Source organism: Pseudomonas sp. v388 (assembly GCF_003935425.1).
GTDB lineage: Bacteria > Pseudomonadota > Gammaproteobacteria > Pseudomonadales > Pseudomonadaceae > Aquipseudomonas.
This window is the reverse complement of sequence record NZ_RHQN01000003.1, coordinates 397,791-510,726: the sequence shown is the minus strand read 5'-3', so window position 1 is coordinate 510,726 and position 112,936 is coordinate 397,791. Positions and strand designations below refer to the sequence as shown.

General features: G+C 60.2%; 107 protein-coding genes, 1 tRNA gene and 2 pseudogenes (2 of these 110 only partly in view). 66 read left to right on the top strand and 44 right to left on the bottom strand.

Going from position 1 to position 112,936, the window contains the following annotated elements:
* Both EGJ27_RS10000 and yaaA read right to left on the bottom strand, forming a co-directional pair.
* Window positions 1–870: the 5' portion of a nucleotide sugar dehydrogenase gene (locus EGJ27_RS10000; RefSeq protein WP_125830559.1), read on the bottom strand. Its footprint begins 447 nt before the window's first position; only the first 870 of its 1,317 coding nucleotides appear in the window; its start codon is at window positions 868–870; its stop codon lies beyond the left edge, outside the window.
* Between the two features lie 803 nt (window positions 871–1,673).
* Entirely contained in the window at window positions 1,674–2,456 is a 783-nt protein-coding gene (gene yaaA / locus EGJ27_RS09995) for a peroxide stress protein YaaA (protein WP_125830558.1), read from the bottom strand.
* 159 nt (window positions 2,457–2,615) lie between these two features.
* On the opposite strand from yaaA, the pseudogene EGJ27_RS09990 reads away from it, so the two are divergent.
* The 5 genes and pseudogenes from EGJ27_RS09990 to moaE form a co-directional block, all read left to right on the top strand.
* A pseudogene (locus tag EGJ27_RS09990) lies at window positions 2,616–3,785 on the top strand (polysaccharide deacetylase family protein); the annotation flags it as partial.
* Between the two features lie 511 nt (window positions 3,786–4,296).
* On the top strand, window positions 4,297–5,691 hold the full coding sequence (locus tag EGJ27_RS09985) for a PhoH family protein (protein WP_125830557.1): 1,395 nt from the start codon (window positions 4,297–4,299) through the stop codon (window positions 5,689–5,691).
* Between the two features lie 110 nt (window positions 5,692–5,801).
* Window positions 5,802–6,287 (top strand): cyclic pyranopterin monophosphate synthase MoaC, encoded by a 486-nt coding sequence (gene moaC / locus EGJ27_RS09980; protein ID WP_125830556.1) that lies wholly within the window; start codon window positions 5,802–5,804, stop codon window positions 6,285–6,287.
* The gene (locus EGJ27_RS09975) at window positions 6,284–6,529 is read left to right on the top strand and encodes a MoaD/ThiS family protein (protein ID WP_125830555.1); all 246 of its coding nucleotides are present in this window, start codon (window positions 6,284–6,286) and stop codon (window positions 6,527–6,529) included. Before moaC ends, EGJ27_RS09975 begins: the two co-directional genes overlap by 4 nt.
* 2 nt (window positions 6,530–6,531) lie before the next feature.
* The gene (gene moaE, locus EGJ27_RS09970; protein WP_125830554.1) at window positions 6,532–6,984 is read left to right on the top strand and encodes a molybdopterin synthase catalytic subunit MoaE; all 453 of its coding nucleotides are present in this window, start codon (window positions 6,532–6,534) and stop codon (window positions 6,982–6,984) included.
* A gap of 44 nt (window positions 6,985–7,028) precedes the next feature.
* Here the strand turns inward: moaE and rhlB are convergent, their stop codons facing one another.
* Together rhlB and EGJ27_RS09960 are read right to left on the bottom strand one after the other, a co-directional pair.
* A complete protein-coding gene (gene rhlB, locus EGJ27_RS09965) occupies window positions 7,029–8,495 on the bottom strand; it encodes an ATP-dependent RNA helicase RhlB (protein ID WP_125830553.1) in 1,467 nt (488 codons plus the stop codon).
* A 126-nt stretch (window positions 8,496–8,621) separates the two neighbouring features.
* Window positions 8,622–9,281 carry an alpha/beta hydrolase gene (locus EGJ27_RS09960; RefSeq protein ID WP_125830552.1) on the bottom strand — a complete coding sequence of 220 codons (660 nt, stop codon included), beginning with the start codon at window positions 9,279–9,281 and terminating at the stop codon, window positions 8,622–8,624.
* Between the two features lie 477 nt (window positions 9,282–9,758).
* On the opposite strand from EGJ27_RS09960, the gene EGJ27_RS09955 reads away from it, so the two are divergent.
* From EGJ27_RS09955 to EGJ27_RS09920, 8 genes are all read left to right on the top strand, one after another.
* Window positions 9,759–10,787: an amino acid ABC transporter substrate-binding protein gene (locus tag EGJ27_RS09955; RefSeq protein ID WP_125830551.1), complete on the top strand. Its 1,029-nt coding sequence runs from the start codon at window positions 9,759–9,761 to the stop codon at window positions 10,785–10,787.
* Window positions 10,788–10,857: 70 nt separating this feature from the next.
* Window positions 10,858–12,039, top strand: a complete 1,182-nt coding sequence (locus EGJ27_RS09950; RefSeq protein ID WP_125830550.1) for an amino acid ABC transporter permease — start codon at window positions 10,858–10,860, stop codon at window positions 12,037–12,039.
* Between the two features lie 10 nt (window positions 12,040–12,049).
* Window positions 12,050–13,147 carry an amino acid ABC transporter permease gene (locus tag EGJ27_RS09945; protein ID WP_125830549.1) on the top strand — a complete coding sequence of 366 codons (1,098 nt, stop codon included), beginning with the start codon at window positions 12,050–12,052 and terminating at the stop codon, window positions 13,145–13,147.
* 10 nt (window positions 13,148–13,157) lie between these two features.
* Entirely contained in the window at window positions 13,158–13,922 is a 765-nt protein-coding gene (locus EGJ27_RS09940; protein WP_125830548.1) for an amino acid ABC transporter ATP-binding protein, read from the top strand.
* Between the two features lie 146 nt (window positions 13,923–14,068).
* Complete coding sequence (locus tag EGJ27_RS09935; RefSeq protein ID WP_125830547.1) at window positions 14,069–15,301, top strand: MFS transporter; 1,233 nt, start codon at window positions 14,069–14,071, stop codon at window positions 15,299–15,301.
* 99 nt (window positions 15,302–15,400) lie between these two features.
* Complete coding sequence (locus tag EGJ27_RS09930) at window positions 15,401–15,892, top strand: nuclear transport factor 2 family protein (RefSeq protein ID WP_125830546.1); 492 nt, start codon at window positions 15,401–15,403, stop codon at window positions 15,890–15,892.
* Window positions 15,885–16,199 (top strand): GIY-YIG nuclease family protein, encoded by a 315-nt coding sequence (locus EGJ27_RS09925; protein WP_125830545.1) that lies wholly within the window; start codon window positions 15,885–15,887, stop codon window positions 16,197–16,199. Before EGJ27_RS09930 ends, EGJ27_RS09925 begins: the two co-directional genes overlap by 8 nt.
* Before the next feature lie 83 nt (window positions 16,200–16,282).
* Window positions 16,283–17,212, top strand: coding sequence for a glutathione S-transferase family protein (locus EGJ27_RS09920; RefSeq protein WP_125830544.1), 930 nt, complete (start codon window positions 16,283–16,285; stop codon window positions 17,210–17,212).
* 181 nt (window positions 17,213–17,393) lie between these two features.
* Here EGJ27_RS09920 and EGJ27_RS09915 read toward each other — a convergent pair whose 3' ends face one another.
* On the bottom strand, window positions 17,394–17,744 hold the full coding sequence (locus EGJ27_RS09915) for a glutaredoxin family protein (protein WP_125830543.1): 351 nt from the start codon (window positions 17,742–17,744) through the stop codon (window positions 17,394–17,396).
* 3 nt (window positions 17,745–17,747) lie between these two features.
* On the bottom strand, window positions 17,748–18,749 hold the full coding sequence (yejK, locus tag EGJ27_RS09910) for a nucleoid-associated protein YejK (protein WP_125830542.1): 1,002 nt from the start codon (window positions 18,747–18,749) through the stop codon (window positions 17,748–17,750).
* 394 nt (window positions 18,750–19,143) lie between these two features.
* On the opposite strand from yejK, the gene EGJ27_RS09905 reads away from it, so the two are divergent.
* Window positions 19,144–19,425, top strand: coding sequence for an HU family DNA-binding protein (locus tag EGJ27_RS09905; protein WP_020292090.1), 282 nt, complete (start codon window positions 19,144–19,146; stop codon window positions 19,423–19,425).
* Window positions 19,426–19,631: 206 nt separating this feature from the next.
* Here EGJ27_RS09905 and rlmF read toward each other — a convergent pair whose 3' ends face one another.
* From rlmF to EGJ27_RS09880, 5 genes are all read right to left on the bottom strand, one after another.
* On the bottom strand, window positions 19,632–20,639 hold the full coding sequence (rlmF, locus tag EGJ27_RS09900) for a 23S rRNA (adenine(1618)-N(6))-methyltransferase RlmF (protein WP_125830541.1): 1,008 nt from the start codon (window positions 20,637–20,639) through the stop codon (window positions 19,632–19,634).
* A 156-nt stretch (window positions 20,640–20,795) separates the two neighbouring features.
* Window positions 20,796–23,642, bottom strand: coding sequence for a valine--tRNA ligase (locus EGJ27_RS09895; protein WP_125830540.1), 2,847 nt, complete (start codon window positions 23,640–23,642; stop codon window positions 20,796–20,798).
* A gap of 123 nt (window positions 23,643–23,765) precedes the next feature.
* The gene (locus EGJ27_RS09890; protein ID WP_125830539.1) at window positions 23,766–24,182 is read right to left on the bottom strand and encodes a DNA polymerase III subunit chi; all 417 of its coding nucleotides are present in this window, start codon (window positions 24,180–24,182) and stop codon (window positions 23,766–23,768) included.
* A gap of 7 nt (window positions 24,183–24,189) precedes the next feature.
* The gene (locus EGJ27_RS09885) at window positions 24,190–24,618 is read right to left on the bottom strand and encodes a DNA polymerase III subunit chi (protein WP_125830538.1); all 429 of its coding nucleotides are present in this window, start codon (window positions 24,616–24,618) and stop codon (window positions 24,190–24,192) included.
* A 56-nt stretch (window positions 24,619–24,674) separates the two neighbouring features.
* Window positions 24,675–26,165: a leucyl aminopeptidase gene (locus EGJ27_RS09880; RefSeq protein ID WP_125830537.1), complete on the bottom strand. Its 1,491-nt coding sequence runs from the start codon at window positions 26,163–26,165 to the stop codon at window positions 24,675–24,677.
* Between the two features lie 321 nt (window positions 26,166–26,486).
* Here EGJ27_RS09880 and lptF point away from each other — a divergent pair, with 321 nt between their 5' ends.
* A complete protein-coding gene (lptF, locus tag EGJ27_RS09875) occupies window positions 26,487–27,608 on the top strand; it encodes an LPS export ABC transporter permease LptF (RefSeq protein ID WP_125830536.1) in 1,122 nt (373 codons plus the stop codon).
* The gene (gene lptG, locus EGJ27_RS09870) at window positions 27,601–28,662 is read left to right on the top strand and encodes an LPS export ABC transporter permease LptG (protein WP_125830535.1); all 1,062 of its coding nucleotides are present in this window, start codon (window positions 27,601–27,603) and stop codon (window positions 28,660–28,662) included. Before lptF ends, lptG begins: the two co-directional genes overlap by 8 nt.
* A 267-nt stretch (window positions 28,663–28,929) precedes the next feature.
* Here the strand turns inward: lptG and EGJ27_RS09865 are convergent, their stop codons facing one another.
* From EGJ27_RS09865 to gap, 9 genes are all read right to left on the bottom strand, one after another.
* On the bottom strand, window positions 28,930–29,415 hold the full coding sequence (locus EGJ27_RS09865; protein ID WP_125830534.1) for an RDD family protein: 486 nt from the start codon (window positions 29,413–29,415) through the stop codon (window positions 28,930–28,932).
* Between the two features lie 98 nt (window positions 29,416–29,513).
* The gene (locus EGJ27_RS09860; RefSeq protein ID WP_125830533.1) at window positions 29,514–29,726 is read right to left on the bottom strand and encodes a cold-shock protein; all 213 of its coding nucleotides are present in this window, start codon (window positions 29,724–29,726) and stop codon (window positions 29,514–29,516) included.
* Window positions 29,727–30,122: 396 nt separating this feature from the next.
* Window positions 30,123–31,247 carry a glycine cleavage system aminomethyltransferase GcvT gene (gene gcvT, locus EGJ27_RS09855; RefSeq protein ID WP_125830532.1) on the bottom strand — a complete coding sequence of 375 codons (1,125 nt, stop codon included), beginning with the start codon at window positions 31,245–31,247 and terminating at the stop codon, window positions 30,123–30,125.
* 127 nt (window positions 31,248–31,374) lie between these two features.
* The gene (gene gcvP / locus EGJ27_RS09850; protein WP_125830531.1) at window positions 31,375–34,239 is read right to left on the bottom strand and encodes an aminomethyl-transferring glycine dehydrogenase; all 2,865 of its coding nucleotides are present in this window, start codon (window positions 34,237–34,239) and stop codon (window positions 31,375–31,377) included.
* 10 nt (window positions 34,240–34,249) lie between these two features.
* Complete coding sequence (gene gcvH / locus EGJ27_RS09845; protein WP_125830530.1) at window positions 34,250–34,633, bottom strand: glycine cleavage system protein GcvH; 384 nt, start codon at window positions 34,631–34,633, stop codon at window positions 34,250–34,252.
* Between the two features lie 262 nt (window positions 34,634–34,895).
* Window positions 34,896–36,404: a sigma-54-dependent transcriptional regulator gene (locus EGJ27_RS09840; protein ID WP_125830529.1), complete on the bottom strand. Its 1,509-nt coding sequence runs from the start codon at window positions 36,402–36,404 to the stop codon at window positions 34,896–34,898.
* A 107-nt stretch (window positions 36,405–36,511) separates the two neighbouring features.
* Window positions 36,512–36,868, bottom strand: coding sequence for a DUF5064 family protein (locus tag EGJ27_RS09835; protein ID WP_125830528.1), 357 nt, complete (start codon window positions 36,866–36,868; stop codon window positions 36,512–36,514).
* Window positions 36,869–36,985: 117 nt separating this feature from the next.
* On the bottom strand, window positions 36,986–37,477 hold the full coding sequence (locus tag EGJ27_RS09830; RefSeq protein ID WP_125830527.1) for a YbaN family protein: 492 nt from the start codon (window positions 37,475–37,477) through the stop codon (window positions 36,986–36,988).
* A gap of 192 nt (window positions 37,478–37,669) precedes the next feature.
* Window positions 37,670–38,671 (bottom strand): type I glyceraldehyde-3-phosphate dehydrogenase, encoded by a 1,002-nt coding sequence (gene gap / locus EGJ27_RS09825; RefSeq protein WP_125830526.1) that lies wholly within the window; start codon window positions 38,669–38,671, stop codon window positions 37,670–37,672.
* 218 nt (window positions 38,672–38,889) lie between these two features.
* Between gap and edd the strand changes: the two genes are divergently transcribed.
* From edd to EGJ27_RS09775, 10 genes are all read left to right on the top strand, one after another.
* A complete protein-coding gene (gene edd / locus EGJ27_RS09820; RefSeq protein ID WP_125830525.1) occupies window positions 38,890–40,716 on the top strand; it encodes a phosphogluconate dehydratase in 1,827 nt (608 codons plus the stop codon).
* The gene (locus EGJ27_RS09815; RefSeq protein ID WP_125830524.1) at window positions 40,713–41,678 is read left to right on the top strand and encodes a glucokinase; all 966 of its coding nucleotides are present in this window, start codon (window positions 40,713–40,715) and stop codon (window positions 41,676–41,678) included. Before edd ends, EGJ27_RS09815 begins: the two co-directional genes overlap by 4 nt.
* A gap of 72 nt (window positions 41,679–41,750) precedes the next feature.
* Complete coding sequence (locus EGJ27_RS09810) at window positions 41,751–42,488, top strand: response regulator (protein WP_125830523.1); 738 nt, start codon at window positions 41,751–41,753, stop codon at window positions 42,486–42,488.
* 55 nt (window positions 42,489–42,543) lie between these two features.
* Window positions 42,544–43,950 (top strand): ATP-binding protein, encoded by a 1,407-nt coding sequence (locus EGJ27_RS09805; protein ID WP_125830725.1) that lies wholly within the window; start codon window positions 42,544–42,546, stop codon window positions 43,948–43,950.
* A gap of 139 nt (window positions 43,951–44,089) precedes the next feature.
* A complete protein-coding gene (locus EGJ27_RS09800) occupies window positions 44,090–45,376 on the top strand; it encodes an ABC transporter substrate-binding protein (protein ID WP_125830522.1) in 1,287 nt (428 codons plus the stop codon).
* A 103-nt stretch (window positions 45,377–45,479) separates the two neighbouring features.
* The gene (locus EGJ27_RS09795) at window positions 45,480–46,388 is read left to right on the top strand and encodes a carbohydrate ABC transporter permease (RefSeq protein ID WP_125830521.1); all 909 of its coding nucleotides are present in this window, start codon (window positions 45,480–45,482) and stop codon (window positions 46,386–46,388) included.
* Complete coding sequence (locus EGJ27_RS09790) at window positions 46,381–47,226, top strand: carbohydrate ABC transporter permease (RefSeq protein ID WP_125830520.1); 846 nt, start codon at window positions 46,381–46,383, stop codon at window positions 47,224–47,226. Before EGJ27_RS09795 ends, EGJ27_RS09790 begins: the two co-directional genes overlap by 8 nt.
* A 2-nt stretch (window positions 47,227–47,228) precedes the next feature.
* Complete coding sequence (locus EGJ27_RS09785) at window positions 47,229–48,389, top strand: ABC transporter ATP-binding protein (RefSeq protein WP_125830519.1); 1,161 nt, start codon at window positions 47,229–47,231, stop codon at window positions 48,387–48,389.
* A gap of 131 nt (window positions 48,390–48,520) precedes the next feature.
* Window positions 48,521–49,882 carry a carbohydrate porin gene (locus EGJ27_RS09780; protein WP_125830518.1) on the top strand — a complete coding sequence of 454 codons (1,362 nt, stop codon included), beginning with the start codon at window positions 48,521–48,523 and terminating at the stop codon, window positions 49,880–49,882.
* A gap of 107 nt (window positions 49,883–49,989) precedes the next feature.
* Window positions 49,990–50,859, top strand: coding sequence for a D-hexose-6-phosphate mutarotase (locus EGJ27_RS09775; protein WP_125830517.1), 870 nt, complete (start codon window positions 49,990–49,992; stop codon window positions 50,857–50,859).
* 744 nt (window positions 50,860–51,603) lie between these two features.
* On the opposite strand, the gene EGJ27_RS09770 is transcribed toward EGJ27_RS09775, so the two are convergent.
* Window positions 51,604–52,470: a MurR/RpiR family transcriptional regulator gene (locus EGJ27_RS09770; protein ID WP_125830516.1), complete on the bottom strand. Its 867-nt coding sequence runs from the start codon at window positions 52,468–52,470 to the stop codon at window positions 51,604–51,606.
* 217 nt (window positions 52,471–52,687) lie between these two features.
* Between EGJ27_RS09770 and zwf the strand changes: the two genes are divergently transcribed.
* From zwf to EGJ27_RS09755, 3 genes are read left to right on the top strand one after another with little or no spacing between them, the layout of a single operon-like run.
* Window positions 52,688–54,157: a glucose-6-phosphate dehydrogenase gene (gene zwf, locus EGJ27_RS09765; RefSeq protein ID WP_125830515.1), complete on the top strand. Its 1,470-nt coding sequence runs from the start codon at window positions 52,688–52,690 to the stop codon at window positions 54,155–54,157.
* The gene (gene pgl, locus EGJ27_RS09760; RefSeq protein ID WP_125830514.1) at window positions 54,144–54,857 is read left to right on the top strand and encodes a 6-phosphogluconolactonase; all 714 of its coding nucleotides are present in this window, start codon (window positions 54,144–54,146) and stop codon (window positions 54,855–54,857) included. Before zwf ends, pgl begins: the two co-directional genes overlap by 14 nt.
* A 17-nt stretch (window positions 54,858–54,874) precedes the next feature.
* Entirely contained in the window at window positions 54,875–55,549 is a 675-nt protein-coding gene (locus EGJ27_RS09755) for a bifunctional 4-hydroxy-2-oxoglutarate aldolase/2-dehydro-3-deoxy-phosphogluconate aldolase (protein WP_125830513.1), read from the top strand.
* 149 nt (window positions 55,550–55,698) lie between these two features.
* Here the strand turns inward: EGJ27_RS09755 and EGJ27_RS09750 are convergent, their stop codons facing one another.
* On the bottom strand, window positions 55,699–55,935 hold the full coding sequence (locus EGJ27_RS09750) for a DUF3820 family protein (RefSeq protein WP_125830512.1): 237 nt from the start codon (window positions 55,933–55,935) through the stop codon (window positions 55,699–55,701).
* 219 nt (window positions 55,936–56,154) lie between these two features.
* Here EGJ27_RS09750 and EGJ27_RS09745 point away from each other — a divergent pair, with 219 nt between their 5' ends.
* Window positions 56,155–56,625 carry a PA2169 family four-helix-bundle protein gene (locus EGJ27_RS09745; protein ID WP_125830511.1) on the top strand — a complete coding sequence of 157 codons (471 nt, stop codon included), beginning with the start codon at window positions 56,155–56,157 and terminating at the stop codon, window positions 56,623–56,625.
* A 77-nt stretch (window positions 56,626–56,702) separates the two neighbouring features.
* On the opposite strand, the gene EGJ27_RS09740 is transcribed toward EGJ27_RS09745, so the two are convergent.
* The 5 genes from EGJ27_RS09740 to EGJ27_RS09720 are packed head-to-tail and all read right to left on the bottom strand — an operon-like array spanning window position 56,703 to window position 64,571.
* Window positions 56,703–58,211, bottom strand: coding sequence for a sensor domain-containing diguanylate cyclase (locus tag EGJ27_RS09740; RefSeq protein WP_125830510.1), 1,509 nt, complete (start codon window positions 58,209–58,211; stop codon window positions 56,703–56,705).
* Window positions 58,212–58,270: 59 nt separating this feature from the next.
* Entirely contained in the window at window positions 58,271–59,635 is a 1,365-nt protein-coding gene (locus EGJ27_RS09735) for a heavy metal sensor histidine kinase (RefSeq protein WP_125830509.1), read from the bottom strand.
* Entirely contained in the window at window positions 59,625–60,302 is a 678-nt protein-coding gene (locus EGJ27_RS09730; protein WP_125830508.1) for a heavy metal response regulator transcription factor, read from the bottom strand. The genes EGJ27_RS09735 and EGJ27_RS09730 overlap by 11 nt, the downstream gene beginning before the upstream one ends.
* A 10-nt stretch (window positions 60,303–60,312) precedes the next feature.
* Window positions 60,313–63,414 (bottom strand): multidrug efflux RND transporter permease subunit, encoded by a 3,102-nt coding sequence (locus tag EGJ27_RS09725; protein ID WP_125830507.1) that lies wholly within the window; start codon window positions 63,412–63,414, stop codon window positions 60,313–60,315.
* On the bottom strand, window positions 63,411–64,571 hold the full coding sequence (locus EGJ27_RS09720) for an efflux RND transporter periplasmic adaptor subunit (protein WP_125830506.1): 1,161 nt from the start codon (window positions 64,569–64,571) through the stop codon (window positions 63,411–63,413). Before EGJ27_RS09720 ends, EGJ27_RS09725 begins: the two co-directional genes overlap by 4 nt.
* Before the next feature lie 536 nt (window positions 64,572–65,107).
* Here EGJ27_RS09720 and EGJ27_RS09715 point away from each other — a divergent pair.
* The 7 genes from EGJ27_RS09715 to EGJ27_RS09685 all read left to right on the top strand — a co-directional run bounded on the left by EGJ27_RS09715 (window position 65,108) and on the right by EGJ27_RS09685 (window position 71,896).
* A complete protein-coding gene (locus tag EGJ27_RS09715; RefSeq protein ID WP_125830505.1) occupies window positions 65,108–65,350 on the top strand; it encodes a hypothetical protein in 243 nt (80 codons plus the stop codon).
* A 340-nt stretch (window positions 65,351–65,690) separates the two neighbouring features.
* Complete coding sequence (locus tag EGJ27_RS09710) at window positions 65,691–66,272, top strand: fimbrial protein (RefSeq protein WP_125830504.1); 582 nt, start codon at window positions 65,691–65,693, stop codon at window positions 66,270–66,272.
* Window positions 66,273–66,355: 83 nt separating this feature from the next.
* Complete coding sequence (locus EGJ27_RS09705; RefSeq protein ID WP_125830503.1) at window positions 66,356–67,096, top strand: molecular chaperone; 741 nt, start codon at window positions 66,356–66,358, stop codon at window positions 67,094–67,096.
* A 150-nt stretch (window positions 67,097–67,246) separates the two neighbouring features.
* Entirely contained in the window at window positions 67,247–69,826 is a 2,580-nt protein-coding gene (locus EGJ27_RS09700; protein ID WP_125830502.1) for a fimbria/pilus outer membrane usher protein, read from the top strand.
* Window positions 69,823–70,584: a molecular chaperone gene (locus tag EGJ27_RS09695; RefSeq protein WP_125830501.1), complete on the top strand. Its 762-nt coding sequence runs from the start codon at window positions 69,823–69,825 to the stop codon at window positions 70,582–70,584. The genes EGJ27_RS09700 and EGJ27_RS09695 overlap by 4 nt, the downstream gene beginning before the upstream one ends.
* A gap of 1 nt (window position 70,585) precedes the next feature.
* Window positions 70,586–71,581, top strand: a complete 996-nt coding sequence (locus tag EGJ27_RS09690; protein ID WP_125830500.1) for a fimbrial protein — start codon at window positions 70,586–70,588, stop codon at window positions 71,579–71,581.
* Window positions 71,582–71,674: 93 nt separating this feature from the next.
* Window positions 71,675–71,896 (top strand): hypothetical protein, encoded by a 222-nt coding sequence (locus tag EGJ27_RS09685; protein ID WP_125830499.1) that lies wholly within the window; start codon window positions 71,675–71,677, stop codon window positions 71,894–71,896.
* Between the two features lie 7 nt (window positions 71,897–71,903).
* On the opposite strand, the gene EGJ27_RS09680 is transcribed toward EGJ27_RS09685, so the two are convergent.
* The 3 genes from EGJ27_RS09680 to EGJ27_RS09670 all read right to left on the bottom strand — a co-directional run bounded on the left by EGJ27_RS09680 (window position 71,904) and on the right by EGJ27_RS09670 (window position 74,094).
* Window positions 71,904–72,656 carry a YkgJ family cysteine cluster protein gene (locus EGJ27_RS09680; RefSeq protein ID WP_125830498.1) on the bottom strand — a complete coding sequence of 251 codons (753 nt, stop codon included), beginning with the start codon at window positions 72,654–72,656 and terminating at the stop codon, window positions 71,904–71,906.
* 95 nt (window positions 72,657–72,751) lie between these two features.
* Window positions 72,752–73,072: a hypothetical protein gene (locus EGJ27_RS09675; protein WP_125830497.1), complete on the bottom strand. Its 321-nt coding sequence runs from the start codon at window positions 73,070–73,072 to the stop codon at window positions 72,752–72,754.
* A gap of 122 nt (window positions 73,073–73,194) precedes the next feature.
* A complete protein-coding gene (locus EGJ27_RS09670) occupies window positions 73,195–74,094 on the bottom strand; it encodes a chemotaxis protein (protein ID WP_125830496.1) in 900 nt (299 codons plus the stop codon).
* 579 nt (window positions 74,095–74,673) lie between these two features.
* Between EGJ27_RS09670 and EGJ27_RS09665 the strand changes: the two genes are divergently transcribed.
* The 9 genes from EGJ27_RS09665 to EGJ27_RS09625 all read left to right on the top strand — a co-directional run bounded on the left by EGJ27_RS09665 (window position 74,674) and on the right by EGJ27_RS09625 (window position 83,414).
* Complete coding sequence (locus EGJ27_RS09665) at window positions 74,674–75,183, top strand: disulfide bond formation protein B (protein WP_125830495.1); 510 nt, start codon at window positions 74,674–74,676, stop codon at window positions 75,181–75,183.
* 467 nt (window positions 75,184–75,650) lie between these two features.
* A complete protein-coding gene (cyoA, locus tag EGJ27_RS09660; RefSeq protein WP_125830494.1) occupies window positions 75,651–76,592 on the top strand; it encodes a ubiquinol oxidase subunit II in 942 nt (313 codons plus the stop codon).
* Window positions 76,593–76,595: 3 nt separating this feature from the next.
* On the top strand, window positions 76,596–78,608 hold the full coding sequence (gene cyoB, locus EGJ27_RS09655) for a cytochrome o ubiquinol oxidase subunit I (RefSeq protein WP_125830493.1): 2,013 nt from the start codon (window positions 76,596–76,598) through the stop codon (window positions 78,606–78,608).
* 2 nt (window positions 78,609–78,610) lie between these two features.
* Window positions 78,611–79,240, top strand: a complete 630-nt coding sequence (locus tag EGJ27_RS09650; RefSeq protein ID WP_125830492.1) for a cytochrome o ubiquinol oxidase subunit III — start codon at window positions 78,611–78,613, stop codon at window positions 79,238–79,240.
* On the top strand, window positions 79,240–79,572 hold the full coding sequence (gene cyoD, locus EGJ27_RS09645; protein WP_125830491.1) for a cytochrome o ubiquinol oxidase subunit IV: 333 nt from the start codon (window positions 79,240–79,242) through the stop codon (window positions 79,570–79,572). The genes EGJ27_RS09650 and cyoD overlap by 1 nt, the downstream gene beginning before the upstream one ends.
* Before the next feature lie 10 nt (window positions 79,573–79,582).
* A complete protein-coding gene (gene cyoE, locus EGJ27_RS09640) occupies window positions 79,583–80,470 on the top strand; it encodes a heme o synthase (RefSeq protein WP_125830490.1) in 888 nt (295 codons plus the stop codon).
* Window positions 80,471–80,683: 213 nt separating this feature from the next.
* A complete protein-coding gene (locus EGJ27_RS09635) occupies window positions 80,684–81,574 on the top strand; it encodes a glycosyltransferase family 2 protein (RefSeq protein ID WP_125830489.1) in 891 nt (296 codons plus the stop codon).
* A 40-nt stretch (window positions 81,575–81,614) separates the two neighbouring features.
* The gene (locus EGJ27_RS09630; RefSeq protein WP_125830488.1) at window positions 81,615–82,250 is read left to right on the top strand and encodes a CatB-related O-acetyltransferase; all 636 of its coding nucleotides are present in this window, start codon (window positions 81,615–81,617) and stop codon (window positions 82,248–82,250) included.
* 144 nt (window positions 82,251–82,394) lie between these two features.
* On the top strand, window positions 82,395–83,414 hold the full coding sequence (locus EGJ27_RS09625) for a branched-chain amino acid aminotransferase (RefSeq protein WP_125830487.1): 1,020 nt from the start codon (window positions 82,395–82,397) through the stop codon (window positions 83,412–83,414).
* 54 nt (window positions 83,415–83,468) lie between these two features.
* On the opposite strand, the gene EGJ27_RS09620 is transcribed toward EGJ27_RS09625, so the two are convergent.
* Both EGJ27_RS09620 and EGJ27_RS09615 read right to left on the bottom strand, forming a co-directional pair.
* The gene (locus tag EGJ27_RS09620) at window positions 83,469–84,464 is read right to left on the bottom strand and encodes an ATPase (protein WP_125830486.1); all 996 of its coding nucleotides are present in this window, start codon (window positions 84,462–84,464) and stop codon (window positions 83,469–83,471) included.
* A gap of 38 nt (window positions 84,465–84,502) precedes the next feature.
* Entirely contained in the window at window positions 84,503–85,300 is a 798-nt protein-coding gene (locus tag EGJ27_RS09615; protein WP_125830485.1) for a transporter substrate-binding domain-containing protein, read from the bottom strand.
* Window positions 85,301–85,423: 123 nt separating this feature from the next.
* Here EGJ27_RS09615 and EGJ27_RS09610 point away from each other — a divergent pair, with 123 nt between their 5' ends.
* Complete coding sequence (locus tag EGJ27_RS09610) at window positions 85,424–85,732, top strand: helix-turn-helix transcriptional regulator (RefSeq protein ID WP_177522989.1); 309 nt, start codon at window positions 85,424–85,426, stop codon at window positions 85,730–85,732.
* A 56-nt stretch (window positions 85,733–85,788) separates the two neighbouring features.
* Entirely contained in the window at window positions 85,789–86,799 is a 1,011-nt protein-coding gene (locus EGJ27_RS09605; protein WP_125830483.1) for an NAD(P)-dependent alcohol dehydrogenase, read from the top strand.
* Between the two features lie 111 nt (window positions 86,800–86,910).
* On the opposite strand, the gene EGJ27_RS09600 is transcribed toward EGJ27_RS09605, so the two are convergent.
* Window positions 86,911–87,570 carry a hypothetical protein gene (locus EGJ27_RS09600; protein WP_125830482.1) on the bottom strand — a complete coding sequence of 220 codons (660 nt, stop codon included), beginning with the start codon at window positions 87,568–87,570 and terminating at the stop codon, window positions 86,911–86,913.
* Between the two features lie 279 nt (window positions 87,571–87,849).
* Here EGJ27_RS09600 and sodC point away from each other — a divergent pair, with 279 nt between their 5' ends.
* Window positions 87,850–88,368, top strand: coding sequence for a superoxide dismutase family protein (sodC, locus tag EGJ27_RS09595; RefSeq protein WP_125830481.1), 519 nt, complete (start codon window positions 87,850–87,852; stop codon window positions 88,366–88,368).
* Between the two features lie 141 nt (window positions 88,369–88,509).
* On the opposite strand, the gene EGJ27_RS25305 is transcribed toward sodC, so the two are convergent.
* From EGJ27_RS25305 to EGJ27_RS09560, 8 genes and pseudogenes are all read right to left on the bottom strand, one after another.
* On the bottom strand, window positions 88,510–89,298 hold the full coding sequence (locus EGJ27_RS25305) for a methyl-accepting chemotaxis protein (RefSeq protein WP_371920846.1): 789 nt from the start codon (window positions 89,296–89,298) through the stop codon (window positions 88,510–88,512).
* Window positions 89,299–89,364: 66 nt separating this feature from the next.
* Window positions 89,365–90,141 (bottom strand): annotated as a pseudogene (locus tag EGJ27_RS25300) (MCP four helix bundle domain-containing protein); the annotation flags it as partial.
* A 269-nt stretch (window positions 90,142–90,410) separates the two neighbouring features.
* Complete coding sequence (locus tag EGJ27_RS09585) at window positions 90,411–91,031, bottom strand: hypothetical protein (protein WP_256672738.1); 621 nt, start codon at window positions 91,029–91,031, stop codon at window positions 90,411–90,413.
* Between the two features lie 51 nt (window positions 91,032–91,082).
* Complete coding sequence (locus EGJ27_RS09580; protein WP_256672737.1) at window positions 91,083–91,703, bottom strand: hypothetical protein; 621 nt, start codon at window positions 91,701–91,703, stop codon at window positions 91,083–91,085.
* A 50-nt stretch (window positions 91,704–91,753) separates the two neighbouring features.
* Entirely contained in the window at window positions 91,754–92,311 is a 558-nt protein-coding gene (locus EGJ27_RS09575) for a hypothetical protein (RefSeq protein WP_256672736.1), read from the bottom strand.
* Between the two features lie 53 nt (window positions 92,312–92,364).
* Entirely contained in the window at window positions 92,365–93,522 is a 1,158-nt protein-coding gene (locus EGJ27_RS09570) for a DUF2515 family protein (protein ID WP_125830478.1), read from the bottom strand.
* Between the two features lie 340 nt (window positions 93,523–93,862).
* Window positions 93,863–94,291 carry a GNAT family N-acetyltransferase gene (locus EGJ27_RS09565; protein WP_125830722.1) on the bottom strand — a complete coding sequence of 143 codons (429 nt, stop codon included), beginning with the start codon at window positions 94,289–94,291 and terminating at the stop codon, window positions 93,863–93,865.
* 122 nt (window positions 94,292–94,413) lie between these two features.
* Entirely contained in the window at window positions 94,414–94,959 is a 546-nt protein-coding gene (locus tag EGJ27_RS09560) for a Bro-N domain-containing protein (protein ID WP_125830477.1), read from the bottom strand.
* Window positions 94,960–95,624: 665 nt separating this feature from the next.
* Here EGJ27_RS09560 and EGJ27_RS09555 point away from each other — a divergent pair.
* The 3 genes from EGJ27_RS09555 to EGJ27_RS09545 all read left to right on the top strand — a co-directional run bounded on the left by EGJ27_RS09555 (window position 95,625) and on the right by EGJ27_RS09545 (window position 97,892).
* Window positions 95,625–96,113: a hypothetical protein gene (locus tag EGJ27_RS09555; protein WP_096138113.1), complete on the top strand. Its 489-nt coding sequence runs from the start codon at window positions 95,625–95,627 to the stop codon at window positions 96,111–96,113.
* Complete coding sequence (locus EGJ27_RS09550; RefSeq protein WP_096138112.1) at window positions 96,103–96,912, top strand: hypothetical protein; 810 nt, start codon at window positions 96,103–96,105, stop codon at window positions 96,910–96,912. The genes EGJ27_RS09555 and EGJ27_RS09550 overlap by 11 nt, the downstream gene beginning before the upstream one ends.
* Before the next feature lie 161 nt (window positions 96,913–97,073).
* The gene (locus tag EGJ27_RS09545) at window positions 97,074–97,892 is read left to right on the top strand and encodes a hypothetical protein (RefSeq protein WP_125830476.1); all 819 of its coding nucleotides are present in this window, start codon (window positions 97,074–97,076) and stop codon (window positions 97,890–97,892) included.
* A gap of 117 nt (window positions 97,893–98,009) precedes the next feature.
* Here EGJ27_RS09545 and drt2 read toward each other — a convergent pair whose 3' ends face one another.
* Together drt2 and EGJ27_RS09535 are read right to left on the bottom strand one after the other, a co-directional pair.
* Window positions 98,010–99,305 (bottom strand): antiviral reverse transcriptase Drt2, encoded by a 1,296-nt coding sequence (gene drt2 / locus EGJ27_RS09540; protein WP_218568050.1) that lies wholly within the window; start codon window positions 99,303–99,305, stop codon window positions 98,010–98,012.
* Between the two features lie 871 nt (window positions 99,306–100,176).
* Window positions 100,177–100,261 (bottom strand) — tRNA-Leu (locus EGJ27_RS09535).
* A gap of 117 nt (window positions 100,262–100,378) precedes the next feature.
* Here EGJ27_RS09535 and queA point away from each other — a divergent pair.
* From queA to EGJ27_RS09505, 6 genes are all read left to right on the top strand, one after another.
* A complete protein-coding gene (queA, locus tag EGJ27_RS09530) occupies window positions 100,379–101,443 on the top strand; it encodes a tRNA preQ1(34) S-adenosylmethionine ribosyltransferase-isomerase QueA (RefSeq protein ID WP_125830475.1) in 1,065 nt (354 codons plus the stop codon).
* Between the two features lie 14 nt (window positions 101,444–101,457).
* Complete coding sequence (gene tgt, locus EGJ27_RS09525) at window positions 101,458–102,573, top strand: tRNA guanosine(34) transglycosylase Tgt (RefSeq protein WP_125830720.1); 1,116 nt, start codon at window positions 101,458–101,460, stop codon at window positions 102,571–102,573.
* A gap of 57 nt (window positions 102,574–102,630) precedes the next feature.
* A complete protein-coding gene (yajC, locus tag EGJ27_RS09520; protein ID WP_125830474.1) occupies window positions 102,631–102,966 on the top strand; it encodes a preprotein translocase subunit YajC in 336 nt (111 codons plus the stop codon).
* 62 nt (window positions 102,967–103,028) lie between these two features.
* Window positions 103,029–104,897 carry a protein translocase subunit SecD gene (gene secD, locus EGJ27_RS09515; protein ID WP_125830473.1) on the top strand — a complete coding sequence of 623 codons (1,869 nt, stop codon included), beginning with the start codon at window positions 103,029–103,031 and terminating at the stop codon, window positions 104,895–104,897.
* 9 nt (window positions 104,898–104,906) lie between these two features.
* Window positions 104,907–105,818, top strand: coding sequence for a protein translocase subunit SecF (gene secF / locus EGJ27_RS09510; RefSeq protein WP_125830472.1), 912 nt, complete (start codon window positions 104,907–104,909; stop codon window positions 105,816–105,818).
* 108 nt (window positions 105,819–105,926) lie between these two features.
* The gene (locus tag EGJ27_RS09505; protein WP_125830471.1) at window positions 105,927–106,466 is read left to right on the top strand and encodes a glycine zipper 2TM domain-containing protein; all 540 of its coding nucleotides are present in this window, start codon (window positions 105,927–105,929) and stop codon (window positions 106,464–106,466) included.
* Between the two features lie 138 nt (window positions 106,467–106,604).
* Here the strand turns inward: EGJ27_RS09505 and suhB are convergent, their stop codons facing one another.
* Window positions 106,605–107,420: an inositol-phosphate phosphatase gene (gene suhB, locus EGJ27_RS09500; protein ID WP_125830470.1), complete on the bottom strand. Its 816-nt coding sequence runs from the start codon at window positions 107,418–107,420 to the stop codon at window positions 106,605–106,607.
* Between the two features lie 206 nt (window positions 107,421–107,626).
* Here suhB and trmJ point away from each other — a divergent pair, with 206 nt between their 5' ends.
* From trmJ to hscA, 8 genes are all read left to right on the top strand, one after another.
* Window positions 107,627–108,400, top strand: a complete 774-nt coding sequence (gene trmJ / locus EGJ27_RS09495; protein ID WP_125830719.1) for a tRNA (cytosine(32)/uridine(32)-2'-O)-methyltransferase TrmJ — start codon at window positions 107,627–107,629, stop codon at window positions 108,398–108,400.
* Window positions 108,400–109,176, top strand: a complete 777-nt coding sequence (gene cysE / locus EGJ27_RS09490) for a serine O-acetyltransferase (protein ID WP_125830469.1) — start codon at window positions 108,400–108,402, stop codon at window positions 109,174–109,176. The genes trmJ and cysE overlap by 1 nt, the downstream gene beginning before the upstream one ends.
* 155 nt (window positions 109,177–109,331) lie before the next feature.
* A complete protein-coding gene (gene iscR / locus EGJ27_RS09485) occupies window positions 109,332–109,823 on the top strand; it encodes a Fe-S cluster assembly transcriptional regulator IscR (protein WP_125830468.1) in 492 nt (163 codons plus the stop codon).
* Between the two features lie 44 nt (window positions 109,824–109,867).
* Window positions 109,868–111,082, top strand: a complete 1,215-nt coding sequence (locus EGJ27_RS09480; RefSeq protein ID WP_125830467.1) for an IscS subfamily cysteine desulfurase — start codon at window positions 109,868–109,870, stop codon at window positions 111,080–111,082.
* An 85-nt stretch (window positions 111,083–111,167) separates the two neighbouring features.
* A complete protein-coding gene (gene iscU / locus EGJ27_RS09475) occupies window positions 111,168–111,554 on the top strand; it encodes a Fe-S cluster assembly scaffold IscU (RefSeq protein WP_002552476.1) in 387 nt (128 codons plus the stop codon).
* Between the two features lie 42 nt (window positions 111,555–111,596).
* Window positions 111,597–111,920: an iron-sulfur cluster assembly protein IscA gene (gene iscA / locus EGJ27_RS09470; RefSeq protein ID WP_125830466.1), complete on the top strand. Its 324-nt coding sequence runs from the start codon at window positions 111,597–111,599 to the stop codon at window positions 111,918–111,920.
* 10 nt (window positions 111,921–111,930) lie between these two features.
* Entirely contained in the window at window positions 111,931–112,452 is a 522-nt protein-coding gene (hscB, locus tag EGJ27_RS09465) for a co-chaperone HscB (RefSeq protein ID WP_125830465.1), read from the top strand.
* A gap of 47 nt (window positions 112,453–112,499) precedes the next feature.
* A protein-coding gene (gene hscA, locus EGJ27_RS09460; protein ID WP_125830464.1) for a Fe-S protein assembly chaperone HscA crosses the window boundary here: on the top strand, window positions 112,500–112,936 show its start. The gene runs 1,429 nt beyond the window's last position; only the first 437 of its 1,866 coding nucleotides appear in the window; its start codon is at window positions 112,500–112,502; its stop codon lies beyond the right edge, outside the window.

Genomic DNA, 112,936 nt, shown 5'->3' with positions numbered 1-112,936 from the left:
GAGCAGCGGTGCTTCCACGTCCAGGCTGCCGGCGCGGTAGGTCAGGGCGCGAACGTCCTTTGGCAGGCAGGAACCGCCGAAGGCGAAGCCTGGGCGCATGTAGTACTGCGACAGGTTCAGTTGCTTGTCCTGGCAGACCACTTCCATCACTTCACGGCCATCGACGCCGCACGCCTTGGCAATGTTGCCGATTTCGTTGGCGAAAGTGACCTTGGTGGCGTGCCACACGTTGCAGGTGTACTTGATCATTTCGGCAACGGCGATGTCCTTGCGGATGATCGGCGCGTCGAGTTCTTCGTACAGGGCTTGCAGCACGTCGCCGGACGCCTTGTCGAATTCGCCGATGACGGTCATCGGCGGGTGATCGTAGTCTTTGATCGCGGTGCTTTCGCGCAGGAACTCAGGGTTCACTGCAACGCCGAAATCGACACCGGCCTTCTTGCCCGAGCAGTCTTCCAGGATTGGAATCACCACGTTGGCAACAGTGCCCGGCAGTACGGTGCTGCGAACCACGATGGTGTGGCGGGAAGTCTTGTCACGCAGAACGTAACCGATCTCGCGGCAAACGCCCTCGATGAAATCGAGTTCCAGATCGCCGTTCTTCTTGCTCGGTGTGCCGACGCAGATCATCGATACATCGGTAGCGCGAATGGCTTCGGCGAAGTCGGTGGTACCGCGCAGTTTGCCTTCGCGGATGCCTTTGGCCAGGAGGTCTTCCAGGCCGGGCTCGACGATAGGCGACTTGCCGTTGTTGATAAGGTCGATCTTGGTGCTGGAGATATCAACACCCACAACATCGTGACCACGTGCAGAAAGGCAACCGGCACATACTGCACCGACGTAACCCAAACCAAAGATGCTGATACGCATCGTACTCTCCTCGATTTCACGCCAAAGTTGGCTGGATATTAATTTTGGCCAGCAGATATCACACGTCAGTGAATGCGGACTTGTAACTTCCACATAACTAACGCAGGCATATTTAATAAGTGAGTGCCTAAATCAATGAGGCTGACTCATGGCACTAAGTGCAAGCGGCAAGTATCCTCTCCCTGCTGGGAAAGGCCCTGCTCTGTTGGATGTGGGTGAACCACTCCTTTAGGGCAATACCTGAACTCCCGGTCTGAAGACGCATGGGCTGGCGCCCTGCATGTCCAGCTCGTGTCCTGCTCGATACACCTTTCCGGGGCTTGGCCTGGCTACCTTATTCAACTTGAGATGTGAGTTAACCCGGTACCTACAGCCTTGATCCTGAGATCAAACTTCGTCGTCGGTAACTTCCCTTAATCTCGCCTCGCTGTAAGTGATCTCTTACAGGGTTGTCGAGAATTGTTACGGGATGTAGGAGCGTATGGAATCAGGTTTAGTTCCGGGCCATTCGTCCTGTTTTTGAGATTTCATCGTATCAACGCGGTTACACGGAATGGTTGCACAGTGATGGCATTGGGCGGCGAAAGCCGTGTTTACGCGGGGTATACGAGGGTTAATGTGAATGTGCCACCACTGGATGCGATCGCATTATCCAGCACAAAAATATTTGTTATTTTTTTGAGAAAAAAAGATTGTAGGACAGAGCGCTATTTAACTGACGAATATCTGGCGTCACGTTGTTGTCATTCGTGCAGTTATGCACGATTGAAGCGGGGGAGCAGCGCCCCCGCGCATGAGGGGGACTACACCTGTTCGGGGGTGTCGCGCAGAAATACCAGCTTGTCGTTAGTTGATTGTTCGCTGCTGTAACGATAACCCTGAACATCGAATGCCTTGAGGTCGCGAGGGTCATTGATGCGTTCGCAAATCACGAACCGGCTCATCATGCCGCGGGCTTTCTTGGCGTAGAAACTGATGATCTTGTACTGCCCGTTTTTCAAATCCTTGAATTCGGTGTCGATGATCCTGGCGTTGAGCGCGGAGCGTTTGACCGCCGAGAAATATTCGGTAGAGGCCAGGTTCAGCAGCAGGTCATCGCCCTGCTCGGCCAGCGCTTCGTTCAGCCACTCGCTGATCCGCGTGCCCCAGAACGCGTACAGATCCTTGCCTCGGGCATTGGCCAGTCGCGTGCCCATTTCCAGGCGGTAGGGCTGCATCAAGTCCAGCGGCCGCAACAGACCGTACAGGCCCGAGAGCATGCGCAAATGGTCCTGCGCATAGGAAAGCTGTGCTTCATCGAGGGTTTCAGCCTGCAGGCCGGTGTAGACGTCGCCTCTGAACGCCAGCAGGGCCTGCTTGGCGTTGTCGGGGGTGAACGCCGGGTTCCAGCTGCCGAAACGTGCGGCATTGAGGCCCGCCAGCTTGTCGGACAGGTGCATCAACTCGCTGATTTGCGCGGGCGTCAGCTCACGAAGCTGGGTGATCAACTCCTGAGAGTGGTCCAGGTATTGCGGCTGGGTATAGCGCGCGGTGGTCGGCGGCGTCTCGAAATCGAGGGTTTTCGCCGGGGAAATCACCATCAGCATAAGGTCGTCTCCTGTAATCGAGGGGGGATTCTATGGGCTGATGGCCCACGACTCCAGCTATGGTGGCGATAGTCGTGGCGCCGGCACCGGATCAATCATGCAGATCGGCTATAGTGCCGGGCCTGGCGTGGTGGAAAGTTGAAGGAGAGAGCAGTGGGGTTGCGGATCGTTCTTGCAGTATGCGCAGGGCTGTTGGCAGTGGGAGCGCATGCGGCGCCGCCGGTCATCGCGACCATGGATCGCAGCGTGTGGCCGGAACGTCTGGAAACGGCGGCGTTGTTCGACGTGGCGTCCCGTGCGGAAATCCTCGCCTTCGCCCATGCCTTGTGGCTCAGCGAGAAACTTGACGAAGAAGGACTCAAACGCCGCCTGGGCCTGCGTTTCGTCAATGTGTCGTCAATGAATGTGATTCGCCACCGGCTGTGGCAACGCCTGCTGGAAAACTACCGCAGCGCGCAGAAATCCTGCGGCGAAGATGCCAACTTCTGCGTGCTGGTCGAGGATATGGATCAGCTGCGCCAGCGGGCCGAGGAGTACACCGTTTCCGGCGGATCGTTCTACGCGGGCTGGGCGCAACCCAGTGCGGTCTTCCACGAGCGCTATCTCAACGAATTGCTGTACCTGGCGGCCTTGTTCCCGCAGACCAGCAGCGAAATCGAGCGCTACAACTCCGACGAGATGAGCGGCGATGAAATGCCGGATCGCACTTTCATGCTCAACTTCGACGGCGGCCCGAGCCCGGCGGGTGGCGGCACCGACTGGCTGGCAGACTTCATGCGCCAGCAAAAGATGACCGCGACGTTCTTCGTGCTGGGCAAGAACCTGGAAGAGCGCCTGCAAGGTTCGCCGCCGGGCAGCGTACAGGCGCTTTACCGGCAGCAATGCGTCGGCATCCAGGGCTGGGAATATCGCTCCCACAGTCAGTGGGTCGGCTGGAAGGATTCGGTACAGCGTTCCCTGAGCCTGGTGGAGCAAGCACTGCCGGACAACTTCGTGCCGTTGTTCAGGCCGCCCTACGGCCACCGCCGCGCCGACAGTGGTGACTACTTTCGTTCGCAGCACTTGCGTGTGTCGTTGTGGAACATCGACGCCCGGGACGACAACGTCAGGCTGACCTCCGAGCAGGTCAGCGACCGGGTGCTGACCCTCATGTTGCTGTGGCGGCGCGGCACGGTGGTGTTTCATGACGTGGCGGGCAAAGCGCAGTCGGCGCTGCCTTTGCTGTTGGCCAATACCTGGCAGAGCGAATTGATCTGGGACGATTGCCGCAATCTTTATGAGGAGCCGGCGGCACCGGAGCCGGAAGAGGTGCCCGAAGACACGCCTGAGGACGTACCCGAACAGGTGCCTGAGCCATCACCGGAGCAAGCACCGCCGGTCACGCCGAGCGAAACCCCGCAGGCGGTGCCCGAGCCAGCCGCGCCTGCCATCGAGCCGCAGCGCGGCACTGAAGAGATAACGGAACCGGTACCGGAAGAAGAGTCCCGGCGAGTGCCGGTGGAGCGTGCCGGGGAAGTCCCGGAAGAGTGATCGCCAGCGGCGGTCAAAGGGCATGCCGCAGGTGGCTGACTTCGGACTGTAAACGCGCTGAGAACGTCCGCCAAGCGCTATTCGTCAACCTGTGAAATAAACTTCAAAAAACTGTCAAAGAGCTTTTTCCTGTCATCTGTTTTGCTGTATTACGAAGACAGACCGCCGAAACCTGCAACACAGGTGGCGTCTTTCAAGACCCACCTTGAGCACATTCTGCCCTGCCTGAAGGGGAGATCATCGGCGGCCTTTCCGTGACGCAGCTCGACAGCGGTTCTGCGTCACCTGGCTTCTAAAAAGGTGAGCGAGTATGGATGACCACGGACGCACCCCTTCCACTAACCAGCCTATCCTTTACGTGCTCGATACCAACGTATTGATCCATGATCCAAACGCACTGCTGAATTTCGAAGAACACCATGTCGCCATCCCGATGACGGTTCTGGAGGAACTGGACAAGCTCAAGGACGGCAAGCATTCCGTGGCTGCCGAATGCCGCCAGGCTATCCGCCTGATCGACAAGACCCTGGGCGAGGCAACGCCTGAAGAGGTCGAGAAGGGCGTCCCTATCGATCGCGGCACAGGCGTGCTCAAGGGGTATCTGTCGATCCTGATGAGCAAGCGTGAAGAACCCAACAGCCTGCTGCCCGAACACCTGAACGACAACATCATCATCAATCAATTGATCGACCTGCATGCGCGTGACAAGGACCTGCGCGTGGTGCTGGTGACCAAAGACATCAACATGCGCCTCAAGGCGCGCGCCTGTGGCATCGCGGCCGAGGACTACAGCACCGATCAACTGGTCGACGACGTATCGCTGCTGTCACGCGGCTACCACGAAATGACCGGCTCGTTCTGGGATCGGGTCAGCAAGGTGGAAACCCGCCAGGATCACGGTCGTACCTGGCACCGCGTACAGATGACGGAAACCCTGCCTGCGGTCCACATGAACGAGTTCATCATCGATGAACAGGGCTTCGTCGGCTGGATCAAGGGGGTGCGCAACGACGAGCTGCTGATTCTCGACATGCACCAGGAGCCTTTGCTGCATCAGGAGGCCTGGGGCCTCAAGCCGCGTGACATCTATCAGGGCCTGGCGCTGTTCGCGCTGCTCGATCCGGACATCCACCTGGTCAACCTGTCCGGCGCCGCCGGATCCGGCAAGACCATCCTGGCGCTGGCAGCGGCCATCGAACAGACCATGGTCACCAAGCGCTACCGGCGCATCATCGCCACCCGCAGCGTGCAGGGCCTGGATCAGGAAATCGGCTTCCTGCCGGGCACCGAGGCCGAGAAGATGGAGCCGTGGCTGGGCGCGATCACCGACAACCTCGAAGCCCTGCACATGGATGACGAAAACACCCACGGCAGCGTCGACTACATCCTCAGCAAAGTGCCGTTGCAGTTCAAATCCCTCAACTACATCCGAGGCCGCAGTTTCCAGCAGAGCCTGATCCTGATCGACGAATGCCAGAACCTCACCCCGCACCAGATGAAAACCATCATCACCCGCGCCGGTGCCGGTTCCAAGGTGGTCTGCCTGGGCAACCTGGCGCAGATCGACACCCCGTACCTGTCAGCCACCAGTTCCGGCCTGACCTACCTGACGGAGCGCTTCAAGGATTTCCCCAACGGCGTGCACATCACCCTGCAAGGCGTGCCACGCTCCATCCTGGCTGAATACGCGGAAAGTCATTTGTAGTAATACCCGTGGGAGCGGAGGTATCCGCGAAAGCCTCTTCGCGGACAAGTCTGCTCCCACATGCCGCTCCCACAGGTTTAGAATGCACGCTCCTGTCCAGGAGTCATCCCGTGCTCACACATCTCGATTCTCAAGGTCGCGCCAATATGGTCGACGTCACCGACAAAGCCGTGACGTCTCGTGAGGCCGTGGCCCAGGCGCGGGTGCGTATGTTGCCCGCTACCTTGCGCATGATCGTCAGCGGCGGCCACCCCAAGGGTGATGTGTTCGCCGTTGCCCGCATCGCCGGCATCCAGGCCGCCAAGAAAACCAGCGACCTGATCCCGCTCTGCCATCCGTTGATGCTGACCAGCGTGAAAGTCGAACTCACGGCCGAAGGCGACGACGCGGTGTCGATCATCGCCCGCTGCAAGCTCGCCGGGCAGACCGGTGTGGAAATGGAAGCACTGACCGCCGCCAGCGTTGCCGCGTTGACCATCTATGACATGTGTAAGGCCGTGGACCGTGGCATGGTCATCGAGTCGGTGCAGTTGCTGGAAAAACTGGGCGGCAAGAGCGGCCATTTCATCGCCGAGCCGGTGGAGTCCGCGCGATGAGCGTTCAGGTTCAGTATTTCGCCCGATATCGTGAAACCCTGGGAGTGGATGCCGAACGGGTCGACGGCTCGTTCGCGACGCTCGATGCGCTGCGTCGGCATTTGCTGCTGCGCGGCGAACCCTGGCAAGTGCTGGATGAACAGAACCTGATGTGCGCTCGCAATCAGGAACTCTGTTCGCTGCAAGAGCCTTTGCAGGATGGCGACGAAGTGGCGTTCTTCCCCACCGTGACCGGAGGCTGAAAATGGGCGTTCGTATCCAGGCCGAACCTTTCGATCCGGGCGCTGAAGTCAACGCGCTGCATGCCGCCAATGTCGGCATCGGCGCGGTAGTCAGCTTCGTCGGCTATGTGCGCGACTTCAATGAAGGGCGTGAAGTGTCGGGCATGTTCCTGGAGCATTATCCGGGGATGACCCAGAAGGCTCTGCAGCAGATCACCACAGAAGCCGAGGCGCGCTGGCCGTTGCTGCGCCTGGAAGTCTTGCATCGGGTCGGCGCTCTGGAGCCTGGCGAGCCGATCGTCTTTGTCGGCGTCGCCAGTGCCCATCGACAGGCCGCGTTCGAGGCCTGCGATTTCGTCATGGACTACCTCAAGACCCGCGCGCCGTTCTGGAAGAAAGAGAACACGTCCCAAGGACCCAAATGGGTCGAAGGCCGCGACAGTGATCAGGCGGCGGCGAAGCGCTGGAATAGCTGAACCTTGCAGGAGCACGCTCCCTCCCACAAGGTTAAGCAACACCCTCAACTACGTTTACGTTCAACCGCTCGCAACAATTCGGCCGGCGGCGTTTCGCAGCTGATCTTGCGGCCCAGCTTTTCTTCGATGGCCGGCAGCTGATAGGAATCATCTTCGCCTGCGAAACTGATCGACACGCCATCGGCGCCCGCGCGGCCGGTACGGCCGATGCGGTGCACGTAATCGTCCGGCACTTCCGGCAGGGTAAAGTTGATCACATGGCTGATGCCGTCGATGTGGATACCGCGACCGGCCACGTCGGTGGCCACCAGCACGCGGATCTTGCCTTCACGGAAACCTTCCAGGGTCTTGATGCGCTTGTGCTGCGGCACATCACCGGACAACTGCGCAGCGTTCACACCGTCACGCACCAGGCGTTCTTCGATGCGGCGCACCTCATCCTTGCGGTTGGCGAACACCATCACGCGTTCCCAGCCGTTATCGGTGACCAGGTTGTACAGCAGCTTGTACTTGTCAGCCGCCGCCACTGCATAGATGTGCTGTTCGACGTTCTCGCTGGCGACGTTCTCGGCCTCGATCTCGACGATGGATGGGTCCGTGGTCCATTGCTTGGCCAGGTTCATCACGTCGTCGGTGAAGGTCGCAGAGAACAGCAGCGTCTGGCGCTCGCCCTTGTGCGGGGTCTGGCGAATGATCTGACGCACCTGCGGGATGAAACCCATGTCCAGCATGCGGTCGGCTTCGTCCAGCACCATCACCTCGACCATGTCCAGATGCACTTCCCCGCGCTGGTTGAAGTCCAGCAGGCGGCCCGGCGTGGCGACCAGGATGTCGCAATGGCGCGCTTCGAGCTGCTTGAGCTGCTTGTCGAAGTCCATGCCACCGACGAACGTCATCACGTTCAGGTTGGTGTACTTGGTCAGGTTCTCGGCATCCTTGGCGATCTGCACCACCAGTTCGCGAGTCGGCGCGATGATCAGCGCGCGCGGTTCGCCCATGTAACGCTCGCGGGGCGGCGGCGTCTGGGTCAGCTGGGTGATGATGGAAATCAGGAAGGCCGCGGTCTTGCCGGTCCCGGTCTGCGCGCGACCGATGGCGTCCTTGCCCTTGAGGGTGAAACCCAGCACGCCCGCCTGGATCGGCGTGCAATAAGGAAAGCCCAGGTCCTGGATCGCGTGCATCAGCTCGGGCGCCAGGTCGAAGTCGTGGAAGCGGGTTTTGCCTTCCATCGGCTCTACGACGAAATCTTCGATTGTCCACGGCGCAACCGGCGGCTTGGGTGGGCGTTCGCGACGAGGACGCTCGGCTTTGGGTTTTTCTTCCCGCGGCGGATGGACGATGGCAGGTTCGGGCGCAGGCTCGGTTGCGGCAGCCGTGGCCTGGGGTGCCGGTTCGCGCAGCGTGGCGTGGGCCTGCGCCTGTGCAACGGGGGCGGGGACTGCTTGACTCGGCGCGAGCGGCCCGGCCTCGCTTTTACCGAACATCTTCTTAAGTGCTTTAAGCACGGTCATCTCATCAATTGGTTAAGGAATATACGCCCAGCAGTGTAAAGCAAGAACCGTGCTCGGCGTAGTCTCATCCGTGGCGTGCGGCCGGCCGACCCTCAGCGGCGCGGCAGGGCGCATTCCCGGAGTGCGTTACCGCAGTTTCTCGGCCAGCCAGCTACCGATGTCGGAAATTTCCTGCGGTAACACTTGATGTCCCATTGGGTACTCCTGCCATTGGGCGGTGACACCCTGGGCACGCAGGTGCTCGTACGCCGCTCGCCCCATGGCCGCATGCACGACTTCGTCGTTGTAGCCATGCAGGCAAAACGCCGGGATACGTTGCTGGCTGGCGGACAGGATCATCTGCTCGTTGAAGGTCGGGGCATAGGTCGACAGAGCCAAAACGCCGCCGAGCGGCCCTTGCCAGCGCAGATACGCCGTATGCAGCACCACCGCGCCGCCTTGAGAGAAGCCGGCCAGGACAATGCGTGCCGGATCGATGCCGCTGTCGCGCTGTTGTTCGATCAGGTTCAGTACCTGAAGCGCCGAGGCTTCCATCTGCTCATGATCGATGGCGCGGGCTGCCGCGCTCATGGTCTTGATGTCGTACCAGCTGGGCATCTGGTAGCCATTGTTGATGGTCACCGCGCGAACGGGTGCCTGCGGGAGCACGAAGCGCGTGGTGTGCAAGGTTTCCTGCAGGGCTTCGGCAACCGGCAGGAAGTCGTAGCGGTCGGCGCCCAGGCCGTGCAGCCAGATAACGCAGGCATCGGCGGTGCCGACGGGTTCGAGAATCAGCGGGTCGGTCATGACTGCTCCAATAGTGTGCGTCGGGCGCTTTTTTAGCGCATTAATACGGTGCGCAGCTTGTTTAAATCTGAACGAAGATGTCGCAAGGCTACAAGTTTAGCTCTTGTGCTGTCGCTAATTCGACAATGCCACCATGCTGGTACGGGCTTTGCTATGAAACGATTGAGACCAAGCGCTCACATCGACCGGTAACACTAACAGGCTATTACAGGAACGGGTCGAAAGGCAGCACGGGAGTCCATGCGTCAGGATTCGCGGCACGATTCACCGCGTACCGCTGCGGTACGGGAAAATCACCGGGCTTTGTTCCATGGACTGTTTCGCCGATGAGCACGCGCAACATACTTGCGCCGGATTCATCGTTTTCAGTCCGACGTCGTATCGACCCAAAAACAAGCCAGCACGGGTCGACCATGCCTCACAAGGGTGCGACGGGATCAGGGCTCGCAAACAACAAAGAGCAAACTGGAGGTTTGAATGAAGATGTTGAAATCCACCCTGGCGGTAGTCACAGCTGTAGCAGCGCTCGGCGTGGCCGGGGCTGCCAACGCCGGTGCCACCCTCGACGCTGTTCAAAAGAAGGGCTTTGTTCAGTGCGGCGTCAGCGATGGCCTGCCAGGGTTTTCCGTTCCGGATGCCACCGGCAAGATCACCGGTATCGACGCTGACGTTTGCCGTGCCGTAGCTGCTGCCGTTTTCGGTGACGCGACCAAGGTCAAGTTCAGCCAGCTGAACGCCAAGGAGCGCTTCACTGCTCTGCAATCGGGTGAAATCGATGTGCTGTCGCGCAACACCACCTGGACCAGCTCCCGCGATGCGGGCATGGGCCTGGTGTTCGCCGGCGTGACGTACTACGACGGCATCGGCTTCCTGGTGAACAACAAGCTGGGCGTCAAGAGCGCCAAGGAACTGGACGGCGCTACCGTCTGCATCCAGGCCGGCACCACCACCGAGCTGAACGTGTCGGACTACTTCCGCTCCAACGGCATGAAGTACACCCCGATCACCTTCGACACCTCCGACGAAAGCGCCAAGTCGCTGGAAGGCGGCCGTTGCGACGTACTGACCTCCGACCAGTCGCAGCTCTACGCACAGCGCAGCAAGCTGGCCAAGCCGGACGACTACATCGTTCTGCCGGAAGTGATCTCCAAGGAACCACTGGGCCCGGTCGTTCGTAAAGGCGACGAAGAATGGTTCTCCATCGTCAAGTGGACCCTGTTCGCCATGCTCAACGCGGAAGAGGCCAAAGTGACCTCCAAGAACGTTGAAGCCGAAGCCAAGTCGACCAAGAACCCTGACGTGGCCCGTATGCTCGGTGCCGACGGCGCTTACGGCGCTGACCTGAAACTGCCGAAGGACTGGGTCGTGCAGATCGTCAAGCAGGTCGGCAACTACGGTGAAATGTTCGAACGTAACCTGGGCGAATCGACCCCGCTGAAAATCAAGCGCGGCCAGAACGCTCTGTGGAACGCAGGCGGCATCCAGTACGCACCACCAATTCGCTGATTGACCCGACGCCCGACAGCCTTCACCGGCTGTCGGGCGTCGTTCTGTTTCATTTTCCCTGGGGCACTTCATGGAAAAGCAAATCGTCGCACCCAAGCAAAAGCTCTCTTTGAGCGACCCAAAAGTGCGCGCGTGGTTATTTCAGATCATTACTGTCGTGGCAGTGGTCTCGTTGGGCTGGTTCATGTTCGACAATGTCCAGACCAACCTCGAACACCGTGGTATCACCTCGGGTTTCGGCTTTCTTGAGCGCAGTGCCGGTTTCGGCATTGCTCAGCACCTGATCGATTACACCGAAGCGGACAGCTACGCCCGCGTATTTGTCATTGGCTTGCTCAACACGTTGCTGGTCTCGGTCATCGGTATTTTCCTGGCCACGATCCTGGGCTTCATCATCGGTGTTGCGCGCCTGTCGCCCAACTGGATGATCAACAAGCTGGCAACGGTGTATGTCGAAGTCTTCCGTAACATTCCGCCGCTGTTGCAGATCCTGTTCTGGTACACCGCCGTCTTCCTGACCCTGCCGGGTCCGCGGCAGGCGCATGGTTACTTCGACATGTTCTACGTCAGCAGCCGGGGCCTGAACATGCCCAGCGCCATTGCCGCCGAAGGCGCCTGGCCGTTCGTGATCAGCATCGTGCTGGCCATCGTGGCGGTGGTGCTGATGACCCGTTGGGCCAACAAGCGTTTCGAAGCCACGGGCGAGCCGTTCCACAAGTTCTGGGCCGGCCTGGCACTGATGCTGGGCATTCCTGCGCTGAGCATGCTGGTTTTCGGCGCGCCGGTGCATTGGGAAATGCCTGAGCTGCGCGGCTTCAACTTCGTGGGCGGCTGGGTACTGATTCCGGAACTGATTTCCCTGACCCTGGCGCTGACGGTGTATACCGCCGCGTTCATCGCCGAAATCGTGCGCTCGGGTATCAAGTCGGTCAGCCACGGCCAGACCGAAGCCGCTCGTTCGCTGGGGCTGCGTCCCGGGCCGACGCTGCGCAAGGTCATCATTCCGCAGGCTCTGCGAGTGATCATCCCGCCGTTGACCAGCCAATACCTGAACCTGGCGAAGAACTCGTCGCTGGCGGCTGCCATTGGTTACCCGGAAATGGTTTCGCTGTTTGCCGGTACGGTGCTCAACCAGACCGGTCAGGCCATCGAAGTCATTGCCATCACCATGAGTGTGTACCTGGCGATCAGTATCAGCATTTCCCTGCTGATGAACTGGTACAACAAGCGCATTGCGCTGATCGAGCGGTGAGGAAACGCGCATGACAACTCATACTTTCAAACCTGATATGCCGCCACCGGGCAAAGTGTTCGGCCCGGTTGCGTGGATGCGGCAAAACCTGTTCTCCAGCTGGATCAACACGCTGCTGACCTTGCTGTCGCTGTACCTGGTCTACCTGATCGTACCGCCGATCATCAGTTGGGCGCTGCTGGATGCCAACTGGATTGGCACGACGCGCGCCGACTGCACCAAGGAAGGCGCCTGCTGGGTGTTCATTCAGCAGCGTTTCGGCCAGTTCATGTACGGCTACTTCCCTACCGAGCTGCGCTGGCGGGTAGACCTGACCGCGATCCTGGCGATCGTGGGCGCTGCACCGCTGTTCATCTCCCGGTTCCCGCGCAAGGCTGTCTATGCGATCGGTTTCCTGGTGCTGTACCCGGTGATTGCGTTCTACCTGCTGCACGGCGGCGCGTTCGGCTTGACCACCGTGCCGACCAGCCAGTGGGGCGGCCTGATGCTGACCCTGGTGATTGCCACCGTCGGCATCGCCGGTGCCTTGCCGCTGGGTATTCTGCTGGCGCTGGGGCGTCGCTCGAACATGCCCGCCGTGCGCGTGGTGTGCGTGACCTTCATCGAGTTCTGGCGCGGCGTGCCGTTGATTACTGTGCTGTTCATGTCGTCGGTGATGCTGCCGCTGTTCATGCCCGAAGGGATGAACTTCGACAAACTGCTGCGGGCCTTGATCGGCGTCATCCTGTTCCAGTCGGCGTACATCGCCGAAGTGGTGCGCGGCGGTATGCAGGCCATCCCCAAAGGCCAGTACGAAGCGGCGGCCGCGATGGGCCTGGGTTACTGGCGCAGCATGGGCCTGGTGATTCTGCCCCAGGCGTTGAAGATGGTCATTCCCGGCATCGTCAACACCTTCATTGCCCTGTTCAAAGACACCAGCCTGGTGATCATCATTGGTTTGTTCGACCTGCTCAACAGCGTCAAGCAGGCCACTGCCGACCCTTCATGGCTGGGTATGGCTACCGAGGGCTATGTCTTCGCAGCCCTGGTGTTCTGGATCTTCTGTTTCGGTATGTCCCGCTATTCCATGCATTTGGAACGTAAGCTGGACACAGGCCACAAGCGTTAGGAGTTTTGTGATGAGTGAAGTTATCAATAAGCCTCTGGGCGCCGAAGGCATGATTCGCATGGAGGGCGTGCACAAGTGGTACGGCCAGTTCCACGTGCTCAAGGACATCAACCTGAACGTGCGGCAGGGCGAGCGCATCGTGTTGTGCGGCCCGTCGGGCTCGGGCAAGTCGACCACCATTCGTTGCCTGAACCGTCTGGAAGAGCACCAGCAGGGCAAGATCGTGGTGGACGGCACCGAGCTGACCTCGGACCTGAAGCAGATCGAAACCATCCGCCGCGAAGTCGGCATGGTGTTCCAGCACTTCAATCTGTTCCCGCACCTGACCATCCTGCAGAACTGCACGCTGGCGCCGATGTGGGTGCGCAACATGCCCAAGAAAAAGGCCGAAGAAATCGCCATGCATTACCTGGAGCGCGTGCGCATTCCGGAGCAGGCGCACAAGTATCCGGGCCAGCTGTCCGGCGGCCAGCAGCAGCGTGTGGCGATTGCCCGTGCGTTGTGCATGAAGCCCAAGATCATGCTGTTCGATGAGCCGACCTCGGCCCTCGACCCGGAAATGGTCAAGGAAGTGCTCGACACCATGGTCAGCCTGGCGGAAGAGGGCATGACCATGCTCTGTGTGACCCACGAAATGGGCTTCGCCCGTACCGTGGCGAACCGGGTGATCTTCATGGACAAAGGCGAAATCGTCGAACAGGCCGCGCCGAACGACTTCTTCGACAACCCACAGAGCGACCGCACCAAGCTGTTCCTGAGCCAGATCATTCATTGATGATCTTGTAGGAGTGACATTGTGGGAGCGGACCGGACCGCTCCCACAGGTCTGCACAATCCCGCCTGAACCTTGTATTCATCCTCGATCTCCAACAGGATACCGACCCCCTGCAACGGGCCGATATTCCTGATAACGAGAACCTGATGACTGCCAAGGCACCTCTGAATCCTCCCCCGATCTCTGACCAGACTCCTGTGATCCTGAAGCGCCCCTGGCTGCTGTTGCTGGGACTGGTGCTGGTTGCCTTGAATCTGCGTCCTGCTCTGTCGAGCATTGCCCCGTTGCTCAACGACGTATCCGACAGCCTCGGAATGTCCGCCGCCGAAGCCGGCCTGCTGACCACCTTGCCGGTGTTGTGCCTGGGGTTGTTCGCGCCGCTGGCGCCGATTCTTGCGCGTCGGTTCGGGGCCGAACGGGTGGTGCTGGTGATTCTGCTCACCCTGGCCGCCGGTCTGGCACTGCGCAGCCTGTTTGGTAAGTTCGGTCTGTTCAGCGGCAGCCTGTTGGCCGGTGCGAGCATCGGCATCGTGGGGGTTCTGCTGCCAGGCATCGTCAAGCGCGACTTCCCGAAGCAGGCCGGCGCCATGACCGGCGTCTACACCATGGCGCTGTGCCTGGGTGCGGCCATCGCAGCGGGTTCGACGGTGCCGCTGACGCAGCACTTCGGTGACAGCTGGCAGATCGGGCTCGGCTTCTGGCTGCTGCCGGCGCTTATTGCGGCGCTGGTCTGGTTTCCCCAAGCCCACGAAGCTCATGACAACAATCGTGCGGTGTACCGGGTCAAAGGCTTGCTGCGCGATCCACTCGCGTGGCAGGTCACGTTGTACATGGGCCTGCAATCGTCCCTTTCCTACATCGTTTTTGGCTGGCTGCCGTCAATCCTCATTGATCGCGGGCTGACTCCGACCCACGCGGGCCTGCTGCTGTCGGGGTCGATCATTGTGCAGGTGATCAGTGCGCTGGGCGTGCCGTGGCTGGCAACGCGCGGCAAGAATCAGCGCTTGCCGATCGTGCTGGTCATGGCCCTTACCTTGACCGGCCTGTTCGGCTGTCTGTATGCACCGATTGGCAGCTTGTGGATCTGGGCGGTTCTGCTCGGGCTGGGGCAGGGTGGCGCGTTCAGCCTGGCGCTGGCGCTGATCGTGCTGCGGTCGCGCGATTCCCATGTGGCTGCCAACCTGTCGAGCATGGCCCAGGGTGTGGGCTACACCATCGCGTCGATGGGACCGTTCGCGGTCGGCGTGGTGCATGACCTGACCGGCAGCTGGAGCGCCATCGGCTGGATATTCGGCCTGCTGGGCCTTGGCGCCTTGATTGCCGGCATGGGCGCGGGGCGTTCTCTTTATGTTCGGGTCAGCAGTGAAAAAGTCGGGTAAGCGCATCTGTGCGGCAAATGAGGATGGCAAACGGATGATTGGCCGCTTATCGTGCACGCATCGTTCCCTCAAGGGGAATTTGCCCAGGACCCGTGCAGCATGAGTCAAGAACAGCAAAGCCAGGCCAACAGCGCATTGATCGCCCGATTCTACGAAGCCTTCGCTCGTCTGGACGCCGACGCCATGAGCGCCTGCTACACCGAAGATGTGGTGTTCAGCGACCCGGCCTTCGGCGAGTTGCGTGGCGAACAGGTCGGCAACATGTGGCGCATGCTGACCTCGCGCGCGCAGGACTTCAACGTGGTGTTCGATCAGGTTCGTGCCGACGACACGACGGGTTCCGCCCATTGGGTGGCGACCTATCTGTTCAGCAAGACCGGGCGTACCGTCATTAACGACATTCAGGCACGCTTCGTGTTTCGCGACGGCAGGATCTGCGAGCATCGGGATCAGTTCGATATGTGGCGCTGGTCCCGCCAGGCGCTGGGCATCAAGGGCCTGCTGCTGGGCTGGACGCCATTGGTGCGCAATGCCGTGCGGGCGCAGGCACTCAACGGTCTGAAGGCCTTTACCGAGAGCCGCCGTGGCTGAGCAGTGCGCTGTCGCCGACGTCACGCCCGACGTTCCCGCTGCCTCGAAACCCTGGTTCGTGTACTTGGTGCGGGCGGCGAACGGCGCGCTGTACTGCGGCATCAGTGACAACCCGCAACGTCGTTTCGCTGCCCATCAAAGCGGCAAGGGCGCACGCTTCTTCAGCTCCAGCCCTGCCGTAGCGCTGGTGTACGTGGAAGCCTGGCCGACCAAGGGTGAAGCGTTGCGTCATGAACGGCTGATCAAGAAACTGCGCAAGAGTGCCAAGGAATATCTGGCGGCCCGTTACGCCGATTCATCGCGCTGATGAGGCTTCATTAGAACGGCCGGATAGGCCGTTCGCGGACAGGCGCGTAAGCTGGGGTTTTTCCCGCTACCGGAAGGCCGCACATGAATGAATTGATCCTGCATCATTACCCCGCCTCGCTGTTCGCCGAAAAGGCCCGCCTGATGCTTGGCTTCAAGGGGCTCTCATGGCGTTCGGTGACCGTTCCTTCGATCATGCCCAAGCCCGACCTGACCGCGCTGACCGGTGGCTATCGCAAGACGCCGGTGTTGCAGGTCGGTGCCGATGTGTATTGCGACACCGCGTTGATGGCGCGGCGCCTGGAGCAGGAAAAAGCTTCTCCGGCGTTTTATCCGGAAGGCAAGGAATTCGCGGTCGCCGGCCTGGCGGCGTGGGCGGATTCCGTGATGTTTCTGCATTCGGTCAGCCTGGTTTTTCAACCGGCGTCTCTGGCTGCGCGCTTCGCCAATGTTCCTCCTGAAGCGGCAAAAGCTTTCATTGCCGACCGCGCCAAGCTGTTCGACGGCGGCAATGCCACGCGCCTGCCCGCTGAACAGGCCGTGCAGCAATGGCCGACGCTGATGAGCCGGTTGGAGCAGCAATTGTCTCGCAATGGCGATTTTCTGTTTGTCGTGCCGTCGATCGCCGACTTCAGCGTGGCTCACACCTTGTGGTTCCTCAAGCAGACGCCAGTGACTGCGCCGCTGGTGGACGATTATCCATCGGTTGCCGCGTGGCTGGGCCGCGTGCTGGGGTTTGGGCATGGCGCGCCGAGTGAGCTGAGTTCGGCTGATGCCATCGAGATCGCTGCACGTTCGACACCCGCAGCGTTACCCGATGAAGCGTTCGGTCTCGAAGGATTCGAAGAGGGCGACAAAGTAGCAATCAGCGCAGTGGATTACGGCGTGGATGCTGTTGAAGGCGAACTGGTATTTGCCGGCCGTGAAGAACTGATCCTGCGCCGTGAAGATTCACGTGCAGGCGTGGTGCACGTGCATTTTCCACGGCTGGGATTCCGCGTCGAAAAACGCTGACCGACGCGGCCCATTTCGTAGGAGCCAGCGGGCGGCGATCCGCCTTGCTGGCGAGGTGTCCTGTCCGGCAATGCAAATGCCCAGCCCCGACCGGCCCCTTCGCGAGCAAGCTCGCTCCTACGGTTCGGTAATCATCCTGTAGGAGCCAGCGGGCGGCGATCCGTCTTGCTGGCGAAGACGGTTACTCCAACGCCGCCAATATCTCTTCCGGCGCAAAGCCGCGAATCAGCGTTCCGTTGACGTCGATCAACGGAATCCCGCGGCCACCGAGCGCTTCATACGCCTTGCGGCCTTCTTCGGACTTCTCGATATCGTATTCCTTGAACGGAATACCTTGGCTATCGAGAAAGCGCCGCGTCTGCTTGCAGTAGCCGCACCACTCGGTGGCGTACATCACCACCTTCGCCTGGCTGTAGCTCTGGGCGACGTTTGCTGGCGGCGGGTTGACGAAGTTTTCGATCCGGCCCCAGTTCTGCCAGATCACCACCACCAGCACGATCAGGGCGAACTTTTTGAGTGTGCGCAGCAGCATCGGTCAGCGCCGCTTCAACTGGTCGGTAAGCTGGGTCGGCAGGCCCTTGATGATCAGCGTGCCGGCTGCTTCGTCGTACTCGACCTTGTCGCCCAGCAGATGCGCCTCGAAGCTGATCGACAGGCCTTCGGCGCGTCCGGTGAAACGGCGGAACTGGTTGAGGGTGCGCTTATCGGCTGGAATCTCCGGCGACAGGCCGTAATCCTTGTTGCGGATGTGATCATAGAACGCTCGCGGGCGGTCTTCGTCGATCAGCTCCGACAGCTCTTCCAGGCCCATGGGTTCGCCCATTTTGGTCTGGCTGCTGGCGTAGTCCACCAGGGTCTTGGTTTTTTCGCGGGCCGATTCCTCGGGCAAGTCTTCACTTTCCACGAAGTCGCTGAACGCTTTGAGCAGCGTGCGGGTTTCGCCCGGGCCGTCGACGCCTTCCTGGCAGCCGATGAAGTCGCGGAAGTATTCCGAGACTTTCTTGCCGTTCTTGCCCTTGATGAACGAGATGTACTGTTTGGACTGCTTGTTGTTCTGCCATTCCGACACGTTGATGCGCGCCGCCAGATGCAGCTGGCCCAGGTCCAGATGGCGAGAGGGTTTCACGTCCAGTTCTTCGTCCACCGCGACCCCTTCGCTGTGGTGGAGCAGGGCGATGGCCAGGTAATCGGTCATGCCCTGCTGGTAATGGGCGAACAGCACGTGACCACCCACCGACAGGTTGGACTCTTCCATCAGCTTCTGCAGATGCTCCACCGCGACACGGGAGAACGCCGTGAAATCCTTGCCGCCGTCGAAGTACTCTTTCAGCCAGCCGCTGAAAGGGTGCGCACCGGATTCGGGATGGAACAGGCCCCAGGCTTTGCCTTGCTTGGCGTTGTAGCTCTCGTTGAGGTCGGCCAGCATGTTCTCGATGGCTTGGGACTCAGCGAGTTCGGAGTCGCGGGCATGAAGAACAGCGGGCGTACCGTCGGGTTTCTTGTCGATCAGGTGGACGATGCAGTGACGGATCGGCATGGGCTTCTCGGCTGGTAAAGGTGAAGAGCGCACGGCTCGTTGCAGGTCGGGCAGTGTAACTCAGGTGTGCGTCGCTGGTGCCTGGATAGCCCGGCTTTCGGGCTGGAGCGCACGTCCTGCGGGCATTTTTCATGGAAAAATCCGCGAAAGCTGACCAAAAGGATAGGTAGGTGCGGATATTTACTTGGCTCTGTGCTAGTTTTGCGCGGTCTTGCGCACACTAGCGCGTCAAGCATGCAGTTTATGCACGCGTAGGCCGAACCAATACCCGGTTTCAGTATCTACATTTCGCGATTAATCGTGGCTGCTAGCGGGTGGCCAGGTTCGTTGCCTGGCCGCTGGCCGATGTTGTGCTCTGCAATCCAAATGAATTTGATAGGGAAGGAACACCACCATGGCTCTTACTAAAGACCAACTGATCGCCGATATCGCCGAAGCAATCGACGCGCCGAAAACCACCGCGCGTAACGCTCTTGAGCAATTGGGCCAGATCGTTGCCGACCAGTTGGAAAACGGCGTTGAAATCACTCTGCCGGGCATCGGTAAGCTGAAAGTGGCTGAGCGTCCAGCTCGTACTGGCCGTAACCCTTCGACTGGCGCTGCCATCGAAATCGCTGCCAAGAAAGTTATCAAGTTCGTACCAGCTAAAGTGCTGAGCGACTCGATCAACAAGTAAGCTCGCGCTTGCTGTAAAAAGCCGTGCGCCGGACAACCGGGCACGGCTTTTTTGTGGGTGATGGTTGTGCGCTGTATTTGATATACCTACGGCGATCGCCAGGTTGCTTTCGCCAGCAAGCTGGCTACAGAGTTATGGCGTGCCCATTACTGCAGGAGCGAGCTTGCTCGCGAAGACTGCGTCACTGACGCGCAAGACATCTGCAATTAAATCCAACGCTGTCGCCACGCTTGTTGCTGTGCCGGTGACTGAAAGGTCCAGGCCACGAAGCGGCTTTGCTTCTGGCCCTGACCCATCTCCACCACCCGTACCTCAAGCGCTCCGGCTTTCTTCAGTGCGCTCTGGATCGGCGGCAGATTGGAGGCCTTGGATACCAGCGTGCTGTACCACAGCACTTGATCGGGCAGCTGTGCGCTTTCCTTGATCAGTTGGCTCACGAAGCCGATCTCGCCGCCTTCGCACCACAATTCCTGCGACTGCCCGCCGAAATTGAGCACCGGCAGCTTGCGCTTCGGATCGGCTTTGCCCAGCGCCCGCCATTTGCGCTGGCTGCCGCGTTGCGCTTCGTCCAGCGAGGCGTGGAAGGGCGGGTTGCACAGGCTCAGGTCGAAGCGTTCCTGACTGTCGAGCAGGCCCAGCAGGATGTGCTTGCGATCGGCCTGCTGCCGCACGCTGATGGCCTTGTGCAGCCCGTTGGCCTTGACGATGGTGGTGGCCGAGGCGATGGCGACCTTGTCGATCTCCGAGCCCACGAAATGCCAGCCGTAGTCGCTGTGACCGAGCAGCGGGTAGATGCAGTTGGCGCCGGTGCCGACGTCTAGCGCCTTGACCGCCGCACCGCGCGGGATGACGCCTTCGTTGTCGCTGGCCAGCAGGTCTGCCAGAAAGTGCAGATAGTCCGCACGCCCCGGAATCGGCGGGCACAGGTAGTCGGCCGGAATATCCCAGTGCGCGATGCCGTAGAACGCCTTGAGCAGGGCTCGGTTGAACACCCGCACCGCCAGCGGGTTGGCGAAGTCGATGCTTTCCTTGCCATACGGATTAAGAATCACGAATTCGGCCAGTTCCGGGCTGGATTTGATCAGCTTGGGGAAGTCGTAGCGGCCTTGGTGCTTGTTGCGCGGGTGCAGCGTGGCTTTCTCACGCGGCTCGGCGGGTTTGGCCGGGCGCTGGGGTTTCTTGCGCGGCGGTTTGGGTTTGTCGGGGGTGGTCATGAATTCGGCGTCCAATCATTAATTTGGGGTGGCCTCTTCGCGAGCAAGCTCGCTCCTACAGGACCGTGCTGATCATTGTCGGCTGGGTGGCAATCCGACGAATGGGTCAGCCAATAAAAAAGCCAGCCCGCTAACGGGCTGGCCTCTGTCATCGCTTTACAAACTGGCGATGCGTGCGTGCTGTTCGGCCAGCTTGCCCAGTGCCTGTTCGGCTTCGGTCAGTTTGGCGCGTTCCTTGGCGATTACCTCAGGCGGCGCCTTGTCGACGAACGCCGCGTTGGACAGCTTGCCGCCCACGCGTTGCACTTCGCCTTGCAGGCGCTGGATTTCCTTGTCCAGGCGCGCCAGTTCGGCACCCTTGTCGATCAGCCCGGCCATCGGCACCAGCACTTCCATCTCGCCCACCAGAGCGGTGGCGGACAACGGCGCTTCGGCGCCCTCGGCCAGCACGGTGATGGATTCCAGCTTGGCCAGTTTCTTGAGCAGGTAGTCGTTTTCGCTCAGGCGACGCTGGTCTTCGGCGGTGACGTTCTTGAGGAACAGTTGCAGCGGCTTGCCCGGACCAATGTTCATCTCGCCGCGAATGTTGCGCACGGCCAGCATCAGGCCCTTGAGCCATTCGATGTCGTCTTCGGCAGCCGGGTCGATGCGGGTTTCGTTCGCCACCGGCCACGGTTGCAGCATGATGGTCTTGCCTTGCACACCGGCCAGCGGCGCGAGGCGCTGCCAGATTTCTTCGGTAATGAACGGCATGAACGGATGGGCCAGACGCAAAGCGACTTCCAGCACGCGCACCAGGGTTCGACGGGTGCCGCGCTGACGTTCGACCGGAGCGGTCTCGTCCCACAAAACCGGTTTGGACAGTTCCAGATACCAGTCGCAGTACTGGTTCCAGATGAACTCGTACAGCGCCTGCGCGGCGAGGTCGAAGCGGAACTGCTCCAGCTGGCGGGTCACTTCGGCTTCGGTGCGTTGCAGCTGCGAGATGATCCAGCGATCAGCCAGCGAGAGTTCGACCGCTTCGCCGTTCTGGCCGCAGTCGTCGCCCTTGTCCAGCACGTAACGCGCGGCGTTCCAGATCTTGTTGCAGAAGTTGCGATAGCCTTCGACGCGGCCCATGTCGAACTTGATGTCGCGACCGGTGGACGCCAGCGAGCAGAAGGTGAAGCGCAGGGCGTCGGTGCCGTAGCTGGCGATGCCGTCGGCAAATTCCTGGCGGGTCTGCTTCTCGATCTTCTTGGCCAGTTGCGGCTGCATCAGGCCGTTGGTGCGTTTCTGCACCAGGGTTTCCAGATCGATGCCGTCAACGATGTCCAGCGGGTCCAGGACGTTGCCCTTGGACTTGGACATTTTCTGGCCCTGGCCATCACGCACCAGACCATGCACATATACGGTCTTGAACGGAACCTGCGGCGTGCCGTCTTCGTTTTTCACCAGATGCATGGTGAGCATGATCATCCGGGCAACCCAGAAGAAAATGATGTCGAAGCCGGTGACCAGCACGTCGGTGGAGTGGAACGTCTTGAGCGCTTCGGTCTTTTCCGGCCAGCCGAGGGTGGAGAAGGTCCACAGGCCCGAGCTGAACCAGGTGTCGAGTACGTCGTTGTCCTGTTGCAGCGCAACGTCCGGCCCCAGGTTGTGCCTGGCGCGCACTTCGGCTTCGTCGCGGCCGACGTAGACCTTGCCCGACTCGTCGTACCAGGCCGGAATGCGGTGGCCCCACCACAGCTGGCGGCTGATGCACCAGTCCTGGATGTCGCGCATCCACGAGAAGTACATGTTTTCGTACTGCTTGGGCACGAATGCGATGCGGCCGTCTTCCACGGCGGCAATGGCAGGCTCGGCCAGTGGCTTGGTGGACACGTACCACTGATCGGTCAGCCACGGCTCGATGATGGTGCCGGAGCGGTCGCCTTTCGGCACTTTCAGGGCGTGGTCGTCAACGCTGACCAGCAGGCCTGCGGCCTCGAACGCGGCAACGATACGCTTGCGCGCTTCGAAACGGTCGAGACCTGCGAACTCGGCAGGCAGGGTGCCGTCGACGCTTTCGTTCAGGGTGCCGTCGAGGTTGAACACCTGCGCGGCAGGCAGCACCGAGGCGTTCTTGTCGAAGATGTTGAGCAGTGGCAGGTTGTGACGCTTGCCGACTTCGTAGTCGTTGAAGTCGTGGGCCGGGGTGATTTTCACGCAACCGGTGCCGAATTCAGGATCACAGTAATCGTCAGCGATGATCGGAATGCGACGGCCTACCAGCGGCAGCTCGACGAACTGGCCGATCAGCGCCTTGTAACGCTCATCTTCCGGGTTCACCGCCACGGCCGCGTCGCCGAGCATGGTTTCCGGACGCGTGGTGGCGACGATCAGGTAGTCCAGGCCATCGGCAGTCTTCGCGCCGTCGGCCAGTGGATAGCGCAGGTTCCACAGGCTGCCTTTCTCGTCATGGTTTTCCACTTCCAGGTCGGAAATCGCCGTGTGCAGCTTGGTATCCCAGTTGACCAGGCGCTTGCCGCGATAGATCAGGCCGTCTTCATGCAGACGCACGAAGGCTTCCTGAACGGCTCTGGACATGCCGTCGTCCATGGTGAAGCGCTCGCGGGACCAGTCCACCGACGAACCCAGGCGACGGATCTGACGGCTGATGTTGCCGCCGGACTCGGCCTTCCATTCCCAGATCTTTTCGAGAAACTGCTCGCGGCCCAGGTCGTGACGGTTCTGGCCTTGCGCTTCGATACGGCGCTCTACCAGCATCTGCGTGGCGATGCCTGCGTGGTCGGTGCCCGGCTGCCACAGGGTATTGCGGCCCTGCATGCGGCGGAAACGGATCAGCGCGTCCATGATCGCGTTGTTGAAACCGTGGCCCATGTGCAGGCTGCCGGTGACGTTCGGCGGCGGGATCATGATGGTGTAGGCGTCACCCGCGCCTTGCGGAGCGAAATAATTCTCGGATTCCCAGGTCTGGTACCAGGAAGTTTCGATGGCGTGCGGCTGGTAGGTCTTGTCCATGCGCGGGGGGAACCTGTGGCATTAATTCGGGAAAGCCGACAAGTATAGCGAGGGGGGCAGCCGCAGGCCACAAGCTCACGCCTGCCGACAGCCTTCGTCACTCTTGCGGACGACGTTGTGGGATCAGCCCTGGTATTGGCTCAGCAAGCGTTCCAGGCGGGCGTCGAGGCGCCGCTTGATCTCGGTTTCGATATGGGGCGCGAAGTCGTCGATGACATCCTGCATGATCAGTTCGGCAGCGGCACGCAGTTCGCGGTCCAGATACAGCAGGGCATCGGCGTTCGATGCGGGCGAACCGGCGTGATCCCTGGGAGCGACCTCGGGTGCCAGGGTCGGAATCTCGCCGGCCTCATCGTGTTCGTCGTGCTGGCACGACGCGGGCCTGTTGCCCACCACGTCGAACAGCAGCGGGATCTGCCCCTCGCGATGCACGGTGTCGGTCAGAAGCGGTGGTTGCAAGGCATCATCGCCCAGCAATTGGCGGATCGATTCGAGATCATCGAGCAGGTGCGCGGATTCAGCTTTTTTTGAAGTATCCATCATGCCCTCAGAGACGCTGCAGTCGGTGGTCTTGCGGAGGATAGCCCTGTTCGCGGTACGAACGGAAACTCTCGCGCGCGGCCAGGCGTATGGCGGGTTCTTCGATGACCACTTCGGCCACGCGGGCGAAGCGCTTGAAGAACACTGGAATTTTCAGGTCAAGGTTGATCAGCAAGTCTTCATGGGAGCCGCTGTCCTCGCCCAGGCCCAGAACGACCGCCGCATCGTGGTCAGTCTCGGCGTTGCCGTGGGGCAGGAAGACCTCGCCCTTGAAGCGCCAGAGCCGGGCATCAAGGTCTTCACGCTGCGCCGCATCGCCGCAATGCAGGTAGACCTTGTGGCCCAGGCGCCAGGCTTTTTCCGTGAGCTTGCAGGCGAAGTCCAGGCGGGCGGCCGGGTCTGCGCTGGGAAGAATATAAAAGTCGACTTGGGTCATGGGGGTTCCGGAGCATGCGGCGTCTGGTCCGCGAAGACCAGGCGCCGCAGGTCATCTCAAGCGTCGACGCGGTCGAGCAGGTATTGAGTCAGCAGAGGCACCGGACGGCCAGTGGCGCCTTTTTCCTTGCCACCGCTCAGCCATGCGGTGCCTGCGATGTCCAGGTGCGCCCACTCATAAGCCTTGGTGAAGCGCGACAGGAAGCACGCCGCGGTGATGGTGCCGCCTTTCGGGCCGCCAATGTTGGCGATGTCGGCGAACGGGCTGTCCAGCTGTTCCTGATACTCGTCGAACAGCGGCAGTTGCCAGGCGCGGTCATCGGCGACCTTGCCGGCGTCGAGCAACTGGTTGATCAGGGTGTCGTTGTTGCCCAGCAGGCCGGAAGTGTGACCGCCCAGCGCCACGACGCAGGCGCCGGTCAGCGTCGCGATGTCGATCACGGCCCTGGGCTTGAAGCGTTCGGCGTAGGTCAGGGCATCGCACAGCACCAGACGGCCTTCGGCGTCGGTGTTGAGAATTTCGACGGTCTGGCCGCTCATGGTCGTGACGATATCGCCCGGACGGGTTGCGGTGCCGCTCGGCATGTTTTCGGCGCAGGCCAGGATGCACACCAGATTGATCGGCAGCTTGAGTTCCAGTACGGCACGCAGGGTACCGAACACGCTGGCCGCGCCGCACATGTCGAACTTCATCTCGTCCATGCCGGCCGAGGGCTTGATGCTGATGCCGCCGGTATCGAAAGTGATGCCCTTGCCCACCAGCACGAACGGCTGGTCGCCTTTCTTGCCACCTTGATAGTTCATGACAATCAGCCGCGGCGGCTGGGCGCTGCCCTGGGCGACGGCCAGGAACGAACCCATGCCCAGTTCGGCGAGTTTCTTCTCGTCGTGAACCTCGACCTTGAGGTTCTTGAACGCCTTGCCCAGCGCCTTGGCCTGTTCACCCAGGTAAACCGGATGGCAGATGTTGGGCGGCAGGTTGCCCAGGTCGCGGGTCAACGACATGCCGGTGGCGATGGCCTGGGCGTGCGCGGCAGCGCGCTCGACGTCGGCCACGTTCAGCTTGGCGGTCAGCAGGGTGATTTTCTTCAAGGCGCGAGGTTCGGCCTTCTGGGACTTGAAACGGTCGAATACGTATTCGCCGTCCGCCAGCGCTTCGACCAGCAAGCGGGTTGTGCCATAGGTGTTGCGGTTCTTCACCGCGATGTCATCCAGGGCGATGGCCGCGTCCACGCCGCCCAGGCCCTTGAGGGTCGCAAGGACACCGGCCACGGCTTTCTTGAGCTGGCGGTCCGACAGTTCGGTTTCCTTGCCGACGCCGATCAGCAACACGCGTTCGGCCTTGAGGTTTGGCAGGTTGTGCAGCAGCAGGCTCTGGCCGACCTTGCCCGCCAGGTCGCCGCGCTGGAGTACCGCGGAAATGGCGCCGCCGCTGAGCGTGTCGAGGCCTTGCGCAGCGCTACCCAGGACACGATCTTCGCCGACAGTGACGACCAGCGTTGCGGTTTTCAAGGTTTCTGGGCTTACGCTTTTAACAACCAATTCCATGTCGGGTCCTCGAATAATCTGTGAGATTCGCAAATTTGAATGACGTACGCGGCAGGGCTGACGCTTTTTGCAGGACGATGCCGGCGGTAAGTCATGCAGTTTGACCCCGCTGCACGACCCCTGACAACCCCGATCAAAGGCTTGTAGGACGTGGATGTGCGAACTATCCAGCTTGCGCCGTGACAGAACTCTTCAATCACAGGATAATGCCGCATATTTTTTGGCGGCCGGCATGCTTGCCGACCGCGAGTCTCCGGTTGCCGCGGCTCACCTTTTTTTCTTGTTTGGCTGCCTGAGCCTGACAACTCTGGAGTGTCTGGTTTGATTGTCTTTCGTTACCTTTCCCGCGAAGTGCTGGTTACCTTGAGCGCGGTGAGCGCCGTGCTGCTGGTGATCATCATGAGTGGGCGCTTCATCAAATACCTGGCCCAGGCCGCTTCCGGCGCGCTGGACCCGGGCGTGCTGTTCATGATCATGGGCTTTCGCCTGCCCGGTTTCCTGCAACTGATCCTGCCGCTGGGCCTGTTCCTCGGGATTCTGCTGGCGTATGGCCGGTTGTACCTGGAAAGCGAGATGACCGTGCTGGCCGCCACAGGCATGAGTCAGCAGCGTCTGCTGGCCGTGACCCTGGCACCGGCTGCGCTGGTGGCGCTGCTGGTGGCCTGGCTGAGCTTCAGCCTCGCGCCCCAGGGTGCTACCCAGTTTTCCCTGCTGCTCAACAAGCAGGACGCCATGACCGAATTCGACACGCTGGTACCGGGTCGCTTCCAGGCGTTGCGTGACGGTACGCGCGTGACCTATACCCAGTCGCTGACCGAAGATCGCGCCGAACTGGGCGGGGTGTTCATCTCCGAGAAGCGCATGTCCACCGACAAGACCAAGGATCGCGGCATCACCGTGCTGCTGGCGGAAACGGGGCGCCAGGAGGTCCGCGCCGACGGCAGTCGCTTCCTGATCCTGGAAAACGGCTACCGCTACGACGGCAATCCGGGTGAAGCCAACTACCGGGTCATCAAGTACGACACCTATGGTGCGATGCTGCCCAAGCCGGACATCAGCGACGAAATCACCGACCGCGAGGCGATCCCGACCAGCGAGTTGTTCAGCACCGACACGCCGCGGGCCAAGGCCGAACTGCAATGGCGCATATCGCTGCCGATCCTGGTGTTCATCGTGACGCTGATGGCCGTTCCGCTGTCACGGGTCAACCCGCGCCAGGGGCGTTACCTCAAGCTGCTGCCGGCCATCCTGCTGTACATGTCCTACCTGACCATTCTGATCGCCGTTCGCGGCGCGCTGGAGAAAGGCAAGCTGCCGCTCGCGCTGGGCATGTGGTGGGTGCACGGGTTGTTCCTGCTGATTGGTTTAGGCCTGCTGTACTGGGAGCCCTTGCGGCTGAAAATGGCGAGTCGCCGCAGCGTTTCGGAGGTGGCTCGTGGTTAAGCTGGATCGGTATATCGGTAAAAGCGTGTTCATGGCGATCCTCGCCGTTCTGGGGATCATCCTGGGCCTGGCCTCGCTGTTCGCGTTCATCGACGAGATGGGCGACGTCAGTGACAGCTACACCTTGTGGGACGCAGGCAGCTTCGTGATGCTGACGGCGCCGCGCCGGGTTTACGAAATGCTGCCGATGGCGGCGTTGATCGGCTGCCTGATCGGCCTGGGTACGCTGGCCAGCAGCAGCGAACTGACCATCATGCGCGCCGCCGGTGTGTCCATCGCCCGCATCGTTTGGGCGGTGATGAAGCCCATGCTGTTTCTGATGGTCGCCGGTGTGCTGGTGGGCGAATACGTTGCGCCTTACGCCGAAAACAAGGCCCAGGCAGCGCGTTCGCTGGCACAGGGCAGTGGTGACGCACAGAGTGCCAAGCACGGCCTGTGGCATCGGCAGGGTGACGAGTTCATCCACATCAACAGCGTACAGCCCAACGGCATCATGTACGGCGTGACGCGCTACCGCTTCGACGGCGAGCGTCACATGCTGTCGGCAAGCTTTGCCCGGCAGGCCACCTTCAACACCGATTCATGGGAACTCAAGGACGTCGCGACGACCTGGTTCCGCGACGGCGCGACCGAAGTCATCAAGACACCGACCGAACGTTGGGAAGTGTCGCTGAGCCCGCAGTTGCTCAGCACCGTGATCATGCCGCCCGAGTCGCTGTCGATCAGCGGCCTGTGGAGCTACGCGCATTATCTGGCCGATCAGGGCCTGAGCAATGGCCGCTACTGGCTGGCGTTCTGGACCAAAGTGCTGCAACCGTTCGTGACGGTTGCGCTGGTGCTGATGGCAATTTCCTTTATCTTCGGCCCGTTGCGTTCGGTGACGCTGGGCCAGCGCGTCTTCACGGGCGTGCTGGTGGGCTTCACCTTCCGCATCATCCAGGACCTGCTTGGCCCGTCGAGTCTGGTCTTCGGCTTCTCGCCGCTGTTCGCCGTGCTGCTGCCGGCGGGCCTCTGCGCCCTGGCGGGCGTGTGGTTGCTGCGTCGGGCCGGATAAAAAGCTCGCTCTGTCACGGAAAAGCCGACTTGTATGTCGGCTTTTTTGTGCGCGAGAACCTGTGGGAGCGGCTTCAGCCGCGAAGAGGCCGGTACCGTCGCAACATCTCTGTGACCATGAACACGCTTTCGCGACCAAGGTCGCTCCTGCAGATCCCGCGCAGTGACAGCAGGTTGTGCGTGAATCTATGGGATCGCACTATGCGTATGTTGTTGATCAGGTCTCCAGGGCAGCTTGTTGGCCGGTGGTGGGCAAGGGCCAAGGCACTCACTTCTGCTTGGGAATCCGCACCAGCTGCGATTCTGAATAACGGTCATGCCAGGTGCGACGTTCCTTGTCGAACAGGCACCAGGCAAACCCCGCTCCCAGACACAACCATGACGCGATGGCGACGATGAAGCGCAGCAGCGCCTGCATCAGGCTGATGGCCGTGCCATCGGCGTTCTGTACGCGAATCCCCCACACCTGCATGCCCAGCGTCTGACCGGCGTGGGTCCAGAACTTGGCGAAGAATGCGAAGGTCACCAGCAGCAGCAGGGTAGACAGCAGCGGGTCGCCGTCCAGCGCCCCCGATTCGGAGAGTTGGCGCAGGCGTGCCTCGCCGATGAAGGCCATCTGCACCAGTTTGTAGATGAAGGCGGTTATCAATTGAATGGCGATGCACAGCAGCGTGTCATAGCCGATGGCAGCCAGGCGCCTGGGAAGGCTGGCAGGGGCAAAGTCGCCCTGCGGTCGCAGCAGGTGGTGAGGCATCGCGTGGCTCTTGGTTGCGTGGAGACATCGCATGGTACGAAATCACGCGCAAAAAAAAGCCTCTGATATCAATATCAGAGGCTTTCCGGTTCGAGCGATCAAGCTTCGCCGATGACTTCGTCAGCCTGCATGCCTTTCTGGCCCTGCACTGCGATGAACGTCACTTTCTGGCCTTCTTTCAGGCTCTTGAAGCCGCTGCCCTGAATAGCGCGGAAATGTACGAACAGATCCGGACCGCTTTCTGGAGTGATAAAACCAAAACCTTTTTCGTCGTTGAACCACTTGACGGTGCCGCTCTGACGTTGAGACATTTTCTTATTTCCTTGACGCTTGAATTAATGACAGCCTCTTTCACCTGAAAGAGTACTGGGGCTGGGTTGCAGGAAGTAAGAAACGTAGAGCGGGATGTAGCAAAGCAAGAGCTACTGCCCAGGTCCCGATTCAGCGACCTATGCAAACACAGTTCAGAAACTCTACGCCAACTCTCGTTACAAAAACAAGCCCCGCTTCGCTCCCTGTTTCAGCGGTGTTCGGCGGGTTGCGACAGGCTATCCCCGTCCCGGTGCACGGCGCCGTTTCCGGCCGGTTTCTGCACTTGCACGGTGCACTTTTTCGCTTGCGAGAGCACACAGTTGCCGGGCGATCCATAGCACCAGACAACTGTGTATTAGAGCGAAAAGTTATCAGCGTTTTTTTGACGCCGTTAATCAGCCACGGAAGTAACGTTGCGCAACGAAAGGCATTTTAGTCACGCGCATCGCAACTTTCTTGCCGCGCACAATCGCCCATACCTCGGTGTCGAGCGCGCTGCTGTCGGCGCTCAGGTAGCCCATGGCCAACGGCGCGCCCAATGTGGGGCCAAAGCCCCCGCTGCATACGGTTCCGATGCGCTGATCCTGAGCATCGACAATTTCCGCCCCTTCGCGCACTGGAGTACGTTCCAGCGGCAGCAGGCCGACGCGTTTCCTGTCCACGCCGCCGCTCTGCTGAGCGAAGATCTGCTCGGCACCCGGGAAACCACCGGCACGTGCGCCGTCGGCGCGACGTACCTTGGAGATGGCCCACAACAGGCTGGCCTGGATCGGCGAGGTCTCGGTGTCCATGTCGTGGCCATAAAGGCACAGGCCGGCTTCCAGGCGCAATGAGTCACGAGCGCCCAGACCGATAGGCGCCACTTCCGGCTCTGCCAGCAGCCGACGCGCCAGGGTTTCGGCGTGTTCGGCGGGCACCGAGATCTCGTAACCGTCTTCGCCGGTGTAGCCGGAGCGGCTGACATAGCAGTCCACACCCAGCAGTTGCACGGCGGCGAACTGCATGAACGTCATGCTTGCCACCTGCGGCGCCAGACGCGCCAGCACGGTCACCGCTTCCGGGCCTTGCAGGGCGAGCAGGGCGCGTTCCTCGAACAGCGGTTCGATCTTGCAGTAGCCCGCCAGATGCTTGCACAAGTGCGCCAGGTCTTGATCCTTGCAGGCGGCATTGACCACCAGCATCAATTGATCGTTGCCCAGGTTGGCGACCATCAAGTCGTCCAGAATGCCGCCGGTTTCATTTGTGAACATGGCGTAGCGCTGCATGCCGACCGGCAGGTCGATGATGTCCACCGGCACCAGGGTTTCCAGCGCTTTGGCGGCGTCAGCGCCGGTCAGGCGGATCTGGCCCATGTGCGAGACGTCGAACAGGCCCGCCTGGCTGCGGGTGTGCAGGTGTTCCTTCATGACGCCGGCAGGGTATTGCACCGGCATGTCGTAACCGGCAAATGGCACCATCTTCGCGCCAAGTTCGCGATGCAGGGCATGCAGGGGCGTGGTGAGCAATGGTTCGGTGATCATGGTTTCAATCCTTTTGAAGAGGCGGATGACGTCCGGCAGGAGCGAGCTTGTCCGCGAAGCGATATGCCTGACTGCACAGGGTTCAAGCTTCGCCAGCAAGCTGGCTCCCACAGGGAGACTTGTCGGATCACGCCTCTTGATAGCTCTCGATGGACGGGCAGGCGCAGACCAGGTTGCGGTCGCCGAACACGTTGTCGACGCGACCGACCGGCGGCCAGTACTTGTTCTCGATCAGAGAATCGACCGGGTACACCGCCTGTTCGCGGCTGTATGGATGGCTCCACTGGCCGACGATTTCCGCCGCGGTGTGCGGCGCGTTCTTCAGCGGGTTGTCATCCTTGTCCAGGGTGCCGTTTTCCACAGCGCGGATTTCTTCGCGGATCTTGATCATGGCGTCGCAGAAGCGGTCCAGCTCCTCGCGGGATTCGCTTTCGGTCGGCTCGATCATCAGCGTGCCGGCCACCGGGAACGACATGGTCGGTGCGTGGAAGCCGAAGTCGATCAGGCGCTTGGCGACGTCATCCACGGTAATGCCGCTGCTGTCCTTGATCGGACGCAGGTCGAGGATGCATTCATGGGCCACCAGACCGTTGCTGCCGGTGTACAGAACCGGGTAGTGGTCTTCCAGGCGCCGGGAAATGTAGTTGGCGTTGAGGATCGCCAGCTGCGAAGCGCGCTTGAGGCCTTCGCCGCCCATCATGCGGATGTACATCCAGGTGATCGGCAGGATGCTCGCGCTGCCGAACGGCGCCGCGCAGACCGCGCCTTCCTTGCGCTCCATGCGGGCATGGCCGGGCATGAACGGGGCGAGGTGCGACTTCACGCCGATCGGACCGACGCCCGGGCCGCCACCGCCATGGGGAATGCAGAACGTCTTGTGCAGGTTCAGGTGCGACACGTCGCCGCCGAACTTGCCCGGCGCGCAGAGGCCGACCATGGCGTTCATGTTCGCGCCGTCGATGTACACCTGACCGCCGTGGTCGTGGACGATGCCGCAGATTTCGCGGATGCCTTCCTCGAACACGCCGTGGGTCGACGGGTAAGTGATCATCAAGGCCGCCAGATGCTCGCGGTGTTCGATGGCCTTGGCGCGCAGGTCTTCGATATCGACGTTGCCGCGGCTGTCGCAGGCGGTCACCACCACGCGCATACCGGCCATATTGGCGGTCGCCGGGTTGGTGCCGTGAGCCGACGACGGAATCAGGCAGATGTCACGATGTTCATCGCCACGGCTCTGGTGGTAGGCGCGAATCGCCAGCAGGCCGGCGTATTCACCTTGGGAACCGGCGTTGGGTTGCAGGGAAATCGCGTCGTAGCCGGTGGCGGCGCAGAGCATGGTTTCCAACTCGTCGGTCAACTGCTGATAACCGGCGCTCTGCTCGGCTGGGGCGAACGGGTGCAGGTTGCCGAACTCGGCCCAGGTGACCGGGATCATTTCGCTGGCGGCGTTGAGCTTCATGGTGCACGAACCCAGCGGGATCATGGTGCGGTCCAGCGCCAGGTCCTTGTCGGCCAGCTTGCGCAGGTAGCGCATCAGCTCGGTTTCGGAATGGTAGCGATTGAACACCGGGTGGCTGAGCACCGCCGTTTGACGCAGTAGCGCTTCGGGCAGACGCGACGCGGTGTTGTCGGCCAGTGCGGCGAAGTCCGGCAGGGCCTGGCCGTCGGTGGCGAAGATTGTCCACAGGGTCTCGACGCCCGCTTGCGAGGTGGTTTCGTCGAACGACAGGCCCAGCACGTCGGCGCTGACTTCCCGCAGGTTGATCTGTTGCGCGCGCGCTTTTTCATGCAAGGCGGCTGTATGGGCGCCGGTATTGAACGTCAGGCTGTCGAAGAAGAACGCTTGTTCGGCCTTGAAGCCCAACCGGCTCATGCCTTCAGCAAAAATGGCGGTCAGGCGATGCACGCGATTGGCGATCTGGGTCAGGCCGCGCGGGCCGTGGTAAACGGCGTACATGCTGGCGATGTTGGCGAGCAGAACCTGTGCGGTGCAGATGTTGCTGGTCGCTTTTTCGCGACGGATATGTTGCTCGCGGGTTTGCATCGCCAGGCGCAGCGCCTGTTTGCCGTGACGGTCCACGGAAACGCCGACCAGACGGCCCGGCATATCGCGCTTGAACGCATCGCGGGTCGAGAAGTAAGCCGCATGCGGGCCGCCGAAGCCCAGCGGCACGCCGAAGCGTTGCGCGGTGCCAATGGCCACGTCGGCGCCGAACTCGCCCGGCGGGGTCAGCAGGGTCAGGGCCAGCAGGTCGGCGGCCACGGCCACCAATGCGTTGGCCTGATGGAAGCGCTCCACCAGTTCGCCGTAGTCGAATACGTCGCCGTTGCTGGCCGGATATTGCAGCAGCGCGCCGAAGAATTCGCCGACGTCGCCCAACTGCGCTTCGTCAGCCACAACCACGGTGATGCCCAGCGGCTCGGCGCGGGTGCGCAGCACGTCAAGCGTCTGCGGGTGGCAATGGCTGGAGGCGAAGAACTTCTGGCTCGCCTTGTTCTTGCTCAGGCGCTTGCAGAAAGTCATGGCCTCGGCGGCAGCGGTGGCTTCATCCAGCAGCGAAGCGTTGGCAATCGGCAGGCCGGTCAGGTCGCTGATCAGGGTCTGGAAGTTGAGCAGCGACTCCAGGCGACCTTGTGAGATTTCCGGCTGATACGGGGTGTAAGCGGTGTACCACGCGGGATTTTCCAGCAGGTTACGCAGGATCGGTGCCGGGGTGTGGGTGTTGTAGTAGCCCTGGCCGATGTAGGTCTTGAACAGCTGGTTCTTGGCGGCGATGGCCTTGATCGACGCCAGGGCATCGGCTTCGCTTTGCCCGGCCGGCAGGTCGAGCACGCTGGTGCCCTTGATGCTGTCGGGGATCACGCTTTCGCTCAGCGCTTCAATGGAATCGAAACCCAGGGTTTCCAGCATCGCCAGTTCGTCAGCGGCGCGCGGGCCGATATGACGGGCGATGAATTCGTTGGCGGTGCTCAGTTCGGTACGGTCAGTCATGGCGCGCTCCTCAGGCTTCGGCGTTGGCTTTGATCAGGCGGTCGTAGGCGTCCTGATCCAGCAAGCCGTGGATGGCATCAGCGTTCGCGGGAATGAAGCGAAAGAACCAGCCTGCGCCGAGGGCGTCTTCGTTGACCAGTTCCGGAGTGGCGTCCAGCGCAGCATTGACTTCGACCACTTCGCCATCCAGCGGCATATTGATGCTGCTGGCAGCTTTCACCGATTCCACTACCGATACTTCGGCGTGTTGAGTGTAGGCCTGCAAATCCGGGAGTTGCACGAATACAACGTCACCGAGGGATTCTTGCGCATAAGGTGTGATCCCCACCGTGACACTGCCATCGGCTTCGGCCCGCAGCCATTCGTGTTCAACGGTGAATCGCAACTCGCTCATAAAGACTCCTCAGGGATTGGGATTTCGCACGGGGCGAACAAATCATTGAGGAACTCGTTGCAAGTTTGCGGCCAGAAACATAAAGCTCTTATTTATCAATGGCTTGAGTAAATAGGTGCAAAGGATGGCGTGTCCTGGCTGTAGCGAAATCGTTACGCCTGGTGGGCATGTTCAAACCGGGGCGCTTGATAAACGTCGTGGTCAAGCTCTCTGTAACGGTTTCAATACATTGCAACGATTTCGCTACAGCCTTCGAGCCCGGTCAGCTGCGGCCGGGGATTCCATACTTTCGCAGGCGGTGGGCGATGGCAGTGTGCGAGGTGTGCAGCCGGGCGGCGAGTTGGCGAGTCGACGGGTGCTGATTGTAGAGTTTTTCCAGCAGGTCTTTCTCGAACGCTTCGACTGCCTGCTCCAGGCTGCCGATTTCACCCTCCTGCTGGCGTGCGACAGCGGTGCCGGCAATGTCCAGGTCGCCGATATCCACCAGGCTGCTTTCGCTGATGGCGGCGGCGCGGAAGATCACGTTCTGTAGCTGGCGAACATTGCCCGGCCAGCGGTTGCCGAGCAATGCGGGGTACGTGTCCGGCGAGAGGCGGCAGATGGGGCGCTGGATCTGGGTGCAGGCCTGTTCCATGAAATAACGGGCCAGCAAGAGGATGTCCTGCCCGCGCTCACGCAGCGGCGGGACTTCGAGGTTGAGCACGTTCAGGCGATAGAACAGGTCTTCCCGGAACGTACCTTCGCTGACCATCTTCTCCAGGTCACGATGGGTGGCGCTGAGAATCCGCACATTGACCTTCACTTCCCGATCGCCGCCCACACGGCGAAAACTGCCGTCGTTGAGAAAGCGCAGCAACTTGGCTTGCAGGTACGGCGACATCTCGCCGATCTCGTCGAGAAACACCGTGCCCTGGTTCGCCAGCTCCATCAGGCCCGGCTTGCCGCCGCGCTGGGCACCGGTGAATGCGCCGGGCGCGTAGCCGAACAGTTCGCTTTCGGCGAGATTTTCCGGCAGCGCCGCGCAGTTGAGCGCCAGAAACGGCTCGCCGTGTCGTGCGCTGCTGGCGTGGCAGGCACGGGCCACCAGCTCCTTGCCTGTGCCTGTTTCGCCCTGGATCAGCAACGGCGCGTCGAGGGTCGCGACCCGTTGGGCACGGGCCTTGAGGGTGCGAATGGCCGCCGAATCGCCCAACAGTGCATCGAAACCTTCGGCATGGTCATGATGCAGCGCCGACAGACGCTCACCGATGCGGCTGGGCAAATACAGGGTGATCAGCGCGCCGGCCTCGGTGATGGGCGTGGCATCCAGCAGCAAGGCTTCACCGTTGAGGGTGATTTCCCGCAGCGGCAGTCGGAAGCCGTGTTCCAGGAGTTCGGTCTGCAGGCTGGGATCGTCGAACAGCTCGCCAATGGGTTCACCGGCCGGTTCCCGGCCGATCAGGCTGATGAACGCCGGGTTGGCGAGCAGTACGTGGCCGGCGCTGTCCAGGGCAAGTACCGGGTCGGTCATGGCGGCGAGCAGGGCGTCCAGTTGCAAGTGGCGGCGCTGGCCCGGCAGGATATCGACCACCGTGATGGCCTCGACACCGCGTACCCGGAACAACGCGTCCTTCAATTCTTCGAGCATTTGATGGCTCAAGGTTGGCGCGTCGATGTACACGTTGGGCGGCACCATCTCCACCGCATCCAGATTCAGATTACGCCCACCCAGAATGGCCAGCACTTCCTGAGTGATGCCGACGCGGTCGATGAAACTGACGTGGATACGCATGGGATGCTACGAATTCCGGGCGGAGAAGGGTGGCCAGTATGCCTTGCGAACGGCCGAGCTGCGAACTGTAGAAGCCAGCTTGCTGGCTCCTGCATCCCGGCTGCATCCTACTCCAAATGCTCCGGCTTCACCGGCTCGCCGGATTTGGCGCCCAACTGGTCGCGGATATCTTCGAACATCCGGTCGTAATCCTTGTGCAGATGCAGCGGCAGGGAGGCGGCGCCGGGCAGGCCGTGCCTGATGCCGATCCGGCTGGCATCGTGGGCGAAGTTGAAAGCCAGGTCGCGGGGCAACTGGAACTGCTCGCTGAACGACTGGCCGTTGATCTCGCCTTCCATGGTGAAGCTCACGCTCTTGCCTTCTTTGGCATCCTCCACCACCTCATAACGCAGATGAAGGTCGTAGGTGATATCCGACTGTTGCAGCGCCGCATGGGTGATGTGCAGATGACCGGGCTCGAACATGGATGTCGCTCCATCGGGAGTGGATGTGCTCGGGTAGACACTGCCGATACGCTGACGGTTCAGCGTGCGGGCTATGCATAGCTTAGCTGGCCGGGCGTCTGTGCGGAGCGATTCAGTTCAACGGATGGCGGGTTCCGGCCGCGACCAGAGCCATAGGTTGCCCAGTCCCATGCCGCCGATCGCCAGGTACAGCCACCAGACATGTTCGAGCAGGCTGAGCATGACCACCGCGCACACCACCATGCTGACGGTCGCGCTGATCTTGGCACTGCGAGCCACCAGCCGGCCGTTGCGCCAGTTGTGCAGCACCGGGCCGAACACCCGATGGTTCTCCAGCCAGGCGTTGAGCCGTGGCGAACTGCGAGTCGCCGCCCAGGCCGCGAGCAGGATGAATTCAGTGGTCGGCAGGCCCGGAATGAAGATGGCGGCAATGCCGATGCCGAGGCTGACGTAGGCAAGAATGCCGTATAGAAAGCGCGAGAGTCTGGTGCCGGGGGGTTTATACGTCATGGTCACTACAGGCAGGTTTACAAAGCCCGGCCAGCTTAGGCGGTCTGTCGACGCACGTCGAGCGAAGCGGTGGGTGTTGGAGATGATAATTTCTCTCATCTTCCCGCGCTCGAGCCTGAAGGGATATCCCCTGTTTCTGCAATGCACGTGTAGAAGCCAGCCCGCGGACCCAGGCACCGGCACCATGCAGCGGGTGTGGCGCCTGTGTCGATGTCTTCGCGAGCACGCTCGCTCCTACAACCGAGCCGCGACCTCGCGACCTGTAGAAGCCAGCTTGCTGGCGATGACGGCTTACTGGGCGTTATGCAGCGCCAGGCAGTTATCCAGCATGCGGTTGGAGAATGCCCATTCGTTGTCATACCAGGCCAGCACCTTGAGCAGCTTGCCGCTGACCTTGGTGTGGTTGGCGTCGAAGATCGACGACAACGGGTTGTGGTTGAAGTCGTGGGACACCAGCGGCAGGGTGTTGTAGCCCAGCACCTTGGAGTGCTGGCTGGCTTCTTTCATCAGCGCATTGACCTCTTCGGCGGTGGTTTCGCGCTTGAGGGTCACGGTCAGGTCAACCAGCGACACGTTGATCACCGGCACTCGAACCGCCATGCCGGTCAGCTTGCCGGCCAGTTCCGGCAGCACCAGGCCCACAGCTTCGGCCGCACCGGTCTTGCTCGGAATCATCGACTGGGTGGCCGAACGCGCGCGGTACGGGTCGGTGTGGTACACATCGATCAGGTTCTGGTCGTTGGTGTAGGCGTGAATGGTGGTCATCAGGCCGCTTTCGATGCCCAGTTCACGGTGCAATACCTGGGCGACGGGTGCCAGGCAGTTGGTGGTGCAGGAGGCGCTGGAAATGATCTGGTGCGACTGGCGCAAGGTGTCGTGGTTCACACCATAGACGATGGTCGCGTCGGCACCCTTGGCCGGGGCCGAGATAATCACCTTGCGTGCGCCGGCCGTCAGGTGCGCGGCGGCCTTGTCACGGCTGGTGAACAGCCCGGTGCATTCGAACACCACGTCGATGTCGAGCGATTTCCACGGCAGTTCGGCAGGGTTGCGAATGGCGCTGACCGCAATACGGTCACCATTGACGGTAAGACTTTCCTTATCGCATTCGACGGTGCCGCCGAACGGGCCGTGTACAGTGTCGAAACGCAGCAGGTGAGCGTTCATTTCGCTGTCGCCCAGATCGTTGATGGCGACGACCTGCAAGTCCTGGCGGTAGCCTTGGGTATACAGTGCGCGCAGGACGTTGCGGCCGATGCGGCCAAAACCATTGATTGCGATTCGTAGAGTCATACAACCGTCCCTCAGAATTTGTTGTTGGAATTACAAGATTATTCTCATAAAAATAGAAAACAACCCTTTTTAGTGGCAATATTTTTGTTTATCTACAAATAGAAGCCTGGAAGGCTCGTTCGGTTGACCCAGATCACGCTTTTGCATCGCAATGGCTGGGACCGTCAACCGACGTCGTCTTAACGGGTGACCACAGACGTTAGCCTGGAGTTCATCACATGCATCCCCGCATTCTTGAGGTAACCGAGCGGCTGATCGCCCGCAGCCGCGATACCCGTCAGCGCTATCTGCAACTGATTCGCGGCGCTGCCAGCGAAGGCCCGGTCCGCGGCAAGCTGCAATGCGCCAACTTTGCCCACGGCGTGGCCGCCTGCGGTCCGGAGGACAAGCAGAACCTGCGGCTGATGAACGCCGCCAACGTCGCCATCGTCTCTTCCTACAACGAAATGCTCTCCGCGCATCAGCCCTACGAACACTATCCCGCCCAGATCAAGCAGGCCCTGCGCGACATTGGTTCGGTCGGTCAGTTTGCCGGCGGCGTGCCGGCCATGTGCGATGGCGTTACCCAGGGCGAGCCGGGCATGGAGCTGGGCATCGCCAGCCGCGAGGTGATCGCGATGTCCACAGCCGTGGCGCTGTCGCACAACATGTTCGACGCGGCCCTGATGCTGGGCATTTGTGACAAGATCGTTCCGGGCCTGATGATGGGCTCGCTGCGGTTCGGCCATTTGCCGACCATCTTCGTACCCGGCGGGCCGATGGTTTCCGGCATTTCCAACAAGGAAAAGGCCGACGTCCGCCAGCGCTACGCCGAAGGCAAGGCAACCCGTGAAGAGCTGCTGGATACGGAAATGAAGTCGTATCACAGCCCGGGCACCTGCACCTTCTACGGCACCGCCAATACCAACCAGCTGCTGATGGAAGTGATGGGCCTGCATTTGCCCGGCGCTTCGTTCGTCAACCCGTACACGCCGCTGCGCGATGCGCTGACTGTGGAAGCTGCGCATCAGGTCACGCGCCTGACCATGCAGAGCGGCAGCTTCATGCCCATCGGCGAAATCGTCGACGAGCGCTCGCTGGTCAATTCCATCGTGGCCCTGCATGCCACCGGCGGCTCGACCAACCACACCCTGCACATGCCGGCCATCGCCCAGGCCGCGGGTATCCAGCTGACCTGGCAGGACATGGCCGACCTGTCGGAAGTGGTGCCGACCCTGACCCACGTCTACCCCAACGGCAAAGCCGACATCAACCATTTCCAGGCCGCCGGCGGCATGGCGTTCCTGATCCGCGAACTGCTGGGCGCCGGCCTGCTGCATGAAAACGTCAACACCGTGGTCGGCCATGGCCTGAGCCGCTACACCCGCGAGCCGTTCCTCGAAAACGGCAAGCTGGTGTGGCGTGACGGCCCGCAGGACAGCCTGGACGAAAACATCCTGCGGCCGATCTCCCGGCCGTTCTCGCCGGAAGGCGGCCTGCGGGTGATGCAAGGCAACCTGGGTCGTGGCGTGATGAAGGTATCGGCCGTGGCCCCGGAGCATCAGATCGTCCAGGCGCCGGCCAAGGTGTTCCACGATCAGCAGGACCTGGCCGATGCCTTCAAGGCCGGCGAGCTGGAATGCGATTTCGTGGCCGTCATGCGCTTTCAGGGGCCGCGCTCCAACGGCATGCCCGAGCTGCACAAGATGACGCCGTTCCTGGGTGTGTTGCAGGACCGAGGCTTCAAGGTCGCGCTGGTCACCGACGGGCGCATGTCCGGTGCTTCGGGGAAAATCCCGGCGGCGATCCATGTCTGCCCCGAGGCGTTCGATGGCGGACCGCTGGCGCTGATTCAGGATGGTGACGTGATTCGCGTCGATGGCGTGAAAGGCACGTTGCAAGTTTTGGTCGAACCGGCAGAATTGGCGGCTAGGGAACCGGCCGTCGGCGACCTCGACAACGGAGTCGGCTGCGGACGGGAATTGTTCGGTTTCATGCGTATGGCCTTCAGCTCTGCAGAGCAGGGCGCCAGCGCATTTACCTCAAGTCTGGAGAAGCTCAAGTGAAGTTGGCCCTGGTCGGTGATATAGGCGGTACCAATGCGCGGTTTGCCATTTGGGAAGATAACCAATTGCACTCGGTGCGGGTGTTTCCGACCATCGACCATCACGGTCCGGAACAGGCGGTTGAGCTTTACCTGCAGGATCTCGGCATCAACCCCGGCGACGTAGGGTTCGCCTGTCTGGCGGTGGCCGGGCCGGTGGATGGCGATCACTTCCAGTTCACCAACAGTCATTGGGAACTGAGCCGGAAAAAATTCTGTGCCGATCTGAAGATCGAGCATCTGTTGCTGATCAACGATTTCACCGCCATGGCGCTGGGCATGACGCGTTTGCGTGACGATGAGTACCTGACCATCTGCCACGGCATCGGCAAGCCCGAGCGCCCGCGAGTGGTGGTCGGCCCCGGCACCGGCCTGGGCGTGGGCACCTTGATCAACGCCGGCGACCATCGCTGGATGGCCTTGCCGGGCGAGGGGGGTCATGTCGACCTGCCCATCGGCAGCGCTCGCGAAGCGCTGCTCTGGGCACGGTTGATGGCCGAGCACGAGCATGTCAGTGCCGAAACCGTCCTCAGCGGCGCGGGGTTGTTGAACCTCTACAACGCCAGTTGCGGCCTGGACCAGGTCGAGCCGATTCACAAATCGCCGGCGGCCGTCACCACGGCGGCGCTGGCCGGGGAAGCCATGGCGGCCGCGGTTCTGGACCAGTTCTGCGTATTCCTGGGACGGGTGGTCGGCAATAATGTCCTGACTCTGGGCGGACTGGGCGGCGTGTATATTGTCGGCGGCGTGGTGCCGCGCTTCACCGATTTTTTCATCGCCAGCGGCTTCAAGCGCGCACTCGCGGAAAAGGGCGTGATGAGCGACTATTTCCAGGGGCTGCCGGTGTGGCTGGTCACGGCCGAGTACCCCGGCCTGACCGGTGCGGGCGTGGCTCTGCAGCAGGCGTTTGGCGCCGATCTCTAAACGTCTGCGCCAGCGGTAAGCATCAAGGGTTGTTCAAAAAACAATAACGATTTCGTCACAAGGACGATCACTTTGAGTTCAGTCAGTAAATCGATTTTGCTGGTCGACGACGACCAGGAGATTCGCGAGTTGCTGGACACCTACCTGAGCCGTGCCGGCTTTCAGGTACGGACCGTCGGCGATGGTGCCGGATTTCGTCAGGCATTCAACGAGGCCCCCAGCGACCTGCTGATCCTCGATGTCATGCTGCCCGACGAGGACGGCTTCAGCCTGTGCCGCTGGGTGCGCCAGCATCCACGTCAACCACATGTTCCGATCATCATGCTGACGGCCAGCTCCGATGAGGCCGACCGGGTGATCGGCCTGGAACTGGGTGCCGACGATTACCTGGGCAAACCCTTCAGCCCGCGCGAACTGCAGGCCCGGATCAAGGCCTTGCTGCGGCGTGCGCAATTCGGCCAGGAACGTTCAGGTGGCGATGTGCTGGTGTTCGATGAGTGGCGCCTGGACATGGTCAGCCATCGGCTGTTCCACAACGACGGCGAGGAAGTGATTCTCTCCGGTGCTGATTTTGCGCTGCTCAAGCTGTTTCTCGACAACCCCCAGCAGATCCTCGACCGCGATACCATCGGCAACGCCACCCGCGGCCGCGAGCTGATGCCGCTGGAGCGCATCGTCGACATGGCGGTCAGTCGCCTGCGGCAACGGCTGCGGGACACCGGCAAGTCGCCGCGGCTGATCCGCACGGTACGTGGCAGCGGTTATCTGCTGGCGGCCAACGTCAACTCCCATGCGGGCGGCGGTTATTAACGCGTCGCCTGTCGTGAAGCGTCGCCTGCCGCTGCCCCGCTCGCTGCTGGGGCGCATGTTGCTGCTGACCTTGCTGGCGGTGCTGTTGGCGCAGACCTTGTCCAGCGTGATCTGGTTGTCGCAGCTGCGTGCCACGCAGATGGAAGGCCTGGTGACCAGCGCCCGCAGCCTGGCGTACTCCATGGCCGCCAGCGTCAGTTACTTCCGCTCGTTGCCGGTGGCCTATCGCCCGCTGGTACTGGATCAGCTGCGCAGCATGGGCGGTACGCGGTTCGTGGTGTCACTCAACAATCACCCGCTGGACATGCAGCTGTTGCAGCCCACGCCACGCAAGCAGGCGGTGCTGGATGTCGTGGGCGAGGTGTTGCGCCAGCATCTGGGCAAGGAGCCGAATATCGCCGTATGGTTCGTCAGGCCCGATGATCTGCGTATTTTCAACAGCGGCCTGAAGCTGGACGAACTGCCGCGCTCCTGGGCGCACTACGCGCTGACCCTGGAACCGGTCAATCCGCCGGTGCTGGTCACGCAGATCGAGCTGGCGCCCGGCGAGTGGTTCTATATCGCGTCGCTGCTGCCCGAACCCTACACCTCGCTGGAAGAACAGGAGCTGCCGGTCCAGCAGGTCTGGTTCATTTTCCTGACCAGCGCATTTTTGCTGCTGTTCATCGGTTTGCTGGTGCATTGGCAGAGTCGCCCGCTCAAGCGCCTGGCGCGGGCGGCGCGGGACATGTCGCTCGGCGCGGAGGTCGAACCGGTGGTGGAGGGCGGCGGCAGCGAGGTGGTGGAAGTCAGCCGCGCGTTCAATGCCATGCGCACCCGCATCAGCCGTTACCTGACTGAGCGCGGCCAGCTGTTCAGCGCCATTTCCCACGATCTGCGCACGCCGATCACGCGTCTGCGGCTGCGGGTCGAGCTGCTGGAAGACGAACAGTTGCAGACCCGCTTCGGCCGTGACCTCGACGAACTGGAGCTGTTGGTCAAGGGCGCGCTGCAGTGCGTCAAGGATACGGACATCCACGAAAACATCGAGCCGGTGGACCTCAACGCGTTAATCGAGTGTCTGGTGGAGCCCTACCTGCGACCCGACGGGCAAGGGCGCGTCACTCAACATGGCGCCGCGCTGGCCCCTTACCCCGGCAAGCCACTGGCGCTCAAACGCTGCATCGGCAACCTCATCGACAACGCCCTCAAGTACGGCCATCGCGCTCATTTGAAGGTCGAAGACAATCCGCTGGCATTCGTCCTGCACGTGGACGACGAAGGCCCGGGCGTGCCCGAGCAAAGGCTGGAACATGTGTTCGAGCCGCACTTCCGCCTGGCGGGCAATCAGCAACAGGGTTACGGCCTGGGCCTGGGCATCGCCCGCAACATTGCCCACAGCCATGGCGGCGAAGTCAGCCTGCAGAACTTGCGCGACGGCGGACTGCGAGTGACGTTGTATCTGCCCAGGTCGGTGGAATGAGTGCTTGGTATGTCCAATGTCACAGTCTGGTGACATTCACGCATCCCTTCGTTACCGTCACCCGACATGGCTTGGTTAGACTCCCCGCAAGCGCAAGCATCAGACTTGCTCAGGCATAACAACAATAAAGGTCCTTTCGATGAATTCATTTTCGCGTCTCGCCGTCGTCATTTCCCTCGCCTCGTTGTTCCCGCTGAGCGCCTCCGCCGCTGAATCCAAGGGCACCGTCGAAGTCGTGCACTGGTGGACTTCGGGTGGTGAAAAGGCGGCAGTCGATGTTCTCAAGGCACAGGTCGAGAAAGACGGCTTCACCTGGAAAGACGGCGCCGTTGCCGGCGGTGGCGGCTCGACAGCCATGACCGTGCTCAAGAGCCGCGCCGTGGCCGGCAACCCGCCGGGCGTCGCCCAGATCAAAGGCCCCGACATTCAGGAATGGGCCTCCACCGGCCTGCTGGACACCGACGCGCTCAAGGACGTCGCCAAGCAGGAGAAGTGGGATTCGCTGCTGGACAAGAAAGTCTCCGATACCGTGAAGTACGACGGTGAATACGTGGCCGTGCCGGTCAACATTCACCGCGTCAACTGGCTGTGGATCAGCCCGGCCGCCTTCAAGAAAGCCGGTATCGAAAAGCCGCCTGCCACCCTTGAAGAATTCTACGCAGCCGGCGACAAGCTCAGGGCCGCAGGCCTGATCCCGCTGGCTCACGGCGGCCAGCCATGGCAGGACAGCACGGTATTCGAAGCCGTGGTGCTCTCGGTCATGGGCGCCGACGGTTACAAGAAAGCACTGGTGGACCTGGACAGCGACGCCCTGACTGGCCCTGAAATGGTCAAGTCGCTCACCGAGCTGAAAAAGGTCGCTACCTACATGGACCCCAACCGCGCGGGCCGTGACTGGAACATCGCCGCCGCCGACGTCATCAATGGCAAGGCCGGCATGCAGATCATGGGCGACTGGGCCAAGAGCGAGTGGACCGCTGCCAAGAAAGTCGCCGGTACCGACTACCAATGCGTAGCGTTCCCGGGCACCGACAAGGCGTTCACCTACAACATCGACTCCATGGCCGTGTTCAAACAGAAGAACGAAGGCACGACGGCTGCGCAGCAGGATCTGGCCAAGGTCGCGCTGGGCGAAGAGTTCCAGAAGGTCTTCAGCATCAACAAGGGCTCGATCCCGGTGCGAAACGACATGCTGGCCGACATGGGCAAGTACGGTTTCGACTCCTGCGCGCAAACCGCCGCCAAGGATTTCCTGGCCGATTCGAAGAACGGTGGTCTGCAACCGAGCATGGCTCACAATATGGCGACTACCCTTGCCGTACAGGGCGCTTTCTTTGACGTGGTGACCAACTACATCAACGACCCGGCTGCGGACCCCGCTGCGGCTGCCAAGAAACTGGCCGCTGCCATCAAGGCGGCCCGATAGCCCGCATTACCTGACCTCCAGCCGCAGTTCGTGCTGATGAAACCGTTTCCCGGTTTCACGCACGACTGTGGCCCGGATTCGATTTACTGGAGTGGATATTCCGATGAGCTCTGTCGCTGTGTTCAGCAAAGCCTCACCACTGGATGCGCTGCAACGCTGGCTGCCCAAGTTGGTATTGGCGCCCAGCATGTTCATCGTGTTGGTGGGATTCTACGGCTACATCCTGTGGACCTTCGTTCTGTCCTTCACCAATTCGACTTTCCTGCCCAGCTACAAGTGGGTCGGCGCAGCGCAGTACGCGCGGCTCATGGAGAACGATCGTTGGTGGGTGGCGAGCAAGAACCTGGCGGTTTTCGGCGGCATGTTCATCGCCATCAGCCTGGTGGTCGGCGTCATTCTCGCGGTGCTGCTGGATCAGCGCATCCGCCGCGAAGGCGCGATCCGCACCATTTATCTGTACCCGATGGCGCTGTCGATGATCGTCACCGGCACGGCCTGGAAGTGGCTGCTCAATCCAGGCCTGGGCCTGGACAAGATGCTGCGTGACTGGGGCTGGGAAGGCTTTCGCCTGGACTGGCTGGTCGATCCGGACCGCGTCGTGTACTGCCTGGTGATCGCCGCTGTCTGGCAATCCTCGGGCTTCGTGATGGCCTTGTTTCTCGCCGGTTTGCGCGGCGTCGATCAGTCGATCATCCGTGCCGCACAAATGGACGGTGCCAGCCTGCCGCGCATCTACTGGCGCGTGGTGCTGCCCAGCCTGCGTCCGGTGTTTTTCAGCGCGGTCATGATCCTGGCGCACATCGCCATCAAGAGTTTCGACCTGGTCGCGGCGATGACCGCCGGTGGCCCCGGCTATTCCTCGGACCTCCCCGCCATGTTCATGTACTCCTTCACCTTCAGCCGCGGCCAGATGGGCATGGGCTCGGCCAGTGCGATTCTGATGCTCGGCGCGATCCTGGCAATTCTGGTGCCGTACCTGTATTCCGAGCTGAGGACCAAACGCCATGACTAGTCATGTTGGAAAACCCGGCATCAGCTTCAGCCGGATCCTGATTCACGCGGTGCTGCTGCTGGCGTGCCTGGTCTACCTGGTGCCGCTGGTGGTCATGCTGCTGACCAGCTTCAAGACCCCCGAAGACATCGGCGTCGGCAACCTGCTGAGCTGGCCGAGCGTGGTGACCGTGATCGGCTGGGTGAAAGCCTGGGACATCGTCGACGGTTACTTCTGGAACTCGATCAAGATCACGGTTCCGGCTGTGATCATCTCCACCGCCATTGGGGCGTTGAACGGCTACGTACTGTCGATGTGGCGCTTCCGTGGCTCGCAACTGTTCTTCGGCCTGCTGCTGTTCGGCTGCTTCCTGCCGTTCCAGACCGTGTTGCTGCCGGCATCCTTCACCCTCGGCAAGATGGGCCTGGCGAGTACCACCACCGGGCTGGTGTTCGTTCACGTCGTGTACGGCCTGGCGTTCACCACGCTGTTTTTCCGCAACTACTACGTGAGCGTCCCGGATGCACTGGTGCGCGCGGCACGCCTGGACGGCGCCGGGTTTTTCACCATCTTCTGGCGCATCATCCTGCCCATGTCGACGCCGATCGTCATGGTCTGCCTGATCTGGCAGTTCACCCAGATCTGGAACGATTTCCTGTTCGGTGTGGTGTTCTCCAGCGGCGAATCCCAGCCGGTCACCGTGGCCCTCAACAACCTGGTCAACACCAGCACCGGGGCCAAGGAGTACAACGTTGATATGGCGGCGGCGATGATCGCCGGGCTGCCGACACTGCTGGTCTACGTACTGGCCGGCAAGTATTTCCTGCGCGGGCTCACGGCCGGCGCGGTCAAGGGGTAATCATGGCAACTCTCGAACTGCGTAACGTAAACAAGACCTACGGCGCCAACCTGCCCGACACCCTCAAGAACATCGAGCTGTCGATCAAGGACGGCGAGTTCCTGATTCTGGTCGGGCCGTCGGGCTGCGGCAAATCCACCTTGATGAACTGCATCGCCGGGCTGGAAACCATCAGCGGCGGCGCGATCCTGATCGACGGCGACGATGTCAGTGGCACCAGCCCCAAGGATCGCGACATCGCCATGGTGTTCCAGTCCTACGCGCTGTATCCGACCATGAGCGTGCGGGAAAACATCGCCTTCGGCCTGAAGATTCGCAAAATGGCCCCGGCTGCCATCGAAGAGGAAGTGGCGCGGGTCGCCAAACTGTTGCAGATCGAACATCTGCTCAACCGCAAGCCGGGCCAGCTGTCCGGCGGCCAGCAGCAGCGGGTGGCCATGGGTCGTGCGTTGGCGCGACGCCCCAAGATTTACCTGTTCGACGAACCGCTGTCCAACCTCGACGCCAAGCTGCGGGTTGAGATGCGCACTGAAATGAAGCTGATGCACCAGCGTCTCAAGACCACCACCGTCTACGTGACCCACGACCAGATCGAGGCCATGACCCTGGGCGACAAAGTGGCGGTCATGAAGGACGGCATCGTTCAGCAGTTCGGCACCCCGAAACAGATCTACAACGATCCGGCCAACCTGTTCGTCGCCAGCTTCATCGGTTCGCCGCCGATGAACTTCATACCTCTGCGCCTGCAACGCAAGGACGGCCAGCTGGTGGCCTTGCTCGACAGCGGCCAGGCGCGTTGCGAGCTGCCGGTGGGCGTGACCGACGCGGGCCTTGAGGATCGGGAAATCATCCTTGGCATTCGCCCCGAGCAGATCATGCTGGCCGCCAGCGACACCAGCGGCCTGCCGACCATCCGCGCCGAAGTGCAGGTCACCGAGCCCACCGGACCGGACACGCTGGTGTTCGTCCATCTCAACCAGAGCAAGGTCTGCTGCCGCCTCGCACCGGATGTCGCGCCGCTGGTGGGCGAGAGCCTGACCCTGCAGTTCGACCCGACCAAGGTCCTGATCTTCGACGCGCAGAGCGGTGAGCGCCTGGGCGTGCTGGGAAAGCAGCCAGTGGCTGACCGGGTCGGCAATGTGACCCAGATCGGCCGCAAATGAATCGTTGATTCCTTGACGAGCACAGTCGGTCGACGGCCTCTGCGACGAAGGCGGTCACCGGCGAACACGAAGCAGTGATGCAAGCAGGACGTACACCTAAAGCTAATAACAATAAAACGAGGATTTATGGGATGAAGAAGAACAAGGCTAAATCGCTTTCCCGGTTCGAGTTGGTGCGCAAGCTGTCGGTAGTGGGTGCAATGAGTCTGGCCGGTGGCAGCGTTTACGCGGCCGACGCATTCGATGCCAACTCGCCCTGGATGACGGGCGATTGGGGCGGCACGCGGACCGAGTTGCTGGAAAAGGGTTATGACTTCTCGCTCGAATACGTGTCTGAAATGGCGAGTAACCTGGACGGCGGCTACAACGACGACACCACCGGCCGCTACAGCGACCAGTTCGCGCTCGGCGTGAAGATCGATCTGCAGAAAGTCTTCGGCTGGCAGGATGCCGAGTTCAAGCTCGCGATCACCGAACGTAGCGGTCGCAACATTTCCAACGACCGCATCGGCGACCCGCGCGCCGGCACCCTCAGTTCCTCGCAGGAAGTCTGGGGTCGTGGTCAGACCTGGCGTCTGACGCAGTTGTGGGTCAAGCAGAAATATTTCGACGGCGCGCTGGACGTCAAGGCCGGTCGTTTCGGTCCGGGCGAAGACTTCAACAGCTTCCCTTGCGACTTCCAGAACCTGTCGTTCTGCGGCTCGCAGGTCGGTAACTACGTCAACACCTGGTACAACTGGCCAATCAGCCAATGGGCGTTGCGCATCAAGTACAACATCACGCCTGAAGTCTACGCTCAGGTCGGTGTGTACGAGCAGAACCCGTCCAACCTGGAAACCGGTAACGGCTTCAAACTCAGCGGCAGCGGCACCGAAGGCATGATCCTGCCGGTAGAGCTGGTGTGGACGCCCACTTTCAATTCGCTGCCAGGCGAATACCGGGTCGGTTTCTACAAGAGCACGCCGAACGCCGACGACGTGTATGAAGACGTCAATGGCCAGCCACAACCGGTTACCGGCGCGGCGTTCAAGTCCCACAGCAGCAAGCACGGCTGGTGGGTGGTCGTTCAACAGCAACTGACCTCCCACGGCGGCGATGCGTCCCGAGGCCTGAGTATCTTTGCCAACGCCACCATGCATGACAAGGACACCAACTTCGTCGACAACTACCAGCAGATCGGCCTGACCTACAAAGGCCCGTTCAACTCGCGTCCCAAGGATGACATCGGTATCGGTATCGCCCGTATCCACGTCAACGACGACGTGCAGGACCGGGTGCGTCTGGCTAACCAGATCAGCGGCATCAACGACTATGACAACCCGGGCTACCTGCCGGTGCAGGACACTGAATACAACTCCGAGATCTACTACGGCTTCCACGTCACTGACTGGCTGACCGTGCGTCCGAACCTGCAATACATCAAGCACCCAGGTGGTGTGGATCAGGTGGATGACGCCTTTGTGGCCGGTCTGAAGATTCAGTCCAAGTTCTAAGCGATCAAACGCTGCAAGCGATCGGGGATCGTGTGTGCTTTGCGGGCAGCCTGGCTGCCCGTCTTTTTTTATGGCGGTGGATTTTTTTATTTCAGAGGTCGTTGGCGATGGGCATCAAGGATGAGCAGCCGTTCGAACATCCCTTGCAACGTTTCTTCAGTTCCCGCCGTGCCCGACCGGTCTTTGAGTGGGAGCGCTACCAGCATCGTGAAGTGCTGGTGATCGACCATCCACAGTGTCATGCGGTGTTCAGCCGACAGGGTGCCCAGTTGCTGCACTTCCAGCCGCGCGGGCAAAAGCCCTGGCTGTGGTGCGCGGCGCAGTGGCCGCAGGTCGGCGCGATTCGCGGCGGCGTGCCGGTGTGCTGGCCGTGGTACGGGCGGCATCCGGGTGAAAGCGGCTGGCCGGCTCATGGTTGGGGGCGTTTGCTGGACTGGAAACTGGTGGACAGCGGGGAAAGCGAGGCGGGCGTCATCCTGCACTGGCGATTGCAGCTGTGGGACTGGCAGGTGGACCTGCACGCTGAACTGGGCCAGGGCATGGACCTGCGGCTGAGCACTCGCCACGAAGACAGCGAGCCTTGCCATTTCAGCCACGCCCTGCATGCCTATTGGCGGATCAGCGATGTGGAAGACGTGGCGGTACAAGGCCTGGAAGGTGCGCAGGGTTACGACGAACTGCGTCGCCAGTCCTGCCAGCAGGAAGGCGAGCTACGGCCGGCGGGAGGCTGTCAGCGGACGTTCGAGCATGAAGGAGCGGTGCAGCTGGAAGACCAGGCTTGGCAGCGTCGTTTCACCATCGACACCGGCGACAGCCCCAACACCGTGATCTGGCACCCCGGAAGCCGCCCGTTGCTGGGCGTGGCCGGCAACGAAACCACCGGCTTCGTCCGCGTCGAAGCCGCAGCCGGAGACAGCTTCAGCCTCGAGCCAGGCCAGCAGACCGGGATCAGGCTACAGGCCCGGCTGGCAGGCTGAGAACGTTCGTAAATGCCGAGTGCGCCGCTGTCTCTGCAGGAGCGACCTTGGTCGCGATCTGCCGCGCAGCGGCAGCAAAAAGGGTACGTCCGCAGCAGATCCATTGCCTGGAATACCGTCTTCGCCAGCAAGCTGTCTCCTACAGAACGCGGTACGCCGCGACCGTTGTAGGAGCGACCTTGGTCGCGATCTGGCGCGCAGCGGCAGGAAAATGGGTACATACGCAGCTGATCCATTGCCCGAACCACCGCCTTCGCCAGCAAGCTGTCTCCTACAGGATCACGTACGCCGCGACCGTTGTAGGAGCGACCTTGGTCGCGATCTGGCGCGCAGCGGCAGCGAACAACGGTACATCCGCAGCTGATCCACCGCCTGAAACACCGTCTTCGCCAGCAAGCTGTCTCCTACAGGATCACGTACGCCGCGACCGTTGTGGGAGCGACCTTGGTCGCGATCTGGCGCGCAGCGGCAGCCAAAATGGGTACATCCACAGCTGACCCACCGCCTGAAACGTCGTCTTCGCCAGCAAGCTGTCTCCTACAGAACGCGGTACGCCGCGACCGTTGCAGGAGCGACCTTGGTCGCGATCTGGCGCGCAGCGGCAGGAAAATGGGTACATACGCAGTTGATCCATTGCCTGGAACACCGTCTTCGCCAGCGAGCTGTCTCCTACAGGATCACGTAAGCCGCGACCATTGTAGGAGCGACCTTGGTCGCGATCTGACGCGCAGGGCGTTGGGGCTGTTACCCCTGATCTTCCACCGGATAACGGCTGTCGTTGAGGCTTTCCTTGATTTTGCGCAGGTGCGGCTGGAAGTCGACGCCGCGGCGCAGGGTCATGCCGGTGGCGAGGACGTCCAGCACCGTGAGCTGGATGATCCGGGAGGTCATCGGCATGTAGATGTCGGTGTCTTCCGGCAGAGGAATGTTGAGACTCACCGTGCTGGCCTGGGCCAACGGCGAGCCGGCGGCGGTCAAGCCCAGTACCGAAGCGCCGTTGGCCCGGGCGATACGGGCCACTTCCACCAGCTCGCGGGTACGACCGGTGTAGGAAATGATCACGAACAGTTCACCGGTATGCGCGACGGACGCAATCATGCGCTGCATCAGCACATCGGCATGGGCCGTGACGGCCAGGTTGAAGCGGAAGAACTTGTGCTGTGCGTCCAGCGCCACCGGCGCCGAAGCGCCGAGGCCGAAGAAGTGGATCTGCCGTGCCTGGATCAGCATGTCCACCGACTTGCTGATCAGCGCCGGGTCCAGTTGCTGGCAGGCGCTGTCCAGCGACGCAATGGCGCTGCCGAAGATCTTCTGGGTATACGCCTCGGGATTATCGTCGGCTTCCACCGCGCGGCTCACGTAGGCCGCGCCGCTGGCCAGGCTCTGCGCCAGTTGCAGCTTGAGTTCCGGATAGCCGCTGACGTTGAACGAGCGGCAGAAACGGTTGACCGTAGGCTCGCTGACTTTCGCGGCCTGGGCGAGGGCTGCAATGCTCAGCCGCGTCGCCATCTGAGGGTTGAGCAGGATCACCTCGGCGACTTTGCGCTCGGCCTTGTTCAGCTCATCGAGTCGGCCCTGGATCTGCTCCAGGAGGTTACGTACGCGGTCCATTCAAAGTCCTTGTCGGGCAGATTCACCAACGGTTTGGGCGCAAGCTTTTATTAGCTCTTTAGCCTGTAGCAAAGGTGGCCTATCGTACTGAGGGCCTGTGTTGATCACCACTGGAATATGCTTTTCACGGCAATGTTGTGGTTATTACTACATATGGCCTTGAGTAACGCCTTTAAAAAAGGTATTTGTAGCTTAACTTGATAAAAGAACCAACATTATGCCTCTGATTACGGTTGAGCCTTGCACATTTGCCCTGTTCGGCGCCCTCGGCGATCTGGCAGTGCGCAAGCTGTTCCCGGCTCTTTATCAGCTAGATCGCGCCGGATTGCTCCACGAAGACACGAAAATTCTTGCCCTGGCCCGCGAGGCGGGCGACGAACAGTCGCATCTGGCGTACATCGAACAGTCCATGCGCCGCTTCATTCCCGAGGCCGAGCTGGAAGCCGACAACGTTGCAGGCTTCCAGGCTCGCCTGAGCTACGTGCACGTGGATTTCCTCAAGGCCGAGGACTACGTGGCGCTGGCCGAGCGGGTGGGTGATGCGCAAACGCTGATCGCCTACTTCGCCACGCCGGCTTCAGTCTATGGCGCAATCTGCGAGAACCTGGCATCGGTCAACCTGGCCGATCGCACCCGCGCGGTGCTGGAAAAGCCCATCGGCCACGACCTGGCCTCGTCGCAGCGGGTCAACGATGCCGTGGCGCAGTTCTTCCCGGAAAACCGCGTCTACCGGATCGACCACTACCTGGGCAAGGACACGGTGCAGAACCTCATCGCCCTGCGCTTTGCCAACAGCCTGTTCGAAACCCAGTGGAACCAGAATCACATTTCCCACGTGGAAATCACCGTGGCCGAGAAGGTCGGCATCGAAGGCCGTTGGGGCTACTTCGACCAGGCCGGCCAGCTGCGGGACATGATCCAGAACCACTTGCTGCAACTGCTCTGTCTGATCGCCATGGACCCGCCCAGCGACCTGTCCGCCGACAGTATCCGGGACGAGAAGGTCAAGGTGCTCAAGGCTCTGGCGCCGTTCACGCCGGAAAAACTCGCCACCCAAGTGGTGCGCGGCCAGTACACCGCCGGCTACAGCGAAGGCAAGGCGGTGCCGGGTTATCTGGAAGAAGAGAATTCCAACACCCAGAGCGACACCGAAACCTTCGTGGCGCTGCGCGCCGACATCCGCAACTGGCGCTGGTCGGGCACGCCGTTCTACCTGCGCACCGGCAAGCGCATGCCGCAGAAGCTGTCGCAGATCGTGATCCACTTCAAAGAGCCGCCGCACTACATTTTCGCCCCTGAACAGCGCCTGCAAATCAGCAACCGCCTGATCATCCGCCTGCAACCCGACGAGGGGATTTCCCTGCAGGTGATGACCAAGGATCAGGGCCTGGACAAAGGCATGCAGCTGCGCAGCGGCCCGTTGCAACTGAATTTTTCCGACACCTACCGCAGCGCTCGGGTTCCCGACGCCTACGAGCGGTTGTTGCTGGAAGTCATGCGTGGCAATCAGAACCTGTTTGTCCGTAAAGATGAAATCGAGTACGCGTGGCAATGGTGCGATCAACTGATCGCCGGCTGGAAGAAGGCGGGCGATGCGCCCAAGCCTTACGCAGCCGGGTCCTGGGGGCCGATGAGCTCCATTGCCCTGATTACTCGCGATGGGAGATCCTGGTATGGCGATATGTGATCTTGAGCTGCCCGCAGGGCTGGCAGCTCATACGTTCGATAATCCGCAGCAACTGGCCGAGGCGCTGGCTGCCAACGTGGCCACGCGTCTGAAGTCGGCCATCGAGGCCAACGGCACCGCCACCCTGGTGGTGTCCGGCGGCCGCAGCCCGGTGGCGTTTTTCGAAGGTCTGGCCAGGCAGCCGCTGGACTGGTCCCGCGTGGTGATCAGCCTGGCGGACGAGCGCTGGGTGCCCATCGAACATGCCGACAGCAATGCCGGCCTGTTGCGGCGCCATCTGTTGCAGGGGCCAGCCGCCGAAGCCCGTTTTGTAGGGCTGTACAACGTCGCGCCGAGCCTGGAAGAAGCCGCACAAGTGGCTGATCGGGTGCTGGCCGAGCTGCCGCCTATCGATGTGCTGATTCTGGGCATGGGCGACGACGGTCACACTGCCTCGCTGTTTCCCGACAGCCCGAACCTGAGCGAAGCGCTGGACCTGAACAGCGAACGCCGTTGCCTGCCGATGCTGGCGCCAAGCGTGCCGCATCAGCGCCTGACCATGACGCGCCAGCTGCTGGCATCGGCGCGCTTTCCGATCCTGTCGGTTTCCGGCCAGGCCAAACTCGATACCTTGCGCGCCGCGCTGGGCGGCGATGACATCGCCCAAATGCCGGTCCGTGCCTTTCTTGATTCGACCCTAGAGATCTACTGGTGCCCATAAGCAAAGGAACCGCCGCCATGACCCAACATGAAAATAATCAGCCGCAGAGCAGCATGGCGAACAAGATTGCCCAGATCGACGAGCTCTGCGCCAAGGCCAGGATCCTGCCGGTCATCACCATCCTGCGTGATGAGGACGTGCTGCCGCTGGCCGATGCACTGGCAGCCGGCGGCCTGACCGCGCTGGAAGTCACCTTGCGCTCCGAATTCGGCCTGAGCGCCATCCGCATCCTGCGCGAGCAGCGCCCGGAGCTGTGTGTCGGTGCCGGTACCATCCTGGACCGCAAGATGCTGGCCGATGCGCAAGCGGCCGGTGCGCAGTTCATCGTCACGCCCGGCAGCACCCATGACCTGCTGGAAGCGGCGCTTGCCAGTCCGCTGCCGTTGTTGCCAGGGATCAGCAGCGCCTCGGAGATCATGATCGGTTACGGCATGGGTTACCGCCGCTTCAAGCTGTTCCCGGCCGAGATCAGCGGCGGCGTGGCGGCGCTCAAGGCATTGGGCGGGCCGTTCAATGAAGTGAAGTTCTGTCCTACCGGCGGCGTCAACGAACAGAACCTGCGCAGCTACATGGCACTGCCCAACGTCATGTGCGTGGGCGGCACCTGGATGATCGACAACGCCTGGGTCAAGAACGGCGATTGGGGTCGTATCCAGGAAGCCACGGCACAAGCCATGGCGTTGTTCGACTGAACATCAGTCGGGTGAAAGCGTTTTCCTGAACAAGCAGCCTGCGGCGCCCGCCGCAGGTGTTTCAAAGAAGTTGTTGTTGGTTGTTTGTCCTTTACGGTGCTCCCTGGTCCGGAGCATCGTGTTTTTTCTTCTCGGGCCGTTCTCCCGCTTCAGCGATCCTTGTATGCCTGACGCGGCCGTGTGCGCAGCGGGTCGAGCAGTGCGCTCAAGCCGTTGTGATCAATCTCCTGCATCAGCGCCAGCAACCCGCCCAGTTCGCCTTGCGGAAAACCCTCGCGTGCAAACCAGTTCAGGTAATGGCCGGGCAGGTCTGCGATCAGGCGTCCTTTGTACTTGCCGAACGGCATTTCGCGGGTAACCAGCAGCTTCAGTTTTTCGGGATTCATGGTTGATACGCAGCGGTGGATTCAGACGCAGCGACCATACATGCATTCTGCATGAGGGCAAAACGACAGTTCATGCAGAACGAACGATGAAGAGATGTGAAAACATCGTTAAGTTATTGATATAAAAGGAAAAGATAAATCGGAAAAAGCTGGCACAGTCACTGCAATTACCTAGACAGGCAACAACTTTTCTTAAACTGCCCTGAGAGGATATTCACGATGACTGATATCAATAAAGAATCGATCGACCTGTTGAACGACCTGATCGAAACCAGCAAGGACGGTCAGAAAGGTTTTGAAACCAGCGCTGAAGACCTCAAGAACCCACAACTGAAGTCGTTCTTCCTGTCTCGTGCTCAAGATTGCGCCAAGGCAGTCTCCGAACTGCAGGCGGAAGTTCGCACTCTGGGCGGCGATCCGGAAACCTCTTCCAGCGTCTCCGGCTCTCTGCACCGCGCTTGGGTTGACCTTAAATCCCTGGTCACCGGCAAGAGCGATGAAGCGATCCTCAACGAAGTTGAGCGTGGCGAAGACGTGGCGCTGAAGGCTTACAAGGAAGCCCTGCAAAAGGCGACCGAGAAAGCGCTGCCGGCCAACGTTATCGGCCTGATCCAGAAGCAGCTGGAAGGTACTCAGCGTAACCATGACCAAGTCAAGGCGCTGCGTGACCAGGTACGGCGTCAGTCGTAATCGACCGACCGCGCTCCAACAAAAACGCCAGGCTTGCCTGGCGTTTTTGCGTCTGCCGAGTCCTACTGTGTTTTTGGCTACAGCCGAATGACCCGATGCTCCACCCGATTGCGGCCGTTGTTCTTGGCTTGATACAGCGCCTTGTCGGCCTGACCGAAAAACGCCTCCAGTTTGTGGCCCGGCAATACTGATAACGAGGCGACGCCGATGCTCACGGTGATCGGCCTTGTAGCGTTATCGAACACGGGCATGGCTTCGACGGCGCGGCGAATGACTTCGGCACGGGCCATGGCGCCCGGCAGGTCGGTTTCCGGCAATACCACCACGAATTCTTCACCGCCATAACGCGCAGCGAAATCACCGGGACGGCGGATGTTCTCTGAGATGGTGCGCGCTACTTTGCGCAACGCCTCGTCGCCGCCCGCATGGCCGTGCTGCTCGTTGAAGGCCTTGAAGTGATCGACGTCCACCATCAGCAGCGACAATGGCTTGCCCGAGCGCCGTGCCCGTGCCCACTCGGTGTCCATGGCCTCGTCGAGCTGGCGCCGGTTGGGCAGTTCGGTCAGGCCGTCGGTGGCGGCCAGTTTCGCCAGTTCGGTTTCGGCACGGTGGCGCAGGCGCAGTTCCCGGCACAGCAACAGCGTCAGCCAGAGAATCCCGAGGCACAAGGCGCCGGTCGCGCCGCCTACCAGCAGGGCATTGCGATTCCAGACCGCGTAGACCTCTCGCGTCGACTGGCCCAGGACGATGATCAAAGGCAAATCCCCGACCCGCGAAAAGGTAAAGAACCGGTCTGCGTTGAACTGGCTGGAGAAGGCCGTGAAGCTGCCTGTGCCTTCACGCAGAATGCGCTGGAAGTTGGGGATCTGGGCGTAGTCCTTGCCGGTCAGGTCCTGGCCAGAAATGTCCGGATACCGCACCACCAGAATGCCGTCGGTGTTGACCAGCGCTATGCCGCTGTCCTTGCCCAGCACCTGGCCGGTGAACAACTGCTTGAAGTACACCAGGCGCATGGCGGCGCTGACGATGCCGCGAAACTCGCCATCCGGGCCGGTGAGGCGCCGGCTGAAATTGATGCACCAGTCCTTGTAGCCCCAGCGAGCCTTGTAAGGCCCACTGACATACAGCCCGAGCGAAGGGTTGGCACGGTGCTCCTGGAAATAGCCGCGGTCGGAAAAATTGTCCTGGCGAGGTGTGACCGACAGCGAATCGACGGCGATGGCGCCTTGCTGGTCGAGCAATACCAGGTCGCCCTTGTAAGGGGCTGCGGTAAAACGGTCGAAATAGATGTACTGCTGGATTTCGGGCGCCAGCTTCGCCACGTCCGGACGTTCCCAGGCCTTGATCATGCTGATCAGCGACGAATCGTAGAGTTCGGCGTTGCGCAACACGTCGGCGGTGATCAGTTGCACGAGGTTGGAAGCGTTGCGGGTGGCGGTCAGCGACGCGTCGGCCCGCTCGCGCACCAGCAGCCAGGCGACGATGCACAGGATCGCCAGCACCGACAACGAGCTGCCGAGAATCAGCAGGATTTCCGGGCGGGTCATCTTCGAGCCGGCCGCGTGCTTGGCAGCAGGGGAGGTCATTGTGTGGGGTCTACCCGCAGGACAAATGTGGCGCGAGCTATATATCACATCTTGCCGATTCAGCGCGGCAGATTGATACCAAAGGTGTTGATGCCCTGCCGGCTGTGCACGAACACCGTGCCGCCGTGCATCAGCGCAATCGCCTTGACGATGGCCAGCCCCAGCCCGTGATTGGCGCCGCTGTTGCTGCGCGATGCGTCGACCCGATAGAAGCGCTCGAACAGCCGTGGCAGGTGGTCCTGCGCGATCTGCGTACCGGGGTTGGCGACGCTGATGCTGACCCGCTCGCCGTCGTCGCGGATGTCCACCTCGATGACCTGGCCCGCATCGGTATGCTGCACCGCGTTATGCAGCAGGTTGATCAGCGCCCGGCGCAGATGCGCCTTGTCGATGGGGACGCTGGCATCGCCCTGTACCCGCACCTGGACTTGCGCGTCTTCAAGGATGAAATCCAGATAGTCCAGCGTGGTGGCAACTTCTTCGGCCAGCGACACGCACGTCAGTTCGGTTGCCCGGCTGCCCTGATCGGCGCTGGCCAGGAACAGCATGTCATTGATGATCGAACGCAGCCGCTCCAGCTCTTCGAGGTTTGATTGCAGCACCTCGAAATAATGCTCGGCCGAGCGCCCGCGGGTCAGTGCCACCTGTGTCTGGCCGATGAGATTGGTCAACGGCGAACGCAGTTCATGGGCCACATCGGCGTTGAACGATTCGAGCCGCGAGTAGGCTTGCTCGACCCGCTCCAGCGTGGAATTGAAGGAGGTCACGAAGTGCTCCAGTTCCGGCGGCAGCGGCGACAGTTGCAGGCGGCCGGACAGGCGCGGCGGGGTGAGCTTGCGCGCCTCCAGCGACAAACTGGCCAGCGGGCGCAGGCCGATGCGCGCCACCCAGTAACCGAGCACCGAAGCCAGCACCACGCCGATACAGGCCAGGCTGATCAGTGCGATCAGCAGCGAGTGCTGGGTGTGCCAGAAGGGGCCGGTGTCGATGGCGGTGAGAAAACGTAGGGCCGGGCGTTGTTCCTTGGCGGCGAATTCGCTGACCAGCACCTTGAAGCTGAACGGGTGGTCGGGCAGGGTCAGGTCGCGCATGCCCAGCGGGCCTTCGGCGAAACGACGGATCGCCTGATCCGGTTCGCCGAATTCGTAGTCCGGGTCGCTGCTGACCACCCAGAAACGCACGCGTTTATCTTCCTGTTCCAGCAGCGCCAGCTTGGACTTGATCCGGCGCCAGTGCTCCGGGTTGCCGTAACGGTTGACCGCCGATTCCAGCACGCTGTAGCGCGCATCCACCTCGGCGCGGGGCAGCAGGTCCAGACGCTTGTCTACCTGCAGGTACAACGCCCAGCCGATCAGCACGAACACCGCCAGGGCGACCAGCGCGAACAGCCCGCTCAGGCGCAGGGCGATGGAATCAGTGCGCACTGCGATCTTCCAGCACATAACCCATGCCTCGGATGGTGTGCAGCAGCTTATGTTCGTGGGGGCCGTCAAGCTTGGCGCGCAGACGCTTGATGGCGACTTCCACCACGTTGGCGTCGCTGTCGAAGTTGATGTCCCAGACCATTTCGGCGATGGATGTCTTGGACAGGATCTCGCCCTGGCGCCGGGCCAGCACGCTGAGCAGGGAAAACTCCTTGGCGGTCAGTTCCAGGCGGGCGTTGGCGCGGGTCGCCTTGCGGCTGATCAGGTCGATCCACAGATCGGCAATGCTGATCTGCACCGGTTCGTGACCACCGCTGCGACGGGTCAGGGCTTGCAGGCGGGCGACCAGTTCAAGGAACGAGAACGGCTTGCCCAGGTAATCGTCGGCCCCTTCGCGCAGGCCGCGAATGCGGTCATCGACCTGTTCACGGGCGGTCAGCATGATCACCGGCGTCTGCTTGCGCGCACGCAGGCCGCGCAGGACACCGAATCCGTCCAGCTGCGGCAGCATCACGTCGAGGATGATCACCGCATATTCGTTCTCCAGTGCCAGGTGCAGGCCTTCGACGCCGTCGCGGGCGACGTCGACGCTGTAACCCTGTTCGGTGAGGCCGCGGTGCAGGTAAGCGGCGGTCTTTTCTTCGTCTTCGATAATCAGCACGCGCATGAGACGGCTCTCAGGAATGAATGGCCCGCGGCGGCGCGGGCGTCGGCTGACGACGATGGAACACGCGCTCCAGCTGCAGGTAGATCACCGGCGTGGTGAACAGCGTCAGCATCTGGCTGACCAGCAGCCCGCCGACCACTGCGATACCCAATGGCTGGCGCAGCTCGGCCCCGACCCCGAACCCCAGCATCAACGGCAGCGCGCCCAGCAGCGCGGCGAGGGTGGTCATGATAATCGGCCGGAAGCGAGTCATGCACGCCTCATAGATAGCCTCCTGCGGGGTCAGCCCCTGGTCACGCTGGGCTTCCAGGGCAAAGTCCACCAGCAGGATGCCGTTCTTCTTGACGATACCGATCAGCAGCACCACGCCGATCAGCGCCATGATCGAGAAATCCTGGCCCATGATCCACAGCAGCAACAGCGCGCCGATGCCCGCCGACGGCAGTGTGGAAATGATCGTCAGCGGGTGCACGAAGCTTTCGTACAGCACGCCCAGAATGATGTACACCGCCACCAGCGCCGCCAGGATCAGCCACGGCTGGTTGGCCAGCGAACTCTGGAACGCCTGGGCCGCGCCCTGGAAGTTGCCGATGATCGACGCCGGCATGCCGATGTCGTTCTTGGCCTGGTCCAGCATGCGCACCGCATCGCCCAGCGCAACGCCGGACGCCAGGTTGAACGACAGATTGGCGGCAGGGAACATACCGTCGTGGGCAATGGACAACGGTCCCATGCGCGGCGCGCTGACCTTGGCCAGTGCCGACAACGGCACCATTTCATTGGTCAGCGGTGAGCGCAGGTAGAAATAGTTCAGGCTCTCGGCGCGGCCGCGCTGCCGGGCGTCCAGTTCGAGAATCACCTTGTACTGGTTGACCTCGGTCTGGAATTCGCTGATCTGCCGCTGGCCGAAGGCGTCGTAGAGCGCTTGGTCGACATCGGCGGTGGTCAGCCCGAAACGGGCCGCCGCGCTGCGGTCGATATCGATATGGGTCACGCTGCCGCCCAGTTGCAGGTCATTGGACAGGTCGCGAAACGCTGTGTTTTCCCGCAACTTGTCGGTCAGGCGCTGGGTCCAGGTGTTGAGCAGGGCGCCGTCGTTGCTCTTGAGCACGTACTGATACTGGCTGCGGCTGGGCCCGGAGCTGAGGTTGATGTCTTGTCCGGCGCGCAGATACAGGACGATGCCGGGCACTTTCGCCAGCTTGGGCCGCAGACGGTCGATGAACTCGCTGGCCGAGACGTCGCGCTCGGAGCGCGGCTTGAGGGAAATCCAGAAACGGCCGTTGGCGATGGTCTGGTTGCTGCCGCTGACCCCCACCGAGTGGGAAAACGCCAGCACGGCCGGGTCGGCACCGACGATCTTCGCCAGTTGCAGGTGTTTTTCCACCATGTCCGTATAGGAAATATCCGCAGCCGCTTCCGTGGTGCCGGCCGCGAAGGCGGTGTCCTGAATGGGAAAGAACCCTTTGGGAATGAACACATACCCGGCCACCGACAGCAGCAACGTCAGGAAGAACACACCCATGGTCAGGCGTTGATGCGCCAGCGCCTTGCGCAAGCCTCGTTCATAGGCGGCCAGCAAGCGCTCGCCGAACCCCGGCTTGCTGTGCTGGCCGTGCCTGGGCGCGCGCATGAACAGTGCCGCCAGCGTGGGCGCCAGGGTCAGGGACACCACCACGGAAATCATGATGGTCGCGGTGGCGGTCAGGGCGAATTCCTTGAACAGGCGCCCGACCACGCCGCCCATGAACAGCAGCGGGATGAACGCCGCCACCAGGGAAAAGCTGATCGACACCACGGTAAAACCGATTTCACCCGAGCCCTTGATCGCCGCTTCGCGCATGCCCTGGCCGGCTTCGAGATGGCGATGAATGTTTTCTACCACCACGATGGCATCGTCCACCACGAACCCGACCGCGACCACGATGGCCACCAGTGTCAGGTTGTTCAGACTGAAGCCCAGCACATACATCATGGCAAAGCTGGCCACCAGGGAAACGCCCAGCACCGCGCTGACGATCAGCGTCGCCGACAGCTGGCGCAGAAACACCGCCATGACCGCCACCACCAGCAGCACCGCAATACCCAGCGTCAACTCGACCTCATGCAGGGAGGCGCGGATGGTCCGGGTCCGGTCATTGAGCACCGAGATATCCACCGCAGCGGGCAGCATCTCCTGCAAGCGCGGCAGCTCGCGCTGAATCCGGTCCACGGTTTCCACGATGTTCGCGCCGGGCTGACGGAAGATGGCGATGTTCACACCCTGCTGGTCGCCGGACCAGGCTTTTACGTAGGCATTTTCCGAGCCGTAGACGACCCGTGCCACGTCCTTGAGATAGACCGGCGCACCATCCTTGTAGGAAACGATGAGTTGCGCGTAGTCCGCCGGTTTGAACAGTTGGTCGTTAGACGACAGCGTCGAGATGCTGTCCTTGCCGTACAGCGCACCCTTGGCCAGGTTCAGGCTGGTCTGCTGCACCGCGACGCGGATATCGGCCAGGGTCAGACCGAGGGCGGCGAGTTTTTCCGGCGCGGCCTGAACCCGGATCGCCGGACGTTGCTGACCGGTGATGGCCACCTGGCCGACGCCCTGGACCTGACTGAGCTGACGGGCCAGGATGGTTTCGGTGACATCGCTCAGTTCCGTGCCGGGCATCAGGCTGGAGCTGACGCTCAGGATCAGCACCGGGCTGTCCGCCGGATTGACCTTGCGCCAGGTCGGCAGGTTCGGCATGTCGGCGGGCAGGCGGCCCGCAGCAGTGTTGATCGCCGCCTGAACCTCCTGGGCGGCGGTGTCGATGCTTTTGCTCAAGGCAAATTGCAGAATCAGGTTGGTCGAGCCCAGTGCGCTGGTGGAGGTCATCTGCGTCATGCCGGGAATGGCGCTGAACTGCACCTCCAGCGGCGTCGCCACGGACGACGCCATGGTCTCCGGGCTGGCGCCGGGCAACTGCGCATTGATCTGGATGGTGGGGAATTCCGCTTCCGGCAACGGCGCGATGGGCAGGCGCGGGAAGGCAATGACGCCCAGCAGCACCAGCGCAACGGTCAGCAGCAGGGTGGCAACCGGATGATCGATGCACCAGGCGGAGACCGAACCCTGGCCTTTCATGGTGTGCCTCCGGTCTGTACGGTCCGGTCAAGCGGCGGCTCGCTTACCACCGTGATCCTGGTGCCGGGCCGCAGTCGCGACTGACCGTCGCTGACCAGAACGTCGCCGGCTTGCGGGCCGCTGATCAGGGTCATGTCGCTGTCCTGATAAAGCACCTTGACCGGCACCACCTCCACCTGGTCTGCAGCGGTTACCCGGTAAACGAAGTGCTGATCGACACCCCGCTGCACCACCTGCGGTGGCACCTTGAGCGCCGCCTGCTCGATTCCGGTCTGGATTTTCACGGTCACCAGCTGCCCCGGCCACAACAATTCCCTGGGGTTGGCGAAGCGGGCCTTGGCGCGGATGGTGCCGGTGCCGGCCGAAACCTGATTATCGATCAGCGCCAGCCGGCCTTCGCCCAGCAACAGCCCGTTGCCGTCGTCTCCCAGGTAAGCCTTGACTGCCGCCGACGTGGAGCCGGCCACCAGCCCTTGCAGGGTCGGCAGCATCTGTTGCGGCAGTGAGAATTCCACGGCCACGGGATCGATCTGGGTGACCGAAAACAGCCCGTTGGCATCCGTCACGCGCAGGAAGTTGCCTTCATCCACATTGCGAATGCCGACTCGGCCGGTCACCGGTGAGCGAATTTGCGTGTAGGAAAGCTGCACTTGGGCGGCATTGATGTTGGCTTGATTGCCCTGCACGGTCGCGCTGAGCTGATTCACCAGCGCTTGTTGCTGGTCGAACGTCTGGCGGGAAATGCCGTTGTCTTCGGTGAGCTGGCGGTAGCGCTTGAGGTCCAGCTGCGCCACTTCAAGCTGGGCGCGGCTCTGGGCCAGCTGGGCCTTGGCCTGTTCCAGCGCGGCGCGAATGGAGCGGTCATCGATGGTTGCCAGCAGATCACCGGCCTTGACCTGCTGACCCTCCTTGACCAGCACGCGGGTCAGGATGCCATCGACCTGAGGCCGGATCACCACGCTTTGCAGTGACTGCACCGAGCCGATTCCGGTCATGAAGCGTGGCACGTCCTCCACGCTGACCCGTACCACCTTGACCGGCACGTTCACCGCCGGGCTGATTTTCGCTGTGGCTGGGCGGGTCAGGCTCCAGCTGGCCATCGCGGCAACGGCTATCAGGCCGACGACGACCAGGACGATTCGGGTCTGTTTACGCATGGGAACGGGCGCCAGGATGGGGTCAAGTGGGTAATGGGCCAACCAATGCTTCCTTATAGCCCGCAAACCCGGTCAGCAAAATGACTTTTAGCTGTCAGAAATGTCAGCAAGGCAGGCGATCCCGCACCACGGGTCAAGAAACACAGTAAGCGGGCGATAAGGATTAGATCGGAAACTGACCAGAAAACTTGAATGTCCTAGGATATTTCCTACATATAAGATCGGATTTTTCTGGCAGTTAATTCTGCACTCGACTTAACTTGGTCATGTGAGCTGATCAAACGGAGAGTATTGCCATGAAAAGCGAAACGTCGGTTTTAGTTGTGTTCTCTAATGTCGTGCCTGCCATTGGTTATTTACGCCGATCCTTGTGGGGTTTTGCTGGCGCTGCGCGCCAGATCGCGAGCAAGCTCGCTCCTGCAAATGGGCCTCGGGGGAGCCAGCTTGCTGGCGAAGGCGGCGACTCGCGCGGCCTGCTGGCGACGATCCTTGCCTGTGTCGCCGTCCTGTCAACGCCAGTCATGGCGGAAAACACCGTGAGGTTTCAAGGCAGCGTGGTCCATGCGACCTGCAATCTGCTGCCTGTCAGCCACACCGGGCAAGCCGCTGGCCAGCGCCTGGAACTGGCGCCGGGCGTGACGTATCAGGTCCAGGCAGCGCCGAACGCCTGCAATGCCGAGGCTGCGCCTTTCGTCGCCCACTACACGCCGATTCAGGTTTCTGCGCCAGCGGCATCGCGCTCCGCTGAAGCTGGCGTGATCACCGTGACTTACCAGTAACACCGTCCTTTTGGGCGCCTGCCCGCTGCAAGCCGTCGTCTCCCGTCTTTCGGGGAGGGCGGTTGCAGATTGTCCTCGCTGCGCACCTGTCCCGTGTTTGCGCCTGGTAGTGAAGTGCAACTCTTTGGTTGACCTTGTTGCCGGGTTATTCCTGCCAGGCCTTTTAATTCCTGGCTTGTAGGCAGTTTCCATTTTTTCCTACAGAAATTACTTATGCGTTATAGCGAGCATTCTCTAGTTGCAAAGTAACTAGCCTGACAGCGAATCAAGAGCCTGCGACCTATAGTGCTCGCCGTCCGAACACGGGCACACACGGAATAACACAAGGAATGTAGTTAGCATGAAAAAGCTCTCTCTGGCAGTGGCAGTAACCGGCGTACTGGGCCTGGGCGTGATGGCCGGCGCCCATGCCGCAAACAACGGCAAATTGATCTTCAACGGCACACTGACCAATATCTCCTGCGCCGTCGCGCCGGGGACCGGTGTCAGCCCTGGCAATCCCGGCGAAATCAATGTCGACATGGGCAACGTGTCGTTCTCGGATATCGGTCTGTCCGGCGCGTCGCGTTTTGAAACCGCCACGCCGATCCAGATGCTGGTCAACTGCAGCGCCGGTGCCGATCAGTACAGCACGGTAAAAATGCGTTTCGCCGCGCGTAACGGCAGCGGCCTGGACAACAACGACGCCAAGCTGCTGCGCACCACCGGCGCCGCCGATGGCGTGGGCATCGGCCTGCTCAACGCCTCCAACAAGCTGATGGACCTGAGCGGGACCGAAACCATCGACACCGACCTGGTCCTGAACGGAACCGGCGGTGCCACGGCTGAAATCAACTTCGGTGCCGTATACGTGCTCAACGGCACTACCACCAACCCCGGCAACGCCGACGGTTTCATGCCTTTCGTGCTGGATTACGAGTAATGCACAGGGCAGGGCGGGTAGCCGTCCTGCCCACAGAGCCGCTGCCAATCGGCGGGTCAAAAATGAACTCAAGGCAAGCCAGCATGTTTTCGAACTGTTTTCGCGCGGCGGCGCTTATCGGCACGCTGCTGTGGATGCCCGGCGTACAGGCCGGCATCGTGCTCAACACGACACGTGTCATCTATCAGGGCGCGGACAAGGAAGCCAGCTTCGGTGTCCACAACAGCGGCACCGGTGAAATCCTCCTGCAAACCTGGCTGGAACCCAGAATCGAAGGCACCACCGAAGTAAAGCCTCCATTCGTGGTCACACCGCCGTTGGCCCGCATGCCCGGCAATGGACGCCAGCTGCTGCGCGTCATCTATGCCGGTGCCGGGTTGCCCCAGGATCGGGAGTCGGTGTTCTGGCTCAACGTTCAGGAAATTCCCCAGACCGCAGCGGAAAATTCCCTGCAAATCGCAGTACGCCAGCGCATCAAAGTGTTCTTCCGGCCCGACGGTCTGACCGGCGACCCGCACGATGCGCCCGAGCAACTGCAATGGCATCTGGCAGGCGACGATGTCCTGCTGGTGAAAAATCCAGGGCCTTACCACGTGTCGATGCTCAAGGTTGCCACGCGGCAAGGGGATACCCCGCTATCGAATCTGGATGCCCGGATGATCGCGCCCCAGGAAACCGTGCGGCTTGCGCTGAAACGCACGGCCGGAAATACACCGCTTGAACTGAGCTTTATCAGCATCAACGATTTTGGCGGGCAGGTGCCGTATCGCGCCACGCTGAAAAAGGACGCGACCTCCGTCGCGGTCAGGGCCGAGCCACGATAACCCTTTGACCTCATCCGGATACCGGCCTGAGTGCTCGTATCCAACTCTCAACCACTGGGCTTCGCCACGCGAAGGCCCAGCATTCATGCGTGGGCGCAAAAGGGACTTGGCGCAGCGCAGTCGATTGCCGAAGTAGAGTGAAGACAGCTAATGGAATGGCACAAACGGAACATAAGAACAAAAGTCGTCGGCGCGTTCGTATTATCGGGTTGCAAGGAGCAGCCCAAACGCCGCAAGAGGACTGTTGCCAGGCCATGTCTGCCTGGCCTTGGCGTCAGCCTGACGCTGATCATGTCGATGAAATCGCTGGCCGCCGAACCCGGTCGTGCGGCTGACTCCCCGTCGGTAAAGTTCAACACCGCGTTCATCCAGGGCACTGACCAGCCGCCGGATCTTCAGGAATTCCTGCGCTCCAACAGCGTGCTGCCCGGCACCTATCGCGTGGATATCTACGTCAACCGGGCGCTGACGGGGCGCCGCGATATCACTTTCTCCAGCAACGGGAATTCTGGCCTGATCGAGCCATGCCTGACGCCGGAAATGCTGCACAGTTTTGGCCTGGACCTTAAACGTCTGCCCGAAACGCCGGCCACGCAAGGCTGTTTCGATCTGGCCTCGCAGGTCGAATTCGCACGGGTCGATTACCAACCCGCAGCGCTGCGCCTGAATATCAGCGTGCCCCAGGCAGTCATGGCGCGCAGCGCCCGAGGCTATGTGTCGCCGGATCTGTGGGATGAAGGCGAAACGGCGGGTTACGTCAATTATGCGTTCAACGCAGCGCGGCGCAGCAGTCGCGGCCAGGAAACCGAGCAGTATTACCTGGGCCTGCGCAACGGTGTGAACCTGGGGGCTTGGCGTTTGCGCAACGAATCTTCACTGGTCTACGGCAATGACCAGACCTACCGATTCCGCAGCAACCGCACCTTTGCCCAGCGCGATATCACCTCGCTCAAAAGCCAGCTGACCCTCGGCGAAACCTTCACCGACGGGCAAGTGTTCGACAGCGTGCGCTTCAAGGGCGCGGCGCTGGTGTCGGACGACGGCATGCTGCCTGACAGCGAGCGGACTTTCGCGCCGGTCATTCGCGGTATCGCCGAAACCAACGCCACGGTGGAAGTGCGGCAGAACGGCTTTCTGCTGTACAGCGGCAACGTATCTCCCGGCCCGTTCGAGATTGCCGACATCTACCCCAACGGTTCCAACGGTGATTTGCAGGTCACGGTGATCGAGGCCGACGGTCGCAGGCGTTCGTTCACCCAGGCTTACGCGTCACTGCCGATCATGGTGCCGGCCGGCTCGTTCCGCTACAGCCTGTCGGCCGGGCAGGTCGACACCAACGGCGAGGGCGACCGCGCACCGAACTTCGCCAGTGCCGCGCTGATCTACGGCTTGTCCGAAGCGGTGACCGGCTTTGGCGGCCTGCAACTGGCCGATGACTACCAGGCGGGGAACCTGGGAGCCGGGGTCAATACCGGACTGGGCGCCTTGTCGCTGGACCTGACCCATTCCATCAGCGATTTCCAGGCGCGCCAGCGCAGCGGGCAAAGCCTGCGGGTGCGCTACGCCAACACGCTGGATGTGACCGATACCACATTGGCGGTCGCCGGGTATCGCTACTCGACCGAGCAATACCGGACCCTGAATCAGCACGTGAGCGAACGCGACCCCAGGCCCGGTCCGTTCGCCAATGGCTGGGCCAAAGACCGCCTGGAACTCAGCGTTACCCAAGTGCTGCCGTCGCAGATCGCTTCGTTAAGCCTGACCGCTTCCGAGCAGCGCTACTGGAACCTGCCGGGCAAAACCCGCCAGCTGTACCTGGCCTACAACTCGGTATGGCGAACGCTGAGCTACAACCTGTCGGTGGAGCGTAACCAGTCATTTGCCCGCGACGGCGTGAGTGAAACCGACAATCGAGTGGCGGTGACCTTCACATTGCCCCTGGGTTCAAGCGCGTCTTCCTCGCGGCTGTCGCTCAACGCCGTGCGCGACAGCTCCGGCGGCTACAACGTGCAAGCCGGCCTCAACGGTCAGCTGCTTGGCGACCGTGACACGTTCTACTCGGTGCAGGCCGGGCGCGACAGCAGTTCGGGAAATTTCGGCGCCGGCAAGATCAACACCACGCTGCCTTACGGGCGCTTCGAAGCCGGTTACAGCCAAGGCCGGGACTACGACGCCTTTACGCTGGGCGCGTCCGGTTCGGTGGTGGCCCATGCCGGCGGCGTGAACTTCGGTCAGGCGCTGGGCGAGACCTTCGCGCTGGTGCAGGTGCCGAACGTGGGCGGCGCCAGGCTGAAATCCTTCACCAACGTCGAAACCTCGGCCAATGGCTATGCCGTGCTGCCTTACGCGCAACCCTATCGCACCAACTGGGTCAGCCTCGACACGCGGCAGCTGGGTGCCGGTATCGATCTGGAAAACGCCGTCACCCAGATCGTGCCCCGACGCGGCGCCATGCCGGTGGTGCGGTTCCAGACCAGTAGCGGGCGGCGCGTGCAATTCGAACTGGTGCGCGGCGACGGCAGTGCCGTTCCGCTGGGCGCCAGCGTGGAAGACGGGCAGGGCAGGGCGCTGGCGGTGGTCGATCCGAACAGTCAGGCGCTGGTGCTCAGCGAACAGGACCACGGCGTATTGCAGGTGCGCTGGTCCGGGCAACGCTGTCAGGCGCCGTTCCGCTTGCCGCCGCAGGATTCGGGCCGTGCCTATGAACGCCTCAAGGTGGTGTGCCGATGAATCGCGCGATGAGCTGGGCATTGTGGCTGTGCATGGCGAGCGCCGGGGCGCAGGCGTCGGTAGCTTTATCCGGAACCCGTCTGATCTTTGACGGGAAGGATCGGGAGGTGGGCATGCAGACCACCAATCGGGGCGCGCAGGACGTCTTGCTCCAGGCTGTGTTGAGCGCTGCGCAAGACGACGATGACACTGCGCCGGCGCAACGCCGCCCCGTGCCTTTTGTGGTCACGCCGCCTTTGCAGCGACTGGCCGCAGGCGCCAGGCAGACGCTGCGCATCATCTATCAGGGCCAGGGCATGCCGGATGGGCGCGAGTCGCTGCTGCACCTCTACGTCACCCAGGTGCCGCAGCGAAAGGCGGGCGTCAATCAGCTCAATATCGCCGTGCGCCAGCGGATCAATCTGTTCTACCGACCGCCCGGCCTGCAGGGCGATCCGGCGCTGACCGCCGAGACGCTGCGCTGGGAACTGGCGACATCGGCTACCGGCGCGTCAATGTTGCAGGTCAGCAATCCCACGCCTTATCACGCCTCACTCCAGGCGCTGACGGTGGATAACCACCCGATCAGCGACTACCTGCTGCTGGCGCCCGGGGCCACGCAGCAATGGCCGGTGTCGACAGCGGCCCCGGCGCGGCACCTGCGCTTCGAGGCACTGACCGACTACGGCGGGCCGCGCGGTTACTGCGCCCCGATCACGGCAGACGCTGCGTTCCACGCCCGTCTGCGGGATAACTCTTACTCTCAGGAAAAATGTTGATATGAACCCTTTGTCCACTCAGCGCTGGATGCGCTCGATCCTCTTGCTGTCGTTGCTCGGTCCGGCGACCGGCCACGCACTGGTCTGCAAGACCCAAGGCAGTGGCCAGACCGCCATTCGCGACGACCTGAGCAGCAGCGTGGCGATCCCCGCTTCGGTTCCCAATGGCGAAGTGGTCTGGCGTTCCGAGCGGCTGAACGTCCAGGTCGAGTGCGCCAAGGACGGTCAGCAGGCCTTGCAGGAAGAAATTTTCATCTACCTGAACCCGGACAACCTTCAGCTGGGGCAGGGAATTCGCGCAGGCGTGACCCTCAACGGCGTCGATCACGTGCAAAGCAGCGGCCGCCTGGCCATCGGTCAGTTTCTGCCGGCCTGCCACGAGGGCGACTCGAACATCGGCGCCTGCCCCAGGGCCACGTTCAACCTGGCGTTTTCGGTGTTCATCCAGAAGTTCGGAGCGACACCGCCGTCAGGGGTGGCCAGCGACCTGATGGATTACCCGGTGTTCCAGCTTGCCGGGTCACAAGGGCCGGAGCCGATCGGCGGACGCGGCCTGAGCTATGTGCTCAACAACCTCAACGGTCTGCGCTTCGTTGCCTGCGACGCCGAGCTGCAAGTGGTGCCCGAAACGCTGGAGTTCGGCGCCATTGGTATCCAGCAGGTGGCGGTGGGTAAAGTATTCGCTCGCCAGCCGTTTTCGCTGGTCACCCGCCGCAGCTGCGATTCGCCCTTCAGCCTCAACGCACGTTTTCGGCCTGTGACCGGAACGCTTTCCGGCAATCTGCTGGTGCCGGGCCTTAATCCGTCGCTGGGTATCCAGATCGTCAGCGCTCGTGGCTCGCTGCTGCGCTACAACGAGCCGTTCCATCTGGCGCAGTTGACCGGCAACGACCAGTCGGCGAGCGTGGACTTCAACGCCGAACTGGTCTGGACCCACAACAAGCCGATGGCAGGCCCCTTCGAGGCAGAGGTGATGGTGGATCTGTTCTACAAGTGATGGCGACCGGAGGCCCGGGCGATTGTCTGGCGATTCAGGTATGCTGCGCGCCCGCGGGCGTTCGCCCGACCCAATCGATACTCCGGTGCCCTGATGACCAGCCCTGAAACCACAGCTGAAGACGTTGTAACCGACCCGACGCCGGAAAACGGCGACAAGCCGGCAATTGCGCCGTTCAGCTTTCCCTTCAAGCCTTCCGAATTCGCCCAGGCCAACAAAGGCCAGTCGTGGTATCAGAAAGGGCAGAAACCCGGCCATCACAAGACTCCGGGCGCGGCTCCGGCCGGAACCCGTCGTTCGATGGGCAAGCGCTGATTCTCGATTACGCGGCCTGTAACGGAATGAACAGGTAGGCAGCCGGAGCACTGGTGGTGACTTCGGCACCTGCTTCGCGCAGGGTTTGCTCCACCTGCCGGCCTGCCACGTGAAACTTCCAGCCGGCCGGCTGCGGCCACTGGCCCTGACTGGCCGTGACTTGGCCGACGGCCGCTGCGAAGTCTTTCATGTCCGGCAGATACGCCACGAAGCCATTGCCTTTCAAAGCCGTTGTGCGAATACCCAGCAACTGACAGATCGCCTGCTTGGCTTCGATGTCATCGCGGTCGGCCTGGCGGGATTGCTCGATCAGCGCCATCAGTTGCGTATCCACCAACCGACTGCCGACGATCAGGTCCGGGCCCTGTTCCCAGGCTTGCGTTGGGCAGCCTTTGTTTTCCGGGCGCAGCGGGATATGCGGATTGATCTCCATCGGGTAGATCCGGCACACCAGCGGGCGCCGCTCGTAGATGCGGCACATGTTCTGCGCGTCAAGATTCCGGCAACGCCCGACGTTATAGGCCGCGAAGGTGATGGCGACCATCGCTTCGGTCGACCCGCTGTGCACCGGCGCGCAGCGGCGTGTAGCGTGATCCCGTTGTCCGACGGGCAGCCCGAAACCGTCGTTGAGGAAGGCTTCGGTGAGCACAATCACCGTGCCGCCGTCTGCCGCCCATTGTGTGGCTTCGGTCAGCGTGAGCGGAACATGATGGTCAGTGCAGCAGCCACCGCAACCGGTGCAGGAAAACTGAATGTTCATGGTGTCGAAAGCCTGTAGGCAACAAAGGCCGAGCGACAGCAATCTGACTGCCAACCCGGTGGATACAGGCATGTAGCAAAGAGTGCGCCAGCAGCTTAGCGCGCAGTGACCTTGAGGCTGTCCCATTCGGTGACATAGGCCTGGCGGGCTTTGCGGTTATACAGGCACAGCTCGGTGCCGGGCTGGTTCTTCATATGCTTTTGCGGATAGCGACCCTGGAGAATAAGCGCGCTGTAACCGACCCGGTCATCGAACTGAGCGGCGGTGCCGACCACCTTGCTGTCCTTGAGTTGGCTGGCCTTCAGGCAACTGGCGGTCACGGCCTTGTCCAGCTCGCGCCAGGCATCAGGGCTGGCGGCATTGGCCTGAGAGGACAGCGCAGCAAGAGTGGCGAGCAGCAGGATTCTGGTTTTCATAGCGGTCTCCATGAACAGCGTGAGAACGCCGATTATGGCAGAAGCAGAATTCCCCGCAGGAGCGACCTTGGTCGCGAAAGCGCGTTCACCAGCAAGCTGGCTCCTGCGGGGCATTACCAGAATCAAATACCTTGGGCCACGACCGTCCGCGCCGCCTGGATCAGGCATTTGGTCAACTCGGGCGAGGAAAACTTGGTCAGCACTGCATTAGCGCCGGCGACCTTGGCCTTTTCACTGTTCATCGCACTGTCCAGCGAGGTGTGCAGCAGAATGTACAGGTCCTGGAAGTCCGGCGTTTCCCGCAACGTGCGCGTCAGGGCATAGCCATCCATCTCCGACATTTCGATGTCCGAGACCAGCACGTTGATCTGCTTGGCCGTGCCCTGCAGATCCAGCAACACATCCATGGCGTCCTTCGCGCTGCGTGCCGTGTGGCACTCCAGACCAAGGTTGCGCAGAGTGATGATCGACTGTTGCAGCGCAACCTGACTGTCGTCCACGACCAGAATGCGCGCCTGAGCGAGCACGTCGGCATCTTCCATCGACAACTCATGGGACTGCATGACAATCTGCGCCGGCGCGATGCCGTGGATGACTTTTTCGATGTCCAGCACCTGCACCAGTACGCCATCGACCTGCGTCACGCCGGTGATGAATGATTTGCTGCTGGCGCCATAGGGCGGTGGACGAATGTCGGTGGTCAGGCAATGCACGATCTTGCTGACCGCCTGCACATGCAGACCTTGCTTGGAACGGCTTACGTCGGTCACGATCAGGCAGCCGCCATCGGGGTCGGCCAGCGGGCGTTCGCCGATCGCACGGCTCAGGTCGATGACCGACAGCGAAGAACCACGCAGGGTGGCGATGCCTTTGACGTGCGGATGCGACTCCGGCAAATGGGTAAGCGCAGGGCAGGGGATGATCTCGCTGACCTTGAGCAGATTGATCGCCATCAGCTTGCCGCTGCGCAACGTGAAGAGGAGCAGGGAAAGCGAATCTGCACGGGCGTTCTTGGAGGACATATGAACCTTCTGGCTGTAGACGTTTCATCGCTCAGGGCGACGAACAACTTGCTATGTCAGCTTATCGACCCGTAGCGGGCTTGCTTTAGGTTTTTTCCTGAGCGCAGGAGCGGCGAGTCGGCCGGGTGATGATTTTACGCCTTGTGCGGCAGCCGGGAATTACTGGCGGCGGCGACGGTCAGAGCAAGCCTGGCGCCGCGATGCCACGCGCTGCTACCGGCCATCCCCACGGCGCCGCGACGTTAAGCCGGTTTCTCGTCCGTCACCGACCCACATACAAAACGCCCGCCTGCGACAAAGTGACGCAGCTATATATAGAAGAGGTTTCGCGAGGAGTGCGACGCGCCGTGCGACAAAGTGACGCACCCTTCTATATATAAGGAAGGAATGCATCCTTGGCAGGCAATGGGTATGGTTGCGGTCCGCGCGAGTGATCAGCGCAGGTGCTGCAACCATCCAACCGGCAAATTCACCCGTATGGCAGGCCGAGGCTTGAGTTGTGCGGAGGCCGGACCGATGATCGCGCCCCATCAGGCCAATGACCGGCCCGTGGCGATCCCAATTCGATAAGGTATGTGAATGAGCGACAACCTGTTGTACCTACGACGCGAAAAACGCTTCCTGGTCCTGCTGGGCATTATCTGCCTGGCGCTGATCGGCGGTGCCCTGTACATGCAGATCGTGCTGGGTGAAGCGCCTTGCCCGCTGTGCATCCTGCAGCGCTACGCCTTGCTGTTCATCGCCGTGTTCGCCTTCATCGGCGCCGCAATGCCCGGTCGCCGCAGCGTTACCCTGTGCGAGACCCTGGTCACCCTCAGTGCCCTGGGCGGTATCGCCGCCGCTGGCCGTCACGCCTGGGTGCTCGCCAACCCGGCCGTCAGCTGCGGGATCGATACGCTGCAACCGATCGTCGACGGCTTGCCACTGGCGTCGGTTTTCCCGCTAGGGTTTCAGGTCAGCGGTTTCTGCAGCACGCCGTACCCGCCCGTCCTGGGATTGTCACTTGCCCAATGGGCTCTGGTAGCATTCGTGCTGACTGCCGTGCTGGTTCCGGTCTGCATCATTCGCAACCGCCGCAGACCACACTGATCACAAGGGCTTTAGCCTGAAAAAGCCCCGTCTGGACGGGGCTTTTTCATGTGTACGAAAGATCAATAGCTTACGATTGTTTCAAGATTTGAAATTTACTGTTGCAAAATTAGGCATAGTCATTAAAAATTTACGTATCTACAATCGCCAGCACTTATCGTCCAGCCTGGCTTGATGATCAGCAATTTGAGGCCTGGAGCGTCCCCTGTGTACTCTGAACAGGCAGCGCAATGCTGGCCTCTGAGGACTCATAATGGCCGTGCTGTAGGCTGCTGCCGTGTAAAAACACGGGCGGTTTCCACCAGCTCAAAATAAGAATCCACAGCAAAACCCGGATTTGTCGTTACGCTTCCAAGCGTCCTGGCAGGCCCTTGTTCAATTCAAAAAAAGATGCCGGCACTGGCAGGGTGAAGTGTTGGCGGTCGAAACCCAACTGCACCGCGCAAGCTGCTTTTAGAGGTCGTGAGATGAGAGAAAAAAGGTACCCCAGGTTTTTTGGCTTCTTGGCCCTTTTCTGTATGCTTTTGCTCAGTGGATGCGAAGGCGTACCTCTGCTCGATCCAAAAGGGCAGGTGGGGATCGAGCAGCGTAACCTGATCGTGATTGCCACACTGTTGATGCTGATCGTCGTTATCCCGGTCATCATCCTGACGCTCGTGTTCGCCTGGAAATACCGCTCCACGAACAAGGCCGCCAAGTACACGCCGGACTGGTCGCACTCCACCAAGATCGAAATCGCGGTCTGGGGCGTGCCGATGCTGCTGTTGGTGTTCCTGGGCTACTACACCTACGTGTCGACCCACTCGCTGGACCCATACCGTCCTCTTGACTCCGACGTGAAGCCTGTGACCATCCAGGCCATCTCGATGGACTGGAAATGGCTGTTCATCTATCCGGATCAAGGCATCGCCACGGTCAACAAGATCGTCTTCCCTGCCAACACCCCGATCAATTTCCAGGTCACTTCCGACACCGTGATGAACTCGTTCTTCATTCCGGGTCTGGGCGGCCAGATCTACGCGATGGCGGGCATGCATACCAAACTGCACCTGATCGCCAACGAGAACCACGAATTCAACGGTATCTCCGCGAACTACAGTGGCGCGGGCTTCACCGGCATGAAGTTCAAGGCTATCGCCACCAGCCAGGCCGATTTCGAGTCCTGGGTCAGCGAAGTAAAGAATTCACCTAAACAGCTTGACTCGGCTGAATACGCTGTATTGGCCAAACCTAGCGAACGTAACCCCGTCGAACTCTACTCTTCGGTCACTCCTAACCTGTTCCAGATCATCATCGACAAGTATGAAGGTATGAATCCAGGTAAGAAGCTGGTCCATGGTGAGAAAGAAGTCGCCGGTACCGAAGGTGCGGACAAAGGCAAGATTTCAGCTGCTGGGGCAGAGGAGTAAACGATGTTAGGCAAACTAAGTTGGGAAGCGGTACCGTTCCACGAGCCGATAGTCATGGTGACCCTTGCCATGATCGCGCTCGGCGGTCTGGCCGTTGTTGGGGCAATCACCTATTTCCGCAAGTGGACCTACTTGTGGTCTGAATGGCTGACCTCGGTCGACCACAAGAAAATCGGCGTGATGTACATCGTCGTCGCCATGATCATGCTGCTGCGGGGCTTTGCCGACGCCATCATGATGCGTGCCCAACTGGCGGCTGCCCAGAACGGTGCCGAAGGCTTCCTGCCTCCTGAACACTATGACCAGATCTTCACCGCTCACGGTGTGATCATGATCATCTTCATGGCGATGCCATTCTTCACCGGCCTGATGAACATCGTCCTGCCGCTGCAGATCGGCGCGCGTGACGTTGCCTACCCGTTCCTGAACTCCCTAAGCTTCTGGTTGCTGGTAGCGGGCATGCTGTTGATCAACCTGTCCCTGGGCGTCGGCGAATTCGCCAAGACCGGCTGGGTAGCCTATCCACCACTGTCGGGCCTGCAGTACAGCCCTGGCGTGGGGGTCGACTACTACATCTGGGCGCTACAGCTATCGGGTCTGGGTACGACACTGACGGGGGTCAACTTCCTGGTGACCGTCCTGAAGATGCGTACTCCCGGCATGAAACTGATGGACATGCCGATCTTCACCTGGACCTGCACCTGGGCAAACGTCCTGATCGTGGCTTCGTTCCCGATCCTGACCGCGACCCTGGCGTTGCTCACGCTTGACCGCTACATGGACTTCCACATTTTCACGAACGAGATGGGCGGTAACCCCATGATGTACGTGAACCTGTTCTGGGCGTGGGGTCACCCTGAGGTATACATCCTGATTCTGCCGGCGTTCGGGGTCTTCTCCGAGGTCATCTCGACCTTCTCCGGCAAGCGTCTGTTCGGCCACAAGTCGATGATCTTCGCCAGCGGCGCGATCTGCGTCCTGGGCTTCATGGTCTGGCTGCACCACTTCTTCACCATGGGGGCGGGCGCGAACGTAAACGCCTTCTTCGGTCTGGCGACGATGCTCATCGCGATCCCGACGGGTGTGAAGCTGTTCAACTGGCTGTTCACGATCTACCAAGGTCGTCTGCGCTTCACCGCGCCGGTTCTCTGGACCCTGGGCTTCATGGTCACCTTCTCGATCGGCGGCATGACCGGCGTTCTGTTGGCGATTCCTGGTGCCGACTTCGTTCTGCACAACAGCCTGTTCGTAATCGCCCACTTCCACAACGTGATCATTGGCGGTGCGGTATTCGGTTACATCGCCGGCTTTGCGTTCTGGTTCCCTAAAGCGTTCGGTTTTACGCTGAACGAGAAGTGGGGCAAGGCAGCGTTCTGGTTCTGGATCGTCGGCTTCTTCGTCGCGTTCATGCCGCTGTACGTACTGGGCTTCATGGGTATGACCCGTCGCCTGAACGGTACCGACAGCCCGGCCTGGAACCTGTACCTGGACATCGCTCTGTTCGGTGCGGTCCTGATCGCTTGCGGTATCGCGAGCCAGCTGATCCAGCTGTTCGTCAGTATCCGTGACCGTGAGAAGAACCGTGACCTGACAGGCGACCCGTGGAATGGCCACACCCTGGAATGGTCGACGTCTTCGCCGCCACCGTTCTACAACTTCGCTACCTTGCCGAAAACCGACGGTATCGATGCGTTCACCGATCTGAAGCGTCAGGGCAAAGCGTACGAGGTTCCGGCCAAGTACTCGGCGATCCACATGCCTAACAACACGGCGACCGGCCTGATCATGGGTCTGATGCTGACGGTATTTGGTTTCGCTTTCATCTGGCACATCTGGTGGCTGGTGGGCCTGAGCCTGTTCGCAACTGTCGCGACCTTCGTGATTCACGCAGCCCGTGATGACCAGGGTTACATGGTGCCCGCTGAAGAAGTGGCGCGTATTGAAGGTGCGCAGCACAAGATCCTTGTTGAACAAGGTGCGTACGCCCCAGTCAAGTCCTCGCTGGAACAGGTTTAAATATGTCGAACTTAGTATTGAACTCTGGAGACGCCCACGGTCATGACCATGACCATGGGCATGACGATCACCACGACAGCGGGCCAATGACCATTTATGGTTTCTGGCTCTACCTGATGACCGACTGCGTACTGTTCGCATCGTTCTTCGCGGTATATGCGGTCATGGTCAACAGTGTCGCGGGCGGCCCGTCCGGCCACGACATTTTCGAACTGCCTTTCGTGGCCGTCGAAACCGCTTTCCTGTTGGTCAGCTCGATTACCTACGGTTTCGCCATGCTGGCGTTCTTCAAAGGTAACAAGAGCCAGGTTCTGGGTTGGCTCGCGCTGACCTTCCTCTGCGGCGCAGCGTTCATCGGGATGGAAATCTATGAATTCCATCACCTGATCGAGGCCGGTTTCGGTCCTAGCCGCAGCGGCTTCCTGTCGGCCTTCTTCTCGCTGGTAGGCCTGCACGGCCTGCACGTGACAAGCGGTCTGATCTGGATGGGCATCATGATGTATCAGGTCCAGAAACGCGGCCTGACCAACACCAACAAGACCCGTCTGAGCTGCCTGAGCCTGTTCTGGCACTTCCTGGACGTGGTCTGGATCTGCGTGTTCACCGTTGTTTACCTGATGGGGGCCCTGTAATGGCGAATGCACATAACCACGAGCATGACTCCAGTCATGGCACCGTGAAGTCGTATGCGATTGGCTTCATCCTGTCGGTCATCCTGACTGTCATTCCTTTCGCCCTGGTGATGAGCCCGGTGCTGCCCAAGGACATGACGATCTGGGTCATCCTGGCGTTCGCGATCATTCAGGTTATTGTCCACCTGCATTACTTCCTGCACCTGGACTTCACCTCGTCGCAACGCAACAACGTGCTGGCGATTGCCTTCACGGGGTTGGTGATCGTTCTGTTGGTCGGCCTGTCGCTGTGGATCATTTTCAGCATCCACCGTGAAATGATGGCGCATTGAGGAATACCAGATGTCACTGAAGCACTTTATCCAAATCACCAAACCGGGGATCATTTTCGGTAACGTGCTTTCGGTGGCGGGTGGCTTTTTTCTGGCTTCCAAGGGTGATATCGATTTCGTCGTGTTCCTGGCGGCGGTGATCGGTACCTCCCTGGTCGTAGCGTCCGGTTGCGTATTCAACAACTGCATCGATCGCGATATCGACCAGCGCATGGAGCGGACTCGCAACCGTGTGCTGGTGCAGGGCCTGGTGTCCATCAAGCTTGCGCTGCTGTATGCCACGATTCTGGGCATCGCCGGCGTCAGCCTGTTGTACACCTACGCCAACCCACTGGCTGCCTTGCTGGTGGTGATCGGCTTTGTGGTGTACGTGGGCCTCTACAGCCTCTACTTCAAGCGCAAATCGGTACACGGCACGCTGATCGGTAGTCTGTCGGGGGCGATGCCTCCGGTGATCGGCTACTGCGCAGTGAGCAACAGCTTCGATTTCGCGGCACTCACGCTGCTGGTGATGTTCAGCCTGTGGCAGATGCCGCATTCGTATGCGATCGCGATCTTTCGTTTCAACGATTACAGTGCAGCGAAGATTCCGGTTCTGCCGGTTGCGCGCGGCATTCTGGTCACCAAGCGGCACATCCTGCTCTACATCCTGGCGTTCCTGGTAGCGACCCTGATGTTGACCGTGGGCGGCTACGCCGGCCTGAACTACCTTGCCGTTGCGGCGGGTATGGGCATGTACTGGTTCTACATGGCCTGGAAGGGCTACAAGGCTGTAGACGACACCGTCTGGGCCCGTAAGCTGTTCGTGTTCTCCATCTTCACCATCACCGCCCTGAGCGTGATGATGTCGGTGGACTTTCAGGTAACCAAAGAGCTGTTGGTGACCTACGCCTTCTGAGTCGAGAAGGTGTGAAAAAGACCTCGATCTTAACGGATCGGGGTTTTTTTTCGCCTGCATTCAAGGGCCTCAGGGCCGCGCTCCGGGTAGCATTTTGCGGGCATGGTAAAACGGCAGGACTTGCGAGATCATATCGGCGATCCCCAGCAGATGCTGTGGGTTCAGGCCCTCTGTTTCACCACCACCCAATAATAATCAATGGTTGTCAACCTGATGATGTCTGCCGAAAACAGCGCGATTTCGCGTCTGCCGCTCGTTTCGATTATCGCGCCTTGCTACAACGCCGAACGGTTTCTCGAAGCGGCCATGGAAAGTATTTTCGCCCAGGACTACGAACATTTCGAAGTGATCGTGGTGGACGACGGTTCCACCGACAACAGCGTGACCATGCTCAAGGCGCTGCAGGAAAAGTACCCCTTCCAGCTGTATGAACAACCCAACCAGGGTGTGAGCGCTGCGCTCAACCATGGATTGAAGTACGCCAAGGGAACCTACGTTTCAACCCCGGACCTGGACGACATCATGCTGCCGGAGTCGGTGCGGCTGCGGGCGCGTTATCTGGACGAGCATCCTCAGGTGGGATGCGTCGGCGCCTTGATCACCTACATGGATGGCGAGGGTAACGACACCAAGTCCCAGTCGCGCACCGAGATCGAACGGCTGCGCTTCGACCAGATCCTCGGCGGTGCGGTGGTAGTCGGTGCGCCGGTCGCGCTGTATCGGATGCAGGCCATCCGGGATGCCAATGGCTACGATCCGGACATTCGCGTGCAGGACTTCCAGATGACCCTGCGCATCGCTCGCCGGGGCTATGACATCCATGTGCTGCCGATCGTCGTCACTCGCTATCGGCGCCATGCCAACAACCTGTCGCGCAGATACAAAGTATTGCTCGAGGCCGATTTGCGCAGCATTGCGCCCTACAAGGGGCATCCGGAGTACGAACGTGGACGAGCACGACTGATCAACAAGGCGCTCAAGTACGCGGTCGTGTCCGACAGAAGCCATGCCTGGAGTCTGTTGGGTTCACTGCCGTTTCGTCATATGGACCGCACCACCGGCCGCCGTCTCAAGCGCTTGCTGCTGCGCGGCAGACATGCATGAACAGGCTCCATCATCTCGCCCGATCCTCATCAGGAGCCCCATGAAACTGTTCGATATGTTCAAGGCCAGGAAGACCCGCCAGCACCTGCGACGACTCGACAAACTGGAAAGGGCGGCGGAGAAGATCCGCCTGCGTTATCCGCGCTATGTGGTGGGAGTAGGCACCTACGGCATTCCGGAAGTGCTGGAGTTCGGCGACGACACCGTGCTGCGCGTCGGTTCTTACACCTCGATCGCCGAAGGGGTGCGGATCCTGCTGGGCGGCGAACACCGCACTGACTGGCTGACCACTTACCCGTTTCCGGCCATGGTCGATCAGGTCCGAGACATCAAGGATTACGCGCCCAGCAAGGGCGATGTGGTGATCGGCAGCGACTGCTGGATCTGCGCCGACGCGATGATCCTGTCGGGCGTTACCATCGGTCATGGTGCCATCGTGGCCGCGGGCGCCATGGTCACCCGTGACGTGCCGCCGTTTGCCGTGGTCGGCGGCAACCCGTGCAAGTTCATCCGCTGGCGTTTCGAGGAGCCGGTCCGCGAGCTGTTGCTGCAGGCGGCCTGGTGGGACTGGCCCATGGCCGAAGTCAAATCCGTTGCGCGCACCTTGTGCAGTAACGACATGGACGCCTTTCTCGCCTATATCCGTCAGCGACCGGTCACTCCACAGGCGCTGTAACGGCACGCCTTCGCGTCCGGGCGAGTGCCAGCGAATCCGAATGCGTAAAGCCGGTTGTTTTTTCAAGCCGCAGATCGGCAATGATCTGGCAGAATAAGCCATGGCCTGACTCGTCCAGGCAGCTGTTAACAGATAGAGGGCGTTATGAGTCAAGAAAGCATCAACTGGGACACACTGGGTTTCGATTACATCAAGACCGACAAGCGCTACCTCTCTCACTGGCGCGACGGTGCCTGGGACGCGGGTTCGCTCACCGAAGACAACACGCTGCACATCAGCGAAGGTTCCACCGCCCTTCACTATGGTCAGCAGTGCTTCGAAGGTCTGAAGGCGTATCGTTGCAAGGACGGCTCGATCAACCTGTTCCGTCCCGACCAGAACGCCGAGCGCATGCAGCGCAGCTGCTCGCGCCTGTTGATGCCCCATGTGCCGACCGACGTCTTCATCGAAGCCTGCAAGCAGGTAGTCAAGGCCAACGAACGCTTCATCCCGCCCTACGGTTCAGGCGGCGCGCTGTACCTGCGCCCGTTCGTGATCGGCGTGGGTGACAACATCGGCGTGCGCACCGCCCCCGAGTTCATCTTTTCGATCTTCTGCATCCCGGTCGGCGCCTATTTCAAGGGTGGCCTGAAGCCGAACAACTTCGTGATCTCCGGCTACGACCGCGCCGCGCCGAACGGCACCGGTGCGGCCAAGGTCGGTGGCAACTACGCCGCCAGCCTGATGCCGGGTTCCGAAGCCAAGAAACACAGCTTCGCCGACTGCATCTACCTGGACCCGCAGACCCACTCCAAGATCGAGGAAGTCGGTTCGGCCAACTTCTTCGCCATCACCAGGGACGATGTGTTCCTGACGCCGAAGTCGCCTTCGGTCCTGCCGGGCATCACTCGCCTGTCGCTGATCGAACTGGCCAAGTCCCGTCTGGGCCTGACCGTGGTGGAAGGCGACGTGTTCATCGACCAGCTGGACACCTTCAAGGAAGCCGGCGCCTGCGGTACTGCGGCGGTGATCACGCCGATCGGCGGCATTTCCTACAAGGACCATCTGCACGTGTTCTACAGCCAGACCGAAGTCGGCCCGATCACTCAGCGCCTGTACAAGGAACTGACCGGCGTTCAGTCAGGTGACGTTGAGGCTCCAGCCGGCTGGATCGTCAAAGTCTGATCTGACTCAGGCGTTCGGCAGAAGGGAAGTGCGGCCAAGGCCCGCTTCCCTTTTTCATGCCTGAGCTTCAGTGGCCGTTTCGGTGGCCGGTGCGTCCTTGCCCGGCCCCAGCACGATGGCCAGATGACGCAGATCGTCGACCTCGACACTGAAACTCTTGCCTGTCGGGCTGGGCCTGAGCGTGCCCAGCGCGTAGACGGTGAAGAATTTCACCTCATCGGCGTGGCTGAGCAGCTCGCTGATGTAGCGACTGGAGCGGTAAGCCTGCATCTGCGCCGGAGACACGTACAGCGTCACCCGCTTGCCTTCCAGCCGGTCGAAGAACTTGAACTTGAAGCCCGCGCCGTAGCGCTCTACCAGACCACCGCCGAACAACACCCGACCATTGTCGCCCGGCTGCGCGTACTTGATGTGGCGAAAGTACGACCGTAGCGACAGTTCCCCCTGACCTGGAACCCGCAGCGTCAGCAGCTTGAACTCGTCGGCGGGCAGTTCGGCCTTGGCCTGACGATAGCAATCCACCAGGCGCTCCAGATTGCTGGTGCGGGTTTCGCTGTAACGCAGGGGCCTGGGGTCGGGGCTCTCTGCCTTGCGCTGAGCGGCGGCGGTTTCCTGCGTGGCACTGCCGACGCGCTCGGCCTGGGCCTTTTCCTTGACCGGCGCCTTGAGTACCGGATCGAAGACATCGATGTAGTCATCCAGCTTGCGCTTGGCCTTGCGCGCCTGCGCCTGAGGGTCGAGGCTTGCGGACGGCGCGTCGGGTTCTTCTTCGTCCGGCTCGCCAACCCACTCGCAGCCCGGATCATGCTCGTAACGGGGGTTGGCGCGGAAATGCGCGGCCACGAACGTGGGATTGTCTTGAGGCTTCACGTCATAACGCACACCGGTCACCTTGGCCCCCAGCGCCCGGCACGCCTCGCTGGAGCACAGAAACTCAAAGCGCGAGCGGGGCGGCTCCTGGGAAAAGAACTCCCGTCGCGCGGCGGCAATCGAAAGTTCCTGCTGCAACTCGACGCAAAACGCACGGGTGATGGGTTTGCTGGGCTTCATGCGGGTCGTGCCTTTCTGTAGTCGTTGGTTCAAGGGTTTTACGGCGCCGGGACCGCCAGCCATTGACTCAACGCCTGCTGATACGCGCCTGTCGCCTTGCTCAGGTGCAGCCACTGGTCGACATAGCCTTTCCACGTCATATCGTCGCGGGGCAGCAGGTAGGCTTTTTCGCCGTACTGCATGTAGCGGGTCGGGTTTACAGCACACAACCCCGGCATACGCTTCTGTTGGTATAGCGCTTCGGACGCATCGGTGATCATCACATCGGCCTTTTTATCCAGCAGCTCCTGGAAAATGGTCTTGTTGTCGTGGAACGCCAAGGCAGCCTTGGGCAGGAAGGCGCGCACGAACGCCTCGTTGGTGCCGCCGGCCGGCTCGATCAGGCGTACCGACGGCTGGTTGATCTGTTCGATGGTCTGGTAAAGCGCTTCATCGGCGCAGCGCACCAGCGGAATTTTGCCGTCTACATCCAGCGTATTGCTGAAAAACGCCTTCTTCTGTCGTTCCAGAGTGACTGAGATGCCACCCATGCCGATGTCGCATTTGCCGGCGATCATGTCGGGCATCAGGGTTTTCCAGGTGGTCGCAACCCATTGCACCTCGACTCCCAGGCTCTTGGCCAGCGAGCGCGCCATGGTGATATCGATGCCTTCGTATTCGCCGTCTTCACGCAGGAAGGTGTACGGCTTGTAGTCGCCGGTGGTGCACACCGCCAACTGGCCCTTGCCCAGGATCTGGTCCAGGTGCGAAGGCGTGCCGGTAGCAGGCTGTGCCATGGAAAGGCCCGGAAGGCCCAGCAGGAGCGTGGTCAGTGCGCAGCGTTTGAAGGTCATCATGAAGAGCGGCTCGTCGGATTGTTCTGATTTTATTGAGGGCACAGAGTGCTTCATTTGCAGGGTTGAAGTGAAGCACCAACACCGAGGCGATGAGTGGGGTTGAACATTTCGTAAAAAAGCGTAATGTTGCGCCCCATGATAATTGAGCAAATCAAAGCGGTCGCCAATGACACTCGCATGATGATCATGGAGTGGCTGAAAGACCCGCAGACGCATTTCCCACCCCAGGACCACGGTGATCCGACGATAGGGGTGTGCGTGTCGCACATTCAGGCCAAGGCCAACCTCTCGGCGTCCACGGCGTCGGCTCACCTGGCTATTCTGCAAAGGGCAGGGCTGGTGCAGGCTACGCGTATCGGCAAATGGACCTACTTCCGCCGAGACGAGCAGGCCATCGATCAGTTCGGCGACCGGCTCAAGAACGAACTTTAAGATTTACCTCTACATTTCGTCATTTCGCGTAATGTTAAAACGATGGAGATACCCACATGAGCAACACGACCATTTTTGTCCACGCCGGTGGCGGTTATGACCGCGTGACCGTCGGCCAGAGCGATGTTGCAGCACCCAAGGCCGGGGAAATCACCGTTCGCCTGCACGCCAACTCCCTCAACTATCACGACTTCGCCGTAGTCAGCGGCATGTGGGGCCCGAGCGAGTCGCGCATTCCCATGGCCGATGGCGCCGGTGTGGTCAGCGCGGTTGGCGAGGGTGTTGTCGAGTTCAAAGTGGGCGATTCGGTGGTCAGCACCTTCTTTCCGGACTGGATCAGCGGCGAGCCGATCGTTGAAGGCTTCGTGACCGTGCCGGGCGACGGCATCGACGGTTATGCCCGTGAGCAGGTCACCGCTCGCGCCACCTCGTTCACCCACGCGCCGGTCGGCTACAGCCACGCCGAAGCCGCGACCCTGACCACCGCCGGCCTGACCGCCTGGCGCGCGCTGATGGTCGACGACTCGCTCAAGGCCGGCGACACCGTGCTGGTCCAAGGCACCGGTGGTGTGTCCATCTTCGCCTTGCAGTTCGCCAAGATGGTCGGAGCGACGGTAATCGCCACGTCTTCCAGCGATGAGAAGCTGGAACGCCTGAAAGCCCTGGGTGCCGATCACGTCATCAACTACCGCACCGACGCCAATTGGGGCGGGACTGCGCGCGTGCTGACCCACGGCCGCGGCGTGGACCACATCATCGAAGTCGGCGGCGCCACCACGCTGCAACAATCCATGCACGCCGCTCGGGTTGGCGGGCATATCTCGGTGATCGGTATTCTCAGTGGCGTGACCAGCCAGCTGGAAATCGTCCCGGCGCTGGTCAAACAATTGCGCCTGCAAGGCGTGCTGGTCGGCAGCCGCACTCAGCAGCAAGACATGATCCGCGCCATCAACGCCAACGGCATGCGCCCGGTTCTCGACCGCTCCTTCGCCCTGACCGAAATCGTCGAAGCGTTCAAGTACCAGGAAACCAACCAGCACTTCGGCAAGATCTGCCTGGAGTTCTGATTCCCCCCGTACGGTAGGAGGCAGCTTGCTGGCGAAGGCGTTGCCGGCCATTAACTTTGCTGCCGCTGCGCGCCAGATCGCGAGCAAGCTCACTCCTACCACGTTACCGCCCTACGTATAAACCTCTTCCAACGCGGCCAGCTCCCGCTCGATCGCCGTCAACTCTGCCTCCCAATCCGCCTGGGTTCTCTGCCAGGTCTCGCCTTCATGGGTGTAGAGAATGTCCACGATGGTGTGCGTCACCCGGCCTTTGCCCACGGCGCCGAAGGCTTCAGCGCTCAGAGCGCGGGCGAGCATATCGAGCTGGGTGGCATGGTTCAGCCAGCGCCAGTGGTCTTTGACCACCACCTTGTCCAGCAAAATGCATTGTTTCTTGAACGCCTTCAGCGCCACGCCGAACGGGCTGGCGGCGAGCATCGAGTCAATCTTGCCGTTGTCGTTTTCACTGCGCTGGCTTGCGGTGGGCCCAAAAAACCACTCGTTGAAACCGATCTCGATTTCCCGAAACGCCACATTGGCATCCCAGATCACGCTCAGCGCCTTGTGCTGGCGGGTGTCGTGTTTCCACGAGCCATACGCCTTGAACACCACACCGGCGATGCCGATGATGGCCAGGGCTTCGGTCAGGGAAGAGGCGGCTTCGATGATGTAATAAGCGTTGGCGGCGCTGGCGGGCGAGTTGCTGACCGCGGCGCTGTAGAACACCGCGCCCACCACGACCGCCAGCGCGAAACAGGCGCAGTAGAAGCCGAACGCGTAGGGGTCTTTCATTATTGTTCTAAGCCCCATCAGTCAAGGTGATTGAAGAATCAACCGCTTAAATGATTGCTTACAGGTTAGTCGAGGCTCCTGGGGTTTGCCGCCCGGTGGGGCAGTATGGCGACACATCGTGTCAAGATTGAATGCATCAAAACCCGCCTGGCTGTGGTCACACGTTTGGCAGCATGAAATCGTTGGGCGCTGATCGGGAAGGTGGACGCCACCGGGATTCATTCCTACCCTGAGCAACGTTCAACCTCATTTACCTGACGAAGGACATGTCGATCCCTTATGAAATCTCATCTCTTGTTAGGCCTGCTGGGCGCCTTATCTTTCAGTGTCCACGCCGCATCGCTGGACGTACCGGTCAACCTCGTCAGCGCTGACGGTGCGCCCAAGCCCATCGGTACGGTGAACATCGACGAAACCGCCTACGGCCTGGTGTTCACCCCGAAACTGACCAACCTGCCGGCCGGCGTGCACGGTTTCCACGTCCATGAAAACGGCAGCTGCGAAGCGGGCACCAAGGATGGCGTGAAAGGCGCGGCGCTTGCGGCGGGCGGCCACTTCGACCCAGGCAAATCCGGCAAACACCTGGGCCCTTACGCCGAAGGCCACCTGGGCGACCTGCCGGCGATCTACGTGAACGCCGACGGCACCGCCAACTACCCGGTGCTGGCGCCACGCATCAAGAAACTGTCGGAAATCAAAGGCCATGCGCTGATGGTTCACGTCGGCGGCGACAACCACTCCGACCATCCCAAACCCCTGGGCGGCGGCGGTGATCGCGCGGCGTGTGGTGTGATCTAAACGCTCCTGCAAGTGTGACGCAAATCCCGTAGGAGCGAGCGGGCGGCGATCCGCCTTGCTCGCGAAGGCGCCAGTACAAACACAGCATGTGCTGCGGCTGCACCAGCCTCTTCGCGGCTAAAGCCGCTCCTACCGTTGTGATTACACCTTAAACCGTAACACCACCTGATTCAGCCCCACCGCCAACTGCGACAGCTCGCCACTGGCCGCTGCTGTCTGATTGGCACCCGCCGACGTCTGCAGCGACAGGTCGCGAATGCTGGTCAGATTGCGATCAACTTCCCGCGCCACCTGCGCCTGTTGCTCGGTCGCCGTAGCGATGGTGGTGTTGCGTTCGTTGATCTGCACGATGGCGGCGGTAATCTCGGCAAGTGCCTTGCCGGCCGCTTCGGCCACGTCCAGGCTCGCACGCGCTCGTTCGCTGCTGTGGCCCATGGCAGTCACTGCTTTACTGGCGCCGCCCTGAATCGAGGCGATCATTTTCTCGATTTCGGCAGTAGACTGCTGGGTACGATGCGCCAAGGCCCGCACTTCATCCGCCACCACTGCAAAACCACGCCCGGCTTCACCCGCCCGAGCCGCTTCGATAGCGGCGTTGAGCGCCAGCAGGTTGGTCTGGTCAGCGATACCGCGAATCACGTCCAGCACACCGCTGATGTTCTGCACTTGCGCCGCCAGGCCGTCGATCTCGGTCGCCGTCGCACCGACCGCCTGATGCAATTCGGTGATCACCGCCACGGTTTCCCCTACGCGCTGGCTGCCGCTGACGGCAGACTGGCTGGAGTCCTGCGCGGCCGTCGAAGCCGCGGCGGCATTGCGTGCCACTTCTTCAACTGCCGCACTCATCTGATTGATGGCCGTGGCTGCCTGATTGATCTCGTCGTTCTGCCGCTGTACGCCGCGCAGGGAATCTTCCGTCACAGCGGTCATTTCCTCGGACGTCGAGGCCAACTGATTGGACGAATCACCCAATTCCCCCAGCGTGCGACGCAGGTTCTGCTGCATCACCGACAGCGCGGCCAGCAGGCGGCCGGGTTCATCACGGCCGTCGGCCTCGACAGGCTTGCTCAGGTCATTGCTTGCAATCTGTTCGGCAACCGCCAGCGCCTTGGCAATCGGCGCAACCAGGCTGCGGGTGAACAGGGCCGCCAGGGCGAAGGTGGCCACCAGCGCCACCAGGATCGCGGCAATGGTCACGTTGCGGGACAGAGAGTAGCTTTCATCGGCGGCAGCGTCCGACTGCTGAACCCGCAGTTCCGCCAGCCGCGACATCTCTGCGATGTCCTTGCCCAGTCGGTCGGCGGCCTGAGTCTGCTCGCCGGTTGCGCTGGTCATCGTATTGATGAGGTCGTCGCGATTCTGCTTCACCGCTTCCAGATAACGCGTATGCACAGCCAGATACGCCGTCATATCGCTTTCCATGTCGGCGTAGGCTTTTTTCCCCGCGTCGGTCACCAGCAGCGGCTTGAGTTTCCTGACATGCGCCTCCAGCTCACTGCGGCCTTTGCTGATCCGCGTATTGGCAATCTCCAGTGCTTGAGGCGTGCTGGCCGTGCGCAGGTTGGTGTTACCCAGGCGAATGGTCAGTAGATCCGATTCGATCTGAGCGATGGCCTGCACCGTCGGCATCACTCCGGTTTGAAGGGTTTCCCGAGCTTCTTTCAGATTCGATGCCTGCAGCAGCGAGTACAGGCCCAGCGCGGTGATCAACAGTGCAAAGAAGCCGAAGCAGAGGAGAGATCGGGGAGCGATATTCAGACGTCTAAGGTTCATGATCCTGACCTATTCATATAGATGATAGTGGTCTATCGACCTGAAACGCTTCAGCTGAAGTCTCAGAACGTGAATATCGGAAATATTTCGAAATCAATTGTCGATGCGTCCCAATGCCGCACTAAGCTGGGCACGGCGCTGGCCCACAGGTATGAACGCTGCAGAGTGCTTGCTTGATTAGGCGCGTACCTTCCAGAAGAGGGCGCCCGCGATTCCAACGGGTTTGGTGGCAAGGGCATTTTATGCCGGTAGATCGTCAAGTCGGCGGTCTAAGGTTTGAAAAGCTCTAGGGTAATCAGATAACGCTCTTGCTCAGGTCGTTTGCTCCATTTAAAGCGGTACATCCTCAGCGTGGCGCGGTACCTGTCTGCCGCCTGCCAGTAGGTCTTGCCGCCTTTGTTCTGATCGCGAAACCGCTCACGCCATTGCGGAGTATCCGCGAAGAGCGGGTAGTCTTCGGGAAAGCGGTTGGTCCATCCTTTGGTAACGAACTGGCATTGCAGGTCGAGCAGGACTTTCAGCGCATCGTCCAGCAGCAGCGGCTCGGTTTGTGGCGACATCCGCACGTTACGAGTGCGGTCGTCGTCAAATCCGATCGTGAAAAACTTTGCTACCGGGGTGATGAATCCATACTGCGGATCGATGAATCGCAGCCTTGCATTGGACTTGGGAACTCGAAACCAGTGAGCGTCGGGCAGCGCCGAGGCGATTTTGGCCGTCGAACGCTTGCGCATGTCCTCCCACGGCTCGTCGATATCCAGCGCAATTTCCGGATCGTCGGCCAGCAGGGTTATGGCGCCTCCCGCTACGACTGCCAACAGCAAAGCCAGGCGCATAACCCTCAGCCAGGCGCTCGGATTGGCTCGTTTAACAGGGATTCTAATCGGCATGTCTGCGCTGTTCCTAAACTTGATAACCACTCGCCCGGACAGGTTAAAACCCTAAGGTTTGAAGAGTTCCAGAGTGATCAGATAACGCTCTTCTTCAGGCCGTTTGCTCCATTTAAAGCGATACATTCTCAGCGTGGCGCGGTACCTGTCTGCCGCCTGCCAGTAGGTCTTGCCGCCTTTGTTCTGATCGCGAAACCGCTCGCGCCATTGCGGAGTGTCTGCGAAGAGGGGGTACTCTTCGGGAAAGCGGTTGGTCCATCCTTTGGTAACGAACTGGCATTGCAGGTCGAGCAGGACTTTCAGCGCATCGTCCAGCAACAATGGCTCGGTTTGTGGCGACATCCGCACGTTAAGAGTGCGGTCGTCGTCAAATCCGATCGTGAAAAACTTTGCTACCGGGGTGATGAAACCATATTGCGGATCGATGAATCGCAGTCGTGCATTGGATTTGGGAACTCGAAACCAGTTGGTATCGGGCAGCGCCGAGGCGATTTTGGCCGTCGAGCGCTTGCGCATGTCCTCCCACGGCTCGTCGATATCCAGCGCGATTTCCGGATCGTCGGCCAGCAGGGTTATGGCGCCTCCCGCTACGATTGCCAATAGCAAAGCCAGGCGCATAACCCTCAGCCAGGCGCTCGGATTCGCTCGTTTAACAGGGGTTTTAATCGGCATGTCTGCGCTGTTCCTAAACTTGATAACCACTCGCCCGGACAGGTTAAAACCTAAGGTTTGAAGAGTTCCAGAGTGATCAGATAACGCTCTTCTTCAGGCCGTTTGCTCCATTCAAAGCGGTACATCCTAAGCGTGGCGCGGTAGCTGTCTGCTGCTTGCCAATAGCTCGTGCCGCCCTTGTTCACATCGCGAAACTGCTCGCGCCAGTGCGGAGTATCCGCGAAGAGCGGGTACTCTTCGGGAAAGCGGTTGGTCCATCCTTTGGTAACGAACTGGCATTGCAGGTCGAGCACCACTTTCAGCGCATCGTCCAGCAACAACGGCTCAGTTTGTGGCGACATCCGCACGTTAAGAGTGCGGACGTCGTCAAATCCGATCGTGAAAAACTTTGCTACCGGGGTGACGAATCCATACTGCGGATCGATGAATCGCAGCCTTGCATTGGACTTGGGAACTCGGAACCAGTTGGTATCGGGCAGCGCCGAGGCGATTTTGGCCGTCGAGCGCTTGCGCATGTCCTCCCACGGCTCGTCGATATCCAGCGCAATTTCCGGATCGTCGGCCAGCAGCCCAGAGGTGCCTGCTGCCGCGATGATCGTTAGCAGCACAAGCGCCCCAATCCACAGCCAGGACTTGCCACGCGCTCTGCCGAATAAGTTCCTCATCGCACGCCCTGTCCAGCGGCAATGTCTCTGATCGACTGCTCCAGCAGGCCGCGGCTGCTTCCGCGTAGCAATTCATCAAATTGTCTGGCCGCCCGGAGTACAAAAGCCATGCGCTGATCAATGTCGGAAAGGTCGGCCAATGGGCTGCTGTCGAACGTCACAGTACGATCATCGTCGATTCGCTTGCACTGGCTTGCAAGCGTCAGCTCAATGGGTTGAGCAATGTCGGGTAAAGGCGATATGCGAGTTACGTAGTAAAAATGATTGGCGAAAAGAAGCCAGTCCAGTTTCCAGTCGTCGTACATTATGGGTTGAAGAATGTTGCGCTGTTCGTGATTAGCTAGATGCCTAACGCTTTTAGCTAAGTGCCCACTATCCAGAGCTTCGAACCCAAGGAGGATGTCGTCATAGTCAACGCCAAATCCCAATTCTTGCTGGTCAACCGGCCACTGCACCGGAAATTTCGGATGCCCGTAAATGGACTCTCGCTTTTTCAGGCACTCTTCAAACTCATTGAGCCCGCGCTGCGCATAAAACAAATGCAGAGGATAGATATCCAGAAACAACGTGGTATTTCCCAAGGCCATCTTTTCGTAGACATACAGCAAGCCTTCCTGCGTCAGTGACCGGGAGCTACCAGGCAGGCGAGCATTGATCGACCAGAAAGGGTTGTCGTCGTCTGCAGCTTCAAGCTCACGCTCATACCGTGCGTGCTGTGCAACTTTATTGGGGTCAACTAAATCGGACAGCGTGTAGGGTTGACGTATTTTCTGGGACGCTTCGTATTCCTTCTGGATCTTGTCGATCGAGTCACGTGCGTGCAGAAGCCCGCAGCCCACTGTCTTGGAAGCGAAAGCTGCGAGTCCGGCCCACTGAAAGCGGGGGTCATCAAGCCACAATTTGGCGTAAGCGGCATTGATCGCCCGGTTACGCTCGATGGGGTTGGCAATCAGCTCACCACCCGGCGCGACAACATCTTCGGCCCGACTCTGGTAAATCCTCCACAGGCCCTCGCAAGTAAGTACGGGAACGTGGACCACATCTGTCGTGACGTCGTAGAGCCGTTCCCGCTTGCGTTCGCACTCGGAAATGGGCCGGACATTTTGATTCAGCTTTTTTTGGTCGGAGTCGGAGTCTTGGAAACGCTGGGACATGGCTTGGGTTCGAAGTGCGATCGCGGCACCTTATCAGCCAACATCTCGGTTGTTTCACGCCGGAAAAAATTCGGAAAAGCCTTACATTTGAGAGTTCAGAATCGTCGGGGCAGACCGACATCTTTCCTACAGCTGGTCATGCTGCTGCGGTTCTGTCATCCCAACTGCTCCAATGAGCCAGGCGGCAATGATGTGATCATGCTCCTGAGCCGGGAGCACTGCGCAAGACTGCATCACCGATGCCGAGTGGGAGAATCAACGGCTGGCGGCGAGTTTACTCAGGGCAAGTCTTCCGGTCGCGCAGACGATTGAGTGCTGAAGTGACGCACCTCTACCATGACTACTGGATATCCAGGCGCTTCTGCATGAAATACCGGCTATGCCCCGGCGGATAATCCTTCAATTCGCCAAACACGCTGTAACCAAGCCGCTGATAAAAGTCCGGCGCCTGGAACGAGAAGGTGTCCAGCCACACGCCCACGCAACCTTTCTCCCGCGCGGTCGCTTCCGCCATGTGCATCAACTTCGTGCCCATCCCCTCGCCTCGGGCGCTTTCAGGCACGACCAACAGCTCGATGAACAGCCACTGCCCAAACACCCTGGCGTGCAGGCCCCCATGAGTAACGCCTGACTCATCGTTCACCACAAACGCGACTTTCTCGGCCAGTGTCATACCGGCCTGGGCGTGGTTGTAAGCGCGCAACGGAGCGACGATCGCCTGAAAATCAGCGTCGTCGGGCGCAGCCTTTGTCTCGATCCGTAAGCTCAAAACCTTCTCCTTGGGTAGGCGCTGATAAACGCAGAACCGGACACGGCTGTTGTAGGCCATGTCCGGTCTGGCGCATTGACTGTATCAGACCGCTGAGGTCACTCGCACATCCAGCATTCAACTCAGTGCGCGATTCGACTCCTCTCGATACGCGCCTTCACTCGGCGCCACAAACCCGGCTCCGCGGGCGCCGGGATTTCCGCCACCACCGTCGGCATATCCCGCAACCGAACCCACGCCTCATCCCGCCACTGCATCACACTCAACGAAGTTCCCGGCCATTGCAACTGGCACAGCCTCGGGTTATCCGGCTTCACGTTGTGCGGCGCATGCAGCACCGGCAACACCTCATGCGTCAGCCACTGCCGCAGCGCCCGGTTCTCCGGCACATAGTGATGAACCAACAACGCAAACGCCCCCGACTCACTCACCATCAACTGCTTCTGCCAGTCGCCGTTGGCCTGTAGCCACACGACCCGACGCTGATCGGCGTCGAGCTTGAGGGCTGAGCGTTCGCCCAAGGCTTGGCCCATCAGGCGGGCGAGGTCGGCGAGGCAGAACCAGGCTTGGGATTCGGTGAAGATGGCGCGCAGGGCACGGTGGTGGCGGGTGAAGAGGGTGGCTTCGAAGTGGTCTGGACAGGGATCGGGTTGAGTTGGGTAACGCATTGATAACACTCTGTTGGATAACTGGAGTGCTGCCACGGATTGTCGCCAAACAATGGGTGGCAGCTATGTAAGGGTTGGCGAACCGGTCCAAACAGAAAACCCCCGGCAGGCCCAAAGGCCTCCCTCACATAGCCGCCATAACGCGATGGTCGAGCAGAATAAATCTGCTACTTCACGATGGCTAGGGGTAGTTCGGACTCGGGTCGCCAAACCCGGTCGCTGAGTTGGCAGCGAACGGCGGGCAGGATAGGTCGCAGTGACGATACGCATAAGGTAACGACGTTAGCTAAGAGACCCGCAAATGCCGAAGCGGGCTGTAGGACACTGCGCTGGTGTAGACACTGCGCCGCAATTTCAGCAGCATGTGGCTACATGCGGATTGTCTGCTATCGGCCAAAAGCGGACGTTCGGCCAAGGTCTTCAGGCCAGAAACGGTCGTTCATCTGAAGCTTCCGCGCAAAGATCACCAAGCTGCCGGCTGCGCGGCGTGTACTAGATATAACTCCGGATGAGCAGGCGTATGCAATTTTGAGTGTCATATGGAGACTGACTACCGATGAGCGGCTTGCGATCACAGCTAATGCGCAATGGCCATTACCAAAGTGTTTTAGATAGCATAATATTACCTAAGACCTGCGAAATCATGGAAAGGAGTGCTCTGTAAAATGTCTATATTGGAAAAAAGAGATCGTTTTGAGGTAAAGGAAGAGTCGCTGACGCGGGAAGAATTAGTGCGCAATGCACCCCAATCATTGGCAGAAATTATCAAAGAAAAAAGTTTAATAATTTTGCCGTCCCACGGAACAGTAGATGAATTTTACGCGGGAAGTCTAGATACACTTGATTACCTCAATGATAACAATGTCGATACTGAGATCTACTCTACAGATGAGAACTATAAAGAGCTAAGCCTGCACGGGGCAGACTTTTGGCTTGGAACGTTCTTTATTTCTAGCATTGTTCTGCCAATACTAACCAATCTTATGTCATCTTACATATATGATAAGCTCAAAGCTCAGAAGGATGACGGGGTATCCTTAAAGCTTATTATCGAAAGAAAAAGCGGCTCAACAGTCTCCATTAGCTTTGATGGCAAGGTTGAAAAACTAGATAAGGTTTTCACTGCTATCAAGGAACTCGAAAATGAAATTTGAGCTGACCACGCTGGAGCACACAAAAAATCCAGACATTAAGTGGGCCCTGGGTGAGCTGGAAAAAGTTAAGGAGCAAGCTGTTGTTGCAGGGGACGAAGAGCGTGCAAACAATTGCTGGAGAGAATCAGAAGCTCTCCAGCTTACGCTGATCTACATAGAGGCGTTTCACAAAATAAAGCGTGGGGAGTACAGAGAGGCATGGTACGACTTAGAACGATGCGAGATTAAGTGTCAGTTTGTCATACGGAACTCGAGTGAAGAGTTCTGTCTGAACAAAAATATATTTTTCATAAATCATCAAATTTCAAATCTGCAATCCCTTTACCCTTACTGTGTGTTTTCAAGCCCTGGCATGGTTGTTGGGTATTACTCTTGCGGTATCTGTGACCATAAAATTCGCCCTCGCTCTAGATGCTCTCATGCGAAAGGGAAAATATACAACGGAAAACTATGCGTTCATGTTGCACATGATATCGTACTTAAAGAGATATCTATTGTGTCAAAGCCGGTCCAAAAATACTCTGTTGTTCATAATGATGAGACTTTGGATTTTTCCGTATTGGAACACCTCATGGCTGTTTTGGAAGAGGCTTTTGAGGAGTGGGATGTTATTAGGACGACAAGAAAATTTCCAATTGATATGTTTTTCCGTGTTGATTTAGATTCTGATTGTCCTTGCAAAGGAGGAGGCAAGTTCGGGCAGTGCTGTTCTAAAAAAGCAGAGGTTGAAATACCTCATTTGGATTTTGTATTTCGAAGAGACATTCCAAATCTTCCGGGGATTAAATTCCCTTATTGATTGCGATTCTAGAATTTTAGATTCGCGACGATCAGACCTTGGCAAGGTCGGAGCACTACTTTTGGGCGGCGATTACAACATCGATTTGAATGGTAGGCTCCTGCCCTTAATAACACGCGTATTAGCTACCTTGTCATAAAGCTTATAAGAAGTGAGGCACCATGTCTGAATTATGCTACATGTGTGAAAAGCCGGGCATCACTGTCGAGCACGTACCTCCAAGATGTCTGTTTCCTGAGTTAAAGGATGCCGGCGTTGATTTAAGATCAAACTTAATTACGGTACCTTCTTGTGAGGAGCACAATTGTAAAAAGTCTGATGACGATGAATTTCTGATGGTTAGTATTGCCGGGATTCTTGGGAATAATTCCATCGGTTATGAACATTACAATGGAAAAATCCAAAGAGCTCTAAAGCGCACATCTTACAAGCTATTAGAAAAGGTTTTCCTTAAGAAGCGGCTCATTCGGCTCGGCAAAGAAAATAAGTTTATCGACGTACTTTGGGGAACCCCAGATTATAAACGTCTTATTGACTGCTTTACACACATTGCCTATGGCATACACAGACATCATTTCAAGGCCAGTTTTGTTGGTACTACTAAGGTGCTCTTAGGATTTCTTCACACAAATGCACCCAACCCGAAAGCATTCAAAGCTTTCATTAAAGAAAAGGCAAGCTTGGAACTCGCCGACAAGACTAAGCATGGAGACAATCCGGCAGTCTTTTATTATCAATATACAGAGCCAGATAAATTCGGGATTTTTCTAGTAAAGTTATGCTTTTACCAGAACGTTGACGTGTACATTTCGTATATGCCATCTTCCTCTGAAAAACCATTCCACATTGGCTTCGAGTTAATAAATTTAGGGTGTAAAACGATTATTACTTTGGGTGATAAGAAATTTGAATTTAACTCGAGCGCTGACTCAGCCGATCTTATTCGAAATCCAAGAATTGATAGCGATAAAATTGATTAATATACGCGACTTTCGTCGAGACTGGTTAACAGTCGGTGCAACTTGAGGTGGTGAGTTGCATTCCTGCAACTCATCATCGGCCAGACACCCCCTAGCTCTGAACCAATCTGAACATCTTTATTGATCACTTGACCTAGCATCGGCTAACAACTTGTTTAGTTTCTTCCAATGATAGCGCAACTGCTTTCTAATTGATTTAGAATCCATGATATTTGCAGCCCTGAACCCATATGAAATGAAGTTTCTACGCCCCAGGTAGCTATATCCCCTATAGATGGTACGAAGGAACAGCTCTCGCGGAGGCTCCCCCCTTCCAGCCCGAAGTTCATTGCAACGATCCATGGCTTTCTTACTTACCCAGATACGCTTGCGAAGCTTTTTATAGTATCTTGTTATCGATGATGATCGAATATGCTCACGTTGCCCATCGAACGAAAAGCCAAGGTAATGTACCGGTTTATCAGAGCGAAGTTTGCCAGCCGCGTCAAAGACAAATTGTCTAATTTCCGTTTTTTTCTCCTGTAAATTCAACCCTAATTTTCTAACTTCATCATTTACAAATTCATAAATTTCATCTTCTTTTTCCGCATCACATATGACGAGTATGTCGTCGCAATAGCGATAGAAGACCGATTCTGTCATGGATAATTTGGAAAGCAAAGCGAGATCAAACTCCAACATATAGATATTGGATAGAAGCGCACTTATTGGAGATCCTTGCGGAATGCCTCGTGATTCGGGGTTGGTAGCAAGAAGTCCTCCACCTCTCACAACATCACGGAATCGCTTGGCCGAGCAGAGACGTTTATCCTCAACTCGAGGGTTATGGATCGATACACCGAGCTTATTATAGAGGGCAACTTTGTCGACGCGAGAGCTCTTTGTAATCGACTTGAAAACCGCAAAATGGTCCGTCGGAAGTTTCCCGACTCCTAGTAACTTCGCCCAAGCAGCCTTCAACCGTGAATGATCAAGGCGATCAAAGAACTTTTCAACATCGAATGCAAGAACGCTGCACTCTCCCTTAGCCTTGATCTCGCAGAACGCATCATGTGCAAAATGAATGTTACTTTTTCCATCAATAGAGCGAAAAGCTAATACTGACGTATGCAAACCACGCCGCACTAGTTCCTTTTCATATAGTTGGCTTAGAATAAAGCAGTAGTAGGCATATATGTGCGAGTCTAAGTGAGCCGAGTAACTGATTGGCCTAGGCTTGGGAGTCTTTACGAACACCCCACTATCTTTATCTAAACGATACCTCAGAATCACTGAATTGTAGGTGATAAAGGGATAAAACGAGTGAGCTGCGACTTTCTGAGGAGAAGACACGTAATCCAGAGCAGCTTTCTGTCCAACAGGGCGATCAAAGTGAAGATACTTTCTAGGCTTGTACCAGGGCAACTCATCCATGCTCACACCTTGATAAGCCAACCGGTGGGACTAGGATGGCGGCAATCCCTAAACCGCCCCACCGGCTAAACTTAATGCTCTAAACATTATCCATCTTTTCAGACTAGGCCGCGTATTGCTAGAGTTGACGTATAGTGTCAGTATCACGATTACATCTGGAGGTTCTCAATGAAGAGATTCCGCATGCTGTTGTTCGCCATCTGTATCCCGCTGATAAATAATCATGGGTGGCTTGACAACTTGTGATCCACCTCATGGCCTAATGCCACAAGCATTTTGAATCTAGCACAAGGAATGTGATCGCGCCTATAGAGCGGATCATATTTTTCTACCGTAGCCCCGCCTCAAAAAATCCAAGCTCCCTTCCAATATCGTAGTTTTTCACCGGAAAAAATTCAGCATTATCAGGTGGTTAAGCCCGAGGTGCTTAGCTGTGCGCACCTGGTGTCATCGTGAACCCGATATCTGAATTGCCCCAAATTTCTTAGACTCATTCGAAAGTCCGCTCATGGCCGGAAGGCTCCGCTCTCAAACGTCCGCTTTTGGCCGAAAGCGGACGGTGCGGATGCGCAACTGGCCCCTTCGCGAGCAAGCTCGCTCCTACAGGTTTAGCGCCATCTTTGTAGCAGCCAGCTTGCTGGCGATGGCGGCCGAGCGCCGGTTAAACGGTGCAGATGCTCTGCTGGCCACTTCCGCCCCGGCTTGCTCTGGTTCACGCTCCAATGCCTTGGAGTCCGCCTGTTGAGGCTTGTGTTCGATAGGGCAGTCCACTAACGGAGCGCGTATAGCTTGGAGGTCAGGTACTACCGCAAAACCACTTTCCCCCAGACGAAAAAAAACCCCGCTTAAAAAGCGAGGTTTTCTCAACGTTTGGTGCCCCGAGGGAGACTCGAACTCCCACTCCTTTCGAAAACGGATTTTGAATCCGCCGCGTCTACCAATTCCGCCATCAGGGCTCAATGGCGGCGAAGTATAGGGATGAGTTTTCGCTTGGTCAACAGGGATTTACGCAGGTTTTTTACTAATCCTGCCAAACCGGATAAACTTCCCGGCCCTGCTGAACGAACCCCATCATGCGCGTCGCTGACTTTACTTTCGATCTCCCGGATTCCCTGATTGCTCGCCATCCGCTGGCCGAGCGTCGCAGTAGCCGGCTGTTGACCCTTGACGGGGTCACTGGCGAGCTGGCTCATCGTCAATTCACTGATTTGCTTGAGCATTTGCGCCCCGGCGACCTGATGGTGTTCAACAACACCCGGGTCATTCCGGCGCGGTTGTTCGGCCAGAAAGCGTCCGGCGGCAAGCTGGAAATTCTGGTCGAGCGCGTGCTCGACAGCCATCGCGTGCTGGCCCACGTGCGTTCCAGCAAGTCGCCCAAGCCGGGCTCGACTGTGCTGATCGACGGCGGCGGGGAGGCCGAGATGGTGGCGCGGCACGACACGCTGTTCGAGCTGCGCTTTTCCGAAGAAGTGCTGCCGCTGCTCGACCGCGTCGGGCACATGCCGTTGCCTCCTTATATAGACAGGCCCGATGAAGGCGCCGACCGCGAGCGTTATCAGACCGTTTACGCCCAGCGCGCCGGTGCCGTGGCTGCGCCGACTGCCGGCCTGCATTTCGATCAGCCGCTGCTGGAGGCGATTGCCGCCAAGGGCGTCGAGACCGCGTTCGTGACCCTGCACGTCGGTGCCGGTACGTTCCAGCCGGTGCGTGTCGAGCGCATCGAAGATCACCACATGCACAACGAATGGCTGGAAGTCAGCCAGGAAGTGGTCGACGCCGTGGCCGCTTGTCGTGCGCGCGGCGGTCGTGTGGTTGCCGTGGGCACCACCAGCGTGCGTTCGCTGGAAAGCGCGGCGCGGGATGGCGTGTTGAAGCCGTTCAGCGGCGACACCGATATCTTCATCTATCCAGGCCGGCCGTTCCATGTGGTCGATGCCCTGGTGACCAATTTCCATTTGCCTGAATCCACGCTGTTGATGCTGGTTTCGGCGTTCGCCGGTTACCCCGAGACGATGGCGGCCTACGCCGCGGCCATCGAAAACGGTTACCGCTTCTTCAGTTACGGTGATGCCATGTTCATCACCCGCAATCCCGCGCCGACGGCACCGCACGCCTCGGGCACAGAGGATCAAGCATGAGTCGCACCTGTCGTATGTCTTTCGAGCTGTTGGCTACCGACGGCAAGGCCCGTCGCGGGCGTCTGACGTTCCCGCGTGGCGTGGTGGAAACCCCGGCGTTCATGCCGGTGGGCACTTACGGCACGGTCAAGGGCATGCTGCCGCGCGATATCGAAGCGACCGGCGCGCAGATCATCCTCGGCAATACCTTCCACCTGTGGCTGCGCCCAGGCACTGAAGTCATCAAGGGCCACGGCGACCTGCACGATTTCATGCAGTGGAAAGGCCCGATCCTGACCGACTCCGGCGGCTTCCAGGTGTTCAGCCTGGGTGCGATGCGCAAGATCAAGGAAGAGGGCGTGACCTTCGCTTCGCCGGTGGACGGCGCCAAGGTGTTCATGGGGCCGGAAGAGTCGATGCAGGTCCAGCGCGACCTGGGTTCGGACATCGTGATGATCTTCGACGAATGCACGCCGTACCCGGCCGATGAAGACGTCGCGCGTATTTCCATGGAGCTGTCGCTGCGTTGGGCCAAGCGCTCCAAGGTGGCTCATGGCGAAAACACTGCGGCGCTGTTCGGCATCGTGCAGGGCGGCATGCATGAAAACCTGCGCATGCGTTCCCTGGAGGGCCTGAGCGAACTGGATTTCGACGGCCTGGCCATCGGCGGCCTGTCGGTAGGCGAGCCCAAGCACGAAATGATCAAGGTGCTGGATTATCTGCCGGGCCAAATGCCAGCAGACAAACCTCGTTACTTGATGGGCGTAGGCAAGCCCGAAGATCTGGTTGAAGGTGTGCGTCGCGGGGTCGACATGTTCGACTGCGTGATGCCGACTCGTAACGCGCGCAACGGCCATTTGTTCATCGATACCGGTGTGCTGAAAATCCGTAATGCGTTCCATCGCCATGATGAATCGCCGCTGGATCCGACATGCGATTGCTACACCTGTCAGAACTTTTCCCGCGCTTATCTGCATCACTTGGACAAATGCGGAGAAATGCTGGGGAGCATGCTTAATACGATCCACAATTTGCGGCATTACCAAGTGCTTATGGCTGGTTTGCGCGAGGCTATTCAACAGGGTACATTGGCCGCCTTCGTCGATGCCTTCTATGCCAAGCGCGGTCTTCCAACACCGCCGCTGGGCTGAAACTGAACGAGTTTTTCCTGCTTTTTATACTAATTAATTATGCAACTGGAGCGCTAAATGAGCTTTTTCATCTCTCCCGCTTTCGCGGATGCTGCTGCACCGGCCGCCGGTCCTGCGGGCACCGGTTTCGAGTGGATCTTCCTGGTCGGCTTTCTGGTCATCTTCTACCTGATGATCTGGCGTCCACAGGCCAAGCGCGCCAAAGAGCAGAAGAACCTGCTGGGTAACTTGCAGAAGGGCGACGAAGTTGTGACCACCGGTGGTATCGCCGGCAAGATCAACAAAGTGACCGACGACTTCGTTGTGATTGAAGTGTCTGACACCGTTGAGCTGAAAATCCAGAAAGGCTCCATCGCAGCCACTCTGCCAAAGGGCACCCTGAAAGCGATCTGAGTACCAACTTTTACCCATCGACGGGGCGCGCAAGGCGCCCCGCGTTCTAAGCGGGCGGCGTGATGCTGAACAAATACCCTCTGTGGAAATACGTACTGATCCTGGCGGTGCTGGTGGTCGGTTTTATTTATTCCGCACCCAATCTCTACCCTGATGATTCGGCCATCCAGATCAGCGGCGCCAGCACGGCGTTGCAGGTTACCCAGGCCGATGTGGATCGTGCAGCCAAGGCGCTTACCGATGCCGGCATCTCGGTCAAGGCTTCTTCTCTGGCCGAGAATGGCAAGGGCGGTTTGTTGCGTCTGAGCAAGCAGGAAGACCAACTCCCGGCCAAGGATGTGGTACGCAAGGCTTTGGGCGATGACTACGTTGTCGCGCTGAACCTGGCTCGTACTACTCCGCAATGGCTGCGTAACGTGGGCGCAAGCCCGATGAAACTGGGTCTCGACCTGTCCGGTGGTGTGCACTTCCTGCTGGAAGTGGACATGGACAAGGCAATCGATGCCCGTCTGAAAGTCTATGAAGGCGAAGCCAAGACCCTGCTGCGTAAAGAGAAGGTGCGTTATCGCAGCCTCCCGCAACTGGGCAATACGATTCAGCTGGGCTTCACTGACGATGCCGAACGCGAGCAGGCTCGTGCGCTGATTCGCAAGACCTTTACCGATTTCGAAGTCACGGCCGCCGAGCTGAACAGCATTCCGGTGCTGCGCATGGCGCTGACTCCGGCCAAGCTGGCCGAAATTCGTGAATACTCGATCAAGCAGAACCTGACCACGGTCCGTAACCGGGTCAACGAGCTGGGTGTGGCCGAGCCGCTGGTTCAGCGCCAGGGCGCCAACCGCATCGTGGTCGAGCTGCCGGGCGTGCAGGACACGGCCGAAGCCAAGCGTATTCTGGGCAAGACCGCCAACCTTGAGTTCCGCCTGGGCGCAGGCCCGGATGACTCCAAGGGCACCACCGAGATGTTCGAGTTCCGCGAGGGTGGCCGTCCGGCCGCTGCCGTCGAGCGCGGGCTGATCATCACCGGTGACCAGGTCACCGACGCTAAGGCCAGCTTTGACGAGCAGGGTCGTCCACAGGTGAACATCAACCTCGATGGTCATGGTGGCGAGCTGATGAGCCGCGCAACCCGCAGCAATGTGGGCCGCAGCATGGCGGTGATCTTCATCGAGCAGCGCCCGACCACCACCTACACCAGGCAGGTTGTGGATGGCGTCGAGAAAGACGTGCCGGTGCAGACCTTCACCGAAGACAAGAAGATCATCAGTCTGGCGACCATCCAGTCGCCGCTGGGCAGCCAGTTCCGCATCACCGGCCTGAACGGGCAGGGCGAAGCTTCCGAGCTGGCGCTGCTGCTGCGTGCCGGTGGCCTGGCCGCGCCGATGTATTTCGCTGAAGAGCGCACCATCGGCCCGAGCCTGGGTGCCGACAACATCACCAAGGGCATCGACGCTTCCCTGTGGGGCATGCTGTTCGTCTCGCTGTTCATCATGGCCATCTACCGCTTCTTCGGCCTGATCGCCACGGTTGCGCTGGCTCTGAACATGGTCATGCTGCTGGCGCTGATGTCGCTGCTGGGTGCAACGCTGACCTTGCCGGGTATCGCCGGTATCGTGTTGACCATGGGCATGGCGGTGGACGCCAACGTGCTGATCTTCTCGCGTATTCGTGAAGAGATCGCCAACGGCATGAGCGTCCAGCGTGCCATCAACGAAGGCTTCGATCGTGCGTACACCGCGATCCTCGACGCCAACCTGACGACGCTGCTGGTCGGCGGCATTCTCTTTGCGATGGGCACCGGTCCCGTCAAAGGGTTTGCGGTGACCATGTCGCTCGGGATCTTTACCTCGATGTTCACGGCCATCATGGTGACCCGCGCTATGGTCAACCTGATCTACGGCGGTCGTGACTTCAAGAAGTTGTGGATTTAAGGGGCTGCCATGTTACGTACCATCAACTTCATGGGCGTTCGCAACGTTGCGTTCGCCATTACCATGCTCCTTACCGTACTGGCGTTGTTCAGCTGGTCTTATAAAGGGCTCAACTTCGGTCTGGACTTCACCGGGGGTACGCTCATCGAGCTGACCTACGAGCGGCCGGCGGATCTGGGCAAGGTGCGCCAGGAGCTGACAGCGGCCGGTTACACCGAAGCGGTCGTACAAAGCTTCGGCGCCACCACCGACCTGCTGGTGCGCATGCCGGGTGAAGACCCGCAGCTGGGTAGCCAGGTGGCCGAAGCGCTGCGCAAGTCCGGGGCCGATAACCCGGCCACGATCAAGCGCGTCGAGTTCGTCGGCCCGCAGGTCGGTGAAGAGCTGCGCGACCAGGGCGGCATCGGCATGTTGCTGGCGCTGGGCGGCGTTCTGATCTACCTCGCATTCCGCTTCCAGTGGAAGTTCGCGGTCGGTGCAATCGTCTCGCTGATCCACGACGTGGTGGTGACGATGGGTATCCTGTCGTTCTTCCAGATCACCTTCGACCTGACGGTGCTGGCGGCGGTCCTCGCGATCATCGGCTACTCGCTCAACGACACCATCGTGGTATTCGACCGGGTTCGTGAGAACTTCCGTCTGCTGCGCAAGGCTTCGCTGATCGAGAACATCAACATCTCCACCACCCAGACGCTGCTGCGCACCATCGCGACGTCGGTGTCGACGCTGCTGGCTATCATCGCGTTGTGGGTGTTCGGTGGCGACAGCCTGGAAGGCTTCTCCATTGCGTTGTTCATCGGTGTACTGGCGGGTACTTACTCGTCGATCTACATCGCCAACGTGGTGCTGATCTGGCTGAACCTGACCACTGAAGATCTGATTCCTCCGGTAACTGCCGAGAAGGCTGACGATCTCCCGTAATACCGTTCGGGAATAAGAAAAAAGCGCGAGTTGAACTCGCGCTTTTTTTTGTGCTCCAAGGCGTGGTACGGCGTAAGAAATTACGCTTCGGAAGGTCAGGAGGTTCAAGTGAACAAGTCGATGCTTGTTGGTGCTGTTTTAGGTGCTGCTGTCGTTACCGCCGGCGGCGCTGTTGCCACCTACAGCCTGGTCAAGGGCGGCCCTGAGTATGCCGATGTGTTGGCGGTCGAGCCGGTCAAGCAGCAGATCAAGACGCCTCGTGAAGTGTGCAAGGACGTGACGGTGACCCGACAGGCGCCGGTGAAGGATCAACACCAGATCGTGGGCAGCGTTATCGGTGCGGTAGCCGGTGGTTTGCTGGGTAACCAGGTCGGCGGCGGCAACGGCAAGAAGATCGCTACAGTGGCTGGTGCGGTTGGCGGCGGCTATGCCGGTAACAAGGTGCAGGAAGGTATGCAGAACCGCGACACCTATACGACCACCCAGACGCGCTGCAACACCGTCAATGACATCAGCGACAAGGTCGTGGGCTACAACGTGAAGTACAAGCTCAACGACAAAGTCGGGCAAGTCCGCATGGATCGCGATCCAGGCAGCCAGATTCCAGTGGACGAAAAAGGCCAGCTGATTCTGGGCCAGGCTCAGTAAATCGTCAGGCTTCGAAAAAAAGCACCTTCGGGTGCTTTTTTCGTTTTCGCAGCCACCACCGCAACGTGATTTGCAGGTGTTTGGCTTGGTTGGGGCACAAAAAAAAGCACCCGAAGGTGCTTTTCGATCCTGCAGGTATCAGCGCTTCAGCGAAGGCGGCAGGTGCGGAGCGATTGCAGTCAGCACTGCCTTGAAGCACTTGGTGTTACCCGCAACGATGTGGCCTTTCTCCAGGAAGTCGTGACCGCCTGTGAAGTCGCTGACCAGACCGCCTGCTTCCTGAATCAACAGAGCGCCGGCGGCCATGTCCCATTCGGACAGGCCCGATTCCCAGAAGGCGTCGAAACGACCGGCTGCGACGTAAGCCAGGTCCAGGCTGGCAGCACCGGCACGGCGGATGCCGGCGGTCTGGCCGACCAGGGCGCGGAACATGCCCAGGTAGTTTTCCAGGCCGTCCATTTGCTCGTCACGGAACGGGAAGCCGGTGCCCAGCAGCGCGCCTTCAAGGCTCTTGCGCTGGCTGACGCGCAGGCGACGACCATTGAGTGCGGCGCCACGGCCACGGCTGGCGGTGAATTCTTCCTGGCGGACCGGGTCGAGCACGACGGCGTGTTCCAGGCGGCCACGGTATTTGCAGGCGATGCTGACCGCGAAATGCGGGATGCCGCGAACGAAGTTGGTGGTGCCGTCCAGCGGGTCGATGATCCAGAGGTAGTCGGTGCCTTCACCGCTGCCTTCGTGCATGCCGCTTTCTTCACCGAGAATGCCGTGGGTAGGATAAGCCTTGCGCAGAGCGGTGATGATGCTTTGCTCGGCGGCACGGTCGATTTCCGTGACGTAGTCCTTGGCTTCTTTTTCGTCAACCTTGATGGTATCCAGGCGCTCGATGGAGCGGAAAATCAATTCGCTGGCGCTGCGGGCGGCGCGCAGCGCGATATTCAGCATGGGCTGCATGGACAAATCACCTAAGGTTGTTAAAGAGAGCCGGGCATTCTAGGGCCTGTATTGAATTATTTCCAGCCTTGCGTTGTCGCGGTCGTCCGGTTTTCGACGGTCGCCTCTGTAAAACCGGCGACACACCCGGCGCACAGGTTCATAGCGTAAATCGGGGCGGTTCTGTAAGATTTGGCCCCCCTCAATTGTGTCAGTGAGTGTTCGCATTGTTGCAGAACATACGTGTTGTCCTGGTCGGCACTACCCATCCCGGAAATATCGGCGGGGCTGCGCGAGCCATGAAAAACATGGGGCTTACGCGCCTGGTGTTGGTCGAACCGCGCATTTTCCCTTCGCCTGATGCCGATGCCCGCGCCTCGGGCGCGACCGATATCCTCGAAGGCGCACAGGTCGTGGCGACGCTGGAAGAAGCGCTGGTCGGCTGCAGTCTGGTGCTGGGTACCAGCGCTCGCGACCGCAGCCTGCCATGGCCAATGCTCGATCCGCGTGAATCCGGCGTGAAGGTGGTCGAGCAGGCCGGGCAGGGCGCTGAAGTCGCGCTGGTCTTTGGTCGTGAGCATGCCGGCCTGACCAACGACGAACTGCAGCGCTGCCATTTCCACGTGCACATTCCCTCCGACCCGCAATTCAGCTCGCTGAACCTCGCGGCCGCCGTGCAAGTGCTCAGCTATGAAGTGCGTATGTCCTGGCTGGCTGCCGGTCAGGCACCGGCGGGCGCCGAAAAACCGGACGCCGCCGCGCAGCATCAGGCCGAGCTGGCGACGATGGACGAGATGGAAGGGTTTTACGGGCACCTGGAGTCAACGCTGGTCGCCATCGGCTTCCTCGATCCTGAAAAACCCCGGCACCTGATGGCGCGTCTGCGCAGGCTGTATGGTCGCAGCGAAGTGGAGCGCTCGGAACTGAGCATCCTGCGCGGCATTCTGACCGAGACTCAAAAAACGGCACGGGGCGAACCCCACAAGCGGAAGGATCAGTGATGTTCGAGCGTCTGCGAGAAGATATCCAGAGTGTGTTTCATCGCGACCCGGCGGCGCGCAACGCGTTTGACGTCCTGACCTGCTATCCGGGCATGCACGCCATCTGGCTGCATCGCTTCGCTCACAAGCTCTGGCGTCGCGGCTGGAAATGGCCGGCACGCGTGGTGTCGAACTTCGGTCGCTGGATGACCGGTATCGAAATCCACCCAGGCGCCGTGATCGGCCGTCGGTTTTTCATCGACCACGGCATGGGTATCGTGATTGGCGAAACCGCGGAAATCGGCAACGACGTGACGCTCTATCAGGGCGTCACCCTGGGCGGCACCAGCTGGAATGCCGGCAAGCGCCATCCGACGCTGGAAGACGGCGTGGTGGTGGGTGCCGGCGCCAAGGTGCTCGGCCCGTTCACCGTGGGCGCCGGCGCCAAGATCGGCTCCAATGCGGTGGTCACCAAGCCGGTGCCGGCCGGCGCGACTGCCGTGGGTATTCCGGGTCGCATCATCGTCAAGTCCACCGACGAGACCGAAGCGCGGCGCAAGGCCATCGCCGAGAAGCTGGGCTTCGACGCCTACGGCGTCAGCGCCGACATGCCCGATCCGGTGGCGCGGGCCATCGGTCAGCTGCTGGACCACCTGCAGGCGGTGGACGCCCGCCTCGAAGGCATGTGCGGTGCGCTGAACAAGCTGGGCAGCGATTATTGCGCCAAGGAACTGCCTGAATTGCGCGATGAAGTCTTCGACTGCGTGAAGGACAAGAGCGAGGACCGCGTCCAGTGATTCGGCGCCCGCCGGCGTGTCCACGCGGGTCGATTCTTGCTATGCTACCGCCCGCAAATTCAGCTAATCCCGACTGTTTTGCTTGGTCTTATAGTTGACTTAAATACTCGGGAATAGCATACTCGCTCCCATTCTGATCCCTTGCGGTACACGCCATGCGACTGACTACAAAAGGCCGATACGCTGTCACTGCGATGCTTGACCTGGCATTGCATGCGCAGCACGGGCCAGTGTCTCTGGCCGACATTTCCGAGCGGCAGGGCATTTCGCTTTCCTACCTCGAGCAGTTGTTCGCCAAGCTGCGTCGCAGCAATCTGGTGTCCAGCGTTCGCGGTCCGGGCGGCGGTTATCAGCTGTCCCGCGACATGCAAGGTATTCAGGTCGCGCAGGTCGTCGATGCGGTCAACGAATCGGTCGATGCGACGCGTTGCCAGGGGCTGGGTGATTGCCACGGTGGCGACACCTGCCTGACCCACCACCTGTGGTGCGACCTGAGTCAGCAGATTCACGAATTTCTGAGCGGTATCAGCCTGGCGGACCTTGTCACTCGCCGTGAGGTACAAGAAGTCGCTCAGCGCCAGGACATGCGCCGCTGCAACAGCAAGACGCCGCAACTGGATAAGATCGAAACGTCCGCCGTCGAATGAACGCAGATGAATGCGCGGCGAGCCAGCCTGATAGGAGAGTTTCAATGAAGTTGCCGATTTACCTCGATTACTCCGCAACGACCCCGGTCGATCCGCGAGTAGCGCAGAAAATGATCGATTGCCTGCTGGTTGACGGAAACTTCGGCAACCCGGCCTCGCGTTCCCACGTATTCGGCTGGAAGGCTGAAGAGGCTGTCGAGAATGCTCGCCGTCAGGTCGCCGATCTGGTCAACGCCGATCCACGCGAAATCGTCTGGACCTCCGGTGCGACCGAGTCCGACAACCTGGCCATCAAGGGTGTCGCGCACTTCTACCACACCAAGGGCAAGCACCTGATCACCTCCAAGGTCGAGCACAAGGCCGTGCTGGACACCACTCGCCAGCTGGAGCGTGAAGGCTTCGAAGTCACTTACATCGAGCCGGGCGAAGACGGCCTGATCACGCCGGCCATGGTTGAAGCGGCCATGCGCGACGACACCATCCTGGTGTCGATCATGCACGTGAACAACGAAATCGGCACCATCAACGACATCGCCGCCATCGGTGAACTGACCCGCTCGCGCGGCGTGCTGTTCCATGTCGATGCGGCGCAGTCCACCGGTAAGGTCGACATCGACCTGGCCAGCCTGAAAGTCGACCTGATGTCGTTCTCGGCACACAAGACCTACGGCCCCAAAGGCATCGGCGCGCTGTACGTCAGCCGCAAGCCGCGTGTTCGCCTCGAAGCGACCATGCACGGCGGCGGTCACGAGCGCGGCATGCGTTCCGGCACCCTGGCGACCCACCAGATCGTCGGCATGGGTGAAGCCTTCCGCATCGCCAAGGAAGAAATGGCCAGCGAGAACGTGCGCATCAAGGCATTGAGCGACCGTTTCTTCAAGCAGGTCGAGAACCTCGAAGAGCTGTACGTCAACGGCAGCCTGACCGCTCGCGTCCCGCACAACCTGAACCTGAGCTTCAACTACGTTGAAGGCGAGTCGCTGATCATGGCGCTCAAGGATCTGGCGGTGTCGTCCGGTTCGGCCTGCACCTCGGCTTCCCTGGAGCCGTCGTACGTCCTGCGCGCCCTTGGTCGTAATGACGAACTGGCCCACAGCTCGATACGCTTCACCTTCGGCCGCTTCAGCACCGAAGAAGAAATCGATTACGCCGCGCAGAAGGTTTGCGAGGCTGTTACCAAGCTGCGTGCTCTTTCGCCGCTGTGGGACATGTTCAAAGACGGCGTCGATATCTCCAAGATCGAGTGGGCGGCGCACTAATTTAAAGTCGCCTACAACCCAGGCCGGGCGCGGTTCAAGCGCCATGGCCTGAAGAGCGGCTCCCTGATGTGAGAGGAACAGAATCATGGCTTACAGCGAAAAGGTCATCGACCACTACGAGAACCCGCGCAACGTCGGCAAGATGAACGCGGAAGACCCTGATGTCGGCACCGGCATGGTCGGCGCGCCGGCCTGCGGCGACGTGATGCGTCTGCAGATCAAGGTCAACGAGCAGGGCGTCATCGAAGACGCCAAGTTCAAGACCTACGGCTGCGGTTCGGCTATCGCCTCCAGCTCCCTGGCCACCGAGTGGATGAAGGGCAAGACACTGGACGAGGCCGAGACCATCAAGAACACCCAGCTGGCTGAAGAGCTTGCGCTGCCTCCGGTGAAGATCCACTGCTCGGTACTCGCCGAAGACGCCATCAAGGCGGCTGTTCGTGACTACAAGCAGAAGAAAGGCCTCCTGTAAGGAGTCTTTTTTCGAGAAGCTGGCGACTAGCAAGGAGTTCCAATGGCTATCAGCATGACAGAAGCTGCCGCTAACCACGTGCGTCGTTCCATCGAGGGGCGCGGCAAGGGTGACGGCATTCGTCTGGGTGTTCGCACCACAGGCTGTTCCGGTCTTGCCTACGTGCTCGAGTTCGTCGATGCCGCAGGTACTGATGACACCGTGTTCGAAATGCACGGCGTGAAGATCATCATTGACCCCAAAAGCCTGGTCTACCTCGACGGTACTGAGCTGGACTTCGTTCGTGAAGGTCTGAACGAAGGCTTCAAGTTCAATAATCCGAACTCGCGTGGCGAGTGTGGCTGTGGCGAAAGCTTCAACGTCTGAGGCTTTTATCGTGGGTACTCCTTGTCACTTCGCCCTGTTCGAACTCAAGCCGGCGTTTCGGCTTGACCTCGACCAGCTGGCAACGCGTTACCGTGAGTTGGCGCGCAGTGTTCATCCCGACCGCTTCGCCGACGCTCCCGAGCGTGAGCAGCGTGTTGCGCTGGAACAGTCCGCCAACCTCAACGAAGCCTATCAGACGCTCAAGAGCGCGCCGAAACGGGCTCGCTACCTGCTGACGCTGCAAGGCGACGAAGTGCCGCTCGAAGTCACCGTGCACGATCCCGATTTTCTTCTGCAACAGATGCAATGGCGCGAAGAACTCGAAGATCTGCAGGACAACGGCGATCTGGCCGGCGTTGCAACGTTCAAGCGGCGGCTCAAGGTCGCGCAGGATGAGCTGAACGACAGCTTCGCTGCCTGTTGGGATGATGCTGCGCAGCGCGAACAGGCCGAACGCCTGATGCGCCGCATGCAGTTCCTCGACAAGCTTTCCTACGAAGTGCGCCAGCTCGAAGAGCGCCTCGACGATTAACCCCCGTGCCGCTCCGGCGGCGCGCCAGCGTGATTATTCAGACAAGCATGGCCTTACTGCAGATCGCCGAACCCGGCCAGAGTCCTCAACCGCATCAGCGTCGTCTGGCGGTGGGTATCGACCTGGGCACTACCAATTCGCTGGTCGCTGCATTGCGCAGCGGCCTTTCCGAACCGCTGGCCGATGCAAGCGGGCAGGTCATCCTGCCGTCTGCCGTGCGCTACCACGCCGACCGGGTTGAAGTCGGGCAAACGGCCAAGGCCGCTGCTTCCGCCGACCCGTTCAATACCGTGCTGTCGGTCAAGCGCCTGATGGGCCGCGGCCTTGCCGACGTCAAGCAGCTGGGCGAGCAACTGCCTTACCGCTTCGTCGAAGGCGAGTCGCACATGCCTTTCATCGAAACCGTTCAGGGGCCGAAAAGCCCGGTCGAAGTTTCGGCGGATATCCTCAAGGTGTTGCGCCAGCGCGCAGAAGCCACCTTGGG

Excerpts from the sequence above, each read along its gene's own strand:
- yaaA (WP_125830558.1), bottom strand. The coding sequence starts at position 2,456 with ATGCTGATGGTGATTTCCCCGGCGAAAACCCTCGATTTCGAGACGCCG.
- EGJ27_RS09985 (WP_125830557.1), top strand. The coding sequence starts at position 4,297 with ATGGATGACCACGGACGCACCCCTTCCACTAACCAGCCTATCCTTTAC.
- EGJ27_RS09975 (WP_125830555.1), top strand. The coding sequence starts at position 6,284 with ATGAGCGTTCAGGTTCAGTATTTCGCCCGATATCGTGAAACCCTGGGA.
- moaE (WP_125830554.1), top strand. The coding sequence starts at position 6,532 with ATGGGCGTTCGTATCCAGGCCGAACCTTTCGATCCGGGCGCTGAAGTC.
- rhlB (WP_125830553.1), bottom strand. The coding sequence starts at position 8,495 with ATGACCGTGCTTAAAGCACTTAAGAAGATGTTCGGTAAAAGCGAGGCC.
- EGJ27_RS09960 (WP_125830552.1), bottom strand. The coding sequence starts at position 9,281 with ATGACCGACCCGCTGATTCTCGAACCCGTCGGCACCGCCGATGCCTGC.
- EGJ27_RS09955 (WP_125830551.1), top strand. The coding sequence starts at position 9,759 with ATGAAGATGTTGAAATCCACCCTGGCGGTAGTCACAGCTGTAGCAGCG.
- EGJ27_RS09950 (WP_125830550.1), top strand. The coding sequence starts at position 10,858 with ATGGAAAAGCAAATCGTCGCACCCAAGCAAAAGCTCTCTTTGAGCGAC.
- EGJ27_RS09945 (WP_125830549.1), top strand. The coding sequence starts at position 12,050 with ATGACAACTCATACTTTCAAACCTGATATGCCGCCACCGGGCAAAGTG.
- EGJ27_RS09940 (WP_125830548.1), top strand. The coding sequence starts at position 13,158 with ATGAGTGAAGTTATCAATAAGCCTCTGGGCGCCGAAGGCATGATTCGC.
- EGJ27_RS09935 (WP_125830547.1), top strand. The coding sequence starts at position 14,069 with ATGACTGCCAAGGCACCTCTGAATCCTCCCCCGATCTCTGACCAGACT.
- EGJ27_RS09930 (WP_125830546.1), top strand. The coding sequence starts at position 15,401 with ATGAGTCAAGAACAGCAAAGCCAGGCCAACAGCGCATTGATCGCCCGA.
- EGJ27_RS09920 (WP_125830544.1), top strand. The coding sequence starts at position 16,283 with ATGAATGAATTGATCCTGCATCATTACCCCGCCTCGCTGTTCGCCGAA.
- EGJ27_RS09915 (WP_125830543.1), bottom strand. The coding sequence starts at position 17,744 with ATGCTGCTGCGCACACTCAAAAAGTTCGCCCTGATCGTGCTGGTGGTG.
- yejK (WP_125830542.1), bottom strand. The coding sequence starts at position 18,749 with ATGCCGATCCGTCACTGCATCGTCCACCTGATCGACAAGAAACCCGAC.
- EGJ27_RS09905 (WP_020292090.1), top strand. The coding sequence starts at position 19,144 with ATGGCTCTTACTAAAGACCAACTGATCGCCGATATCGCCGAAGCAATC.
- rlmF (WP_125830541.1), bottom strand. The coding sequence starts at position 20,639 with ATGACCACCCCCGACAAACCCAAACCGCCGCGCAAGAAACCCCAGCGC.
- EGJ27_RS09895 (WP_125830540.1), bottom strand. The coding sequence starts at position 23,642 with ATGGACAAGACCTACCAGCCGCACGCCATCGAAACTTCCTGGTACCAG.
- EGJ27_RS09890 (WP_125830539.1), bottom strand. The coding sequence starts at position 24,182 with ATGGATACTTCAAAAAAAGCTGAATCCGCGCACCTGCTCGATGATCTC.
- EGJ27_RS09885 (WP_125830538.1), bottom strand. The coding sequence starts at position 24,618 with ATGACCCAAGTCGACTTTTATATTCTTCCCAGCGCAGACCCGGCCGCC.
- EGJ27_RS09880 (WP_125830537.1), bottom strand. The coding sequence starts at position 26,165 with ATGGAATTGGTTGTTAAAAGCGTAAGCCCAGAAACCTTGAAAACCGCA.
- EGJ27_RS09865 (WP_125830534.1), bottom strand. The coding sequence starts at position 29,415 with ATGCCTCACCACCTGCTGCGACCGCAGGGCGACTTTGCCCCTGCCAGC.
- EGJ27_RS09860 (WP_125830533.1), bottom strand. The coding sequence starts at position 29,726 with ATGTCTCAACGTCAGAGCGGCACCGTCAAGTGGTTCAACGACGAAAAA.
- gcvT (WP_125830532.1), bottom strand. The coding sequence starts at position 31,247 with ATGATCACCGAACCATTGCTCACCACGCCCCTGCATGCCCTGCATCGC.
- gcvP (WP_125830531.1), bottom strand. The coding sequence starts at position 34,239 with ATGACTGACCGTACCGAACTGAGCACCGCCAACGAATTCATCGCCCGT.
- gcvH (WP_125830530.1), bottom strand. The coding sequence starts at position 34,633 with ATGAGCGAGTTGCGATTCACCGTTGAACACGAATGGCTGCGGGCCGAA.
- EGJ27_RS09840 (WP_125830529.1), bottom strand. The coding sequence starts at position 36,404 with ATGCGTATCCACGTCAGTTTCATCGACCGCGTCGGCATCACTCAGGAA.
- EGJ27_RS09835 (WP_125830528.1), bottom strand. The coding sequence starts at position 36,868 with ATGTTCGAGCCCGGTCATCTGCACATCACCCATGCGGCGCTGCAACAG.
- EGJ27_RS09830 (WP_125830527.1), bottom strand. The coding sequence starts at position 37,477 with ATGAGAGAAATTATCATCTCCAACACCCACCGCTTCGCTCGACGTGCG.
- gap (WP_125830526.1), bottom strand. The coding sequence starts at position 38,671 with ATGACTCTACGAATCGCAATCAATGGTTTTGGCCGCATCGGCCGCAAC.
- edd (WP_125830525.1), top strand. The coding sequence starts at position 38,890 with ATGCATCCCCGCATTCTTGAGGTAACCGAGCGGCTGATCGCCCGCAGC.
- EGJ27_RS09805 (WP_125830725.1), top strand. The coding sequence starts at position 42,544 with ATGTTGCTGCTGACCTTGCTGGCGGTGCTGTTGGCGCAGACCTTGTCC.
- EGJ27_RS09800 (WP_125830522.1), top strand. The coding sequence starts at position 44,090 with ATGAATTCATTTTCGCGTCTCGCCGTCGTCATTTCCCTCGCCTCGTTG.
- EGJ27_RS09795 (WP_125830521.1), top strand. The coding sequence starts at position 45,480 with ATGAGCTCTGTCGCTGTGTTCAGCAAAGCCTCACCACTGGATGCGCTG.
- EGJ27_RS09790 (WP_125830520.1), top strand. The coding sequence starts at position 46,381 with ATGACTAGTCATGTTGGAAAACCCGGCATCAGCTTCAGCCGGATCCTG.
- EGJ27_RS09785 (WP_125830519.1), top strand. The coding sequence starts at position 47,229 with ATGGCAACTCTCGAACTGCGTAACGTAAACAAGACCTACGGCGCCAAC.
- EGJ27_RS09780 (WP_125830518.1), top strand. The coding sequence starts at position 48,521 with ATGAAGAAGAACAAGGCTAAATCGCTTTCCCGGTTCGAGTTGGTGCGC.
- EGJ27_RS09775 (WP_125830517.1), top strand. The coding sequence starts at position 49,990 with ATGGGCATCAAGGATGAGCAGCCGTTCGAACATCCCTTGCAACGTTTC.
- EGJ27_RS09770 (WP_125830516.1), bottom strand. The coding sequence starts at position 52,470 with ATGGACCGCGTACGTAACCTCCTGGAGCAGATCCAGGGCCGACTCGAT.
- zwf (WP_125830515.1), top strand. The coding sequence starts at position 52,688 with ATGCCTCTGATTACGGTTGAGCCTTGCACATTTGCCCTGTTCGGCGCC.
- pgl (WP_125830514.1), top strand. The coding sequence starts at position 54,144 with ATGGCGATATGTGATCTTGAGCTGCCCGCAGGGCTGGCAGCTCATACG.
- EGJ27_RS09755 (WP_125830513.1), top strand. The coding sequence starts at position 54,875 with ATGACCCAACATGAAAATAATCAGCCGCAGAGCAGCATGGCGAACAAG.
- EGJ27_RS09750 (WP_125830512.1), bottom strand. The coding sequence starts at position 55,935 with ATGAATCCCGAAAAACTGAAGCTGCTGGTTACCCGCGAAATGCCGTTC.
- EGJ27_RS09745 (WP_125830511.1), top strand. The coding sequence starts at position 56,155 with ATGACTGATATCAATAAAGAATCGATCGACCTGTTGAACGACCTGATC.
- EGJ27_RS09740 (WP_125830510.1), bottom strand. The coding sequence starts at position 58,211 with ATGACCTCCCCTGCTGCCAAGCACGCGGCCGGCTCGAAGATGACCCGC.
- EGJ27_RS09730 (WP_125830508.1), bottom strand. The coding sequence starts at position 60,302 with ATGCGCGTGCTGATTATCGAAGACGAAGAAAAGACCGCCGCTTACCTG.
- EGJ27_RS09725 (WP_125830507.1), bottom strand. The coding sequence starts at position 63,414 with ATGAAAGGCCAGGGTTCGGTCTCCGCCTGGTGCATCGATCATCCGGTT.
- EGJ27_RS09720 (WP_125830506.1), bottom strand. The coding sequence starts at position 64,571 with ATGCGTAAACAGACCCGAATCGTCCTGGTCGTCGTCGGCCTGATAGCC.
- EGJ27_RS09710 (WP_125830504.1), top strand. The coding sequence starts at position 65,691 with ATGAAAAAGCTCTCTCTGGCAGTGGCAGTAACCGGCGTACTGGGCCTG.
- EGJ27_RS09705 (WP_125830503.1), top strand. The coding sequence starts at position 66,356 with ATGTTTTCGAACTGTTTTCGCGCGGCGGCGCTTATCGGCACGCTGCTG.
- EGJ27_RS09700 (WP_125830502.1), top strand. The coding sequence starts at position 67,247 with ATGGAATGGCACAAACGGAACATAAGAACAAAAGTCGTCGGCGCGTTC.
- EGJ27_RS09695 (WP_125830501.1), top strand. The coding sequence starts at position 69,823 with ATGAATCGCGCGATGAGCTGGGCATTGTGGCTGTGCATGGCGAGCGCC.
- EGJ27_RS09690 (WP_125830500.1), top strand. The coding sequence starts at position 70,586 with ATGAACCCTTTGTCCACTCAGCGCTGGATGCGCTCGATCCTCTTGCTG.
- EGJ27_RS09685 (WP_125830499.1), top strand. The coding sequence starts at position 71,675 with ATGACCAGCCCTGAAACCACAGCTGAAGACGTTGTAACCGACCCGACG.
- EGJ27_RS09680 (WP_125830498.1), bottom strand. The coding sequence starts at position 72,656 with ATGAACATTCAGTTTTCCTGCACCGGTTGCGGTGGCTGCTGCACTGAC.
- EGJ27_RS09675 (WP_125830497.1), bottom strand. The coding sequence starts at position 73,072 with ATGAAAACCAGAATCCTGCTGCTCGCCACTCTTGCTGCGCTGTCCTCT.
- EGJ27_RS09670 (WP_125830496.1), bottom strand. The coding sequence starts at position 74,094 with ATGTCCTCCAAGAACGCCCGTGCAGATTCGCTTTCCCTGCTCCTCTTC.
- EGJ27_RS09665 (WP_125830495.1), top strand. The coding sequence starts at position 74,674 with ATGAGCGACAACCTGTTGTACCTACGACGCGAAAAACGCTTCCTGGTC.
- cyoA (WP_125830494.1), top strand. The coding sequence starts at position 75,651 with ATGAGAGAAAAAAGGTACCCCAGGTTTTTTGGCTTCTTGGCCCTTTTC.
- cyoB (WP_125830493.1), top strand. The coding sequence starts at position 76,596 with ATGTTAGGCAAACTAAGTTGGGAAGCGGTACCGTTCCACGAGCCGATA.
- EGJ27_RS09650 (WP_125830492.1), top strand. The coding sequence starts at position 78,611 with ATGTCGAACTTAGTATTGAACTCTGGAGACGCCCACGGTCATGACCAT.
- cyoD (WP_125830491.1), top strand. The coding sequence starts at position 79,240 with ATGGCGAATGCACATAACCACGAGCATGACTCCAGTCATGGCACCGTG.
- cyoE (WP_125830490.1), top strand. The coding sequence starts at position 79,583 with ATGTCACTGAAGCACTTTATCCAAATCACCAAACCGGGGATCATTTTC.
- EGJ27_RS09635 (WP_125830489.1), top strand. The coding sequence starts at position 80,684 with ATGATGTCTGCCGAAAACAGCGCGATTTCGCGTCTGCCGCTCGTTTCG.
- EGJ27_RS09630 (WP_125830488.1), top strand. The coding sequence starts at position 81,615 with ATGAAACTGTTCGATATGTTCAAGGCCAGGAAGACCCGCCAGCACCTG.
- EGJ27_RS09625 (WP_125830487.1), top strand. The coding sequence starts at position 82,395 with ATGAGTCAAGAAAGCATCAACTGGGACACACTGGGTTTCGATTACATC.
- EGJ27_RS09620 (WP_125830486.1), bottom strand. The coding sequence starts at position 84,464 with ATGAAGCCCAGCAAACCCATCACCCGTGCGTTTTGCGTCGAGTTGCAG.
- EGJ27_RS09615 (WP_125830485.1), bottom strand. The coding sequence starts at position 85,300 with ATGATGACCTTCAAACGCTGCGCACTGACCACGCTCCTGCTGGGCCTT.
- EGJ27_RS09610 (WP_177522989.1), top strand. The coding sequence starts at position 85,424 with ATGTTGCGCCCCATGATAATTGAGCAAATCAAAGCGGTCGCCAATGAC.
- EGJ27_RS09605 (WP_125830483.1), top strand. The coding sequence starts at position 85,789 with ATGAGCAACACGACCATTTTTGTCCACGCCGGTGGCGGTTATGACCGC.
- EGJ27_RS09600 (WP_125830482.1), bottom strand. The coding sequence starts at position 87,570 with ATGAAAGACCCCTACGCGTTCGGCTTCTACTGCGCCTGTTTCGCGCTG.
- sodC (WP_125830481.1), top strand. The coding sequence starts at position 87,850 with ATGAAATCTCATCTCTTGTTAGGCCTGCTGGGCGCCTTATCTTTCAGT.
- EGJ27_RS25305 (WP_371920846.1), bottom strand. The coding sequence starts at position 89,298 with ATGACCGCTGTGACGGAAGATTCCCTGCGCGGCGTACAGCGGCAGAAC.
- EGJ27_RS09585 (WP_256672738.1), bottom strand. The coding sequence starts at position 91,031 with ATGCCGATTAGAATCCCTGTTAAACGAGCCAATCCGAGCGCCTGGCTG.
- EGJ27_RS09580 (WP_256672737.1), bottom strand. The coding sequence starts at position 91,703 with ATGCCGATTAAAACCCCTGTTAAACGAGCGAATCCGAGCGCCTGGCTG.
- EGJ27_RS09570 (WP_125830478.1), bottom strand. The coding sequence starts at position 93,522 with ATGTCCCAGCGTTTCCAAGACTCCGACTCCGACCAAAAAAAGCTGAAT.
- EGJ27_RS09560 (WP_125830477.1), bottom strand. The coding sequence starts at position 94,959 with ATGCGTTACCCAACTCAACCCGATCCCTGTCCAGACCACTTCGAAGCC.
- EGJ27_RS09555 (WP_096138113.1), top strand. The coding sequence starts at position 95,625 with ATGTCTATATTGGAAAAAAGAGATCGTTTTGAGGTAAAGGAAGAGTCG.
- EGJ27_RS09550 (WP_096138112.1), top strand. The coding sequence starts at position 96,103 with ATGAAATTTGAGCTGACCACGCTGGAGCACACAAAAAATCCAGACATT.
- EGJ27_RS09545 (WP_125830476.1), top strand. The coding sequence starts at position 97,074 with ATGTCTGAATTATGCTACATGTGTGAAAAGCCGGGCATCACTGTCGAG.
- drt2 (WP_218568050.1), bottom strand. The coding sequence starts at position 99,305 with ATGGATGAGTTGCCCTGGTACAAGCCTAGAAAGTATCTTCACTTTGAT.
- queA (WP_125830475.1), top strand. The coding sequence starts at position 100,379 with ATGCGCGTCGCTGACTTTACTTTCGATCTCCCGGATTCCCTGATTGCT.
- tgt (WP_125830720.1), top strand. The coding sequence starts at position 101,458 with ATGTCTTTCGAGCTGTTGGCTACCGACGGCAAGGCCCGTCGCGGGCGT.
- yajC (WP_125830474.1), top strand. The coding sequence starts at position 102,631 with ATGAGCTTTTTCATCTCTCCCGCTTTCGCGGATGCTGCTGCACCGGCC.
- secD (WP_125830473.1), top strand. The coding sequence starts at position 103,029 with ATGCTGAACAAATACCCTCTGTGGAAATACGTACTGATCCTGGCGGTG.
- secF (WP_125830472.1), top strand. The coding sequence starts at position 104,907 with ATGTTACGTACCATCAACTTCATGGGCGTTCGCAACGTTGCGTTCGCC.
- suhB (WP_125830470.1), bottom strand. The coding sequence starts at position 107,420 with ATGCAGCCCATGCTGAATATCGCGCTGCGCGCCGCCCGCAGCGCCAGC.
- cysE (WP_125830469.1), top strand. The coding sequence starts at position 108,400 with ATGTTCGAGCGTCTGCGAGAAGATATCCAGAGTGTGTTTCATCGCGAC.
- iscR (WP_125830468.1), top strand. The coding sequence starts at position 109,332 with ATGCGACTGACTACAAAAGGCCGATACGCTGTCACTGCGATGCTTGAC.
- EGJ27_RS09480 (WP_125830467.1), top strand. The coding sequence starts at position 109,868 with ATGAAGTTGCCGATTTACCTCGATTACTCCGCAACGACCCCGGTCGAT.
- iscU (WP_002552476.1), top strand. The coding sequence starts at position 111,168 with ATGGCTTACAGCGAAAAGGTCATCGACCACTACGAGAACCCGCGCAAC.
- iscA (WP_125830466.1), top strand. The coding sequence starts at position 111,597 with ATGGCTATCAGCATGACAGAAGCTGCCGCTAACCACGTGCGTCGTTCC.